Genomic DNA, 115,343 nt, shown 5'->3' on the forward strand with positions numbered 1-115,343 from the left:
GTCAAGGCCGTCGTCGAGCCCGCCCCCGGCTTCACCCCGGGGCCGGTGCTCGCCGAGGAGATCCTCGCCCACTGCGCGCGTCGACTCGCCGGGTACAAGCGGCCGAAGAGCGTCGACTTCACCGAGGCGATGCCCCGCGACCCGAACGGCAAGCTCTACAAACGGCGGCTGCGGGAGCCGTACTGGGAAGGACGGGCGAGGACCGTCTGACCGCGTCCGGACCGTCTGACCGCATCCGGACCGGCCGGACGCGGGACCGGCCGCACGCAGGGCCAGCCGTACGTGGACCGGCTGTGGACGGACCGGCCGTACGCGGACCGGCGGTACACGCACCAACCGTACGCGGACCGACGTCGCGCGCGGGCCTCACCGCTTGCGCGCGACCCCGCCCACCGCGATGACCTCGCCGGAGCCGCCGCCGGACGCCGCCGGGTCGGGGCGCCAGTCGCTCAACGGCACCACGCCCGGCGCCAACAGCTCCAACCCGTCGAAGAAACCGGCGAGTTCGGCCGGGCTGCGCAGATAGTAGGGAACGGCGCCGCTCTCGTTGTAGCCACGAGTGGCCTCGGCGTTGGCTTCGTTGGTGTCCACGCTGTCGTTGAACGCGAGGTAACTCCCCGACGGCAGGGCCGCCATCAGGGTGTCGACGATGGCGCGTGCCCGGTCGTAGTCGGCGATATGGCCGCTGACCTGCATCAGCGTCAGCCCGACCGGTCGGGAGAGGTCCAGCGTCTTGGCCGCCTCCCGCAGCACGGTCTCGGGGTCGTGCAGATCGGAGTCGATGTAGTCGGTCGCCCCCTCGGGCGTACTGGTGAGCAGCGCCCGCGCGTGGGTCAGGACCAGTGGGTCGTTGTCCACGTAGACGACGCGCGCGTCCGGGGCCACCCGCTGGGCGATCTCGTGCGTGTTGTCCGCCGTGGGCAGACCGGTGCCGATGTCGAGGAACTGGCGGATGCCCGCCTCGGCGGCGAGGAAGGTGACCGCCCGGCCGAGGAAGGCCCGGGAGTCGCGGGCCAGGTCGGTGATACCGGGGAACACCGCGCGGAACGCGTCGCCCGCCGCGTGGTCGACCGGATAGTTGTCCTTGCCGCCCAGCCAGTAGTTCCAGATGCGGGCCGAATGAGGCACCGTCGTGTCGATCATGGTGGTCGAATCCGTCTCCGGACGTAACGAGTCCTGCGCCACCGGGCGGCCTCCTCATGAGGAACGGTTATATGCCAACGGCATGATGTCGCATGCCGACAAAGGGAATGGTGCCGCCCGGAGCGGGGCGGCACCATATCCCCTCGCTCATTGGCTCACACGGACCACCCTCAGCTTCGGCGAGGACAGGATGTCCTTCTCGCAGAAACGGGACGTCACCCACTTCTCCGCCGAGAACAGCCGTGTCTGGTCCAGGTGGTGGGGCGAGTTCGGGTTCGAGGACTGCGAGTACGTCAGCAGCGTGCGGGCCACCGGGCAGCGGCCGCCGTCCCAGCCGACCGCCTGGATATGGCTGGAACCCGACGAGACCTCCGGGTAGACGCCCTCGGCCGGGCGCCACGGCGACTCGATCTTGTTCCACACGCCCAGCGACTCCGTACCGCCGGACACCGGGATGCGCAGGCCGTTCCGTACGACGAACTGGTGGTCGCCGAGCTTCGCGTCCAGCGCCACGCCCGCCGCCCGCAGATCCCTCACCGTGTCGGCGAGGGCCGTGGCGAAGCCGGGCGCGTCCGTGTTGAGCGTGTGCGGAGTGGTGACCGGATCGGCCGCGGAGAAGGGCACCTTCCAGAACTGGGCGCGCGGCACCACCGCGTTCAGCCGCCGCCAGAAGCGGTCGAAGAGCAGCGCGCCCGCACTGTCGGTGTTCGCGGTCCGGTCCCAGGTCTTGAACACACCGCACGCCTCGGACACGTCGACGACCTTGCCGTCACTGTCCGTCGCCGTACCGCCCGGCAGCACGGCACACGCCCGCGCCACGTCGTCGACGGTGAGATCCGCCGCGGGCACCCGGTTGGCGAACTGCTGCCGCTGGAGGTCCCGTACGGTGAGGCCGCCCCGGTCGGCCATCGCCGCCACGTCCTCGACCGCGCCCCGCGTCCGCATCGACCGCTGGGTGCCGATGTTGCCGAACACCCGCTCGTACCCGGTCAGCGGCCGGTCCGCGTTGGCCAGCCACGCGCTGTCGTTGGAGTTCTCCGCGTACGGCGCGTCCTTCAGCGTCGGCATCTTCGCGGGCCCGAAGATCCCCGGCTGGACGGCGTCGGCGTCGCTGCCGAGAGCGCAGTCGGCGCGGGAGCCGTCGAGGATCGCGACACCCGCCGACGGATACGTGGCCCTGCCCAGCGGTGTCGAGCAGCGGGCGGCGAGTTCGTCGGTGATGCGGGGGAGTGTCTGCGACTGGGTGAACAGGGTGTGGCCGGCGGAGTCGGCGGCCACGGTGTTCACCCAGGGCAGGCCCTGGTGCCGGGCCAGCGACTTGAGGACGTCCGCCGTGCCGCGGGCCTTGGCGAAGCCGAGCGAGGTGTCGGTGAAGCGGATGTTCGCCGTGTTGGGGTCGTTGAGGGCGTACGCGGTCCCGGCCGTCCAGGGCAGCGGAAGGTCGGCGCCGAGCGAGGTGACGACCGGGCCGTAGCGCGTCCACCACTGGGTGCGGGTGACCGGGGAGCCGTCCTTGACGCCGACGGTCACGGTCCGCTTCGTCATCCGCTCCGGCACGCCGTCCACGAGATACGTGGTCGGGTCGGCCGGGTCCAGCGTCAGCTGATGGATGTTCATGGGGACGCCGGTGGCCACGGTGTGGCTCCACGCGACCTTCGCGTTGAACCCGATCTGGGTGATGGGCGAGCCGAGCAGCGACCCGCCGGAGACGTTCAGCTCACCGGGGATCGTCTGCTGCGCCTGCCAGAAGCGGCGTCCGCCGGCCCACGGGTAGTGCGGGTTGCCCAGCAGCAGACCGCGGCCGTTCGCCGTGGTGTCACCGCTGAAGGCGACGGCGTTGGAGCCCATGTCCGCGTTCGCGGCGCCGTACAGCTCGGCCGCGGCGCGGGCGGCGGTCCTGGCGTCCGGGGTGGCGGCCGTGCTCGTGGCGCCGGCGGCGGGCGGTCGCGCGGTGGTGATCGTGTCCACGAGCCGCCCCTCACCGCCGAGCACGGCGAGGGCGTACGCCCGGGAGAACACGTCGAGCGTGGAGACCGGCCGCACCCAGGCGGCGCCCGCACAGGCGGGGTCGGTGATCCGGTTCTTCTTCAGCCACGCGTTGTAGCCGGCCGCCCAGCCCCGCGTCAGCTCCTCGACCGCGCGGCTCGGCCCGAGCGGTTCGGGCCGGTCCAGCAGCCGCCGTACGGTGCCCGCGTCCCGGACGCCCCGGAAGTACAGGTCGCTGGTGAGGTTCGTGGTGGCGGAGGAGAGCGAGAAGTCGGGCGCCGCGTCGGGCCCGAAGTGGCGGGAGCGCTCCCCCTGCACGGTCACGAACCCGTCGGCGAGCACACACACCTGGTCGGCGGCCTGCGCCCAACCGGTGCCGAAGCCGAGGTTCGCGTAGTCCTTCGCGACGATGTGCGGTACGCCGTACTCGGTGTAGCGGATCACGGCGGACAGACCACCGTGGGACGTGCGGTGCCCACCGGCCCGCGCGTCGCCGTCGGCGGCGGTGGCGCCGGCGGACGGCAGGACGGCCGAGGCGGTGAGCAGGGCGACGGCCGAGACCACGAGCTGTCTCAGGCGGGTACGCATACGGGCTCCCAACATCGTTGAGGAAGAGGAAGGCTGAGCGTGGGGACACGCGTTCGCGTAGTCCATACGGGTGAGGGATCGTCCCTCAAGGTGACCCGCCGTTCGATGCTGGAAGTTGAGCGACTTCCCGCCATACGCACTGGATTCCGGTCGTACGGGCGGTCCGCTTGACCTCGCTCGCGCGACGGACCGAGGATCGCGTCGGAAACATGGACGAAGGAGCGGGGAACATGACGGCTGGCCGCAGTGTGACGGTCGACGGGACATTGCGGCGCACCGCCGGGCGCATCCCCGCCCGTGTCGCGATCCACTACGGCGAACGGTCCTGGACCTACGCGGAGCTGGACGACGCCGTCTCCCGCGCCGCCCGCGCCCTGCGTGACACCGGGCTCCGGCCCGGCGACCGGGTCGCCGCCTACGGCCACAACTCGGACGCCTACCTCATCGCCTTCCTGGCCGCCGCCCGCGCCGGCCTGGTCCACGTACCGGTCAACCAGAACCTCACCGGCGACGACCTCTCGTACATCCTCGACCAGTCCGGCAGCACCCTCGTCCTCACCGACCCGGACCTCGCCGGGAACCTCCCCGAGGGCACCCGCACCCTGCCGCTGCGCGACGCGGACGACTCGCTCCTCGCCCGCCTCGCCGGCACCGAGCCGTACGACGGCGAGGAGCCCCGCGCCGAGGACCTCGTCCAGCTGCTGTACACCTCGGGCACCACCGCGCTGCCCAAGGGCGCGATGATGACGCACCGCGCGCTGGTCCACGAGTACCTCAGCGCGATCTCCGCCCTGGACCTCCAGGCGGGCGACCTGCCCGTGCACTCCCTGCCGCTGTACCACTCCGCGCAGATGCATGTCTTCCTGGTGCCGTATCTGGCGGTCGGCGCCACGAACACGATCCTCGACGCACCCGACGGCGACCGGATCCTCGACCTCGTGGAGGAGGGCCGCGCCGACAGCCTCTTCGCCCCGCCCACGGTGTGGATCGCGCTGTCCAACCGCCCCGACTTCGCCACCCGCGACCTCAGCGGGCTGCGCAAGGCCTACTACGGGGCGTCGATCATGCCGGTGCCCGTCCTCGAACGGCTCAGGGAGCGTCTGCCGAAGCTCGCCTTCCACAACTGCTTCGGACAGAGCGAGATCGGCCCGCTGTCGATGGTCCTCGGCCCGCACGAGCACAAGGGCCGGATGGACTCCTGCGGACGCCCCGTCATGTTCGTCGAGGCGAAGGTCGTCGACGAGGACGGCGAGGAGGTGCCCGACGGCACCCCCGGCGAGATCGTCTACCAGTCGAAGCAGCTCTGCGAGGGCTACTGGAACAAGCCGGAGGAGACCGCCGCGGCCTTCCGCGACGGCTGGTTCCACTCCGGGGACCTCGCCGTCCGCGACGCCCACGGGTTCTTCACCGTCGTCGACCGCGTCAAGGACGTCATCAACTCCGGCGGCGTCCTGATCGCCTCCCGCCAGGTCGAGGACGCGCTCTACACCCACGACCGGGTCGCCGAGGTCGCGGTGATCGGCCTGCCCGACGACCACTGGATCGAGGCCGTCACGGCGGTCGTCGTACGCCGGGGAGAGACCACCGAGGACGAACTCATCGCCCACGCCCGCGAGAAGCTCCCCCACTTCAAGGCCCCGAAGAGGATCGTCTTCGTGGACGAACTGCCGCGCAACGCGAGCGGGAAGATCCTCAAGCGGGAGCTGCGGGACCGCTTCGCGAAGGCCTGACCTCCGCCGCGCCGGTGAACTCCGTTGCGGCGGAGGACACCAGCCCCTCAAGATCGACGCCATGCCGACCTTCACCGCACCCGACGGAACCGAACTCGCCTACCACCAGCGCGGCGAGGGCGCCCCGCTGATCGTCCTCCCCGGCGGAGCCATGCGCGCCTCCGCGTACCTGGGCGACCTGGGCGGACTCACCGCCCACCGCCGTCTGGTCCTGCTCGACCTGCGCGGCACCGGCGACTCCGCGGTCCCCGCCGACCCGGCGACGTACCGCTGCGACCGGCAGGTCGACGACGTGGAGGCCCTCCGCGCCCACCTGGGCCTGGACCGCGTGGACCTTCTCGCCCACTCGGCCGGCGGCAACCTGGCCACGCTCTACGCGGCCCGCCGGCCCGAGCGGGTCTCCAGCCTGGCGCTGATCGCCGCCACCCCCTGGGCGGTGGGCCTGCCGGTGACCGTCGAGGACCGCCTCACCGCGGCCCGCCTCCGCGAGGACGAACCGTGGTTCGCCGACGCGTACCCGGCCTTCGAGGCCGCCTGGACCGGGCGGGGCCCCTTCGACGACGCCATGATGCCCTTCTTCTACGGCCGTTGGGACGACACGGCCCACGCCCACATGGCCACCGAGGAAGAGCAGGTGAACGAAGAGGCGTCCACCGTCTACGGCTCGGCGGGCGCCTACGACCCGCCCGCCACCCGGGCCGCACTCGCCGAGCTGTCCGCCCCGGTCCTCGTCTACGCGGGCGAACTCGACACCGGCCCGACGCCCGAGCTCGCCCGCCGCGCCGCCGGCCTCTTCCCGGACGCCCGGTTCACGGTCCAGCCCGGCGGCGGGCACTTCCCGTGGCTCGACGACCCGGAGTGGTTCGTACGCCGTGTCCTCGACTTCCTCACCGGTAGCCGCTGAGACGGCTCACCGGTCCGCGTCCACCGCCACCGACCGCGCCCAGCGGTAGTCCGCCTTGCCGCTGGGGGAGCGCTGGATGGCGTCGGTCAGGACAAGCTGGCGGGGGATCTTGTAGCCGGCGAGGCGGGTACGGCAGTGGGTCTGGATGTCCTCCAGGGACGGCCGGTCCGCGCCCGCGCGCAACTGCACCACGGCGGCGACATGGTTGCCCCAGCGGGCGTCCGGCACCCCGGCGACCAGCACGTCGTACACATCGGGATGGGCCTTGAGCGCCTGCTCGACCTCCTCCGGATACACCTTCTCGCCCCCGGTGTTGATGCACTGCGAGCCCCGGCCGAGGACCGTGACGACCCCCTCCTCGTCGACGGTCGCCATGTCACCGAGGAGCACCCAGCGCTCACCGTCCCGCTCGAAGAAGGTCTCGGCGGTCTTCCTCGGGTCGTTGTAGTAGCCGAGCGGAACATGGCCGCGCTGGGCGACCCGCCCCACCACACCGGCCGGCACGGGCTCGTACGTCGCCGGATCGACGACCCGGGTGCCGGAGTGGACGCGGATGCGGAACCCGTCGCCCGCGCCCGAGTCCTCGGTCGCCGTGCCGTTGAAGCCGGACTCCGACGAACCGAAGTTGTTCAGCAGCGTCGCGTTCGGCACCAGCGCCTGGAACTGCTGCCGGACCGTCTCCGACATGATCGCGCCGGAGGACGACACACTGAACAGCGACGAGCAGTCCGTGCCCCGCATCGGGCCGCTGAGCGCGTCGATCAGCGGGCGCAGCATCGCGTCGCCGACCAGCGACACACTGGTGACCTTCTCCTTCTCGATCGTCCGCAGGGCCTCCTCGGGCACGAACTTGCGGTGGATCACCACCCGTTGGCCGAAGTTGAACCCGATGAACGCGGTGAGCGTGGACGTGCCGTGCATCAGCGGGGCGGTGGGGAAGAACGTGATCCCGTCACCCCCGGCCGCGACCCGCTCGGCCAGCTCCTCCGGCGCCTTCACCGGCTCCCCGGTCGGGGCGCCTCCGCCCAACCCCGAGAAGAACAGGTCCTCCTGACGCCACATCACACCCTTGGGCATGCCCGTCGTACCGCCGGTGTAGATGATGAACTGGTCGTCGCCCGAGCGGGCCGGGAAACCCCGCCCGGCGGACGCGGACGCCTCCGCCTCGGCGAAGTCCACGGCGTCGAGCGCGGGCGCGTCCGGCGCGGGGGTCCCCACCCGCACCAGATGCCTCAGCTTCTCCGTCCGGGGCAGCGCGGCCGACACCCGCGCCGTGAACTCCGTGTCGAAGACCAGGCCCGCCAGATCGGCGTCCCGGTAGAGGTAGACCAACTCCTCTTCCACATAACGGTAGTTCACGTTGACGGGCACGATCCGGGCCTTGAGGCAGCCGAGCACGGTCTGCAGATACTCGACGCCGTTGTAGAGGTGCAGACCGACGTGCTCACCGGGCTCGATCCCGCTGTCCAGCAGATGGTGACCGATCCGGTTCGCCGCCGCGTCCAGCTCCGCGTAGCTGAGCCGGCGTTCCGCGCCGGTACCGGGAATGTCGAGACAGACGAGCGCCGCCCGGCCGGGCACCACATCGACGACCGACTCGAACAGGTCGGCAAGGTTGTACTCCACCGCGCTCCTCCTGACCTCGCTGCCCCTCGGTTGCCGGTCATCAGAGCAAAGGGCGGCACAACTGTGAAGGGTCCACGCACAGAAATCTGACTGTCTGTCAGAAAACCCTTGAAGTGCCGACTCGCCTCCTGCAACCTGTTCTCGTTTCCTGTGGACGGAGGATTCCGGATGGGCGGCACCGAACACCTCGCCGTGCGGCGTGAAGGCGCCACACTGGTGCTCACGCTCAACAGGCCCGAGGCCAAGAACGCGCTCTCGCTGCCGATGCTCGTCGGTCTGTACGACGGCTGGGTCGAGGCCGACGCGGACGACACGGTCCGCTCGATCGTCCTCACCGGGGCCGGCGGTGCCTTCTGCGCCGGGATGGACCTCAAGGCCCTCGCGGGCAAGGGGATGGAGGGGCAGCAGTACCGGGACCGGCTCAAGGCCGACCCCGATCTGCACTGGAAGGCGATGCTGCGCCACCACCGGCCGCGCAAACCGGTGATCGCGGCGGTCGAGGGCCACTGCGTCGCGGGCGGCACGGAGATCCTCCAGGGCACGGACATCCGCGTCGCGGGGGAGTCGGCGACTTTCGGTCTGTTCGAGGTCAGACGCGGGCTCTTCCCGATCGGCGGCTCCACGGTCCGCCTCCAGCGGCAGATCCCGCGCACCCACGCGCTGGAGATGCTGCTCACCGGGCGGCCGTACGGTGCGCGCGAGGCCGCCGGGATCGGCCTGATCGGGCATGTCGTGCCCGACGGGACCGCCCTGGCCAAGGCGTTGGAGATCGCCGAACAGATCAACGCGTGTGGGCCGTTGGCCGTGGAGGCGGTGAAGGCGTCGGTGTACGAGACGGCCGAGATGACCGAAGCGGAGGGGCTGGCCGCCGAGCTCAAGCGGGGGTGGCCGGTCTTCGACACGGCCGATGCGAAGGAAGGGGCCAGGGCGTTTGCCGAGAAACGGACCCCTGTTTACAAGCGGGCGTAGGCGTACTGCTCGGGGAGGTCGTGTTTCGGCTGCGGGTTCGTTGTGGCTGGTCGCGCAGTTCCCCGCGCCCCTTTGGGGCGCGCCTGTCGCCCCCCTTTCTGAAGGAGGCAAGCTTCGATGTCCGTCATCCTCAAGGCACCCCTCACCGTCGAGTTTCCGTTCACCCGGTCCCTCGGGCCCGTTCAGAGTGCCTTTCTCACCGGGCTTCGGGAGCGGGTCGTCCTCGGGGTGCGTACCGGTGACGGGCGGGTGCTCGTGCCGCCCGTCGAGTACGACCCCGTGACCGCCGAGGAGATTCGTGATCTCGTCGAGGTCGCGCCCACCGGGACCGTCACCACCTGGGCCTGGAACCACGAGCCGCGTCGCGGGCAGCCCCTCGCCACCCCCTTCGCCTGGGTGCTGGTGAAGCTCGACGGGGCCGACACCGCCCTGCTCCACGCCCTCGACGCGCCCGGCCCCGACGCCGTACGCACCGGAATGCGGGTCCGGGTCCGCTGGGCCGAGGAGCGCTCCGGTGCCATCACGGACGTCGCCTGCTTCGAGCCGTACGACGGTGATCCGGTGGAACCGACGGGCCACGGCGGCGAGTTCGACGAGCGCGTCACCGGGATCGTCGCCCCCGCCCGCCTCGACTACACCTACGCGCCGGGCCGGGCCCAGACCGGCTACATCAACGCCCTCGCCGAGCGCCGCAACGTCGGCGAGCGCTGCCCGTCGTGCCGCAAGGTGTACGTCCCGCCGAGGGGGGCCTGTCCGACCTGCGGGGTGGCCACGGCCGAGCAGGTGGAGGTGGGGCCGGGCGGCACGGTGACCACGTTCTGCATCGTCAACATCAAGGCGAAGAACCTGGACATCGAAGTCCCGTACGTCTACGGGCACATCGCCCTCGACGGCGCCGACCTCGCCCTGCACGGCCGGATCGCGGGTATCCCCTACGACCAGGTGCGGATCGGTCTGCGCGTCGAACCCGTGTGGACGGAAGGCGCCCGCTATCCCGATCACTACCGGCCCACGGGCGAGCCGGACGCCGAGTACGACACGTTCAAGGAGCTGCTGTGAACCGGGAGATCGCCGTCGTCGCCTTCGCCCAGACCGACCACCGGCGCACCAGCGAGGACGTCTCCGAGGTGGAGATGCTCATGCCGGTGCTCCACCAGGTCCTGGAACAGACGGGGCTGAAGACCGCCGACATCGGCTTCACCTGCTCCGGGTCCAGCGACTACCTCGCCGGCCGCGCCTTCTCCTTCACCCTCGCCCTCGACGGCGTGGGCGCCTGGCCGCCGATCTCCGAGTCGCACGTCGAGATGGACGGGGCCTGGGCGCTGTACGAGGCGTGGGTGAAGCTGCGGACGGGGGACGCGGACACCGCGCTCGTCTACTCGTACGGCAAGTCCTCGCCCGGGTCGGTACGGGACGTCCTCACCCGGCAGCTGGACCCGTACTACGTCGCCCCGCTGTGGCCCGACTCCGTCGCCCTCGCCGCCCTCCAGGCCCAGGCGCTCATCGACGCCGGCGCCACCGACGAGCCCGCGCTGGCGGCGGTCGGGGCGCGCAGCCGGGCGGACGCCGACGCCAACTCCCATGCCCAGCTGAGGGGTTCGGTGTCGCAAGGGGAGTACCTCGTACGGCCGCTGCGCACCGGGGACTGTCCGCCCATCGGCGACGGGGCCGCCGCGGTGGTCCTCGCGGCGGGGGAGCGGGCCCGTGAGCTGTGTGAACGGCCCGCCTGGATCCGGGGCATCGACCACCGCATCGAGGCGCATGGCATCGGCGTCCGGGATCTGACCGACTCGCCGTCCACCCGCCTCGCCGCCCAGCGGGCCGGCGCGTACGAACGGCCCGTGGACACCGCCGAGTTGCACGCGCCGTTCAGCTCCCAGGAGGTGATCCTGCGCGAGGTGCTGGGGCTCGACGACAGCGTGCGGGTCAATCCGTCGGGCGGGGCCCTGGCCGCCAACCCGATCATGGCCGCCGGGCTCATCCGGATCGGCGAGGCCGCCGCCCGCATCCATCGGGGCGAGTCCGACCGGGCGTTGGCGCACGCCACCTCCGGCCCCTGTCTGCAACAGAACCTGGTCGCCGTACTGGAAGGGGATCCGCGATGAGCAAGGAGCCCGTGGCCGTCGTAGGCGTCGGCCAGACCAAGCATGTGGCGGCGCGCCGGGACGTGTCGATCGCCGGGCTCGTCCGCGAGGCCGCCCGACGGGCCCTGGACGACGCCGAGTTGACGTGGGCCGACGTGGAGGCCGTCGTCATCGGGAAGGCGCCCGACTTCTTCGAGGGCGTCATGATGCCCGAGCTGTATCTCGCGGACGCGCTCGGCGCGGTGGGCAAACCCATGATGCGGGTGCACACGGCGGGCTCGGTCGGCGGCTCGACCGCGCTGGTCGCCGCGAGCCTCGTCGCCGCCCGCGTCCACGGCACGGTGCTCACCCTCGCCTTCGAGAAACAGTCCGAATCCAACGCCATGTGGGGCCTTTCCCTGCCGATCCCGTTCCAGCAGCCCCTGCTCGCCGGCGCCGGCGGCTTCTTCGCCCCGCACGTCCGGGCGTACATGCGGCGCAGCGGCGCCCCCGACACCGTCGGCTCCCTGGTGGCGTACAAGAACCGCCGCAACGCGCTGAAGAACCCGTACGCCCATCTCCACGAGCACGACATCACGCTGGAGAAGGTCCAGGCCTCGCCCATGCTGTGGGACCCGATCCGCTACTCGGAGACCTGTCCCTCGTCGGACGGCGCGGTGGCCATGGTCCTCACCGACCGGGCCGGCGCGGCCCGTGCGCCCCGGCCCGCCGCGTGGATGCACGGCGGTGCCATGCGCAGCGAGCCGACGCTGTTCGCGGGCAAGGACAGCGTGTCGCCGCGCGCGGGGCGGGACTGCGCGGCCGATGTCTACCGGCAGGCGGGGATCGCCGATCCGCGCCGGGAGATCGACGCGGTGGAGATGTACGTGCCGTTCTCCTGGTACGAGCCGATGTGGCTGGAGAACCTGGGCTTCGCCGCCGAGGGGGAGGGCTGGAAGCTCACCGAGTCCGGTGTCACCGAGCTGGACGGCGATCTTCCGGTCGACATGTCCGGCGGGGTGCTCTCCACCAATCCCATCGGCGCCTCCGGCATGATCCGCTTCGCCGAGGCCGCGCTCCAGGTACGGGGCCTCGCGGGAGAACACCAGGTGGAGGGCGCCCGGCGGGTGCTCGGGCACGCCTACGGCGGCGGATCGCAGTTCTTCTCGATGTGGCTGGTGGGCGCGGAACCGCCCACCACCTGAACCTCCCCCTCACATGGCCTGTCGGCGGTGGGGGTCGATCGCTAGTCTGGCGGGCGGACGACGAACCGGGAGGAGCACGGACGTGGCCGAGACCACCATGGAGCAGCGATCCCTCGACGGCTGGCACAAGCCGGCGGAACTGGACCTGAGCAACGCGGACTGGCGGTCGAGCAGCCAGGGGCGGGGAGATGTCCAGATCGCCTTTGTCGAGGGCTTCATCGCCATGCGCAACAGCGGCAGCCCCGAGAGCCCCTCGCTGATCTTCACCCCCGCCGAATGGGGCGCCTTCGTGTCGGGCGCCCGCGAGGGCGAGTTCGACCTGACCTGAGCGGCCGTACGCGCGGTGTCGGTGGGCGACGCGCCTGACGGCGCCCACCGACAGAGAGGACGATGCCGCTGGTGCGGAGCGAGCGGGGTGTCAGCGGAGGGTGACCTCGCGCGGACCGTTGTACGGCGCCAGCGACAGGACGGTCCGCGGTGTCCGCAGCCCCTCATGACCCGCGAACAGCTCACGCGCCGCGGTGAAGCACACCTCGTCGCCCACCACCGGCGCGACCTCGTCGTACAGGGCGCGCACCGGGTCCACCAGCTCCTGGCCGGCCTCGGTCTCCGTGCCCCAGACGTCCCACAGCAGCGTCTCGACCTTGTTGAGGTCCGCGAGGTCGAGACGGACGTTCCCGGCCACGAACCAGTCCCCGTTCAGCGGCCCTTCCTCCGGTGGATGCAGACCGAACGTACGGGGGTCCGCCCCGCCCTCCCGGATGGCCCGCCATGCCTTGCCCGCGACGAGGAAACTGTCGCGGGGCACGTCCATCGGGTCGAAGTCGATCTTCCAGGTGTCGACCATCAGCGGGTCCATGAGCTGCGCGTCGGCGAACAGCCAGCCCCGGGCCGGGTCCCAGTACTCGGTGACCACATGGTCGCAGTGGAATCCGTCAGCACCGAAATAGGTGGCGAACCCCGACCGCAGCCGGGCGGGCACGCCCATGTGGCGCAGCAGCGAACAGAGCAGCAGCGCGAAATCGCGGCACACCCCGACGAACCGGTCCCCGGGCTCGCGGCGCCGTGACAGCGGCGCGTCGTTCCGCTCGACGACGATCCGCAGGATGTCGTCGAGGTAGCGCGTCTCGGCGTCGTCGTGCAGCCGCTCGGCCGGGACGGCGTAGCCGAACGTCTCCCCTTCGCCCCGATGGATCATCAGATCCCTTGTCACCCGCGCGAGTTGAGCGGGATCGGGAGGAAGACCGGCGTAGAGCGGGGCGAGTGCGCCGGGGTCGGTGAACGCGCTCTGCGTGGCGTAGAAGGCGGCGGCGTCCGGTGCGAGGTGTACGGGTGGCATGACTGAACCCCCAGTATGAATCGGCCACACGTTCGATTTGTGGGCCGCTTCGCCTCACCGTGCCAAAATTGGCCGTCGATTGTCCACAGTCAGCGACCCCCGTCCCCGACGCTCCCTCGGCCCCACCGCCGGACGGCACGCCGTACCATTGCGGCATGTCCTTCCTCCGTCGCCGCAGCGCCACCCCTGCCGGGCCCGATTTCGACGTACTGGCCATGGATCCGGGCGACTGGCCGGGCAATCTCGGTGCCGGCCTGCTGCCCGCCCCCGACGGCAGCTGCCAGGGCGTCTTCCTGCGCTACGACCTCTACGGCGGGCGCGGCCCCGCGATGATCATCGGCAACCTCCCGGAGGGCTCCCCGGCGCGCGAGGTCTCCGACGGCGAGGTCCCCTTCGAGGTGGCCCAGCTGCTCATCGCGCTGGAGAACGAGGAGGACATCACCGTCGTCGGTGTCGAGGACATGCCGGTGATGCAGGGTGACAACCTCCTGATCGTCCGCCGCCTGAAGCTCTCCGAGTCCCGGATCGCCTGCGTGCAGTTCGACCGCAGCGACAACGTCCTGGTGACCATCGCCGCCTGGGACCGCCCCATCACCGACGATCTCTACGCGCTCCTCAAGCCGCTCCCGGCGGAGCTGTTCCAGCAGGGCTGAGAGCGAGGACGACGAAGGGGCCGGGTGCGGACCCGGCCCCTTCCCCTGTCCTGCCGCGGCCCTCACGCGGCCGGCAGCACCCGCACATCCGCCGCCCGCACGAACGCCACCCGATGGCCGAACTGGATCTCGTAGTAGAGATCCTCACCGACCACGAGCCGATGTCCGCTCGTGTCGAAGGAGACGGCGTAGTAGTACTCGCCGGGCACCCGGCCGCCGGTGACGTACTTCTGGTCCTTGAGCAGCTTGTACGGCCACGGGGACACAGCCTGGGCGGGCACACCCGCCGGGTACGCCGAGGCCTCCGGGTAGGCGCGGCCGTACACCGGGATCTCCGCCAGGCCCTCCCGGGGCGTCACGACCATGCCGGCCGCGCCGACCGCCGTCGGCTTCTCCTTCGGGTTCTGGAACCAGGCCTTCTGCCCCAGGAACCAGATCGCCGTCCAGTCGCCCTGCCGCTCCGCGACCGCGTACTGCTGCCCGGTGGAGACCCGGGAACCGAGGTCGTTCACCCCGATCGTCGAGACACTGCCGTCCGGCCGCAGCCCGATGTCCTTGATCAGGGGCGAGGTCGTGTCGGGCCGGCTGTACAGGCGTACGGCGCTGGAGCCGTGCACCGCGCAGGGCCGGCCACTGGACACACACCCGGTGAACGCGGGCCGGTTGTCGGCGTAGTCCGGGAGGATGGTGACCAGGGAGCTGTTCTCGCCGGACGTCGCGCCGAGCGGCTTGCCCAGCAGCTCGAAGTAGTGCCGCCAGTCCCAGTACGGGCCCGGGTCGGTGTGCATCCCCGGGATCGTCGCTGTGGTCGGGCCGGGCACGGTGTCATGGCCCAGGATGTGCTGCCGGTCCAGCGGGACGCCGTACCTGTCGGAGAGGTACTTCACCAGCCGCGCCGACGTCCGGTACATCGCCTCCGTGTACCAGGCGTCCGGCGAGGCGAGGAACCCCTCGTGCTCCAGACCGATCGACTCCGAGTTGATGTACCAGTTGCCGGCGTGCCAGGCCACGTCCTTGTTCTTGATGTGCTGGGCGATGTGCCCGTCCGTGGAGCGCAGCGAATAGTGCCACGACACATAGGTCGGGTCCTGGACCAGCTCCAGAGTGGTGTCCCAGTAGCCCTCGGTGTCGTGGACGACGATGTACCGGACGCGCGGCGAGTTCGGCCGGTCGGCCAGGTCGTGGTTGCCGTAGTCGTTGTCGCCGAACTCCTTGTACGGCGCCGGGATCCACTCGCAGGACACCGTCGTCGGGCACTCCGCGCCGTCCGCGGCCGTCGCGCGCAGCCCCGCCCGGGACAGCTGCCCGGTAGCGGGCCTCAGGCCCGGTTCGGCGGCGAGCGTCACCCGCTGGCCGGCGTCCGTGACGCGGGCGGCGCCGTCGCGGATCACCTCGAACACCTCGTTCGCGTACGCCGCGGCCGTGGCCCGGTCGTCGGCGCCCGAGAAACGGGCCACCGCCCCGTACCAGTCCGCCGGATCGGCGCTCGGCTTCGCGCCGAGCTCCCGCTGCGCGGCGGCGAGCAGCGCGGCGCCGCCCGCGACATTGGCCTCCGCGTCCGTACGGAGGGCCTCCTCGGGCAGCCCCGTCAGCTCGGCCGCCTTCGTCAACGTCCGCAGCCGGGGAGGCAGTTCGCCCGGATCGGGCAGGTCGGCCTCGGCCACCAGGGGTGGTCGGGAGTCGTCGCCGCGCGCGTCCTCCGTGCCCTCGCTGTGGTGCGGGGCCTCGGCCAGAGCCGTACGCGCGTCGGTGAGGTGCAGCGGGCCGTACCCGCCGGTCACGCTCGGCGCGCCGCCGTGCGCGTCCCAGCGGGACTGGAGATAGGAGACGCCGAGCAGAACACTGCGCGGTACGCCGTACTCGGCGGCCGCGGCGGCGAAGGCGCCCTGCAGCCGGGCCGAGGCCGACGACGAGACCGACGGGGCGGCGGGTGGGGCCGCGCCCAGCAGGGGCAGCAGCAACACCGCCGGTGCCGCGGCGACGGCCGTTCCGCGGATACGTCTGGGGAGCGGGGTGGGCCTGCGGTCGGTGGGGGATCCTCGCAAGGCGGCCTCCTGGAACGGTGGGGCATCGGTGGGGGTACGGAGCCGACCGCGGACCGGTGCCGGCGGTCGGCCGACGATCCGTCAATCATGCCCGCAGGAGGCCGCTTCCGCGGTGATTGATGACCTGTCCCGGACACGACGAAGTCCGCGGGGCGCCCCTTGCGCAGGGCGCACCGCGGACCTCTTCTTCCCCTCAGCGAGTGCCGACCGCCGCCCGTACGGCCTTGCGGGCCAACTGGCAGTCGTCGTGCAGCCGCCTGAGCAGCAGCCGCTGTTCCTCGCCGGACGGCACGGCAGCCGGGTGGGCCGGGCCCGGTGCCGCCGGGGTCGTGTCGTGCATCGAACGCTGCACGGCGGTCTCGTAGGTACGGATCTCCCGGGTCAGCACGAGCATCAGGTTCACCAGGAACGCGTCCCGTGAGGCCGGGCCCGCCGACTGCGCCAGCTGACTGATCTGCCGCCGTGCCACCGGTGCGTCCCCGAGCACCGCCCACAGCGTCGCCAGGTCGTACCCCGGCAGGTACCAGCCCGCGTGCTCCCAGTCCACCAGCACTGGACCGGCCGGTGACAGGAGGATGTTCGACAGGAGGGCGTCGCCGTGACAGAACTGGCCCATGCCCTGACGGCCCGAGGCGTGCGCGATGCCGTGCAGGAGCTTCTGCAGATCGCCCATGTCCCGGTCGGTGAGCAGACCCAGCTCATGGAACCGGGAGATCCGCTCCGCGTAGTCCAGCGGGGCGTCGAACGTCCCCGCCGGTGGCCGCCACGCGTTCAGCCGGCAGATCGCGCCGAGCGCCGCCCGGATGTCGGCGCGCGGCGGCGCCTCCACCGGATGCCGCTGCAGGGCGGCCACCCGGCCCGGCATCCGCTCGATGACCAGGGTGCAGTTGTCCGGGTCCGCCGCGATCAGCCTCGGCGCCCGCACGGGTGGGCGGTGCCGGACGAACGAGCGGTATGCGGCTATTTCGTGCCGGAGCCGCTCCTCCCAGATGGACGAATGGTCCAGTAAACACTTGGCGACGGCCGTGCTGCGCCCTGTCGTACCGACGAGCAGCACCGAGCGGCCGCTGCGGCGCAGCACCTGCACCGGAGTGAACTCCGGACAGATGCGATGCACCGCGGCGATCGCCGTGCGCAGCTGCGCGCCCTGGGGGCCGGACAAGTCGAGTCTCCCGCTGAGCGGTTGGGTGCCGAGCCCCGGCGCGCGCCGCGTCCGGCCGCCGGCGAGCATCGGGGCCGCCGTACGGGTGGGGTCGAGGTAGGGGCCGCCGCTGCCCGGCTGGCGGGGGTGCAGGGACCGGGGAGGAGCGGACACGGAGGACGATGCTGCGTACATGGGGGAAGACAGATCCCTTCGTGTGCCGGCGAGGTCACGCGCTGCCCGCCCCGGCCGTCCGGGGACACCCTGGGGAGTGCCCGTCGGGGCGACCGGGTCGGGGTGGCGCTTTCCTACCTGACACCGGATGGGGCGTGGCACACCATGTAGCGCACCCTGGCGAAGCCTGGCGAATAGTCCCCGTGCAACTGACAGCGGGCTACATTCAACTCAGCCGAGAACCTGGGGGCTTGACGTGAGCGGACAACCCAACACCCGACTCGCAGACCTGTTCGGCCTGGCCGGCTGGTCGAAGGGCGAGCTCGCGAGGCTGGTCAACCGGCAGGCGGCGGCCATGGGCCACCCGCAGCTGGCGACCGACACCTCACGGGTGCGGCGGTGGATCGACATGGGAGAGATCCCGCGCGATCCCGTGCCGCGGGTACTGGCGGCTCTGTTCACCGAGCGTCTCGGCCGTGTCGTGACCATCGAGGACCTCGGTCTGGTCCGGCACGGGCGTACGGGGAAGCGGCCGCGCGGCGGGAGTGTGGAACATCCCGACGGCATGCCGTGGGCGCCCGAACGGACTGCTGCGGTCCTCACCGAATTCACGGGAATGGACCTCATGCTCAACCGACGCGGCTTGGTGGGTGCGGGCGTCGCGCTCACCGCGGGATCCGCACTCAGCAGCGCCATGCACGACTGGCTCCACACCGATCCGGCCCTCGCGGCCGACGCCCCCGACCTCGACCATCCCCTGCACGCCGACCCCGCCGGGTTCGACCGGTACGAGGCCGCCCCCATCGGGTCGCAGGAGATCGAGGAACTGGAGCGCTCGGTCGAGGTGTTCCGGGCCTGGGACGCGGCCCGCGGCGGCGGGCTGCAACGCAAGGCTGTCGTGGGACAGCTGAACGAGGTGGGAGGCATGCTCTCCTACCGCCACCCCGAGCATCTCCAGCGGCGCCTGTGGGGCGTCGCCGCCAACCTCGCCGTCCTCGCGGGCTGGATGTCGCACGACATCGGCCTCGAACCCACCGCCCAGAAGTACTTCATCATCGCCGCCCACGCCGCCAGGGAGGGCGGCGACCGGCCCCGCGCCGGCGAGGCCCTCTCCCGGGCGGCCCGACAACTGGTGCACCTCGGCAAGCCCGACGAGGCGCTCGACCTGATGAAGCTCGCCCAGTCCGGCTCCGGCGAGCAGGTGCTGCCGCGCACGAAGGCCATGCTCCACACCGTCGAGGCCTGGGCACAGGCCTCCATGGGCAAGGGCCAGGCGATGCGCCGCACCCTGGGCCAGGCCGAGGACCTGTTCGTCTCCGACCGGGCGGACGTGCCGCCGCCCAGCTGGATGCAGATGTTCAAGGAGGAGGACCTCTACGGCATGCAGGCCCTGGCCTACCGCACCCTCGCGGAGCACGACCCGGCCGCGGCCAAACAGGCCCAGCACTACGCGGACAAGGCCCTGGAACTACGGGTCGACGGCCGCCAGAGGTCGAAGATCTTCGACTTCCTGTCCATGGCCTCGGCCTGCTTCATCGCCGACGACCCCGAACAGGCGGACCGGTACGCCCGCCTCGCCCTGATGTCGATGGGCTCCAACTCCTCCCACCGCACCTGGGACCGGCTGCGTGAGATGTACCGGCTCACCGGTCAGTACTCCAGCTATCCGAAGATCCAGGAACTGCGGGAGGAGCTCAAACTCGCCCTGCCCAAACCCCAGTCGAAGAACCGGGGCGACATCGCGTCGGCGTGACCGTGGGGCCCGGCCCCCGGGCCGCCGGGAACCGAACCCGGCGGACCCTCAGGAGCTGACCCGGGCGACGAGCACACAGGCGTCGTCCGCCCGCTCGGTCCCGCCGAACTCTTCCACCACTGTCCGTACACATTCCTGGGCCGTACGCGCCTCGCCGAACCGTGGGGCCAGGTCCAACAGCCGCTGGGCGGCTGTCTCTCCGCCCTGCCGGGGGACCAGTCCGTCGGTGTGCAGGAGCAGCAGATCGCCCTGTTCGAGCGTCACTTCGGCCTGCCCGTAGACGGCACCCGAGGTCGCGCCGAGCAGGACGCCGTCCGGTGGTGTCAGTACGCGCCCCGTCCCGTCGCGGAACAGCAGCGGGGCGGGGTGCCCGGCCTGCGCCCATACGAGGGTGCGGGTCGCCGGCCGGTAGCGGCAGCAGACGGCGCTGCCGAGGGCCGGTTGCACGGTGGCGTCCAGTAACTGGTTGAGGCAGGCCATCAGCCGGCCCGGCTCGGTGCCCGCCGTCGCCATACCGCGCAGCGCGCCGATCAGCATCGCCATGCCCGAGGTGACGGTGACGCCGTGCCCGGTCAGGTCGCCGACACTCAACAGGCTCTCGCCGCCCGGTAGTTCAAGGGCGTCGTACCAGTCGCCGCCGATCAGCGAGCTCGTCGAGCAGGGTAGGTAGTGGGCCGCCAGATCGAGCCGCTCGGGGCCCTGGCGCGGGAGCCGCAGGGAGCCGCGCCACGGCGGCAGCACGGCTTCCTGCAGCTCGACCGCGAGCCGGTGCTCGGTCTGCGCCGCATGCCGCTGGCGGTGCAGCGAGTCACGGGTCTCGCTCTCCGCCCGCTGGCTGCGCCGCAGTTCGCTGACGTCCCGGAGGACGGCCCACATCGAGGCCGTACCGCCGTCGTCGTCGAGCACGGGCTCGCCCATCATGTGCACGGTGCGCACCCCGCCGTCGGGGAGCACGATCCGGAACTCGCCGTCGATGCGCTGGGCGTCGATCAGACAGTCCGTGACCATCGCCGTCAGCTTCGGCCGGTCCTCGTCGAGCACCAGCGACGGCAGTTCGTCGAGGGTGAGCGGCGGGGCGGCGGGGTCGCGGCCGAGGATCTGGTACAGCTCCCCGGACCAGCTGGCCTCGTCCGTCAGCAGGTTCCACTCGGCGCTGCCCACCCGGCTGAGCAGGGAGGCGCGCCGGGGTGCCGGAGGCGGGGCGACCGGGAGGCCGGCCGCGGCGGCGGGGGCCGGCGGCTGGGCCGGGCCGTCCCGCAGCTGGGCCAAGTGCTCGTCGAGATCGCTCAGTTGATGCAGGGCCAGGTCGTAGAGCGCGCGCTGCCAGCGGACCTCGGGGTCCGCCTCGTCGGCGGGCGCGTCCCGTCGGACGGCGTCGACGTCGCCCCGCAGCCGTCGCGTCTGCGAGATGAGCGCGTCGACCGTGCCGCGTCGGGGCGGCTGGGCGGCGGGACGATCCGCAGAGAGATGGGACGGCATCACGTACTCCGATGGGGGACGGTACGACCAACGCTGACGTAAGGGCCGATTACGACTGTTGCACAGCCCGCGACGCGCTGTAAGGGATTTGGCAAGACACGATACGGTGGTGCATCCGGCATATGCCACCGTCCTTGCAGTCGGGGTTCTCCACTGCAAGTCGATACGCGCCCCGAGGGTCCAAGTCGTAGGGATCGTACGTGACTTGACGGACCACCGACCGCATTCACACGTCTTTCATTCCCTTGTTCGAGGGGCATATGTGCGAGCCCTCTCGATTACATAGAGCGGCATATGTAAATCCCACTGGGTGACATGGGTCACAGGGGTGAATCCAAGGCGCCGCGTCGTGCGAAAGCCCTCGGAAGAGCTTCACCGAAACGGAGACCGTTCATGACCGTCACGCTGGAACAGCCCGCCCGCGCGCTCCTCGTCACCGCCGAGGACCGGGAGGTCCCCGTGCCCGCGAGCCTGCGCTATTCCTCCGACGATCCGCTGGCCGTGCACCTCGACTTCCCGGCCGACATCTCGCTCAACGGTGACATGGTCACCTGGACCTTCTCCCGCGGACTGCTGGAGGACGGCGTGCGGGCCCCGGCCGGCGCCGGCGACGTGCACATCTGGCCCTGCGGGCGCTTCCGCACGGTGGTGGAGCTGCACTCCCCGTACGGCATGGCCCTGCTCCGGTTCGAGAAGCCGGCCCTCCAGCGCTTCCTGCTGCGCAGCTACGCCGTCGTCGCCGCCGGAAGAGAGGAGGTGGGCCCCGCCCTCGACCGGGGCCTGACGTCCCTCCTCGGGAATGTCTGATCAGTACCGCAGGACGCCCGCGATGCCCCGGGCCTCGCCGAGCATGCCGTCGGGGACGAAGCGGACCTCGGCGCCGGTGTCCAGGCACCGCTCGACGATCTCGTCCACGATGTCCTCGCGGACGTCCAGGTCACCGCTCTCGGCCGGGACGAGATGTCCGGTGCCGGCGCCCTCGCCGTCGGAGCGCACGGTCGTCCGGTAGTTCTCCTCGACGGCCAGCAACTGGATGCGGCCCTGCCGCGCGTTCTGCCAGACCTCGTCGACGCTGGCCGCGAACGCCTTCTGGCCGCGGGCCGTTTCGAGCCGTCGGGCCACGGTGTCGACGTTCCTGCGGTCCTCGGCGGCGACCAGGGGCCGGACCGCCTGCCACACCGCGTCCGGGGTGCCGTGCGCGAGACCGCCGTGCGGGATGTGCGTGGCGTCCTTGGTGACCGTGCCGATCTCGTCGAGCAGCGACAGCGCCGCCGTCTCCCCGGTGACGTACAGGGGCCGGTGCTGTGCGCGCAGCACCCGGGCCAGCGCGGTGTCGGCGTCGCGCAGGAAGTGCCGGGTGTCCTCGTCGCGGAAGGCGGACGGCAGGTCGCCGATCCGCTCCTGCCGCTCGGCGTCGAAGTTGTCGCGGTCCCGGGTCAGCGGGAAACCGCCGGTGTGCGCCTCCGTGACGCGGTCGCCGCCGCCGTTCCACAGGGTGACCCGGTCGGAGGAGACGGAGAGCACCCAGAACGGCCGCTCGGCGGCCTGCGCGGCCACCAGGTTCCGGGTGAGGAAGGTGTCCGAGAGCACCACACGCTCCGGCACCGGACGGGCGAGCGACCAGACCTGGTGCTCACCGGGCGCCGCGAAGATCACCAGACCGTCCTCGGCGTGCGTCAGGTCCACCTCGGCCAGCGCCTGGTCCAGCTGGGCGACGACGTCGTGGCGCCGCTCCCGGGTGACGGCGGGATCGTGCTCCAGCCGCTTCTTCGCCTCGGCCACCACATTGCGCAGCCGGACCGGATCCTGGGCGTTCTCGGGTTCCCGGCGGTGGGTCGGCGTCAGGACCGACACGGCCGGATAGGGCCGCGGACGGCGCAGTTCGGTGAGGGTCGCGGGACTGAGGGCATGCTCCATGACTTCACGATAGGGCTGATTGGCGTGTCGGGCATTTGGGGTAATCCGGCCCCCGGTACGGGCGGCTCCGGCGACCGGAGGAGGGCAGCGGACGAGCCCGCCCGCGCGCACCGGTGAGGGTGCCCGCCGACGGGCTCGCGCTGTGCCGTGCGGCTGCCGCGCGGGTCAGCCTACTTCCTTCTTCAGCGCCTTGTCGGCGGCGGCCTTGGACGGCTTCCACCAGGTCGTGACCGGCTCCCAGACCTTGACCTTCTTGGTCGCGCCCAGCTGCTTCACGGTGAACGTACGGCCGTTGAGGTTGGGGTTGGCCGACACGGTGATCGTGCCGACGCGACGCGCCTCGGGGTCCTTGAGATCGGCGATCGTGCGGACCGCCGCGTACACGGTCTTCCCCGCGCCGACCTTGTACGGTCCGCTCTCGCCGGAGGGCACCGGCAGGGCGGCCCCGTCGAGGTCGCCGAAGGTGACGACGGGAAGGCGGTCGATCGTGCAGGCGCGGGCGCCGGTGTTCTTGACGCTGATGTGCACGATCCGCGTGTCCTTCGCCTGCTTGGCCCCCAGCTTGAGGACCTTCGCCTTGCAGACCGGGGTCTTCGCGGCGGGCTGGGCGGCCAGACCCTGCGGGGCGGCGGTCAGGAGCAGCGCGGCGCCGGCGGCCGCCGCGGTCGAGACGGTGAGGAAGGTACGGCTACGCATCGGTGGAATCCCCCAGTTTCGGTCACGTACGGGTACGGCACGCACAAAGGTGACGTCTGCCCAGTGAGACGAGCGGGATGCGCACGTGGTTGTACCGGACCGGAGCGTGTTACACGCCCGGTGCTCAATCGTCGTCCCCGCAGGAACTTCCGTCGTCGGGCAGCGTCCCGAACAGCAGGAAGTCGTCCACCTTCTCGTGCACGCACTTCGACGACCCGTACCCGGTGTGTCCCGTGCCCTTGTTGTCGAGGACGACCGCCGAGGAGCCGAGCCGCTTCGCCGTCTCCACGGTCCAGCGGTACGGGGTGGCCGGGTCGCCCCGGGTGCCCACCAGCAGCATCTCCGGGGTGTCGACGTCCCGGACCTTCTCGCGGATGAAGTCGGTGCCCGCGGGGCGGCCGTAGCACATCAGCACCTGGGTGAGCCGGTACGGGCCGAAGACCGGGGAGGCGTCCTCGTAGGCGGCGCGCAGGTCCGCCAGGTTGTCGGTGATCTTCTTGGCGGTGGGCCGGTCGGGGTCGTCGGCGCAGTTGATCGCCATGAGCGCGGCCGGAAGGTTGTCCAGCGGGATCTCCTCGACGTCGACGAGCCCGGTGTGCGGGGTCGGCGTACCGGACGCGCTGGGCTCGGCGGGCTCGTGCGGACGGGCCGGCGCCGAGGGGGCGTACGGGAAGGACAGGGGGGAGCGGGACGGGACGGAGAACGGGGAGCGGTACGGGACGGAGAACGGGGAGCGGTACGGGACGGCGAGAGGGGAAACGTACGGGACGGCGAGAGGGGAGCGGTACGGGACGGTCGGCGGGGCGAAGCCGCCGCCCGTGAGCGCCATGACGCCGCGGGTGTCGCCGTCGTGGACGAGCATGTTGAGCGCCTGGGTGAGCAGCGGCCACATCTGTTCGCTGTACAGGGCGTGACCGATGGCGCCCACCAGGTCCTGGCCCGTGAAGTCCGGCCCGAAGTCCGACGGCACGGGATGCTCGTCCAGCGAGTCGACCAGGGCGACGACCTGCTCCCGAGCCGAGCGGGAGTCCTGACCGAACGGGCATGTCAGCTGCTCGGTGCACGCGTCGAGGTAGTCCTCCAGCGCGGCCTGCTGGCCCGCGGCACCCACCAGATTCTGTTCGGTCAACGGTTCGGTGAGGGTGTCCACCCCGTCGAGGACCATCCGGCCCACCTTGTCGGGGAACTGCGCCGCGTACACCGCGCCCAGCCGGGTCCCGTAGGAGAAGCCGAGGTAGTTGAGCTTCTTGTCGCCGAGGGCGGCGCGCATCACGTCCAGGTCCCGGGAGGCGTTGAGGGTGCCGATGTGCGGCAGCACCGGGCCGGAGTTCTTCCCGCACGCTGCGGCGGCCCGCCGCAGCCGCTCCAGCGCGGCCTGCGGACTGTGGGCGTCGTCCCCGTCGTCGGTCGCCTCCAGGGCCTCGTCGGTGCCGTCGCCGCAGCTGACGGGGGAGGAGCGGCCCACGCCGCGCGGGTCGAAGGAGACCAGGTCGTAGCCGTCGGTGAGATCCATGAAGTCCTCGCCGCCGTAGGCGAGTTCGGGGACACCCGGGCCGCCGGGACCGCCGAAGTTCAGCAGCAGCGAGCCACGCGGGTCGCCGGTGCCCCGGTAGCGGGCCACCGCCAGGTCGAGGGTGCCGGCCCGGGGCCGGGCGTAGTCGAGCGGCACGGTGACCTTGCCGCACCGCAGATCCTCGGGCATCTCCATGCCCTCGCACTTCGACCACTTGATCTTCTGGTCGTAGAAGCGGGTCAGGTCGGGCTGCTTGTCGTCCTGCTTGTCGTCGGCGCCCGCCGGCGTGGCCGGGAGCCCGGCCCCCAGCAGGGCCAGCACCGCGACCGCGGCTCCGGCGAACGGGCGCCGTATGTGCGTGGACCGCATGCGTGCCTCCAGGGACGCCCGGCCAGGGCGGCCGGGGACAACCCCCGGATCACCATAGGCGGCCCCTCGCGGCCACGCCCGCCGGCGGGCGGACCGGCCGGACGTGCCGTAATCTGCGCCGCGCCGACGCCGTACGGCGCCGCTGCCGACACCGCACGAGGGGCCGTGCCGACGCCGTTCGACGGGCCGTGCCGACGCCGTACGACGGGCCGCGTCGACGCCGTACGACAGCCCGGCCGGGTCGCTCGTACGTGTGAACCGGGGCGTCGGACAGGCCCGTCGCCCGGCGAGGTCGGCCGTTTCCGGTGTCACGGGTGCGAGGGCCCTTCGGCGAGGATGCTGCGGGGTGCGGCCCGACCGTCGCACCCGTACCACCGCACTCGCGGTCGTGTGACGGCCGCGCATCCGCGACCTCAGCGAAGGAGCGCAGAGATGACCTCTCCGGGGCCTCAGGACCTCGTCGTCACCCGGGCCACGCCCGACGACTGGGCGGTGGTCGCCCGATGGGCCGGCGACGAGGGCTGGAACCCGGGGCTCTCGGACCCGGCGTGCTTCTTCGCCCAGGACCCCGAGGGCTTCTTCATCGGCCGGCTCGACGGGGAACCGGTCTCGTCCGTCTCCGTCGTCACCTACGGCGACGCCTACGCCTTCCTCGGTTTCTACCTCGTCCGCCCGGAGCTGCGCGGTCAGGGCCACGGCCTCACCACCTGGAAGACGGCGCTCGCCCACGCCGGGAACCGTACGGTCGGCCTCGACGGTGTGGTCGCGCAGCAGGACAACTACCGGCAGTCCGGCTTCCGGCCGGCCCACCGCACCTTCCGGTACTCGGGCGTCATGCCCGTGGCCGCCGTCCCCGACGGTGTCCGGCCCGTCGAGGACGCCGCCTCCCTCGCCGCGTACGACAACGCCTGCCACCCGGCCGACCGGCCCCGCTTCCTGGAGCACTGGCTGACCGCCGACGGGCACCGGGCCCTCGCGCGGATCGTCGACGGGCGGCTCACCGGCTACGGCGTCATCCGCCCCGGCCGGGACGCCCTGCGGATCGGTCCGCTGTTCGCCGACACCGCCGCCGACGCCCGCGCGCTCCTCGCCGGGCTGGCCGCCGAGGCGGCGGGCCGGACGCTGGCCGTCGACGTGCCCGAGCCGAACGCCGCCGCCGTGGCGCTGGTCGAGGAGTACGGGCTGACGCCCTCCTTCGAGACGGCCCGGATGTACACCGGCCCGATCCGGCCGTACGCGGCGGAGCGCGTCTTCGGCGTCACGACCCTGGAGCTCGGCTAGACGGCGGGGCGGCGTCCCCCGTCCCGGCCGGGGGAGGGGAGCCTTTCGACCCGGCCGCCGGGGCGGCGTCGCTCTTTCTGAACGCCCACTCCATGCGCGGCTCGACGACACAGCGGAGCGCGGTCCGGACCGGCGCGGTGCACAGCAGGGTGATGCCGCCGACCGCGAGGGCCGTGACCGCGAGCTGCCCGAGCGGGGTGTGCAGCCACTCCACGGCGTACCAGTCCCGGAACCGCGCCCACTTGATCACGAAGCCGTGCAGCAGATAGCCGTACATCGTGCCCGCGCCCAGCGCCGTGAACCACAGCTGCCGGCGCGGCACCCAGGCCAGGAAGCAGGCCGTCAGGAGCACCGCGAGACAGAACAGCGCGGGCGTGGTCAGCAGGCCCCACCAGCGGGACACACCCTGGCCGGTGACGCTGCCCCGGTGGTAGAACCAGCCCGCGTCGAACCACGGCGCCACCCAGTACGCCACCGCGAGCGCCCCCAGCCCGACCGGGAGCAGACACAGCCGTACCCGGCGGGTGCGCAGCCGCTCGAAGTGGTCGGGGCGCAGGGTCAGCCCCAGCACGAAGAACGGCAGGAAGCCCAGCACCCGCTGGATGGAGACATCGCCGCCGAGACCGGGGGAGACCGCCGCCAGCATCGCCAGACCCAGCGCGACCGGCAGGGGGTGACGCAGCATCAGCCACAGCGGCGTGGTCAGCCGCCAGATGAACAGCGCGACCAGGAACCACATTACGTACCAGGGATCCAGCAGGCTCAGCGGATAGCCCGGATCGTCCTGCGCCCACCGGTAGAACAGGGTGTACGCCGTCTCGAACACGACATACGGCAGGACCACCCCCGTCATCAGCCGCTTCAGCCGGCCGGGCGCCATGTCGAAGCTCCGCGAGAAGTACCCGGAGATCAGGGCGAAGGCCGGCATGTGGAACGCGTACACGGTCAGATACGCGGCCGTCGCCGCCCGGCTGCCGTACGTCAGCGGCTCCCAGGCGTGCCCGCAGGCCACCAGGACGATGGTGAGGTACTTCGCGTTGTCGAAGTACGGGTCACGCGAGGTCCGCCCCGGTCGTGGCTTCTCCCGCTCGGGCGGGGCCGCGGGGGCGGGGCGGGTGTGCTGCACCACGTCTTCGGGCATCGGTGAGGTTCTCCGGACAACGACGACGGAACCCGGACCGCCTGCCCCGTCGCGTCGTTCTCAGTCGTCGTCGGCGACATCACCGACCGTTTTGGCGTGGAACCGCCGGTGCAGGGCCCGTACCTCCCCGGCCAGCTCCGGCACCGGCCCCTCGACCGTCACCCCCGGTGCGATCTCCCGCACGGGCAGCGTCCGCACCGGCGGCGCGGGCACCCCCAACTCGTCCAGCCAGGCGGCGAGTTGCTCGGACGAGGCGACGTACACGATACGGCCCAGACCCACCCAGGCGTGGGCGGCCGCGCACATCGGACAGTGCTCGCCCGAGGTGTAGACGGTCGCCGCCGCGCGCTCCTCGGGGGTGAGCCGGGCCGCCGACCAGCGGGCCAGCTCGAACTCCGGATGACGGGTGCGGTCGCCGCCGGCCACCCGGTTGTGGTCCTCGGCCAGCACTGTGCCGTCACCGCCGACCAGGACCGAACCGAACGGTTCGTCTCCCGTCTCCAGCGCCTCGGTCGCCAGCTCCACACAGCGTCGTAGGTGCACCAGTTCGGAGTCGTTCACCATCGTCGTCCGCACCCTCCTCCAGCACTGCCCGGCCGCGTTCCGCGACGAGCACCCTACGTCGTGTGTCCGGTGTCGCACGCCTTTCCACGAGCGACACCCGTACGGCCCCGCCGGGCGGCTCCGTGGACGGGCGTGTACGTGGGGCCGTATCGCTCCGGCGCGTGATTGGCGGGCGAATTCCGTTGCCAGGGCGAACGACTGATGATGGAGTGAGCTGTATGGATCACGCTGCTGTGCTGGCACTGTTCGACCGGGACATGCGGGAGGGCGCCCGCCCCGACGGGCCCGGAGCCCGGATCGAGCGCGTGGGCGGGGTGGTGCGCCAGATCGGTTTCGAGAACGGCTGGAGCGGTGTCGTCTGGTCCGACCTGGACGAGGCGGGCGCCGACGCGGCGATCACCGAGCAGATCCGGTACTTCTCCGGCCTCGGGCGTGACTTCGAGTGGAAGCTGTACGGCCACGACCTCCCGGTCGACCTGGGACAACGCCTGCGCGACGCCGGGTTCACGGCCGCCCCGGAGGAGACGCTGATGATCGCCGAGGTCGCCGACCTGACCCTCGACGTCGAGCCGCCCGAGGGCGTACGGCTCCTTCCGGTCACCGACCGTGAGGGCGTGGACCTGGTGGCCGACGTCCATGAGAAGGCCTTCGGCACGGACAGCACCCGTATGCGCCACCAACTGCTGGCCCAGCTCACCGGGGACACCGAGTCGGTCGTCGCCGTCGTGGCCCTCGCCGGTGACGAACCGGTGAGCGCCGCCCGGATGGAACTGCTTCCCGGCACGCGCTTCGCCGGCCTGTGGGGCGGCGGCACCGTCGAGGGCTGGCGCGGCCGAGGTGTCTACCGGGCCCTCGTCGCCCACCGCGCCCGCGTCGCCGCCGACCGCGGCTACCGCTACGTCCAGGTCGACGCCCTGGCCGCCAGCCGCCCGATCCTGGCCCGCCTGGGCTTCGAGCCGCTCACGACGACCACGCCGTACGAGTACGTGGTCTCCCCGTAGACGTAGACCTGTCGGGTGCGTCGGGTGCGTCGGGTGCGTCGGGTGCGTCGGGTGCGTCGGGTGCGTCGGGTGCGTCGGGTGCGTCGGGTGCGTCGGGTGCGTCACAGGTCGAACTGGTACTCGATCGCCGTGTGTGTGGGCCGGTAGCCGAGCGCGTCGTTGACCTGGCGCATGGGGGTGTTGTCCTCCGCCGTGTCGGTGAGCAGGGCCAGGTCCGGGGCCTGGCGATGGGCGTGGAGGATCGCCTTCGCCTTCATCCAGAGTCCCAGCGCGTGCCCCCGGTGCTCGGGCAGCACGGCCGTACCGTAGTGCTGCGCGTCGCCCTTTTCGTCCTTGCTTCCGCCCGGCAGGACCAGCTCCGAGAAGCCGACGATCGTGCCGCTCGCGGTGTGTACCGCGGCCACGGTGTACAGCGAGTCGCCGCGTTTCGCGATCGCCTCGGCGGCGGCAACGACCCGTTCGACGTCCCAGACCACTCGCCCGTAGTCGGTGTCGCCCATCGGCATGTCGTCCATCGCGCGGCGCGAGGCGGCGTAGTTCCGCGCGAGTCCGGTCGGCACGACGCCCGTCCAGTCGGTCAAGTGGTAGCCCGGACGCGGCTGTTCGAGGATACGGGTGAAGTGACCGGGGTCGGCGGCGGCGAGTTCGAGCCGGGCGTACGTCAGGGTCAGCACCCGGCGGAACCCGCGTGCCGGGAGGAACGCGTCGCCGGGGGAGCCCTGTTCGGCCTGGGCGACGACCGCGCGGCGCCGCTCCTCACGTGCCGCGCCGACCGCCGCGTCGAGCAGCGCCGTACCCACACCCTGCCGCCGTTCGGCCGGGTGCACGGCGACTTCCAGTTCCGCCAGATGCGTCTGCCCCTCCTTGGTGAACAGCCGCAGAAAGGCGGAACCGAGAGGGACCCCGTCGGCCCCGGACGCCAGCCAGACCAGACGGCGGCTCGACGGGGTGACGGCGAGGTCGGTGAGCTGGGTGACGCACGGCGGCAAGGGGGCTCCGGGGCTGGTCGGCGGGCACGGGACAAGGCCCGGCGACGTTAGCCGCCGGGCGCGCCGACCCGCAACGGGATTCCGGGGCGCGCCCGACGGCCGTCGTCATGCCGAGCGCGCACGACCGCCGACCGGTGAACTCTCAGCGCCGTACCTTCGTGCGGTCCAGGGCCGCGATGCCCAGTGCCGCCAGTGCGATCTGGATGAGCCACTGGACCCAGTCGACGCCGTCGGTGTCGGCCACGCCGATCCCCGCGGCGATCGCGGTGCCGATCAGCGCGGCGACGATGCCGACGAGGATCGTCAGCAGGATGCCGATGCGCTGCCGGCCCGGTACGACGAGCCGACCGAGTACGCCTATGACAATGCCGATGACGATGGCACTGATGATGCCGCCGATCTCCATCTGAACTCCGCCCCTTGTCCTCGGGATTCCCGCAACCACGCGAGTGCCCTTCGAACGCGAGTACAGTCCGCCCCCGTCGCAGCTTCTTCACGGGCCCGTCATCCATCCCGTTCTTCACGGCCCGTCACCCATCCCGTGGCGGCGAGCACCTCCGCCGCGATGTCCATGACCGTGCGTCCGTCGGTCGTGATCCGGACGGTGTCCGCCGGCGCCCGCTCGTCCAGCAGGCGTGCCTTGCGCGCGCTGCCGGCCAGTTCCCGTTGCAGCTCGGAGCCGATCTCCCGCCCTCTGAGCCGCTGTTCGGCCGTCGCGTCGGTGGCGGTGAGGAGCACCCGTACGATCCGTACGTCGGCGCCCATGGCCCGCCGGAAGGTGCCCTCCGTCTCGGCCAGCACGCTCACGGTGTTCGTGTAGACGAGCCGCCGGTGGCCGAGGGCCGCGTAGTTGGCCCATACGGCGGTGAGGTTGCGCTCGGCGATGGCCGCGCGGTGCGGATCGTCCGGGGGCGCCGGGTGCACCTGGCCCATGAAGTCGCCCTCGACGATCGCGTGGGCGACCTCGGCGACCCGCAGCCGGTCGGAGACCTCCCAGCCCACCGTCGACTTGCCGACCCCGGCCCGCCCGCCGATGAGCAGCACCTCGGCACGGTCCATCTAGCCGGCCACCTCCACGGAGTCGGGACTCGGCTGTGCGGCGCACCGCAGTGCCTGCCGGATCGCGGTCGCCGGGTCCCCTTCGTGATACGGCCGTTCGGACGCCTCGATGCCGTCCAGGAACTCCTGATAGCGCACGGCGTACGCGAGGTGGGCCAGCGGTTCGGCGAGGGCGAGCGCGCGGGCGGGGTCGCTCGCCGGGGCGTGGGCCTTCCAGGCGTCGGCCCAGACCCGGGCGGCCGTGGGGCGTACGGCCTCGGGGAGGAAGTCGCACAGGCGCAGACAGTCCAGCACGGGGTTGCCCCAGTGGGCGTCGGCGAAGTCCACGACGACGGGCGGCCGGCCGTCGCTGCGCCAGTTGCCCGGATGGAAGTCGGCGTGGACGAGCGTGTCGGGGAGCCCGCACGCCGGGAGTTGATCCCAGCGGCTCGTCAACTTCCCTGCGACCCGCCGCTCTTGATCAGTGATGTTCAACTCGACCGTCCCGTCGAGCAGTTCGCGGACCTTGTCGCCGAGAACCCGGTCCCGCCGGTCCCGGAGGCCCGGCGGCCGTCGGCCGGCCAGCGCGGCCTGCGCGGCGACGAACCGGCGTACCCCGGCCTCGACCGTGACGGCGTCGGCCGTCCAGCAGTCTTCGCCGGGGATGTGCTCCAGCAGCATCCGCCGCTCGCCGGCGGCGAGAACCGTCGGGACGAGATGCGCGTCCACCCGGGCGAACGCGGCGATGACGGCGGCCTCGTCCGTGGCGAAGCGAGGTGTGGCCTTGAGCCAGACCGGTCCCCGGGCGGTGGGCAGCCGGAAGAGGCCCGCCAGGTTCCAGGTCCGCCGCTGCTCGACCGGCCCCGTCACCGGCCGCCCCAGCGCGGCCAGCGTCCGCGAGGCCCAGTCCAGCAGTTCCCGCAGCCCGTCGGCCCGCGCCCAGGGTGCTCTACGGGCGTCGTCGGCGGCCAACAGCCGCCGATCCACGTCGCGTTGCTCCAGCTTCCCGGGTGCCGGCGGCTCCAGTGCCTCGACGTGGTAGGTCACGTGTCCGTCCCGGCCGCCCTCACCTCCGCGCACCGTCAGGAGCCGCAGGACGAGGACGGGTACGTCGAGGGTGCGCTCCAGCAGGGCCACGACCGGCTCGGCCTCTGCCCACCAGGGGATGTCGACGGGGAAGGGGCCGGTGACACCGAGGAAGTCCTCGCCCGAGGTCACCCATGCGCTCACGGTTCGACTCACGGCGACAGTGTGAGGCGCCTCGTCCGCGATTGACATGCAGGTAATTGCCTGCATAACGTGGAGTGTGCGATCAGAGAGCGACCCGGGGATGGACAAGGTCTTCAAGGCACTGGCCGACGAGACACGCAGAAGGCTGCTGGACCGGCTGCACGAGCACAACGGGCAGACGCTGGGCGAGCTGTGCGAGCGGATCGACATGGCGCGCCAGTCGGTGACGCAGCACCTGGCCGTTCTGGAGGCCGCCAACCTGGTCAGCACGGTGCGCCGGGGGCGGGAGAAGCTGCACTACCTCAATCCGGTCCCGCTCCACGAGATGCAGGAGCGGTGGATCGACAAGTTCGAGCGCCCCCGGCTGAGGGCGCTCGGTGCCGTGAAACGACGAGCCGAGGACGCCATGACCGACAAACCCACCTTCGTGTACGTCACCTACATCGCCAGCACGCCCGAGAAGGTCTGGGAGGCGCTCACCAGTGCCGATCTGACCGCCGAGTACTGGGGGCACCGCAACGAGTCGGACTGGCGGCAGGGCTCGCGCTGGGCCCATGTCCGCACGGACGGCTCCGGCGTCGAGGACGTCGTCGGCACGGTCGTGGAGAGCGAGCCCCCGACCCGCCTGGTCACCACCTGGGCCGAGCCCGGGAACGAGGGCGAGGAGGACACGTACTCACGGGTCACCTTCACCATCGAGCCGCACGGCGACATCGTGCGGCTCACCGTGACCCACGAGGACCTGGCGGACGAGGGCGCGCTCGCCGAGGTGTCCTTCGGCTGGCCCGCGGTGCTGTCCAACCTCAAGTCGCTGCTGGAGACCGGCCGGGTGCTGCCGCAGGAGCCGTGGGAGGTGCCGCGCGGCCGGTGAGGCCGCCGTGCCCCCGGTGCGGCCCGGCCCTGTGTCGGTCGGGGCGAACGGCGACGGCCGACCCGCCTGAGCGGATCGGCCGCCGTTACCCCTCGCGGGCGTTCCTGTGTACACCTACGGCGTGCGGCCCGCACGCGTGGTGCCCTTCGCCGAGGCGCCGGCGCACATCAGCCCCAGCACCAGGGCCAGGCAGCCGATGATGATGTTGTTGACCACGACACCGGCGTCCGGGCTGTCGCCGACGATCCACGCCGAGATGATCATCCAGACTCCCAGCGCGCACATCGCCCAGCTCAGGCCGTACATCCTCTCCGGTGCGGCGGTGAAGCCGAGGGCCAGCAGGCCGATGGCGATGCCCACGATGAGGTTGTGGGGCACCAGCGCGGGCTGGCTCGTCGTGTAGTGGAGTATCCACGGGGACACGGCGCAGTACAGACCGAGCAGGAACACCGGTCCGTCCACGAGCGCCACATCGCGACCTTCGAGCATGCGGGCGTACCGGGCCTGCATTTCGGGTGCATCGGGGTGGCTGGTGATGTCACCCCGGTGTGAGACGTTGGCCATGACTCGACTCCTTTGAACTCCGCAGGCCTGACCGCGTCTGGTGGGGTATGCGGTAAGCGCCGCGTACGTTCATTCTGCGCTTATTTTCCCTTTATGTGTAGAGGGTGGGAACGCGGGAGGAGCGGGGCGGAACTCCTGGTCCAGGCGGCCGCGCAGCCGTCGCAGCGCCCGCCGGGTGTGGCTCTTGACCGTGCCGAGGGGGAGGCCGGTGCGTTCCGCGATCTGGGTCTGGGTGAGGTCCTCGTAGAAGGCCAGGTGGAGGACCTGCCGCTGGGGTGCGGGCAGCCTGGCGAGCTCGGCGCGGATCAGTACACCGTCGAGGACGGCCTCGGGGCGCGTGCGGCCGGGGCGGTCGGCGAGGGCGAGGGCGGTGCCCACCGAGGTCACCAGGTCCGCCCGGCGGGTCCGCGCGGACAGGGCGTCGGCGATCCGGCGCCGGGCGATCCCGACGATCCAGGCGCCCATCGCGCCGCGCTCGGACCGGTACCGGTGCCGGCCGCGCCACACGCCCAGGAACACCTGCTGGGTGACGTCCTCGGCCTCGCCGGTGTCGCCGAGACCGCGCCGCGCGAGCGTGTGCACCAGCGCCGACCAGCGGTGATAGGCGGCGGCCAGACAGTCGTCGTCGCCCGCCACCAGCCCCCGCGCCAGCTCCTCGTCGGCGGGTACGGCGCCCGGAGGCACGCTCGGACACACAGGGCTCATGGGGGCGGCTCCTCACCAGGGGCGGTGCGCATGCCGCCATCGTCCGAGCCCGCGAGACCGGCGTTCAACTCGCATCGCTTGTGCATCGTATAGTCGCCCTCATGGGTGCATACGGGGAGGAAAACCCCGCCGATCCCGGGCTCACCAGCGGGGCCCTGGCCCGCCGGCTGGGCGTGTCACCGACGACCCTGCGTTCCTGGGACCGCCGCTACGGCATCGGGCCCGCGCTCCGCACCGACGGCCGGCACCGGCGCTGGACCCCGGGGGACGTGGCGATGGTCGAGACGATGTGCCGGCTGACATCCGCCGGGCTGCCACCGGCCGAGGCGGCCCGCGCCGCGAAACAGGGGGCCGGGGCCCCGAGCGGGCGGAAAGGGACCGGGGCAGCGGAAGTCCCGGACGGGGAGGACCGGGGCCGGCCCTCACACCCGCCCGGCCCGCCGTCCCCGGGGGAGACCCGCCGGGAATGCCGGGCGTCCCCGGGGGAGACCCGCCAGGAGTGCCGGGGCCTCGCCCGCGCCGCCGTACGGCTGGACGCCCCGGCGGTGGAGGACCGGTTGGCCGGGGCCGTGGCGCGGCACGGGCTCACGGTCGCATGGCAGGAGGTGATGGTGCCGACGCTGCACGCGGTGGGCCGCAAGTGGGCGTCGTCCGGCGACCGTTACGTCGAGGTCGAGCATCTGCTGTCCTGGCATGTCTCCACCACCCTGCGCCGCCACACCCGGCCGCCCGCACCGCGCCACGACACCACCGCCCCCGGCCCGGTCGTCCTGGCCTGTGTGCCCGGCGAACAGCACACTCTCCCGTTGGAGGCCCTGAACGCCGCCCTCGGCGAACTCGGTCTGCCCACCCGGATGTTCGGCGCCGCCGTCCCCGCCGAGGCCCTCACCGCGGCGGTCGACCGGCTCGGCCCGGCGGCCGTGGTCCTGTGGGCCCAGGCCCGCGCCACTGCGAGCCTGCCGCTGGCCCGCCGTGTCGCCGCCCTGCGCTGGGGCGTGAAGGGCGCCCGCGGACAGGCGCTCGTCGTGCTCGGCGGCCCCGGCTGGCACGGGCGCCCCGCGTCGGGGACGGTCCGGCCGGCCACGCTGGACGAGGCGGTGGAGGTGCTGTCCGGCCTCGACGGACAGCACCGCCCACGTCCCGAAGGACAGGTGGCCCGGCCGGTCTAGGACTTGCGCCCCCGCAGGAACCGCTCCCGCCCCTCCGCCAGCTCGACGATCGGCTCCGGATAGCCGAGCGCGGCACGATCCGGCCCCCGCAGCTTCCACGGCTCGTGCACCGCGCCGCCCGCGATGCCCGCCAACTCCGGTACCCAGCGCCGTACGTACTCCCCGTCCGGGTCGTACCGCTTCGCCTGCGTGACCGGATTGAGGACCCGGTTGGGGCGGGTGTCGGTGCCGGTTCCGGCCACCCACTGCCAGTTGAGCTGGTTGTTGGCCACGTCGCCGTCGACGAGGAGGTCCAGGAAGTGCCGGGCGCCGACCCGCCAGTCGACGTACAGCGTCTTGGTGAGGAAGCTCGCGGTCAGGAGCCTGCCCCGGTTGTGCATCCAGCCCTCGTGACGGAGCTGGCGCATGGCCGCGTCGACCACCGGGTAGCCGGTGCGGCCCTCCCGCCAAGCCTCGGCCTCCTCCGGAGCGGACCGCCAACGGTCGTGCCGGGCGCGGTAGTCCACGGACGCGGTCTCCGGCCGGGCGGCCAGCACCTGGCGGTTGAAGTCCCGCCACGCTAGCTGCCGTACGAACGCCTCGGCGCCCGGACCGCCCGCCCGGCGCGCCCGGTGGACCAGCTCGACGGGGGAGAGGGTGCCGAAGTGCAGATGGGGCGAGAGCCGGGAGGTCGCGTCGCCCGCCAGGTCGTCGTGCCGGTCCTCGTACGCGTCGACACCGGCCCGCAGCCAGGCCGTGAGCCGCCGCCGGCCCTCCGTCTCACCGCCGGCCGCGAGCCCCGGCGACAGGTCCGCGATGCCGGTACGGGACGGCAGCCGCTCGGAGCCGAGACCGTCCGGGACCAGGACCGCCCGGGGCGCGTCCAGCGTGTCGCGCAGCGGCTGCCGGGACCAGTGCCGGAAGTAGGGCGTGAAGACACTGAAATGGTCGGACCCGGCCGGGGTCAGGGCACCCGGCGGAACGGCCGTGGTCACCGTGTCGTGCACATGCAGCCGTACCCCCTGCCCCTCCAGCGCCCGGCGCAGCCGCTCTTCCCGCCGGTGCGCGTGCGCGCTGACGTCCGCCGTCAGATGCACCTCGTCGGCGTCCGCCTCGGCCGCCACCTTCGCCACCTGCTCCACGACGTCGCCCGAGCGCACCACCAGCCGTCCACCGCGCTCGCGCAGTCCCGCGTCCAGATCCCGCAGACAGTCGGCGAGGAACGCCAGCCGGTTGGGCACGGCGAAACCGGCCCGGTCCACCGCCGGATCCCGCACGAACAGCGGCACGACCCGCCGGGAGCCGTCCAGGGCCGCCCGCAGCGGCGGATGGTCGCGCAGCCGCAGGTCGGCGGTGAACAGCACCACCGAGACGTTCATGGGCACACCTCCGTATCAGGTCCCCCAAGGTCCCCCACCCGTCACTTCCACGCGGAGGGCCGGTTCGGATGCGGTGGGCGCGCTTTTCATCCGCAGGGGGAGCCGGGCGGGACGGCGGTGTCAGGGCTGCGGCGTCTGTCCGCCGGTCAGGTCTCGGCCGGTCAGGCCGTGTGCGGTCCGTACGAACGCCTCGTGCAGGTCCCGCGCCGCCTGCGGTACGGAGTCCGCCTTGCGGCGCTGGAGCATCAGCAGGACCCGGGTGGAGTCCCCGGCGATCGGCCGGTGGACGAGGGCGCCCCGCCGCTCCAGCGGGTCGCCGGTCACGCTGAAGTCCGGCAGGACCGTCGCCCCGAGCCCCTCCGCGACCAGCAGCTTGCCCATCTCGGCGCCGTCGGTGGAGTACGCGAAGGCGGGATCGCGGCCGTCGAGGAGCCGGTGGACATAGCGGTGCATGACATACCCCGAGCGCATACCGATCAGCGGTACGGCGAGCAGGTCGTCCACGGACACCGCCGCCCGGGACGCCAGCGGACTGTCCGGGCGGACCACCACCACCGGGCGGCCCCGCAGCAGCTCGGTGGCCTCGAACTCGGCGGGCACGTCGTCGCCGTCGAGGTGGTTGACGAGCCCGAGGTCGAAGGAGCCCTCCAGCAGACCCCGGTGGATGTCGGTCTGCTGGGTGCCGACCACCTCGACCTGGGTGAGGGGATGCGTGGCACGGAAGTCGCGGATCACCGGGATGAGCAGCGGCACGGTCGCCGCGTTGACCGTGCCCAGGCGGACCATCCGGCTGATGCGGTGCTGTTCGCCCGCCGCCGCCCGCAGCCGGTCCACCGCGTCCAGCACACCGATGATGTGCGGCAGCAGCTCCCGGCCCGAGGCGCTCATCGTCGCGCCGGACCGCTTGCGCTCCAGCAGATCGACCCCGAGTTCGCGTTCCAGATTCCGTACGGTCTCGCTCAACGCGGGCTGGGAGAGCCGCAGTTCGTCGGCGGCCCGGCGCAGGGAACCGAGCCTGGTCACCGCCGTGATGTATTCCAGCTGTTCTGTCCGCACGGCAGCAGAATGCGCGCCGATTTCCCGCCGGTTCAAGGGTTTCCCTGTCACACCTTCGTGAAATTCAATGGTCCGGGATTCGAGACCGGTCGGGTTCTCCTTGACGGTCGTCGCCGACGGCTGTCACGATCGACGACATGAAGATGCGACTGGACCTCACGCGGCGACGCCATGTCGACCTCGCGCGCGTCTCCAGCGCCTCCTGTCGCGCCGCGGCCTGATCAACCCCTGCGATCCGCCGCGCTTTTCCGCATTCCCCGCCTGAATTCCCTGTGCCCGCGCACCCTTTGAAGCGCCTGCGCGCCTCCTGCCGTGCCCGTGTGCCTGTTCCCCGAATTCGGCGTGCCCGAAAACATTCCGCACCAGGAGTTCCGCATGCCCGCCGCGCCCGCGAAATTCGCCTATTGGGTCCCCAACGTCAGCGGGGGACTCGTCACCAGCAAGATCGAGCAGCGCACCGACTGGGGGTACGAGTACAACCGCGAACTCGCCGTCCTCGCCGAGAACAACGGCTTCGAGTACGCGCTCAGCCAGGTCCGCTACATGGCCAGCTACGGCGCCGAGTACCAGCACGAGTCGACGAGCTTCAGCCTCGCCCTGCTGCTCGCCACCCAGCGCCTGAAGGTCATCGCCGCCATTCACCCGGGGCTGTGGCACCCGGGCGTCCTCGCCAAGTTCGGCGCGACCGCCGACCACCTCTCGAACGGACGCTTCGCCGTCAACGTCGTATCCGGCTGGTTCAAGGGCGAGTTCACCGCCCTCGGCGAGCCCTGGCTGGAGCACGACGAGCGCTACCGCCGCTCCGAGGAGTTCATCCGCGCCCTGCGCCAGATCTGGACCGAGGACCACACCGAACTCGCCGGTGACTTCTACCGGTTGCGCGACTTCTCCCTCAAGCCCAAGCCCCTCAACACCCCCGAACGCCCCCACCCGGAGATCTTCCAGGGCGGCAACTCGACCGCCGCGCGCGCCATGGCCGGCCGGGTCTCCGACTGGTACTTCTCCAACGGCAAGGACTTCGACGGAGTCGTCGAGCAGCTCACGGACGTACGCGCCGCCGCCGCCCAGGTCGGCCGTACGGCACCGAAGTTCGGCCTCAACGGCTTCCTCATCGCCCGTGACACCGAGGCCGAGGCCCGCGACACCCTGCGGGAGATCGTCGCGAACGCCGACCGGGAGGCCGTCGAGGGATTCGGCGCCGCCGTCAAGCAGGCCGGGCAGTCGGCCGCGGACGGCAAGGGCATGTGGCAGGACTCCTCGTTCGAGGACCTCGTCCAGTACAACGACGGCTTCCGTACGGGCCTGATCGGCACCCCCGAGCAGATCGCCGAACGGATCGTCGCCTACAAGCGGCTCGGCGTCGACCTCTTCCTCCTGGGCTTCCTCCACTACCACGAGGAGGTCGAGTACTTCGGCAAGCGCGTGCTGCCGCTGGTGCGTGAACTGGAGGCCCAGCTCCCCGAATCCGCCCTCGCCCAGGTCTGAGGAGGCCATCGAGATGAGCACCGTCACCCCCACCGACTGGACGACCGGCCCCGCCCCGAAGACCGCCCAGGAGTGGATCGCCCGCGCCGGCGAGGTCGCCGCCGTCCTCGCCACCGACGCCGCCGAGCGCGACCGCGCCGGAGCCACCCCCTACGCCGAGGTCCGGCTGCTGAAGGACTCCGGCCTCGTCACCCTGCTCGGCCCCACCGAGCACGGCGGCGGAGGCCAGGAATGGCCCACCGCCTACCGGGTCGTCCGGGAGGTCGCCAAGGCCGACGGATCCATCGGCCAGCTCCTCGGCTACCACTACCTCTGGAACTGGGCCGCCCGACTGGTCGGCACCCGCGAACAGTGGGAGCACGTCGAGGCCGAGGCCGCACGCGACCGCTGGTTCTTCGGCGGGGCCGTCAACCCGCGCGACAAGGACGTCGTGGTCACCGAGGACGGCGACGACCTCGTCTTCACCGGCCGCAAGTCCTTCTCCACCGGCAGCAAGGTCTCCGACGTCACCGTCCTCGAAGGCGTCCTGGAGGGCACCGACAGCCATGTCTTCGCGATCGTCCCCTCCGACAGCGAGGGCCTGACCTTCCACGACGACTGGGACAACATCGGCCAGCGGCTCACCGAGAGCGGCGGCGTCACCCTCGACGGCGTCCGCACCCCCTGGTCCTCCGCCGCCGGCTATGTCGACAAGGAGTTCCGGCCCCGCACCTACAACACCCTCAACGTCCCCACGATCCAGCTCGTCTTCGTCAACTTCTACCTCGGCATCGCGGCCGGCGCGCTGGAGACGGCGGCGACGTACACCCGCACCAAGTCCCGGTCGTGGCTGCACGGCGGGTACGAGCGCGCGGTCGACGAGCCGTACGTCATCGACGTCTACGGCGATCTGACCGCCAAGCTCTGGGCGGTCGAGGCCCTCGCCGACACGGTCGCCGCCGAGGGGCAGCGGCTGCACGACGATCCCGACGCCGTCACCGAGAAGACGCGCGGCGACTTCGAGGTCCGGGTGGCCGCCGTCAAGGCGCGCGCCACGGATGTGGCCCTGGAGGTCGCGAACCGGATCTTCGAGGTGACCGGAGCCCGGTCGACGGCCGCCGCCGAAGGCCTCGACCGCTTCTGGCGCAACATCCGCACCCACACCCTCCACGACCCCGTCGCCTACAAGCGCCGCGAGGTCGGGCGCTGGGTCCTCGAAGGCGAACTGCCCGAACCCACCTGGTACTCCTGACCGCTCCCTTCCGGGGTGCCCGTCCGCACGGGCACCCCGGGTACCCCAGAAAGAGGACCCATGGCCACCGTCCTGTCAGTCTCCGGCAGCCCCTCCGTCTCCTCCCGCACCGCGAAGCTCGTCCGGCACCTCGACGCCCGCCTCATCGCCCAGGGCCACGACGTCGTCCCGCTCGACATCCGCACCATCCCCGCCGAAGCCCTGCTCGGCGCGGACTTCAAGCATCCGGCCATCGTCGAGGCCACCGAACTCTTCGCACGGGCCGACGGCATCGTCATCGCCACCCCCGTCTACAAGGCCGCCTACTCCGGAGTCCTCAAGGCCCTGCTCGACCTGCTCCCGCAGTACGCCCTCACCGGCAAGACCGTGCTGCCCCTGGCCACCGGCGGTTCCACCGCTCATGTCCTCGCCATCGACTACGCCCTGCGGCCGGTGCTCAGCTCCATGGGCGCCCGGCACATCGTCCCCGGCTGGTTCACCCTCGACAAGGACATCACCGTGGGGGAGGACGGCAAGGTCACGGTCGCCCCGGCCACCGCCGAGGCCCTCGGCCAGGTCGTCGATCAGTTTCTGACCGCGCTCGGCCCGGCGCCGGTGCTGGCCGCCGCGAGCTGACGCCATGACCGACACCCCCACTCCCGGGTACGGCACTCCCGGGTACGGCGCGCCCATCGCGTCCCCCGCCGCCAACGTCGACGAGGCCACCGCGTCCCCGGCCGCCAAGGTCATCGCCGACGACGTCGAGGCCCTGACCGTCGTCGCCGCGCTCGCCGAGGAGTTCCGCGCCGGAGCCTCCGAGCGTGACGCCGAACGGCGGCTGCCGCGCGCCGAGTTGGACCGGCTCTCCGCCTCCGGGCTGCTGGCCGTCACCGTGCCCGCCGAGCACGGGGGAGCGGACGTCAGCCAGGAGACCCTGGCCGAGATCTTCCGGCTGCTCGCCTCCGCCGACGCAAGCCTCGCCCAGATCCCGCAGAGCCACTTCGCCTATGTCAATGTGATCATCCGTCAAGGCACCGCCGAACAGCGGGAGTTCTTCTTCGGTGAACTTCTCGCCGGGCGCCGCTTCGGCAACGCCCAGTCGGAGGCGGGCACCAGGCACCTCCAGGACATCCGCACCCGGCTCACCCGTCAGGCCGACGGCTCGTACGTCCTGAACGGCGTCAAGCACTACGCCACGGGCGCCCTGTTCGCCCACTGGATCCCGGTGCTCGCGCGGACCGAGGACGACAACCTGCACGTCGCCTATGTACCCCGGGACGCCCCGGGCCTGACGGTCGTCGACGACTGGGACGGCCTCGGCCAGCGGACGACCGCCAGCGGTACGGTCCGCCTGGAGGAGGTGCCCGTCCCGGCGGACCGGGTCCTCCCGCACCACCTCACCTTCCAGGGCCCCCAACTCCATGGCGCGAGCGCCCAGTTGCTGCACGCGGCCATCGACGTCGGGATCGCCGACGGGGCGCTCGCGGAGGCGGTCGAGTTCGTGCGGACCAAGAGCCGGCCCTGGTTCGAGAGCGGCTTCGAGACGGCGGCCGAGGACCCTCTCCTCATCCAGCGCTTCGGTGAACTCTCCGTCCAGGCAAGGGCGTCGAGGGCGCTGCTCCGGGAGGCGGCCCGTGCGGTCGACGCGGCCCGCGCCGACCTCACCGACGACTCGGCGGCCGAGGCCTCCATCGCCGTGGCCGCGGCGAAGGCCCACGCGGCCACCACCGCCGTCGAGATCGCGGGCGCCCTCTTCGAGGTCTCCGGCACCCGCTCGGCCCTCAACTCCCTCAATCTGCACCGTCATTGGCGGGACGCCCGCACCCACACCCTGCACGACCCGGCCCGCTGGAAGATTCAGCACATCGGCCGTCACGTCCTCAACGGCACCCGACCCCCACGCCACGGCCTGCTCTGAAGGGCGACCCCGATGACCTGTCGCCGCGGACCTTCCTGATCGGAGACCCCACGTGTCCCTCACCTTCCACTGGTTCCTGCCCACCAACGGCGACAGCCGCCATGTCGTCGGCGGCGGCCACGGCACGCCCGCCACCGAGTCCGGCCGGGACCGGCCGCCGACGGTCGCCTATCTGAGCCAGATCGCCCGCGCCGCCGAGGACCTCGGCTTCGTCGGTGCGCTCACCCCCACCGGTGCCTGGTGCGAGGACGCCTGGCTGACCACCGCGATGGTCAGCCAGAACACCGAACGCCTGAAGTTCCTGGTCGCCTTCCGCCCCGGCTTCGTCTCGCCCACACTCGCCGCCCAGATGGCCTCCACCTTCCAGCGGCAGACCGGCGGACGGCTCCTCCTCAACGTCGTCACCGGCGGCGAGAGCCACGAGCAGCGGGCCTACGGCGACTTCCTCGACAAGGACGACCGGTATCGCCGTACCGGTGAATTCCTGGAGGTCGTACGGGGGTTGTGGGAGGGCAAGACCGTCGACCTGAGGGGCGAGCACCTCCAGGTCGAGGACGCGCGGCTGGCCCGGCTCCCCGATCCGGTGCCAGAGGTGTACTTCGGCGGCTCCTCACCCATCGCCGGGGAGATCGCCGCCCGGCACGTCGACGTCTATCTCACCTGGGGCGAGCCGCCGGCGAAGGTCGCCGAGAAGATCGCCTGGATCAGGTCCCTCGCGGCGAAGGAGGGCCGCACCCTCCGCTTCGGCGTCCGGCTGCACGTCATCACCCGCGACACCTCGGAACAGGCCTGGGCGGAGGCGAACCGGCTGCTCGACGGCTTCGACCCGGAGACCGTACGGTCCGTGCAGGCCGGCCTCGCCCGCAGCGAGTCGGAGGGCCAGCAGCGGATGCTCGCCCTGCACGGCGGCAACCGCGACAGCCTGGAGATCCACCCCAACCTCTGGGCCGGTATCGGCCTGGTGCGCGGTGGCGCGGGCACGGCGCTGGTCGGCAGCCACGACGAGGTCGCCGAACGCATCAAGGAGTACCACGCCCTGGGCATCGACGAGTTCGTGCTCTCCGGCTACCCGCACCTGGAGGAGGCGTACTGGTTCGGCGAGGGCGTCCTCCCGCGCCTCGCCGCGCAGGGCCTGTGGCGCCACCCCTTCGCCAGGCCCACCACCCTCACGGCACAGGTGCCGTTCGCGAGCTAGCACCAAGGACCGAGACGTCTAGTACGCGGCCGACAGCGAGCCGAGGTGGGCCCGGCGCACCTCGGCGGTCTGGCCCTGTACCAGCAGGAACAGCGCCTCGCGGGCCAGGCGTTGGGCGCGGCTGTCCAGGGCGAGGGCGCGTCCGCCGCCGGCGACGACCGCCGCGGTCGTCGCCGTGCGCATCAGGTCGAACGCCTTCGTCTTGAGGGCGAGCCGCTCCTTCATGTGCTCGTGCGGCGCCGGATGGTCGGCGAGGGCGTAGGCCTGCCGCCGTACCTTGTCCACACGCAGACGCAGCGCCTTGGTCGTGGGGTCGTCCTGGTCCAGCAGGCCGAGGGCCGACTCGGCGACCCCGAACACCGCCGGTGAGGCGTTCGCGGGCTTGGGACGGTCGCTCGCGGCCCAGGACTCGTACGGCGCGTGCAGGGCCACCGCCTCGTCGGGGATCCACAGCCCGTCGAGGTCGAGCGAGACCGTACGGGCGGCCGTGAGCGCCGCGAGCCGCATGGGCGCGGAGGCCTTCAGCCCGGACTGCTGCCTGGCCTCGGTGAAGGCGAACACCACCTCGTCCGCGTCCGTCACCCCGGCCAGCAGCAGCACATCGTTGAGCCCCCACCCCGTGTACCAGGGAACCGTGCCGTGGAACCGCCAGCCACCGCGCTTCGGCACGGCCCGCACCGGCACCTGCGGATATCTGCGCAGATGCGCGTACGCGACGCCGGACAGCAGCTCGCCGGTGGCCAGCTTCCGCAACAGGCCCTCACGGGCGGGCAGTTCGCTCTTCACCAGGGTCAGCACGGGGGTGTAGTGCTGGGTCTGCACGAACCAGGTGGAGCAGCAGGCACCGGCCAGGATCTCTGCGGTCTCCCGCGCCACGGAGTTGGGGGCGCCCGACCCGCCGTACGCCACCGGCGCGCTCACCCCGAGCAGCCCCGACCGCTTGATCGCCTCGATACTGCTCGCGGGCACGCCCTCCTGGTCGACACGCTCGGCCTGGGGCGCGAGCACCTCGGCGGCGAGTCTGCGCGCCTGGACGACGAGGGGATGCGGTGAGGTGGTCATGGGGTGATTCTCCCCGGCTCCGGCCCCAAAGATCACATCTTCGGGGAGCGGGCGTGGCCGGATTTCGGTGTGTGACGCGCGCCACGTCGGCCCGATGTCAGGTCGCTGGCCGCAACCGGTCAGGCCGCTGCGCTTGCATGGTGATCGTCGGGGCCGCGCCCCCGGCGGCTCTACGAGCCACGGTTCGCTCCACCCCCCCCACCGGGCCGCTCGGCCCCGTAAGGAGAAAGACCATGAAAGACCGGGCCAAGGTCGAGGAACTCCTCGTCACGTCGGACCTGCAGCTGCAGACCTCGGCGGTTGCGTGGAAGCACGTCGAGGCCGAGTACGTCGACATCGTCGAGGACATCCTGGCGACGCTGGCGCCGAGCGGGCCCTACGCGTACACCGTCGTTCCCGGCCTCGAAGAGGGCAAGGAGATCCCGACGCAGCGGATCGTCGACACGTACGAGGGCATCGAGAGCAGCTACCGCAACATGCACCGGTTCGCCGCCGTGGTGCAGACCCGCCCGGTCGCGGAGATCAACACCGCCTGGTACAAGTTCGTGAGCGGCACGGGGCGGGGGCGCGACAAGAGGACCGGTGCCGAGACCGAGCGTCCCATCATCGTGCTGTTCCCGACGATGGGTTCCGAGGGAATCACCGGTGAACTCTTCTGGGGCCGCACCCAGCAGGAGACCCTGCCGGGCGACCCGGCCGACGGTGCGCTCGCCTCCAGGTTCGCCGTGGCGAAGGTGCACGACACGCTGCTCGACGCCTACCGCAAGGGCGACATCGACACGATCGTCGACCGGGCCCACCCCGAGATCCAGACGGCCGTGCGGGACTACGCGGCGGGCACCGGCACCCTGGCGGAACTGCACACCAAGGACGAGCTGAGGGCCCATCTCCAGGAGTTCCACGCCCACTACGAGGTCCGTGACATCGAGATCGTCCACCAGCACTTCGACGACTGGTTCTTCTTCCACGAGCTGCGCTGGACCGTCGAGGCCCGCAAGGGGCCCGACGCGGGCGGTGTGTTCCGCTACCACACCGCCGAGTACTCGGAGGTGTCCGGCGCCGGGCTGGTCGTCGCCCACATAGGCCACGGCACGGACCACTTGAAGCTGGGCTGACGCGAGGCTCGGCCTTCCCGCTTCGGTGCCCCGGACGACAAGTGTCGTCCGGGGCACCGGCGTGTGCCGGGACCGATCCATCTGACATTGCTTGACTCAGGCAAACTTCTGCTACGGTTGCCGCATGTCCACACCGCGCCCCATCGAAGCGGCCTCCCTGGCGGACGTGACCGAGATCGAACGGCTCCTCACCCGTGTCGCGTATCTCGCCGGCCGGGCCCGTCAGCACGAGCGTCTGATGTCCGACAGCGGCCTGTCCCTGGACCGCTCCTCCGTGTCGATCCTGCGGCACATCGCCGAGAGCGAGCCGCTGCGCCCGGGGGTGCTCGCGGTCCGGCTGTCCGTGGAGGCCTCCCATGTCACCCGGCAGCTACGGCAGTTGGAGAGCGCCGGCTATGTGGTCCGTATCCCGGACCCGGACGACCGCCGGGCGCAGCGCGTCCAGATCACCGACGCCGGGCTCGCGGCCTTCGAACGCGTCAGAGAGGCCGGCCGCCGGGGCATCGAGGTGGTGCTGAGCGACTGGTCGACCGAGGATCGACGGCAACTGGCCCATCTCTTCGGCCGGTTGGCCGACGACTTCGTCGAGCACGCCGAGGTGGCCGTCAACCCCCGGCCCGCCGACTGACGGCACATAGCGCGATCCCCCCACGCAAGCCCTACGCGAACGGTCTTGTCATGCGCACTCTGCTCACCGGGAAACCGTCGTCGCCGCGTGACGACGCACAGCACGTCCTGGTCGTCGTGGACGACCCCGGCGTCACCGAACTCCTCACCACCACCCTGGAGTTGGCCGGATACCGGGTCGCCGCGGCGGTCTCCGGCACCGAGGGGGCGACCCGGATCGCCCGCCACCGGTACGACCTGATCGTCTGGGACGCCGCGCTCCCGGACCTGGAGCGCTCGGCACGGAACCGGTACGGCATCCCGGCGGACCGGCCCCCGCTGCTCTTCCTGGCCACCTGCGACACCCTCCACGACCTGGTCCCCGGCCTGCGGCCCGGTGACGAGGACTATGTCGTCAAGCCCGTACGCATCGCCGAAGTCCTCGACCGGGCCCGGGCGTTGCTGCGCGGTCGGGGCGGTCCCGAACGCCTTGAGGGGATGCCCTGCTACGGCGACCTGGTCCTGGACGACGCCGCGTGCGAGGCGCGGCGCGGAACCAGGCCGCTCTGCCTCACGCCCGCCGAGTACCGGCTGCTGCGCCATCTGCTGGCGAACGCGGAACGGGTGCTGTCCAAGGAGCAGATCAGCCGGCACGTCTGGGGGGAGTACCGGGCCCACGGCGCGATCGAGAAGCTCGTGGCCCGGCTGAGGCGCAAGATCGACCAGGAGGAGCCCGCGCTGATCCACACCCGGCGCGGCTTCGGCTACTGGCTCGGCTGCCCCGACGACTGACCCGACGGCTGCCCCGACGGCTGATCCGACGGCTGTCCTCTGACCTCGCGCCTGATCTCGCACCTGATCCCGGGTCGGGCCCCGGCCTGACCTGGCGTCATACGAGTTGACTGGTCTACACCCTTGACTGGTACAGACCAACGCGGTTGAGTGTGCCCCCCACCCCCCACCACGGCCGCCCCCACGCCGTGGCCGGCCCCGCCGGCGCGTGCGCGCGAGGTTCAGTCCCACCCATGCCCTTCGGGCCCTTGCCCGGGTGCGGCCGTGCTCCACCGAGGAGTTGGTCCCGTGTCGAGGCGCCGCATATCCGCCGTACTGACCGCCCTGATCATCGGCGGTTCCACCCCCCTTCTGCTGCCCGCCCAGAGCGCGTCCGCCGCACCGTGTTCGAGCTATCCGAACTGGGTGGCCGGCAGGTCCTACGTCACCGGCAACATCGTGCGCTACACCGACGGCAAGGCGTACATCGCCGAGCACGACAACCCGGGCTACGACCCCACCATCAGCACCTGGTACTGGGAGCCGTACGCCTGCGAGAACGGTCCCACCAACCCCTCCGGGTTCGTGGTGAGCGAGGCGCAGTTCAACCAGATGTTCCCGAACCGGAACTCGTTCTACACGTACAGCGGGCTGCGGGCGGCCATGAGCGCCTACCCGGCCTTCGCCACCACCGGCAGCGACACCGTCAAGAAGCAGGAGGCCGCCGCCTTCCTCGCCAACGTCAACCACGAGACCGGCGGGCTCGTCCACATCGTCGAGCAGAACACCGCCAACTACCCCACCTACTGCGACTGGAGCCAGTCGTACGGCTGCCCGGCCGGACAGGCGGCCTACTACGGGCGCGGCCCCATCCAGCTCAGCTGGAACTTCAACTACAAGGCGGCCGGCGACGCGCTCGGCCTGAACCTCCTGGGCAACCCCTGGCTGGTGCAGAACGACGCGGCCGTCGCCTGGAAGACCGCCCTGTGGTACTGGAACACCCAGAAGGGACCCGGCACCATGACCGGCCACAACGCCATGGTCAACAGCGCCGGCTTCGGGCACACGATCCGCAGCATCAACGGCTCGCTGGAATGCGACGGCAAGAACCCCGCGCAGGTGCAGAGCCGAGTGAGCGCGTACCAGCGCTTCGTCCAGATACTGGGCACCTCGGCGGGCGGCAACCTGTACTGCTGAGTCGAACGAGCGCACCCGTCCGTCAGGTTCGTCCATCCGGCCGACCCGGCGGGCGGCGTGCCCGGCACGTGCGAGACTGCGGCGACGACCTCGGAGACGATCACGGCGCGGGGCAAAGCAGCATCAACGGGTTCATATAGGCTGCCTGTTCTGTCCCTGCCGTTCGTCACCACCCGGGAGAGTCATCCGTGAGCGTAGCCACCGCCCACTCCGCATCGGCCGTACCGCCCGCCGACGAGACGACCACCACACCGGAGGCCACCGGGGGAATCCCGGCGCAGGACGAGGGCTTCTGGGTCGAGCCGGTCGCGGCCGAGGGACAGACCCAGGTCGAGGGGCAGACCCAGGCCGAGGAGGCCCCCGAGACCCTTGAGACTCCTGAGGACGCGGCCGGCGACGACACCCCCGTCGACGCCGTGGACGAGCAAGTCGCCCGCGACGCCCGCGAGTTCGGGGAGTACGCGCGCACCGGCGGCTGGGCGTTCGCGCTGAAGGTGGCGCGGAGCGTGCGGCCCGGTGGGGAGACGGCGGGCGAGACGCCGAAGGTGTCGGCGAAGCAGTTCGCCGAGCTGGCCGGGTGCTCGCCCGAGCGGGTCATGCGCTACTACAAGGCGTGGGACAAGGCGGCCGACGACGGCATGGTCCCGCACTTCGAGGCGCTGGCCCCCGGCGCGGAGATCGACCTCCCGGACTCCGACGTGTGGCTGTCGTACTACAGCTCCCGGTCGAGCGCGACCTCCGACCGCGGCACCGCGATCACGGCGGCGGCCGAGGCCGAGGGCATCCGCCCGACCAAGGCGCTGGAGGTCGCCGAGAACCCCACCGCGCTGCGCGCCGCGATCCTCGCCGACCCGTCCACCGCGCAGGCCGCCCGCACCGCGCTCCTGGACCGCCTCAAGGAGGACCCCTCCCTCCAGACGGAACTGGCCCGTGACATCGCCCGCACCGACGAGCTGAAGAAGGCCGTCGCGAACGAGACCCAGGCGGCCAGCCGGATCGGCTACGTCCGGCAGATCGTCGAGAACGGCCAGGTCAAGACCCCGGCCGGCCAGGTGATCGACGCCACCGCCGAGCTGCGCGCCGAGGCCGAGCGGCATCTGTCCCTCATCGACGAGCTGGACGACGACGAGGACACCGGCGAGTGGGCGTCGGAGGCCTACGACACCGTCAAGGAACTCGTCGTCCAGACCGTCGAGTCGGACCCCGAACTGCGGGTCCAGGAGCGCCGGACGAAGTTCTACAGCAGCCTCCAGAAGGCCACGAAGGTGTTCGAGGAGCTGACCCTCGACGACGCCGTCGACCTCGACGCCATCTACGAGGACGACATGCTCCAGCGCCTCGAAGACCTCCAGCAGGCGCTGAACACCTGCATCGCCGCCCTGCGCAAGGTGTCGCCGGGCGAGTGATCCCGGGCTCCGGCCCACCCGGCTCCCTCCCGACTCCCGAGGCCCCCTGCCGCGCAGGGGGCCTCCGTCGTGCCAGGGGGCACCCCTCGCGCCGTACGGGCGGAACCCCTCGCGCCGTACCCGGAGAATGCCATTTGCCGTCCGACGCGTGTTACGTATAACCTCCCGGGAACCCCGAGCTACCCGAGAGGCCCCGATGAGACGCATAGCCCTGGTCACCCTCGTGGTCGGCGACTACGACGAGGCGATCCGCTTCTACACCGAGGCGCTCGGCTTCACGCTCGTCGAGGACGAACCGAGGCCCGGCGGCGGCCGGTGGGTCGTCGTCGAACCGGGGAGCGAGGGACAGGGCGGCGGACTGCTGCTCGCCAAGGCCAAGGACGACGCCCAGCGCGGCCGGGTCGGCGACCAGACCGGCGGACGCGTGGGGTTCTTCCTGCACACCGACGACTTCGCCCGCGACCACGCCCGGATGCTGGCCGCCGGCGTCAGGTTCCTGGAGGAGCCGCGCCACGAGCCGTACGGCTCGGTCGCCGTCTTCGAGGACCTGTACGGGAACCGCTGGGACCTCCTCCAGCCGGCCACCGCCTGAGCCACCCCCCGACCGCCGTACCCACCCCACCGCACCGCACCACCTGCCGAGGAACGAACGCCATGACCGCGCCCCGCATCGACGCCGACACCATCCGCAGCCTCCCCAAGGCCGTCCTGCACGACCACCTCGACGGCGGTCTGCGCCCCGCCACGCTCGTGGAGCTCGCGGCGGAGGTCGGTCACACCCTCCCGGAGACCGACCCGGAGGCCCTCGCCGCCTGGTTCTACGAGGCGGCCAACTCCGGTGACCTGGTGCGCTACATAGCCACCTTCGAGCACACCCTCGCCGTGCTGCAGACCCGCGAGGGACTGCTGCGGGCCGCCGAGGAGTATGTGCTCGACCTGGCCGCCGACGGTGTCGTCTACGGCGAGGTGCGCTACGCCCCCGAGCTGAACACGCGGGGCGGGCTCACGATGGGCGAGGTCGTGGAGACCGTGCAGGAGGGGCTGGCCGCCGGTATGGCCAAGGCGGCGGCCCAGGGCACGCCGGTCCGCGTCGGCACGCTGCTGTGCGGCATGCGTATGTTCGACCGGGTCGGCGAGGCCGCCGATCTGGCGGTGGCGTTCCGGGACGCGGGCGTCGTCGGCTTCGACATCGCGGGTGCCGAGGACGGCTTCCCGCCCGCCGACCACCTGGCCGCCTTCGAGCACCTGCGCCGCCAGAGCGTGCCCTTCACCATCCACGCCGGCGAGGCCCACGGCCTGCCCAGCATCCACCAGGCCCTCCAGGTCTGCGGCGCCCAGCGCATCGGCCACGGCGTCCGTATCACCGAGGACATCGTCGACGGCAAGCTCGGCCGCCTCGCGTCCTGGGTCCGCGACCGCCGGATCGCCCTGGAGATGTGCCCCACCTCCAACCTCCAGACCGGCGCGGCCACTTCCATCGCCGGGCACCCGATCACGGCGCTGAAGGACCTCGGCTTCCGCGTCACCCTCAACACCGACAACCGTCTGGTCTCGGGCACCACCATGACCCGCGAGATGACCCTGCTCGTCGAGGACGCCGGCTGGACCCTCGACGACCTGCGCACGGTCACCGTCAACGCCCTCAAGAGCGCCTTCCTCCCGTTCGACGAGCGCAACGCCCTCATCGAGGACGTCGTCCTGCCGCGCTACGCCTCGGCGTCCTCGCGCTGACCGCGCGGCATCCGCCGTATCAGCCCTCGTACGTAAGCCGCCTGGCCGACGTGCTGGAGATCGTCGGCCAGGACACTGACCAGCCGTACACCGAGGGTGACGGCCGGCGTCCACCGCTCGTCCACGATCCGGTCCAGGTCGTCGGCCCCGAGGCCGCGCACGAACGCGAGCGTCTGTTCGTGCACGGCGTCGTGGTATCCGGTCAGCAGGTCGGCCGACTCGACCCGTACCTCGGCCACCTGCGCGGGGCTGTGCCCGTAGCCCGTGTCCCGGGCCGGCAGACCGAGCCCGAAGCGCTTCTCCCAGCCCTGGGACAGCCAGACCTGGTCGAGCCCTGAGGCGTCGGCCAGGTGGTCGTCCTGGATCCGGGTGAGATGCCAGACCAGCCAGGCCACGGAGTTGGCGTCGGGGGCCGGGCGGGCGTGGAGGTCCGCCGGGGACAGTCCGTCCACGGCGGAGTGCACCTCCTCCTTGATCCGGCCGAACGCGTCGAGGAGAACGTCACTGACATCCATACGTCCACCATCGACCATCACGGCCGTGCCCGCACCGCTCCCCGACGCCCACCGTCGGGAACCCGTCAGCTTCCTGCGGCCCCCTTGGCGCCGATGTGGAAGATCTTGAGGCTGCGGTTCATGTCGACGACCAGCTTGGTGGTCCTGCCGTTGCCCCAGGTGAAGGTGATACCGGCCTCGGTGTGGTTCGCGGTGCCGTTGTCGGTGACCTTCCACCGGACGGGGACGTTCTGGGCGCGCAGGACGCCGTCCGCGTTGTTCTTGGCCTCCCAGGCCTTGAGCTCCTTCCGCAGAGCGGGCGTCAGGTAGTACTTCCGCAGCTCCTCGGCGAGCTTGCCGCCGCCCTCCGGGTCGCTCTGGGCGTCGATGTAGGCGCCGTAGAAGTCGGCGATGCGGGTGATCGGGTCCTCCGGCCCGCCGGTGACGGTGCGCGGGCCGCCGGCGGACGCGGTGGCCGTGACGCCGAGGCCGAGGGCCAGGGCGAGGCCCGCCGCCAGAGCGGTACGGCGGGTGGTGCGGGTGGTGCGCGTGCTGGTCATGTTCGTGTTCCCCGTTTTCCGGTGCCGTGTTTCCGGCGCCGAGTCTCTGGTTCCGGTCAGTAGAGCTTGTTGACGGCGGTGGTCGTCGTCTTCTTGAAGGCCTTGACCGGTGCCTTCTTGAAACCGCCGAACTGCCCGTAGTCCACGACGGTGACGGTCCGGCCGTCCCGGCCCACGGACAGGAGCCGCAGGTCCATCGCCCCCCAGGACGCGACACTGGCCACCCCGTGGACGCGGGCGCCCTCCTCGACCGGCAGCGTCCCGAGGTCCCGGTACTCGACCTCGACGTCCGGGTCGGAGGACTCACTCACGCACTTCTGGAAGTCCTTGTTCAGCCGCGTGGCGAGCGCCTTGGCCTTGCTGTCGCTGCCGGTGACGACGACCGTCTGCGTGGCACCCGCCTCCAGGTCCGTCCGGAAGGAGCGGTGGTTGACGTCGTAGGCCAGGAACGCGTCGCCCAGGCAGTACTGGAGCCCCTCGGGGACACCGTCCTCGATCTTGCCCGCCGTCCATGTGGAGGAGAGGTACGGCGGCAGTTCGTTCGCCGACAGGTACTTCGGCGCGCCGCTCGCCTTCGCGGCGGCGGCCGGTACGGCGCCGGCGGCGAGTGCGGAGAGCGCGGTGAGGCCCGCCACGGCGAGTGCGGTGAGCGTGCGGGCTCGGGTGTGCTTGAGCATGGATGTCCCCCGGGACGAGTACGTGAATGCGTACATGAATGAGCACGTGGATGAGCACGTGGATGACTGCGTGGTGTGTCTTCGCCGCCGACGCCGGATGGTCCGTCCGGCCCTGGTCGGTGTGACACCAAGAGCATCGGCCGTCACCCGGTGTGAGCGCAACGGCCCGCGCCCGATCCGGGCCCATGGAACCATCCCAGCCCTTCTGACGTGCACCTACAGGGAGTGCCTGGGATGCCGTCCCGGGACGTGGAGGGACGTGGGAGAACAGTGTCGGCAGTACCGGACGACGTTCAGGAATTCGCGGCGTCGCTCACGCGCATCAAGGAACGCACGGACCGCAGCTACGGCCAGCTGGCCCGCCGCCTCAACATGAACACCTCCACGCTGCACCGCTACTGCGCGGGGGACACCGTCCCGCTCGACTTCGCGCCCGTCGAGCGCTTCGCCGCGCTCTGCGGGGCGACGGGGGAGGAGCGGCTGGAACTGCACCGGCTGTGGCTGCTGGCGGTGGCGGCACGGCAGCGGGCGCGTACGGGCGGGGCAGCCTCCTCGACGCCGGAGCCGGCCCAGCCGACCGAAACGGCGCCGCCCGAGGAGCAGGCCGAGTCGGTGCCGCCCGAGGAACCCGCCGGGTCGGTGCCGCCCGAGGAACCCGCCGGGTCGGTGCCGTCCGAGGAGCACGCCGGGTCGGTGCCGTCCGAGGAGCCCGGCAAGTCCGCCCCGTCCGAGGCTCACGCCGAGTCGGCCGCGCCCACGGAACCACCCTCGTCCCGCCGCCCCTGGCACCGCCGTCGGCGCACCCTCGTCAGCGCGGCCGTCGCCGCCGTGCTCCTCGCCACCCTGGGCGGCCTCGCCGCCCTGCCGTCCGGCCGTTCCCCGGCGGACAGCACCGGGCAGGGCGGCACCCCGACCCCCTCCCGTACGACATCGGCGGCCCAGCGCCCGTCGGCCGCGCCCACGAGCCCGTCGCCCTCGCCGGACATCGAGGCCCCGAAGAGCCCTTCGGGCACGCCCACACCCACGCCCAGTGACAAGCCCGAAGGCACCCCCCCGAAGGACGAGGACACCGGGGAGCGCAAGCCCCCGGCCACCGGAATCCCCCTTACCTGGACGGCGAACTCCCAGATCTGGAACCTGGGTTGCGGTCACGACTACGTCATCGCCAAACCGCCGAAGGAGGTGCCCCCGCCGCCGGCCCCGCAGGACGCGGGCGCCTGGGTCGCGACGCAGCGGGGGGTGCACGGGCGGAACACGATCGTGGAGATCACGGTGCAGGGGAAGAAGTCCACGGCCGTCGTGCTGACGGCGCTGCGCGTGCGGGTCGTCGGACGCGGCGCTCCCACCGAGGGCAACGCCTACGCGATGGACCAGGGCTGCGGCGGACGGGTCAGCCCCCGGTACTTCGACGTGGACCTGGACAAGGACCGGCCGATCGCCCGCCCGGTCGACGGCGCCGACCTGGACGTACGGATCCCGGCCGTGCGCCTTCCGTACCGCGTGTCGGCCGACGACCCGGAGGTGCTGATGGTCTCCGCCAAGACCGAGACCTGTGACTGCAGCTGGTACCTGGAGCTGGAGTGGTCCTCCGAGGGCCGTACCGGCACCATCCGGATCGACGACGACGGCCGTCCGTTCCGTACGACCGGGATCAAGGGCCTGCCGCGCTACGAGTACGACACCCTGAACCGCCGGTGGGTCTCCGTCACCGAGTGACCTCGGGGCCCCCGACCGGCGGATCCAGCAGTTCCATCAGGGCGCGGGCCGCCGGGCTGGTGGCCTGCGGGGACGGCAGCAGGGCCACCGTCTCGTACACGGTCTCGCCGGTGCCCTTGACGGCGAGGGCGGTGAGGGAGTCGCGCTTGTGCCGGAAGTGACGGGGGACGACGGCGACGCCGAGGTTCTCGTCGACGAGTTCGAGGAGGCTGTGCACATCGTTGACCTCCAGGGCGACCGCGCGGCGGACGCCCGCGGCGGCGAAGACCGCGTCGGTGGTGCGGCGTGGGCCCCAGTCCGGGTGGAAGTCGACGAAGACCTCGCCGCCCAGCTCCTCCGGGGTCACCGCGGCCCCGGCCTGCGCGAGGCGGTGACTGGGGTGGCACAGGACGGTCATCGGCTCGCTGGACAGCGGGACGACCCGCAGCTGGTCGGTGTCCTCCTGCGCCGTCCGCACGGCGAACGCCAGATCGAGCCGCCCGCTCGCGACCTCCTCCGCGAGCGCGCCGGAGCCCGCCTGCCGCAGACAGATCTCCACATCCGGGTGCAGACGCCGGAACGAGGCGAGCAGCCCCGCCACATGCAGCCCGGCCACACACTGCTCGGACCCGAGCGCGAGCATGCCGCGCAGCACGCCCTGCACGGCGGCCACCGCCTCCCGGGCCGACCGCACCTGCGCGAGGATCCGCTCCGCCTCGGTCAGCAGCGCCCGCCCGGCCGGGGTGAGCATCACCTTGCGGGTCGTCCGTACGAACAGCGGCGTCTGCAGCTCGCGCTCCAGGGCCCGTACGGAGGCGGACAGACCCGACTGGGAGACCAGCAGGCGTTCGGCGGCCCGGGTGAAGTGCTCCTCCTCGGCGACCGCGACGAAGTGCTGGAGGTGGCGGAGTTCCATGACTGAGAAGCGTAGGCGCTGAATCCCATCGGATTCTTCTGTTGGACCAATGCCCCCAGGTCGCGAAAGAGTGGACACCGGTTCTCGGGGACTTCGGTCCCACCGTGCCAACCTCTCTGGAGTCGCGTTGTACACCGCACACCCCGACCGCTACGCGGACATGCCCTACCGGCGCACCGGACGCAGCGGCCTGAAACTTCCCGCGCTGTCGCTCGGCCTGTGGCACAACTTCGGCCCCGACCGCTCCGTCGAGACACAGCGCGCGATCCTGCGCCGCGCCTTCGATCTGGGCGTCACCCATTTCGACCTCGCCAACAACTACGGCCCGCCCCCCGGCTCCGCCGAGTCCGCCCTCGGCGAGGCCCTCAAGGACGACTTCGCGCCGTACCGCGACGAGCTGGTCATCTCCACCAAGGCCGGCTATCTGATGTGGCCCGGCCCGTACGGCGAGTGGGGTTCCCGGAAGTACGTGCTCTCCTCGCTCGACCAGAGCCTGAAGCGGATGGGCCTCGACTACGTCGACATCTTCTACTCGCACCGCCCGGACCCGGAGACTCCGCTGGAGGAGACGATGGGCGCGCTGCACTCGGCGGTCCAGCAGGGCAAGGCGCTGTACGTCGGTGTCTCCAACTACTCGGCCGAGCAGACCCGTGAGGCCGCCCGCATCCTGGGCGAGCTGGGCACGCCGCTGCTCATCCACCAGCCGCGCTACTCGATGCTCGACCGGCGCCCCGAGAGCGAGGGTCTGCTCGACGCCCTCGACGAGCTCCAGGTCGGCTCCATCGTCTTCTCCCCGCTGGAGCAGGGCCTGCTGACCTCCCGCTACCTCGACGGCATCCCGGAGGGGTCGCGTGCCGCGAGCGACAGCCCCTTCCTGAACTCCGACGCCGTCACCGAGGACCTGGTGGGCAGGCTGCGCGCGCTGAACGAGGTCGCCGAGTCCCGCGGCCAGACCCTGGCCCAGCTCGCCCTGGCCTGGACGCTGCGCGGCGGGCGGGTCACCTCCGCGCTCGTCGGGGCGAGCAGTGCGCGGCAGATCGAGGACAGTGTGGGCGCCATCGACAACCTCGACTTCGAGGCGGACGAGCTGAGCCGCATCGACGCGATCATCGAGGGCAAGGGCTAGTTTCCTGTCCGGCCTCGGGTCACCCGCGGCCCGGTGGGGCTTCTCGCGCAGTTCCCCGCGCCCCTGAAAAGCGGGGGCTCCGCCCCGTCGCTTCTCAGGCCGGCGGGGCCTGCCGTGGTCTTTTCAGGCCCGCAGGGGCCTGAATCTTTAGGGGCGCGGGGAACTGCGCGAGAAGCCCCACCGGGCCGCACTCGACAACGCACCCCGACCCGACCATGTCCGTTGAACACTCCGCCGAAGCCATCCGTATGGAACGGCGACGATCGCGCCCGGAACCACCCCCGCCCTCCCCCCCGGCCCCCAGGAACCCCCGGTCAGCGCCCCCTCCGCATCGTTTCGGCCAATCACACGCTCGCATATGCCAGGAGACTGGCTGAATTGGCATGGTGACAGAGCGTCAGGAGTGTCGATACTCGACTGACAGGGCGATTGAGTCATGAACGAACGCGCCCCCGTGCGCGTTCACCGCGTCACTGTGCGTGACGACTGGGTCGCCGGATGCGCACGACCAGCAAATCTGTGAGGCGGAAGCAAGGCTGCGCGGCGAGTGGGGCCGGGCGGGTCGGCGGTGCGATCGGGGGAGCGAAGCGTGCACGACGAATTCCTGTGCCATGTCACCGCGTACGGCTGGTGCGACGGCCGGCGCGTCGGTGTGCCCCTCGGTACCTATCGCGCCCCCACGCTGGCGCTGGCCCTGTGGTGGATGCGCGACCGCGCGTTATGGATCGCCGAACGCCTCGACCCGCGACCCGAGAACCCGAACTTCCCCCCGAACGCGGTCGTCCCGGTCGCCGAGACCGTTCCGGACGTACCGAGCCAGCTGCGCGCCTGGTCCACCGACGACGGACAACAGCAGCTGGTCGCCGAGGAGTTGGCCGCCGGGAACATGGTCCGGATCGCCACCAACGACGACACCACGGAGTACGAGCTGCTCGCGGAGTCCGTCGACGCCGTCCGTATGCAGCGCATCGCCCAGAGAATCGCCGCCCCCGCCGCCTGATCCGGGGGCGGCAGGGTTCGTCGGCCCGCCGGCCCGCGGCCGGCCCGCCGCCGGTCCTCGCCGAGGCGGCCGGGCGCGCATATCCGTACGAATCGGTAGAATTTTCGGCATGGCAGAGCGGTCGATCGCACCGACTGCGCCCGAACTCGTGCTGGAGACCGAGACGGGCTCCACCGTGATGACCCCGAGCCACGCCTACCACGTGGGACGCGACCCGCTCAGTGACGTCTTCCTCGACGACGACCGGGTCTCCTGGCACCACGCGGTGCTGCGGGCCGAGGCCGGCCACTGGACGATCGAGGACGAGAACAGCACCAACGGCACCTACGCCGACGGCCACCGCGTCCACGAGTGGGACGTCGGACCCGGCACCGTCATCCACTTCGGGAGCCTCCCCGACGGCCCCCGCGCCGTGCTCACCGGCCCCGCCCCCGAGCGCCCCTCCGGTGTCTTCCACCCCGCCTCCACCGGCACCTTCCGGCAGCCCACCAGCGTCCGCCCGCTGCCCCAGCGAACCGTCCGTATCGGCCGCGCCGCCGACAACGACCTGGTCATCGACGACCTCGTCGTCTCCCGCCGGCACGCGGAGCTCCGGGCGCGGCCGGAGGGCACGTACGAGATCGTCGACCTCGGCAGCCACAACGGCACCTTCCTCAACGGCACGCCCGTCGATCAGGCCCCGGTCACTCCCGGTGACATCGTCGGTATCGGGCACTCCGCGTTCTGCCTGGTCGGCGACGAGCTCCAGGAGTACGTCGACACCGGTGAGGTCTCCCTCGATGTCCAGGAACTCACCGTCGCCGTCGACCGCGGCCGGAAGACCCTGCTGGACAGGGTCACGTTTCCGGTCGGCGAGAAATGCCTCCTCGCCGTCGTCGGCCCGAGCGGCGCCGGCAAGTCCACCCTCCTGAACGCCCTCACCGGACAGCGCCCCGCCGACAGCGGCACGGTCCTCTACGACGGCCGCGACCTCTACCGCGACTACGCGGAACTGCGCCAGCGCATCGGTCTGGTCCCGCAGGACGACATCCTGCACGCCCAGCTGACCGTCCGCAGGGCCCTCTCCTACGCCGCCGAACTCCGCTTCCCGCAGGACACCGCGAAGGCCGAGCGACGGGACCGGGTCGACGAGGTGATCCGCGAACTGGGCCTCGAACAGCGCGCCGGCCAGCCCATCCACAGCCTCTCCGGCGGCCAGCGCAAGCGGGTCAGTGTCGCCCTGGAACTGCTGACGAAACCCTCCCTGCTGTTCCTCGACGAACCGACCTCAGGCCTCGACCCGGGCATGGACCGCTCGGTGATGCACATGCTGCGCGGCCTCGCCGACGACGGCCGCACCGTCATCGTCGTCACCCACAGCGTCCTCAGCCTCGACGTCTGCGACCGCCTCCTCGTCCTCGCGCCCGGCGGCAAGGTCGCCTACTACGGGCCGCCGGACGACACCCTCGCCTTCTTCGGGTTCGAGCAGTGGCCGGAAGCCTTCGAGGCCTTCGAACGGGACCAGGAGCGGGACTGGGCGGGGGAGTACCGCGACTCGCCCTTCCAGCGCCAGTACGTCACCGCCGCCATGGAACAGCCGTATCTGCCCGACCTGGAACCGGTCGCCGCGGCACCGCCGCCGCCCAAACCGCAGAGCTGGGGCGCCCAACTGGGCACCCTGGTCCGCCGGTACGCGGCCGCGCTGAGCGCCGACCGCACCTTCCTCGCCATCATGATCGCGCTGCCGTTCGTGATGGGCGCGATGGCCAGGGCGCTCGCGGGGAGCACCCTGGACCGGGAGACCGCCATGAACGCGCTGCTCATCCTGTGTGTGGGCGGGGTGCTGACGGGTGCGGCGAACGCCGTGCGCGAACTGGTCAAGGAACGGGTGATCTACCGGCGGGAACGAGCCGTCGGCCTGTCCAGATCCGCGTACCTGATGTCCAAGGTCGTCGTCCTCGGCACCGTCACCGTGCTCCAGGCGGTCGTCCTCACCCTGGTCGCCCTGCTCGGCGTCGACCTCAACGCCCCCGGCGGCGAAGGGGTGTTGATGCCGCCCCTGGTCGAGATCACGGTCGCCGTGGCACTGCTCGCGTTCACCGCGATGATGCTCGGCCTGGTCGTCTCCGCGCTGGTCCGCAAGGAGGAGGTCACCATGCCGCTGCTGGTGCTCCTCGCGATCGTCCAGGTCGTGTTCTGCGGTGCGCTGCTGGATGTGAAGGGCACGATCGTCCTCGAACAGCTGGCGTGGCTGGTGCCGTCGCGGTGGGCGTTCGCCGCGATGGCCGGCACGATCGACCTCGAACGGATCGTCCCCGACACGACGGACCCGCTGTTCGAGCATTCGGCGGGCGTGTGGCTGCTCGACATGGGGATGCTCGTCGTCCTCTCCCTGCTCTGCGGCTGGCTCGTCGTCCGGCTGCTGCGCCGCCGCGAACCCGCGGTGATGCGGAAGTAGCCGCGATGACGACCCCGGGATTCCTCCCCACCCATGTCGTCCCGCCGGGCGGTCTGCCCGCCTGGGAGGCCCCCGACCCGTCGTATCCCACCGTGGCCCTCGACGCCCTGCTGCCCGTGCAGTTGCTGGAGCGGCGCGGCGACTGGGGCCGGGTCCTGTGCGCCAACGGCTGGTCCGCCTGGATCGACGGCCGCCTCCTCGTCTCCGTACCCCAGGACCCGCCCGCCGCCGGCGCGGACGCCACCCGCACGGCCGACCCGCGTCCGCTGCTGGCCCGGGTCGAGGAGGCCCTGACGCGGTACCGCACCGAGGCGGAGGCCCTGGCCGCCGGGCACCGCGACCGCGAGTCCTTCCGGGACCGTACGAAGGGGCTGCGGATCGGTGTCGTCGTCGACGGCGAGTCCCTGTGGCTGTTCGACGCCGCGCACGAACGGTGGGTGTACTGCGACGGGGCCCGGCTGAGCACGTTCGCCGTGGGCGACGAACCGCACGAGACCCCGGCCGCGCCGCGACCGCCGGCCGCGCCCCGGGTGGCGCCGGTCGCGGCCTCCACCCCGGAGCCCACCAGGGTCGTAGGGGAACCCGAGACCGAACACGGACCGGCGGAGGGCCATCCGGTGGAGGACCGCCCGGCCGGTCGGCCTCCCGCGGATCACGGGCCGAGAGACAACGGGCCGAAGGATCACGGGCCGAAGGATCACGGGCCGAGGGATCACGAACCCACCCGTCTGGTCCCGCCGGTGACCCGTGATGAGTGACACCCAGCCGTACGCGGGGCGCCCCTCCGAGCTGGTCGGACGGCAGATCGCGAGCTACCGCATCGAACGCGAGATCGGCCGGGGCGGCATGGCCGTCGTCTACCAGGCGATGGACCTGCGGCTGGAACGGACGGTCGCGCTGAAGCTGCTCGCCCCGGAACTGGCCCGCAACGACACGTTCCGGCGCCGCTTCACCCACGAGTCACGGGTGGCCGCCGCCATCGACCATCCGCACATCGTGCCCGTCTTCGAGGCGGGGGAGACGGACGGTGTCCTCTACATCGCCATGCGGTACGTCGCCGGCAGCGATCTGCGGCATCTCCTGGACCGGGAGGGCCCGTTGCCGGTCACGACCGCCGTCCGGATCGCCGCCCAGGTCGCCTCCGCGCTCGACGCGGCGCACGATCACGGTCTGGTGCACCGGGACGTGAAGCCCGGCAACATCCTGGTCGCGCAGGGCACCGACAGCGACCACCCCGAGCACGTCTATCTCACGGACTTCGGCCTGACGAAGAAGTCGCTGTCCCTGACGGGGTTCACCAGCGTCGGCCAGTTCGTGGGGACCCTCGACTACGTGGCACCGGAGCAGATCTCGGGCAAGCCCGTCGACGGCCGCTGCGACGTCTACAGCCTCGCCTGCGTCGTCCACGAGACCCTCGCGGGCCGGCCGCCCTTCCAACGGGACGACGACATGGCCCTGTTGTGGGCCCATCAGTACGACGAGCCGCCTCCCCTGACCGACGGACGCCCCGATCTGCCGCCGGCCGTGGACGGGGTGCTGGCGACGGCGCTGGCCAAGTCCCCGGACGACCGCTACGACTCCTGTCTGTCCTTCGTGGCGGCGCTCAGGGCCGCCGACACCACGCGCGGCTTCCCGCCGGGGCACGCACCGACCCGGGCCGCCGCGCCGAAGGCATCGGGACCGCCCGAGGCCCCGCCCGAACCGCCGCCGTGGGCCCGGCCCGTCTTCATCCGGTCCGGCCGGTACCCCTACTGACGTCGAGCCGCCCGACACGGGCCACGTTCGCCCGGTCGTCGGCGTCCTGGCTGGCCTCGGCGGCGAACCAGGCGTCGAGGATCTCCTTGAGCAGCGGCTCGGAGGTCAGCCGCAGCCCGATCGCCAGGACATTGGCGTCGTTCCAGCGGCGGGCACCGTCGGCCGTGTACGCGTCCGTGCACAGCGCGGCCCGCACCCCGGGCACCTTGTTCGCGGCGATCGACGCGCCGGTGCCCGTCCAGCAGCACACCACGGCCTGGTCCGACACACCGGAGGCGACCTCGCGCGCCGCCGCCTCCGAGCAGACGGCCCACTGGGAGTCGTCCCCGGCGCGCAGCGCGCCATGGGTCAGTACCTCGTGGCCCCGGCCGCGCAACTCCGTAAGGAGGAAGCGGGCGACGGGCTCGTCCATGTCCGAGGAGACGGAGATCCGCATGCCCCCGAGGCTACCCGGCGGGGCGCCGGCGGCTACGGGCGCGGCCAAGTCTTGCCGTGCAGCCGCTCGATGCTGGTGTTGAAGCGCTCCAGATAGTCGGCGAACCCGGCGATGTCCTCGTCCGACCAGTCGGCCAGCACCACGGCGAGGCTGCGGACGTTGCCCTCCCGCTCCTCGTCCAGCCTGCGCTCGCCCTCCTCGGTGATACGGAACTTCCGCGCCACACCGCCCTCCGGGTCGAGGACGTGCTCGACCAGCCCGGCCCGCAGGGTGGCGGCGGTCTGGCGGCGCAGGGTGGAGGCGTCGAGGCCGAAGGCGTCGCTCAGCTCACTGATGGACATCGGCCCCTCGACACGGATGCGGCTGAGGAGGATGTACGCGCTGCGCTCCAGCGTGGAGTCCTTGCGGCGCCCCTTGCTCTGGCTCAGATGCTGGTAACGCCCGAGCAGCATGTTCTCGTACTCGACCCGGCGCGTCGGCTCTTCCACGGTCGCCTACCTCCTCGTTGCGGACACGGCCAGGGCGATCTTTGCATCCCGGCAGGAGGGCTCCGCCGGATCAGGCAGCGTACCCGCGATGTGCATCATGCACGAGACGTGTGCCATGCATGGTGCAGGTAGGATGCACGTCAGGTGCATGACGTATGCCCTCGCATTCATCGCACGGAGGATTCCTTGACGGCCAACCCCCCGCCCGCCAGCCGCCCGGGCGGTGTCATCGCGACGCTGGCGCTCGCCGGCATCGTCGCCGCGATCATGCAGACGCTGGTGACACCGCTGCTCACCGAGCTGCCCACGATCCTCGACACCAGCGCGGCGAACGCCTCCTGGGTGATCACCGCGACGCTGCTGACGGGAGCGGTCTTCGGCCCGATCGGCGGACGTCTCGGCGACCTCTACGGCAAGCGGCGCATGCTCCTCGTCTGCTGTGCCCCGCTGATCATCGGCTCGGTGGTCTGCGCGCTGTCCTCGACCGTCGTGCCGATGATCGTCGGCCGGGGCCTCCAGGGAATCGGCATGGGCGTGGTCCCGCTCGGCATCAGCCTGCTGCGTGACGTCATCGCGCCGGAGAAGCTCAGCGGCTCCATCGCCCTGGTCAGCGCCTCCCTCGGTATCGGTGCCGGCCTCGGTCTGCCGATCGCCGCCTCCGTCGCCCAGTACGCCAGCTGGCGGGTGCTGTTCTGGGGCGCCGCCGGTCTGGCCGTCGCGGTCACCACCATGATCTGGTTCCTCGTCCCCGAGACCCCCGCCGGCGCCAAGGGGCAGCGCTTCGACTTCGTCGGCGCCTTCGGCCTCGGCGGCGGTGTGGTGTGCCTGCTCCTCGCGGTGTCCAAGGGCGCCGACTGGGGCTGGGGCTCCGCGGTCACGCTCGGCCTGTTCATCGCCGCCGCCGTGCTCCTGCTGTCCTGGGGCTTCTGGGAGCTGCGCACCCGCGAGCCACTGGTCGACCTGCGCACCACCGCCCACCCGCGCGTGCTGCTCACCAATGTCGCCTCGGTCCTCGTCGGCTTCGGCATGTACGCGCAGTCGCTGATCACCCCTCAGCTTCTGAGGTTGCCTGAGGCCACCGGCTACGGTCTGGGCCAGTCGATGCTGGCCATGGCGCTGTGGATGGCCCCGGCCGGCCTGATGATGATGGCGTTCTCCCCGCTCGGCGGAAAGCTCACCAACGCCCGGGGCCCCAAGTTCACGCTGGTCACCGGCTCCCTGGTGATCAGCACCGGCTACGGTCTGTCGCTCGTCCTGATGGGCTCCACCTGGGGTCTGCTGATCGTCTCCCTCGTCGTCAGCTCCGGTGTCGGCCTCGCGTACGGCGCCATGCCCGCGCTGATCATGAGCGCGGTGCCGCTGTCCGAGACGGCCTCCGCCAACAGCTTCAACACGCTGATGCGCGCCCTGGGCACCTCCACCGCCGCCGCCGTGGTCGGTGTGGTCCTCGCCCAGATGACCACCACGCTCGGTGGCTTCAGCCTGCCCTCGGAGGCCGGCTTCCGTACCGGCCTGATGATCGGCTGCGGTGCCGCGCTGGTGGCCGCCGCCGTCGCCGTGTTCATCCCCGCCGCACGGGCCACCGGGTCCGACGCCGATGCCGAGGAGCAGGAGCCGAGCACGGCGGAGGCCCCCGCTTCCGCCGCGTGAGGAGGGGGCAGGGGCGGGGGAGTACGCCGGCCCCTGCGCCCAACCGGTCCGGCGCAGCGCCTAGCCGGTCCGGCGCAGCAGGGCGGCCAGGGTGAGGCGGGACGAGACACCGAGTTTGCGGTAGACGCGGAACAGATGGGTCTCCACCGTGCGCGGGCTGAGGAAGAGGCGCTCGGCGATGTCGCGGGTGCGCAGCCCCTCGGCGGCGAGTTCGGCTATCTCGCGTTCGCGGTCGCTGAGGGTGCCGAGCGACCGCGTGGCCGGGTCGCTCTCGGACAGTTCGACGCGCAGGTCGGCCACCCGCTCCCGCACCAGCTGCGCCCCACTGGAGCGGGCGACCGCCTCGGCCACGTCCAGTCGGCGCAGCGCCTCGGCCCGGTCCTCGGTCGCGGCGAGGGAGGGGGCGCAGGCAGCCAGCGTCCAGGCGTACTGCACCGGCATACCGGCGGAACGGAACCCCCGCGCGGCCAGGGCGAAGAGCTTGCCCGCCATGTCGTGTTCCCCGTCGGCCGCGTGGAGCCGGGCGCGCGCCTCCTGCACATACGCCTCCTGCACCGGCAGCCCGAGCCGGCCGGCCGCCATCTCGGCGGCCTGGACCAGACGGTGGGCCTCGTCGTGGTCACCGCACTCCAGCGTGGCCATGGCCAGCAGGGCGAGCAGGAAGGGCCGGGAGAACGGGCGCACCAGCGACAGCCCCTCACCGCCCCCGCCCTCCAGCAGCGTCCGCCGGCATCCGGCGGCGTCACCGGCGAGCAGCCGCGCCTGCGCCAGCAGACCCGTCGCCGAGGTCGCCCACCAGGTCCGGCCGGGCGGGGCGACGGTCGTCGCCTCCTCGACCAGGGCGACCGCCTCGGCCGCGTACCCCTGTCCCCTGGACCAGACGAGCGCGGTCGCGCGCATCGCCCGCGCCAGGGTGACCGCGCCCTCGGCGCCCACGGAGCGGGCCAGGGTCTCGACCTCGCGGGCCCGCCGCTCCGAGGTGTCCAGCCGGCCGGTCCACTGCTCGACCATGGCGAGTGCCAGGAGCCGGTGCATCAGGATGGGCCGCCGCGCGTCCGGGGCGGTGGTCTCCAGACCCCGGCCCAGATGACGGGCCGCGTCCGCGAACCGCTCCAGGTACAGCTCGGCACAGCCGAGGAGGGCGAGCGTCTCCGGCGTACGGCCGGCCATCGGGTCGGGCAGGGCGTCCAGCAGCCGGGCGCAGTGCGTGACCTCGGGGCCCGCCTCGTCGACGTCTCCCGCGTGGACGGCGCAGAGCGCGGACAGGACGCGGAGCACGGTGCGGTCCGCGCGGTCCGCCGCGCCCGCCGCCCGCGAGGCCTCCCGGAGCAGGGTGCGCGCCTGGTCGTGCGTCCCCCGGAGCGTGTGGACGAGCCCGTACTCGATGGCGAGCCGGACGGCCTCGGCCGGCAGCGGGTCGGGCAGCGGCCGGGGCAGCAGGGCGAGGGCGGCGCCGACGACGGCCGTCGCCTCCTGGTACCGGCCGAGCTGCCGCTCCGCGTCGGCCCAGACGGTGTGCGCCTGGAGCGACTGACTTTCCGTGAGATCCGCGCCCGGATCTGCCAGCAGCTCATGGGCGCGGGAGCGTGCCTCCTCCGGCTGTCCCGAGGCGATCAGGGCACGGCAGCAGGCGAGTTCCAGCGCGGTCCGGGCGGCCGGGTCCCCGCCCTGGCCGGGCAGGGACTCCAGGGCCAGCCGGAACCAGCGGGCCGCGGTCGCCGGCGCCCGGGCGGCGACCTCCGCGGCTCCCTCCGCCAGGGTGCGCGCGGTGCCCGCCGGGTCGGTGCCCCACAGGTGCTCGGCGTGGCGGGCCCGTTCGCCGGCCCGGCCGCCACGGGCGGTGACCAGCTCCAGGGCGCGCTGGTGGGCGCGCAGCCGGAAGGACAACCCGGCCCTCTCGTACGCGACATGGCCGACCACGGGGTGGCGGAAGCGCAGGCCCCCGCTCCAGTCGGCCTGCCGTACCAGGTCCGCCCGTTCCAGTTCGGCGAGCGTGTCCAGGGTGGCGTCCAGGCCCAGACCGGAGACCCGGGCCACGTCCTGCGGCCGGAAGGGGGAGCCGAGCACGGCCGCCGCCGACATCGTCGTCGCGGCGCTCGGCGTCAGGGCGTCGAGTTCGGCGACGAGCGGCTTCGCCTCGCGCAGCAGCCCGTCGGTGTCGGTTCCCGGACGGTCGGGCCAGTGGCCGGGGTGCCAGTCGGCCGCGAGGAGCACGCGCAGATGGCGCGGATTGCCCTCCGCCGCGGCGCACACCTGACCCGCGAACTCCCGGAGCGCGGCGGGGCCGTGCGCATACGGCGCGGGGCTCGTGTCCGCGTGCCGGCCGGTGAGCAGGGCGGCCACCGCCTCGGTGTCGAGGGGGCCCGGTTCGAGCCGGGTCACCGTGCCGGCCCGGAGCCCGTCCTCCAGCGCCTCCCGCAGCTCGGGCGAGGTCTGCCGGGGACGGTGGGCCAGGGCGAGCACGAACGGGCGGGACACCACGGAACGGACCAACCGTATGAGCGTCGCCGTCGACTCGGGGTCGCACCAGTGGACGTCGTCCAGGACCAGGACACCGCCCGCCGCCCACTGGGCGGGCCGGTCGCGGACCTCGGCGAACGAGGTCGCGCGGGCGCCGGGCGTACGGGGGAAGCCCTGCCGGGCCTCCCAGGCGTCGCGCAGCACCTGGAACGGGGTGGAGCCGCCGCGTACGGCATGGGCCCGGGTGACGGGGAGTCCTCGGCGGGCGGCCAGGTCCACGAGGGCCAGGGCGAGACGGGTCTTGCCGATGCCCGGCTCCCCGGCGATCTCCACGACCGATCCCCGGCCGTCGTCCAGCGCCTCCACGACTCCCGAGAGCAGGGCGAGTTCGGCCTCCCGTGCGACGAGGAGATCTCCGGCCGGTCCGGGCACTGCGGTCATGCGTGCCGTTCCCCCTTGCGCGTACGTCCGACATCCCCGGGCTCACTCCGGCTCACAGGGCGTCCTCAGGGCAACCCTACAGAGGCGCGAGAGGGGTGTCCGTCCGCTTCCCGGGGCCGGTGACCGGGCGGACATCGCCTGCGGGTGTCGCTTACGGCGAGGCGGGGGAGTCCAGGGGCCGGACGGTGAGGGACCACGGGCCGTCGGAGCGGGCGTAGATGAGGCAGGGGCCGCTGAGAGGGGCCTCGCCGTGCCAGGGGCCGACGTGGTTGGCCAGCTCGTCCAGGAAGCCGGTGCCGTCCGGTTCGAAGGTGTCGACGAGGAAGTAGCCGCCGTCGTCGGACCGGGGATCGCCCTCGTACCGCAGGGTCGCGATCCCGGGGCCGCCGGTGTGGCGGAGCACGTCCGAGGCGGGGCGCCGTATGCCGCCCTCGCAGCCGAGCGCGCTCGACACCGGACTCACGTCGACCGTCCACGGTCCGTCCGCCTGGACGCGCAGCGCCCGCACCGGCCGGTCGTCGGCGTTCACCAGGGCCCGGCAGGAGAAGGGCCCGTCGGTGTAGACGAGTTGGCTCTGGGAGTGCAGCCTCCCGTCCAGGGCGTCCACGACGAAGTGCCCGGTCCCCGGGTGCGTGATGTCGAGGATGACCGGCCCCGTCCCGGTGGTCAGCTCGGCGACCTCGTCACTGTCCCCGTCGATCCGCTGGAGCGCCGGGCCGCCCGCGGTGAGCAGCGGGGGTGCCTGCCGGGGCGGCTCATGGCTCTTGACGACCCCGGACAGCGGCACCACATCGGCCCGTTGCTTCGCACGGTCGCGCCGAAACCACTTCATCGTGCCCCCCTGGTGACGTCTGCGCACAGTATTGGGCGTCCGGGTCTCCGCGTATACAACGAGGACCCGCACTTCGATAACTGCCCTTGTGACCTGGGATGTTGTGTCGTTCATCATTGTTTGCGGGCCTGAGCGAATCGACGTGTATCGTCCCCGGCCCCACCGGGCATGGTGAGGGGGGCGGAATGTGCCCGGGCACGCGGCGCGCGACGACGGAGTCGCGTGTGGCGGCGGAGCCGGGGCCGCCCGTGCCGTCCTGAGCGAAGGTGGTCCACGCGTGCTGCGCACGTGTGGTGCTGAAGAGGGGAGCCATGGCGCGGCCGGTCGTGTCCGAGGACGTTCTGCCGCAGCCGATCGCCCTGGGCTGTGTCGCCGGGATCGGCGCGGAGGCCTGGGACCGGCTCTTCGGCTCGCCCCGGCCCGCCGCCCTGCACCCCTTCCCGGAGCTGGAGGGGCCCCGGCACCGGGCCGTGTCCACACCGGGCGACCTGCTCTTCCACATCAGGGCGACGCGCGTCGACCCGTGCTTCGCGCCGGCCGCCGAGATCATGCGGCAACTGCGCGGCGTGGACTCCTGGGACGAACTCCCCGTCGAGGCGCAGGAGAAGGTCATCGGCGGGACCAAGCTGACCAACCTGGAGCTGGACGTGGAGGGTTCGCACGTCGACGTCGACACGGTCCTCGGCCCGGACGGCACCGAGCAGCGCATACTGCGCGCCGCCATGCCGTTCGGCAGGCCCGGCCAGGGCGAGTTCGGCACGTACTTCATCGCCTACGCCCGTGACCCCGAGACCATGCTGCGGAAGATGTTCCTCGGCGAACCGCCGGTCGGCCACGACCGGATCCTGGACTTCTCCCGGGCCGTGACCGGCACCATGTTCTTCGTGCCCTCGGCGGACTTCCTGCGCACGATCCCGGCCCGCCGTCCACCGGTCTGACACGCCCGTGCCCGCTGCGGCCCGTCAGTACTCGTCCTCGCCCTCGACGAACGTCCGCACCACCTCGATCTCCGCGATCCGGGACACGTCCACCCGGCGCGGATCGTCGCCCAGCACCACGAGGTCGGCCCGCTTGCCGGGGGTGAGGCTCCCGGCGTCGGTTTCCCAGTGGCAGGCGCGGGCCGCCTCGACGGTGTAAGCGCGCAGCGCCTCCTCGACGGTGATCGCCTCCTCGGGGCCGATGAGACGCCCGGACTCCGAGGCCCGCTCCACCATGAACTGGATCGCCCGCAGCGGGGCGCCGTTCGCCACCGGGCGGTCCGAGCTGCCGGCGACCCGGACGCCGTGGTCGAGGAAGCCCCGGCCCCGGTAGAGCCAGCCGGCCCGGTCCTCGCCCATGATCGTGGCGTAGTCGTCGCCGTAGTAGCGCAGGAAGCTCGGCTGGATGACGACGGTGACGCCGAGCGCGGCGAGCCGGGGGAGTTGGTCGGGGCGGACCAGGCCCGCGTGCTCGACGCGATGCCGTGCCGTCGGGCGGGGGCTCAGCTTCTGGGCCTTCTCCAGCGCGTCCAGGGCGACATCGAGGGCCCGGTCGCCGATCGCGTGCACGGCGAGCTGCCAGCCCGCGAGATGCCCCTCGACGATCGTGCTCTCCAGCACCTCCGGCTCGTGCATCAGCTGACCGGAGCCACCGGGCCCGCCGGGGCCTTCGGGGCTCAGATAGGGGCTGGTGAGGGCCGCCGTACGGGCCATCATGCCGCCGTCGGTGAATATCTTGAGCGCGCCGAGGGAGAGCGCGCCGTCCCCGAAGCCACTGCGCAGCCCGAGGTCGATCGCCCGGCTCGTGGTGTCCCCGGCGTCCGCGCCGACCGGACGCAGCGCGTCGGCGGCGACCATCAGCCGTACCCGCACCGGCAGTCGGCCCGACTCGTGGGCGAGCTGGTACGCGGCGCCCTCGATGGGACTGTGCCCGAAGAGCCGGGCCCCGACCCCCGCCTCGGCGCACCCTGTGATCCCCTCGGACCGGCAGACGCGCGCCGCGTGCTCGATCGCCGACGCCAGCTCGGTGAGCGCGTGCGGTGGCCGGGACTGCAGCGCGGCCCCCATCGCGCCCTCGGCGAGGAAACCGTCCGGGCGGGCCACCTCCGCCGGGAGCCCGTTCAGCACGGCCGAGTTGACCAGACAGGCGTGCCCGGAGAGGTGGCCCAGATACACCTTGCGTCCGGCGCTGACGGCGTCGAGGTCCGCCGCCGTCAGCGGACGGTCCAGGGTGCGCTGGTCGTAGCCGCCGAAGTCCACCCAGCCGCCGGCGGGGGCCCGCGTCACCGCCTCCGCCACCACACGGAGCACGTCGTCCGCGCTGCGGCTCGGCGCGACACTGGGTGCCCCCGCCTTCAAGCCCGCCCACGCCAGGTGCACATGGGCGTCGATGAAGCCCGGCAGCACGGTGGCGCCGCCCAGGTCCAGTGTCCGGCGTGCCGGGAGCCCCGCCACCTCCTCGTCCAGGCCGACGATCCGCCCCCGCCAGATGCCGAGTTCACGGGCGGCCGGGCGGTCCGGGTCCATGGTGACGACATGGGCGTTGGTGATCCTGGTGCTGAGCACGAACAGGTCCTTCCGGTCGGTGAGGTCTCGAAGAGGTTTCGGGGCTGGTCCAGGAAGACAAATGTAGTTAGCCTTACCTAAGTTTTCTTGTACGTATCCTGTGTTGGCGAAACCGGTCCGGAGTGTTGCGTGAGAAAAGCGGACCCACCGGGGCGGAACGTCCTGTGGCGCGCGGTCGGCGGACAGCGTCGGGACGTCGTGCTGGGCGCGGTTCTGGGGATGGGACACCAGACGGGCGAGGCCCTGGTGCCGGTGCTCATCGGACTGGCCATCGAGCGCGGAGTCGTGGACGGCGACGCCCCCGGACTGCTGCTGTGGCTCGGCATCCTGGCCGTCCTGTACGTCGGACTGTCCTTCAGCTTCCGCTTCAGCGCGCGGGCCGGTGAGCGCGCCGCCGTCACCGCCGCGCACCACCTCAGGGCCGAACTCGTCGGCCGTGTCCTCGCTCCAGAGGGCGGCGCCGAGGAGGGACGCCTGCCGGGCGAGCTGACCAACATCGCCACCGAGGACGCCAAGCGGGTCGGTGCCGTCGCTATGGCGCTCATCGTCGCCTTCGCGGCCGCCGCCGGGCTCGTGGTCAGCGCGGTCGCGCTGCTGCGGGTCTCCCTCGTCCTGGGCCTGCTCGTCCTCCTCGGGACCCCGCTGCTGCTGTGGCTGGGACACCTGCTGAGCAAGCCCCTGGAGCGGCGCAGCGAGACCGAGCAGGAACGCGCCGCGCAGGCCTCCGGCGTGGCCGCCGACCTGGTCGCCGGACTGCGCGTCCTCAAGGGCATCGGCGCCGAGACGGCGGCCGTCGCCCGCTACCGGCGCGTCAGCCAGGACTCCCTCGCCGCGACCCTGCGCGCCGCCCGCGCCGAGGCCTGGCAGCACGGCGTCGTCACCATCCTCACCGGCACCTTCATCGCCCTGGTCGCCCTCGTCGGCGGACGCCTCGCCGCACGCGGTGACATCGGCCTCGGCGAACTCGTCTCCTCCGTCGGCCTCGCCCTGTTCCTCGTCGGCCCGCTCGGCGAATTCGCCTGGGTCAACGCCGAACTGGCGCAGGGCCGCGCCTCCGCCGCCCGGATCGCCGAAGTGCTGGACGCCCCCGGTGACGTGTCCGACGCACCCGCCGCCGACACGATCCCGGCGGCCGGTGTCGAGGGACGGCTGACGCTGCGCGCCCTCACCCACGGCACCCTGCGCGGCGTCGACCTCGACATCGCCCCCGGCGAGACCGTCGGCGTCGCCACCACCGACCCCGCCGACGCCTCCGCCCTGCTGCGCTGCCTCGGCCGCCGCGTCGACCCCGACGCGGGCGCCGTGGAACTGGACGGCACGGAACTCACCGCGCTCGGCCTGGCCGACGTACGCGCGGCGATCCTCGTCGCCGAGCACGACGCGGACCTGTTCGAGGGCACGGTCTGGGAGAACGTCACGGCGGCGGTACCCGCCCGAGCGGGAGCGACCGCCGTATCGGTGGAAGCGAAGGTCGCCCCGGTGGAAGCGACGGCCGTGTCGGCGGGCGCCGCGCCCGCACCGGCCGGAGTCACCGCCGCGATGGCCGCCTCCGGCACGGACGAGGTCGCCCGAGCGCTGCCCCACGGGGTCGACACGGCCGTCACCGCGCGCGGCCGTTCGCTCTCCGGCGGACAGCGGCAACGGGTCGCCCTCGCCCGCGCCCTGGCCGCCGACGCGCCGGTCCTCGTCGTGCACGAGCCCGCCACCGCCGTCGACGCCGTCACCGAGACCCGTATCGCCGCCGGGATCAGGGACGTCCGGGGCGGACGGACCACGCTCCTGGTCACCAACAGCCCGGCCCTGCTCGCCGTCACCGACCGAGCCGTCCTCCTCCACGACGGCCGGGTCACCGCGACCGGCGACCACGAGCGCCTCGTCCACGAGTGCGCCGACTACCGTACGGCGGTTCTGACATGACCGAGCGACCCGACGGCCGTTCGAGGACGACCGAGCGATCCGACGGCCGATCCCGGACGACTGAGCGATCCGACGGCCGTTCCCGGACGACCGAGCGACCCGGCGCCGACGGGACCGCCGAGACCGTTCCTGTTCCCCCCGGCGGCGACCGCCCCGGGCCCGAACTGCTGCCCGTCGCCACCCCCGCCCGCACCCGGGCGGCGGTCGCCGAACTGCTGCGCCCGCAGCGGCGGTTGGCGGTGTCCGCCTTCGGTGTGATGGTCGGTTCCACCGCCGTCGGTCTGCTCGTGCAGCCCCTGCTGGGCCGGATCGTCGACCTGGCCGCCGACCGGGGGTCCGTCGACGCCATCACGGTCACCGCCGCTCTGCTGGTGGCCGTCGCCGTGGCGCAGGGTGTCACCGCCGGGTTCGGGCTGTCGCAGATAGCCCGGCTGGGCGAGACGACCCTGGCCCGGCTGCGCGAACGCTTCGTCGAACGGGCCCTGGCACTCCCGCTGGAGCGCGTCGAGAAGGCCGGCGCCGGCGACCTGACCGCCCGGGTCACCGCCGACGTCTCCCTCATCGCCGACGCCGTACGCAACGCGCTGCCCGCACTCGGGCAGTCGGTGCTCACCATCGTCCTCACCTTCGGCGCCCTCGCCCTGCTCGACTGGCGGTTCCTGCTGGCCGCCCTGCTCGCGGTCCCCGTACAGGTGGCCACCGCACGCTGGTACGTCGCCCGTGCCATCCCCCTCTACGCCGAGCAGCGGGTCGCGGCGGGCGCCCAGCAGCAGCAGATGCTCGACACCATCGGCGGCAGCTCCACCGTGCGCTCGTTCCGCCTGAGCCGGGAGCACACCGAGCGGGTCACCGAACGGTCCTGGTCCGTGGTGGCGTTGACCATGCGGGGCGTACGGCTCGTCCTCGGCTTCTACAGCCGGCTGCACATCGCCGAGTACATCGGCCTCGCCGCCGTCCTCGCCACCGGGTACTGGCTGGTCCGCGACGGCTCCGCCAGCATCGGTACGGCGACCGCCGCCGCCCTGTACTTCCACAGCCTCTTCGGCCCCGTCAACGCGGCCCTCGCCCTCCTCGACGACGCCCAGTCGGCCACCGCGGGCCTCGCCCGGCTCGTCGGCGTCACCGACGAACCGGTGCCCCCGGTACCGGCGCACACCGTCGAGGCCGGCGGCGTCGACGTCACCGTACGGGGCCTCGGCCACGCCTACCGGCCAGGCCATCCCGTCCTGCACGACATCGACCTGACGATCCGGCACGGCGAACGCGTCGCCCTCGTCGGCGCGAGCGGGGCGGGCAAGACCACCCTGGCCAAGCTCGTCGCCGGCATTCAGCCGCCCACCACCGGCAGCGTCCTGGTGGGCGGGATCCCGCCGACCGAACTCGGTACCGCCGCCTCCCGCACGATCGCCCTGATCACCCAGGAGACCCATGTCTTCGCGGGCCCCCTCGCCGACGACCTGCGGCTCGCCCGGCCCGACGCCACCGACGACGAACTGCGCGCCGCGCTCGACCGCGTCGACGCCCTCGGCTGGGCCGAGGCCCTGCCCGACGGGCTCGCCACCGTCGTCGGCGACGGCGGCCACCGGCTCAGCGGCGAACGCACCCAGGCCCTCGCGCTGGCCCGGCTGATCCTCGCCGACCCGCCCCTGGTGATCCTCGACGAGGCCACCGCCGAGGCGGGCAGCGCCGGGGCGCGCACGCTGGAGAAGGCGGTCGCTCGCGCCGTGGACGGCCGGACCGCGCTGATCGTCGCCCACCGCCTCAGCCAGGCCGCCACCGCCGACCGCGTCGTCGTCATGGAGGCCGGCCGGGTGGTCGAGAGCGGCACCCACGACGAACTCCACGCCGCGCGCGGCCCCTACGCCGCCCTCTGGTCGGCCTGGGCGGACGCCCGCGACACCGGCCCCCGGCCGGCCCCCGAGACCCCCACACATATCGCTCCACAGGAACCCGAACCGAAGGACCTCTGATGTTCCGCTCCCGCAGAGCGCCGCGGCTCGCCGTCGTGCTCGCCTCCGCCACCCTGCTCCTCGCCACCGCGTGCGGCGGCGGCGACTCGGACTCCGACGCGTCGGCCGGCGCGGAGGCGAGCACCTCCTCCGGCGAGTCCGCCTTCCCGGTCTCCGTCGACCACAAGTACGGCAGCACCACGATCAAGGCCGAGCCCAAGCGGATCGTCACCGTCGGCCTCACCGACCAGGACGCGGTCCTCGCCCTCGGTCAGGTCCCCGTCGGCACCACCGAATGGCTCGGCGGCTACAAGGGGGCCATCGGCCCCTGGGCCGAGGACAAGCTCGGCTCGGCCGCGGCGCCGACCGTCCTCAAGGACACGGGCACCGGCCCGCAGGTGGAGAAGATCGCCGCCCTCAAGCCGGACCTGATCCTCGCGGTGTACGGCGGGCTCACCAAGGAGCAGTACGAGTCGCTGTCCAAGTTCGCGCCCGTGGTCGCCCAGCCGAAGGCGTACAACGACTACGGCGTCCCGTGGCAGGAGCAGACCGAGACCATCGGCAAGGCGCTCGGCAAGCCCGAGGAGGCCGCCGAGGCGGTCGCCGACACCGAGGCGAAGATCAAGACCGCCGCCGACAAGTACCCGGCGTTCAAGGGCTCCACGGCGGTCATGGCCACCCCGTACGAGGGCATGTTCGTCTTCGGCAGCCAGGACGCCCGCTCGCGTCTGCTGACCGGTCTCGGCTTCGCGCTGCCGACGGACCTGGACAAGGCGATCGGCGACCAGTTCGGCGCGAACATCAGCAAGGAGCGCACCGACCTGCTGGACCAGGACGCCATCGTGTGGATCGTCGGCGACCCGGTCAAGGACGCCGCGAAGCTGCACAAGGACGCCTCGTACAAGGACCTGGGCGTCGTGAAGGAGGGCCGCGAGGTCTTCGTGAACGAGTCCAGCGACTACGGCAACGCCACGTCCTTCGTCTCCGTCCTCAGCCTGCCGTACGTGGTCGAGCGGCTGACCCCGCAGCTGGCGGCGGCCGTCGACGGCAAGACGGACACCAAGGTGGAGCAGCCCGCTTCCTGACGCGGGCGGGGGAACGACGACGAGGGGGGCCGGTCACCGACCGGCCCCCCTTCCCGTTTCTCCCGTGTCAGCCGTCCATCGACTCGGCCAGGCTCCGGGGCCGCATGTCGGTCCAGTTCGTCTCGACGTGGTCCAGGCAGGACTGCCGCGAGTCGGGCCCGTGGGCCACCCGCCAGCCGGCCGGCACGTCCACGAAGTCCGGCCACAGGCTGTGCTGGTTCTCGTCGTTGACCAGCACCAGGTAGGTGCCCTCGGGGTCCTCGAACGGGTTGCTCATTCCATTCCTCTTTCTCACTACGGTCTTGCCGACTTCGGTGTGTCCGACTTCGGTGTGTCCGGCTTCGGTGTGTCCGGCTTCGGTGTCGCCTACCTCGGGTTCCGCTCCGCCCACGCGACGAGGCCCTGGAGGGCCCGGAACCAGGTCTCGGCGAGATCCTGGACCACCTCGCGCGGCAGCAGTCCTTCCAGATACGACCAGTGCGCGGCCAGCACCGGCCCGTCCGCCCGGTCCTCGGTCACCACGTTGATCTCCAGCGCGTGACCCTCCCGCATCGAGCCCTCCGACCCGATGTCCGCCGCGTCCTCCTCCGGCGCGTACGACCAGTCCGTCTCCTCCGGGATGCCGAACCGGCCCAGGTAGTTGAACTCCACGCGCGGCGGCTCGTGGGCCGCCAGCACCTCGCGGGTCCGGGGGTTGAGGTGCCGCAGCAGGCCGTACCCGACACCGTTCGCGGGCAGCGCCGCCAGATGCTCGCGCACCCGCCGTACGGCGTCCTCGGCGGCCGGGCCTCCGGCGAACGCCTCGGCGGGGTCGGCCGGTCCCGCGTCGAGCCGGACCGGGTAGACGCTGGTGAACCAGCCGACCGTACGGGACAGATCGACCCCGTCGCCGCCCAGCTCCTCCTCGCGGCCGTGGCCTTCGAGGTCGACGAGGACCGAGGTGCCCGAACCGCCGTCGCGCCGCCGTGAGTCGGCGAAGGCGAGGGCGAGCCCGGCCAGCAGGACGTCGTTGACGGTGGCGCCGAACGCGGCGGGCACCGCCGACAGCAGGGGTCCGGTGTGCTCGGCGGGCAGCCGCAGCACGACCTCGCGCCGGGTGGCGGTGGTGTCCCGGTCGGGGTCGAGGGCCCGGGTGAGCGGCAGGGATTCCGCGCCGCCGTCGAGAATCGCCTCCCACACCGGCAGTTCGGCCTCCCGCTCCGGCGCCTGGGCCAGCTCGGTGAGCAGCCGGGACCAGCGGGCGAACGACGTCTCGACGGGCACCAGCCCGACGGGACGGCCGGCGGAGACATCCCGCCAGGCCGCTTCGAGGTCCGGCAGCAGCACCCGCCAGGACACACCGTCCACGACGAGGTGGTGGCCCATCAGCAGCAGCCGGCCAGGGGCGTCGCCCGCGTCGAACCACACCGCACGGACCATGATCCCGGCGTCCGGGTCGAGCAACGCCCGTGCCGCGGTGGTGTGTTCCCGCACGGTCTCGCCCAGCGCGGTCGCGTCCAGACCGGACACGTCGACCCGCTGGATCCAGCCGGCCGTGTCGACCGTGCCGACGGGCGGCACGTGCAGCGACCAGGTACCGGTGTCCTCGCGGGAGGACCGCACGAGTGTGGCGCGGAGCATGTCGTGCCGGTCGACGAGGGCCCGGAGCATCGTGGTCAGCGCGGGCAGGTCCAGGGCCGCCGGGGTGCGGACCAGGGCCGCCTGGTGGTAGGTGCCGAAGGGGCCGCCCAGTTCACGCAGCCAGTGCATGACCGGGGTGAGCGGCACGCTGCCGCTGCCGTCGTCCACCGGGCGCGGCGCCGAGACGTCGGCCGCCTCGGCGACCGTGCCCAGCGCGGCCACCGTACGGTGCCGGAACACCAGCCTCGGGCTGATCCGCAGGCCCGCCGCACGGGCCCGACCCACGAGCTGCATGGCGACGATGCTGTCACCGCCGAGGGCGAAGAAGTCGTCGTCCACCCCGACCCGTTCGAGCCCCAGCACCTCCGCGAAGACCGTGCACAGCAGTTCCTCCACGGGCGTCGCGGGTGCCCGCCCCGAGGACAGGGCGGAGAAGTCGGGTGCGGGCAGCGCGGACCGGTCCAGCTTGCCGTTGGCCAGCTGCGGGAACCGCTCCAGGGCGACGACGGCCGCCGGGACCATGTGGTCCGGGAGCCGGCCGGCGACGTGGGCGCGCAGCAGTGCGGGATCGGGCGCGGAGTCCGGGACCGGCACGACGTAGGCCACGAGCAGCTTGCGGGGGCCGTCCTGGTGGACGGTCACCAGGGCCTGCCCGACCTCCGGGTGGGTGGTGAGCGCCGCCTCGATCTCGGCGGGCTCGATCCGGAAGCCGCGGATCTTCACCTGGTCGTCGGCGCGGCCCAGGTAGTCGATCCGTCCGTCGGCGGTCCAGCGGGCCAGGTCGCCCGTGCGGTACAGCCGCGATCCGGCCGGACCGAACGGGTCGGCCACGAACCGCTCGGCCGTCAGGGCGGGGCTGCCCAGATACCCCCGGGCGAGACCACCACCGGCGAGGTACAGCTCACCGGGGACACCGGGCGGCACCGGCTGCAGCCGGTCGTCGAGGACGTACGCCCGGGTGCCGGCCACCGGCCGTCCCACGAGCGGCCGTTCGCTGTCGCGGACCCGGCCCACCAGGGCGTCCACGGTCGACTCGGTCGGCCCGTACAGGTTGAACGCCTCGGTGCCGGGCAGCTTGGCCAGCCGCTTCCACAGGGCGACCGGGACCGCCTCGCCACCCACGCCCACGACCGCGAGCGGGCAGTCGCCGTCCCGCAGCAGACCGCTGTCGGCCATCTGCGTGAAGAACGACGGGGTGACCTCCAGGAAGTCGAAACGGTGCCGGAGCACGGCCTCGGTGACCAGCTCGGGGTCGCGCCGGACCTCTTCGGACAGGATGTGCACGCAGTGTCCGTCCAGCAGCCACAACTGGGGCTGCCAGGACGCGTCGAAGAAGAACGACCAGGCGTGCCCGACCCGCAGATGCCGCCGCCCGGCCGCCTCGATCGCGGGGCCGTAGAGCGTCTCGCGGTGGCTGTGGAAGAGGTTGCCGAGGGTCTCGTGGGTGATCACGACACCCTTGGGGCGGCCGGTGGAGCCCGAGGTGTAGATGACGTACGCCGGGTGGCGGGGCGTCAGCGGGGCGACGCGGTCGGCGTCGGTGAGGTCGGCGGGGTCCCGGGCCGCGAGCCGCGCCACCGTGTCCCGATCGTCCAGCACCAGAGCTTCGGTGCCGGGCGGCAGGGTGGCGGCGAGCGCGCCGGTCGTCAAGGTCAGGACCGGCCGGGCGTCGGCGAGGACGTCGGCCGTGCGCTCCACCGGAGCGTCCGGGTCGAGCGGCAGATAGCCCGCGCCCGCCTTGTGGACCGCGAGGACGGCCGTGAGGAAGTGCGCGGTCCGGGGCAGCGCGAGTGCCACGAACCGCTCGGGCCCGGCACCGGCCTCGACGAGCAGCCGGGCCAACCGGTTGGCTTCCGCGTTGAGTTCGGCGAACGTCAGCTCGACACCGTCGGACGCGGCGGCGGGCAGGTCGCCGTGGAGACGTGCCTGCTCCTCGAAGAGGGCGGGAGTGGTGGTCGGCGCGCCCGCGGCGGGCCCGCTGTGCCAGCCGTCGAGGAGCCGGGCCCGCTCGTCCGTACCGAGGATGTCGATGCGGTCGACTGTCGTGTCCGGGTCGGCGGTCACGGCACGCAGGACGCGCAGCAGCCGGTCCGCGAACGACTGGGCGGTGGCGTGGTCGAACAGGTCGGCGCTGTACTCCAGGACGCCGTCCACCCCGGTGCCGTCGCCGCGCTCGACGAAGTCGAAGGACAGGTCGAACTTGGCGGTCGTCTGGGCCACTTCGTCCAGGCGGGCGTCCAGTCCGGGCAGTCCGGTGTCGTCCCCGCCCGACGCCAGATACACGACCATCACCTGGAACAGCGGGTGACGGGCCAGCGACCGGGCCGGGTTGAGCACCTCCACCAGCCGCTCGAACGGCACGTCCTGGTGGTCGAACGCGGCGAGATCGGCCTCCCGGACACGGCCGAGCAACTCCCGGAACGTCGGGTCCCCGGAGGTGTCGGTGCGCAGCACCAGCGTGTTGAGGAAGAACCCGACCAGCTCGTCCAGCCCGGCGTCGGTGCGCCCGGAGATCGGGCTGCCGATCGGGATGTCGTTCCCCGCGCCGAGCCGGGACAGGAGAGTCGCCACGGCCGCCTGGAGCACCATGAACACACTGACCCCGTTGTCGCGGGCCAATCCATGCAGACCGGCGGCGAGTTCGGCGTCCAGCGACAGATCGGCGGAGCCGCCCCGGTAGGTGGACTCCAGCGGGCGGGCCCGGTCCACGGGCAGCGCCAGCTCCTCGGGCAGACCCGCCAACGCCTGCTTCCAGTAGGCGAGTTGGCGTGCCGCGAGGCTGTCCTCGTCCTTCTCGTCGCCGAGGACGTCCCGCTGCCACAGCGTGTAGTCGGCGTACTGCACGGGCAGCGGCTCCCACTCGGGGGCGAGCCCGGCCGTACGGGCGGAGTAGGCGAGCGCGAGGTCCCGGTTGAACGGGCCCTCCGACCACTCGTCGCCCGCGATGTGGTGCATGAGCACCAGGACCGTCCACTCCTCCTCACCCGTGCGGAACACATGCACGCGCAACGGGAGTTCACGGTCCAGCTCGAAGCCGTACGCGCCGGCCTCCGCCAGCAGCTCCGGCAGCAGGTCGTCGTCGGTGTCGAGGACCTCGAAGGGGACACGGACCTCGTCGGGTGCCAGCACCAGCTGGTGGGCCCGGCCCTCGTCGTCGGGGAAGACCGTCCGCAGCGTCTCGTGCCGGACGACCACGTCGTGCACGGCGGCCCGCAGCGCCTCGACGTCCAGCGCGCCCGTCAGCCGCCAGGCCGAGGGGATGTTGTACGTCGCGCTGGGGCCCTCCACCTGGTACAGCACCCACAGGCGCTGCTGGGCGGAGGAAAGCGGCAGCCGCTCGGGGCGTGGCCGGACCCCGAGTGCCGGCCTGGCACGGCCGTCGGTCGTGGCACCTTCCGCCAGGCGCTGCGCGAGACGGGCCACCGTCGGGGCGTCGAAGACCGTGCGCAGCGACACCTCGGCGCCGAAGGCGGCGCGGACTCCGGCGACCAGCCGCATCGCGAGCAGGGAATGGCCGCCGAGGACGAAGAAGTCGTCGTCGATGCCGACCCGGTCCACGCCCAGGACGTCGGCGAACAGTCCGCAGAGGATCTCCTCACGCGGATCCCGCGCCCGGCCGCCCGTGCCGAGGCCCGCCGAGAAGTCGGGCACGGGCAGCGCCCGGCGGTCCAGTTTGCCGTTCGGCGTCAGCGGCAGCGCGTCGAGGACGACGACGGCCGCGGGGACCATGTGCTCGGGCAGGGCGGCGGCGGTGTGATCCCGCAGGGCCGTCGGCTCGGTGACCGCTCCGGCGGCGGGGACGACATAGGCGACGAGCCGCTGCTCGTGCGGTACGACGACCGCGTGGGCCACCGACCCGTGCCGCGCGAGCACGGCCTCGATCTCACCGGGCTCGATGCGCACCCCACGGATCTTGACCTGGTGGTCGGTGCGGCCCAGGAAGTCGAGGGTGCCGTCCGGCAGCCAACGGGCCAGGTCGCCCGTGCGGTACATCCGAGCACCCGGGCCGCCGTACGGGTCCGCGAGGAACCGCTCGGCCGTGAGGCCGGGACGGTCGAGGTAGCCACGCGCGAGCTGGACGCCCGCCAGATACAGCTCACCCGGCACTCCCGGTGGCACTGGCCTCAGCGACGCGTCCAGGACATAGGTCCGGGTGTTCCACACCGGACGCCCGATCACCACCCGGTCGGCGCCCGGCACCACCTGGCCGGCCGTCACGTCGACCGCGGCCTCCGTCGGCCCGTACAGGTTGTGCAGCTCGGCCGACAGCACCTCGTGGAAGCGCTCTGCCACCGGCGACGGCAGCGCCTCACCGCTGCACATCACCCGGCGCAGACCCGTGCACCGCGCGGCGGCCGGCTCCTCCAGGAACACCTGCAGCATCGACGGCACGAAGTGCGTGGTCGTGACGCCCTGTTCGCGGATCAGCTCCGCCAGATACGCCGGGTCCTTGTGACCCTCCGGCCGGGCGACCACCAGGGCGGCCCCGGTGATCAGCGGCCAGAAGAACTCCCACACCGACACGTCGAAGCCGGACGGCGTCTTCTGGAGCACCCGGTCGTCAGGGCCCAGCCCGTACGCGTCCTGCATCCACAGCAGCCGGTTGACGATGCCCTCGTGCGGCACGACGACACCCTTGGGGCGGCCCGTCGAGCCGGAGGTGTAGATCACGTAGGCCGGGCTGGACGGGGCGTACACCGTGGGCAGTTCACCCTCCGCCCCCTCGGGCAGCGCGTCCTCGACGACGCACACCGGCCGTGCCTCCTCCAGCATGAGCGCGATCCGCTCCCGTGGCTGGTCGGCGTCCAGCGGCAGATAGGCGCCGCCCGCCCGGTGCACCGCGAGCAGGGCCACGACCAGGTCCACCGAGCGCGGCAACGCCACCGCCACGGTGCGCTCCGGGCCCACACCCAGCCCGGCCAGGACCCGCGCCGTCCGCTCGACCCGAGCGTCCAACTCCGCGTAGGTCAACCGCTGTTCGTCGTCGACGAGAGCGAGCGCGTCCGGCGTCCGCGCCACCTGCGCGCGGAACAGCTCCGGCAGGGTCGTCGCGGGTACGTCGTGCCCGGTGTCGTTCCACCGGACGAGCACCGCCTCCCGCTCGGCTTCCTCCAGGACCTCCAGATCCCTTACGGGGAGGTCGGGTTCGGCGGCCACCCGGTCGAGGAGCCGTGCCAGCAGCCCGGCGAGCCGCCGGGCCGTCGTCTCGTCGTACAGGTCGTGGGCGAACTCCAGGAGAAGGGTGAGACGGTCCCGGCCCACCTCGTCGACGAACGTGAAGTGGAGGTCGAACTTGGCCATGCCCGTGTCCATGTCGAACCACTCGGTGGGCAGGCCGAGCACATCGGGGTCGCCGTCGGGCCGGTAGTGGTAGCCGAGCATCACCTGGAAGAGCGGGTTGCGGCCGGCGACCCGGGGCGGGTTCACGGCCTCGACGACCTGGTCGAAGGGGAGATCCTGGTTCTCGAACGCCTCCAGCGCCGACTCCCGGACCCGGCCGAGGAGTTGCGTGAACGTCAGGCCGGAATCGCCGCCCGACACGTCGGTGCGCAGCACCAGCGTGTTCACGAAGAACCCGATCAGGTCGTCCATCGCGTCGTCGGTGCGCCCGGCGATGGGCGCCCCCAGCGGAATGTCGTCCCCGGCGCCGAGACGGTGCAGCAGCGCCGCCGTGGCGGCCTGGAACAGCATGAACATACTGGTGTGGGTGGCACCGGACAGCTCACGCAGCGCGCGGGCCGTGGCGGGGGAGAGGTCCAGGCGGACCTTGCCGCCACGCCCGGTGGGCTCCTGTGGCCGGGGCCGGTCCAGCGGCAGGGCCAGCTCCTCCGGCAGCTCCCGCAGGGCCTCGGTCCAGTGGGCGAGCTGGGCCTCGCCGACCTGGTCGAGCAGCGTGTCCTGCCACAGGGTGTAGTCGGCGTACTGGACCGGCAGCGGCGCCCACTCGGGTGCGTGGCCTTCGACGCGGGCCCGGTACGCGGTGGTGAGATCACCGAGGAAGGGCCGGTCCGACCACTCGTCGGTGGTGATGTGGTGCAGCACGACGGCCACCACGTGGTCCTCGGCCGCAAGGCGCAACACCTCGGCGCGGACCGGGAGTTCGGTGCCCAGGTCGAACGGGCGGCGCTGGGCCTCCTCGACCCACTCCGCGAGCCCGCTCTCGGCCCCCTCGACGAGCCGGAACTCCGGCTCGGCCTCACCGGGCGCCGCGATCCACTGGTACGGCTCCCCGTCCGCCTCCAGGAACCGTGTGCGAAGCGCTTCATGACGGTCCGTCACATCGCGGAGGGCGGTGCGCAGGGCGTCGACGTCCAGGGCGCCCCGGAGCCGGAACACGAGCGGGAAGTTGTACGCGACCCCGTCCCCGGCGATCCGCTCCACGAGCCACAGCCGGCGCTGGGCGGCCGACAGCGGTATACGGGCGGGCCGTTCGGCGGCGGGCTCAAGCCCCGGGCGGGCCGGCTGCCCGGTGGCCGCCCGGAGTGCCAGCGTCTCGGGGGTGGGCGCCTCGAACAGGTCACGGATGGCCAGCTCGGCGCCCAGTTCGGTGCGGGCGCGGCTGATCAGCCGGGTCGCGAGGAGCGAGTGGCCTCCCAGGTCGAAGAAGTTGTCCTCCGCGCCCGTGCGGGGCAGCCCCAGCACCTCGGCGAAGAGACGGCACAGCACCTCCTCGACGGGGGTGCGCGGGCCGCGCCCGGTGGACAGGGCGACGGCGGGCTCGGCATCCGGCAGGGCGCGGACGTCGAGCTTGCCGTTGTCGTTCATCGGCAGGCCGGGCAGGACCACGAAGGCGGCGGGCACCATATAGCCGGGCAGCCGCTCTCCGAGGTCGTCGCGGAGCCGTCTGATCAGCGCGGTGTGACCGCGACCGGCCGCCGGGGTGTTGGCGAACGGGGCGTCGTCGTCACGGTCGGCGCGCGGCCGGTACAGGCCCGCCGTACGGGAGGTGTCGGTGCCGGTCGTGCGCGAGGTGTCGGTGTCGGGCACGAACACGGCCTCGTAGGAGCCCGGTTCGGCGGACCAGGTGGTCAGCAGCCGGTAGCCGCGTGCCCCGGCGGTCTCCCGCAGGTCCTCCGGTTCCACACCCGTCGCGGCGACGCCCGACGGGCGGCCGGTGTCCAGCGCGCGCAGCCCGGCGAGGTCACCGGCCGTACGCGCGTCCGGGATGCCCCGCACCCGGAGCGGTCCGGTGCCGTCGAGCCGGGTGAGGAGCGCGTCCCGCCCGGTCCAGTCGACGGCCGGGACACCGTCCAGGGAGAGCCCGGGATCGCTCTCGTACAGCACCACGTCGTACCGGTAGCGGGTCAGCTCGTTGTGGTGGCGGCCCGCCTTGGTGCGCAGGTCGACGCCGACGCCGAGGGTGGTGAACCAGTCCGGGTCGACCAGGAGTTCCTTCTCCAGGGCGAGACCGCGCTCCACGGCCCGGCGCAGGCCGGCGGGGTCGGTGTCCGCGTCGGCGCGGGCGGCCTGGATACCGGCCTGGAACACCCGGGCCTGGCGCAGGTCGCGGACGTCACCGAGGAACAGGGCGCCGCCGGGCGCGAGCAGGTCCAGCGCGCCCCGGATCACCTGGTGGAGGTGGTCCAGGCTCGGGAAGTACTGGATGACGGAGTTGATGACGACCGTGTCGAAGAAGCCGGTGGGCAGGCCCTCGGTCACCTCGGCGGGCTGGCAGCGCAGTTCCACCTTGCCCGCCAGCACGGGGTCGGTCTTGACGCCCTCGGTGAGCTTGCGGATCACGGGCGCGGCGAAGTCGGTCGCCCAGTACGCCTCGGCGTCCGGCGCGAGCTTCGACAGCAGCAGGCCGGAGCCGACGCCGATCTCCAGGACGCGGCGGGGCTTGAGCTCGCGGATGCGCTCCACGGTGGCCTCACGCCACTCCCGCATGTGCTCCACGGGGATCGGCGTGCCGTCGTAGGAGCTGTCCCAGCCCGCGAAGTCCTCGGTGAAGAGGGCGGTGCCGATCTCGGTGTACTCGGCGGAGTAGATCTCCTGCCACTCACCGATCTGCTCCCGCTCGGCCGACTCCCGTGCCTCGGCGTCCGGTTCGGCCGGGACGACATAGCCGACCAGGCGCTTGGTGCCGGGCGCGGACGTGTCGTCGCGGGCGATGACGGCGGCCCGGGACACCTCGGGGTGCTGGACGAGCGCGGTCTCGATCTCGCCCAGCTCCACCCGGTAGCCCCGGATCTTGACCTGGTCGTCGGTACGGCCCAGGAAGTCCAGATTGCCGTCCGGGCGACGTCGTACGAGGTCACCGGTGCGGTACATGCGCTCGCCCGGCTGTCCGTACGGGTCGGCCACGAACCGCTCGGCCGTCAGACCCGGCCGGTCGAGGTAACCGCGCGCCAGACCCACACCCGCGATGTACAGCTCACCCGCCACACCGTCCGGCACCGGCCGCAGCCAGGTGTCGAGGATGCGGGCCCGGGTGGCGCGGATGGGCTTGCCGACGGTCGGGGTGGCGCTGTCCTCCGTACCACCCCCGAGCGTGTTGATCGTGTACTCGGTCGGGCCGTACAGGTTGTAGCCGTACGTCCCCTCCGTGTCCCGCAGTGTGTTCCACACCGTCTCGGTGACGGCCTCACCGCCCAGCAGCACCAGCGGCGGCCGGTGCCCCTCCAACAGGCCTTCTTCGAGGAGGAGATGGGCGTAGGTCGGCGTCACGTTCACCACGTCGACGCGGTGTTCCTCGCAGTACGCCACCAGCGCGGTCGCGTCCCGACGCAACTCCTCGTCGCAGACGTGCACTTCATGCCCCTCGACGAGCCACAGCAGCTCCTCCCAGGACATGTCGAACGCGAACGACACGGTGTGCGCGATCCGCAGCCGCCGCCCGCCCGCCGACGCGATCGCCGGGGCGAAGATCTCCTTCTGGTGGTTGAGCTGCATGTTCGTCAGACCGATGTACGGCGTGACGACACCCTTGGGGCGGCCTGTCGACCCCGAGGTGTAGATGACGTACGCCGGGTGGTCCAGGCTGAACGTCACCGAAACCGGGTCTGCCGGGAGGGCCGCCAGTTCGGCCGCCACCGCCGGGTCGTCGAGCAGCACACGTGGCGTGTCGCCCGTCAGTGTCTCCGACACGCTCTCCGTGGACAGCAGGAGCAGCGGGCGGGCGTCCGCCAGCATCAGCGACAGCCGGTCGGCCGGGTGGTCCAGCTCCAGCGGGAGATACGCCGACCCCGTGCGCAGCACCGCGAACAGCGCCACCACCATGTCGATCGAGCGCGGCAGCCCGAGCGCGATCACCTGCTCGGGTCCGGCACCCCGGGCGAGCAGCAGCCGGGCCATGCGGTCGCAGCGCGCGTCGAGTTCGGCGTACGTCAGGGTCTGTGCGCCGAACACGAGCGCGGTCTCGTCCGGCGTACGGGCGGCCTGCGCGGCGAGCATGTCCGCGACCGTCTCGTGCGGTACGGGCTGCCGCTGCTCGGCCTCCTCACGGGCGAGCGCGGCGGCCTCGGCGGGCAGCAGGGCGTCCAGGGAGCCGACGGGGGCGTGCGGGTCGGCCACCAGCCGCTCGACAAGGAGCACGAAACGGTCCAACAGGCGCTGCGCGTACACGCCGTCCAACACGTCGGGCCGGTAGGCGAGCGTCGCCCTGACCTTCTCGCCCGGCGTGACCACCAGGTTCGCCGGGTAGTGCGTGGCGTCCACATTGGCCACGGCCGTCGCGCCGTGCCGCTCGCGCAGCTCGGCCAGCCGCTGGTCGGTGTCGGCGTTGCGCAGCACGAACAGCGTGTCGAACAGCCGTCGGTGACCCGACTCGGCCTGGAGCACACCCAGGCCCAGATGCTCGAACGGCATGACCTCAAGACGCTCGCCCTGGATCCGGCGCAGCAGACCGACGACCGGCTCACGCGGGTCGAAGGCGATGCGCGCGGGCACGGTGTTGAGGAACATGCCGATGACGTTCTCGACGTCCGGCACCTCACTGGGCCGCCCCGCGACCGTCGTACCGAACGCGATGTCGCTGCGGCCGGTCGCACCGGCCAGGACCAGACCCCAGGCCGCGTTGAGGACGGTGTTGAGGGTCAGACCGTGGGTGCGGGCGGTGTCGCGCAGCCGCTCGGCGACCGCCGCGTCCAGCACGGCGTCCAACTGCTCCGGGATCACCGGCTCCCGCCCCCGGTCGGAGGCGGCCGGCACCAGCAGGGTGGGCTCCTCGAAACCGGACAGGGCGGCACGCCACGCGTGGGTCGCCTCGGTGTCGTCCTGGGCCTCCAGCCAGGTCAGATAGTCGCGGTACGAGCCGGGACGGGCCAGGCCCGCCGGGTCGCCGCCGCTCTCGTACAGCGCGAACAGCTGGTCCAGGAACAGCCAGGCCGACCAGCCGTCCCACAGGATCAGATGACGGCCGACGATCAGCCGGTCGCCGCGCCCCTCACCGAGCCGGACGAGCAGCATCCGGAACAGGAGGGGCCGGGTGAGGTCGAAGCGCCGGGCACGCGAGTCCTCAAGCAACTCGCCCATCCGCCGGTCCTGTTCGGCCGCCTGGAGCCCCGCGAGATCCACCTCGGTCAGCGGGATCTCGGCGTCCCGCACGATGAACTGCACCGGCTGGCGCAGCCCTTCACTGGTGAACCCGGCCCGCAGGCTGGGGTTGCGGGCCAGCAGGGTGCGCATGGCCGCCGACAGCCGCTCGGCGTCGACGCGTTCGGCGAAGTCGAAGGACTCGTGGACGGTGTAGACGTCCAGGGAGCTGTCGTCGAAGTTCGAGTGGAAGAACAGGCCCTCCTGGAGCGGGGCGAGGGGCCACACGTCCTCGATCCGGCCCGGCGCGAGCCGCTCGACCCGCTCCCGCTCCTCCTCGGTCAGCGTGAACGCGGACGCGACAGGGGTGTCCCCTTCGGCCGTCTCCTCGATGGCGGCCGTCGCCGCGAGCGCCGCCGGGGTGCGGTGCTCGAACACCTCGCGCGGGCCGATCGCCAGACCCGCCCGACGGGCACGGCTGGACACGGCGATCGAGCTGATGCTGTCACCGCCGAGCAGGAAGAAGTCGTCGTCGACCCCGACCTCGTCGAGCTTCAGCACGGCCGCGAAGATCTCGACGAGCACCTGCTCCCGGTGGCTGCCCGGGGCCCGGGTGACGGTGCCGCGTACGGCCTGCGGGGCGGGCAGCGCGGCCCGGTCCAGCTTGCCGCTCGGGGTGAGCGGCAGCGCTTCGAGGACCACCCAGGCGCTGGGCACCATGGGGGAGGGGAGGGAACCGGCGATGGCCTCGCGGAGGTCGCCCACCTCGGCGGCACCCGCACCGGGCACGACATAGGCGACGAGCACGTCGTCCCGTACCGTCACGGCGGCCTGCGCGACCTCCGGCAGCCGGACGAGCGCGGCCTCGATCTCGCCGAGTTCGATCCGGTTGCCGCGCAGCTTGACCTGCCGGTCCGTGCGGCCCAGATACTCGATCACCCCGTCCGACCTCCGTCTCACCAGGTCACCGGTGCGGTACATCCGGCTGCCGGGCGGCCCGTACGGGTCGGCGGTGAACCGCTCGGCGGTCAGTCCCGGACGGGCGTGGTAGCCACGGGCCAGCTGGACACCGGTCAGGTACAGCTCGCCGGGGACACCGTCGGGGACGGGCCGCAGACAGGCGTCCAGGACCCGGAGCCCGGTGTTCCACACGGGACGCCCGATGGGCACGGACGTGCCGCCCTGCTCCTCGTCGGAGGCATACGGGTGGTAGGTGACGTCGACGGCCGCCTCGGTCGGGCCGTACAGGTTGTGCAGCGGTACGCCCGTCAGCGCGTGCCAGCGGCTCGCGGCGGTGACCGGGAGCGCCTCGCCGCTGCTCAGCACGCGGCGCAGCGACGCCGACCAGGTGGGGTCGCCGATGACCTCGTCGTGCTGGAGGAAGGCCTCCAGCATCGACGGCACGAAGTGCATGGTCGTGACGGCCTGTTCACGGACGAGTCCGGCCAGGTAGGCGGGGTCGCGGTGGCCGTCCGGGCGGGCCAGCACCACGGTCGCGCCTTCGAGGAGCGGCCAGAAGAACTCCCACACCGACACGTCGAAGCTCGACGGCGTCTTCTGCAACACGCGGTCGTCCGCGCCGAGCCCGTACTCGCCCTGCGTCCACGCGAGCCGGTTCACGATGGCCCGGTGGGTGACGACGACGCCCTTGGGGAGGCCGGTGGAGCCGGAGGTGTAGATGAGGTAGGCGGGGTCGTCGGGGCGGGCGGGGGCGTTGGCCTCTCCGACCGGCAGTGGCTCGTCGTCCGGGGAATCCGGGGCGTCCAGCAGCAGGACCGAAGGCACCGAAGGCGATGCAGGAACGTTCCGCTCGGAGGGTTGGGACTGGGACTGGGATTGGGGCTGCGGCTGCGGCAGCCGATCGGCCGTCTCCGCCAGCGTGACCACCGTCGTGGCGCCGGAGTCGGCGAGCATGTGGACCACTCGGTCGGCCGGGTAGTCCAGGTCCACCGGCAGATAGGCGGCGCCGGACTTCAGCACACCCAGCAGCGCCACCATCAGCTCCGCCGAGCGGGGCACGGCGACCGCCACGAACGCTCCCGGCCGGGCACCCCGGCCACGCAGACGCCCGGCCAACTCCTCGGCACGGGCGTCCAGTTCGGCGTAGCTCAGCCGCTCGCCCTCGAAGACGACGGCTGTCGCGTCCGGGGTCCGGGCGACCTGCGCGGCGAAGACCTCCGCCAAGGTGGTCTCCGGTACGAGGCGCTGCTCGCCGGTGGGGTGGGCGTCGAGGGCCTCGTCGGGGGAGAGCAGGTCGACGGAGGCGGCGGTGCGGTCCGGTGCCTCGGCGATGGCCTCCAGGACGCGGGCCAGCCGGTCGCCGAGGGCGCGGACGGTGTCGCCGTCGAGGCGTTCCGCGTGGTGCTTGAGCCGCAGGTCGAGCCGTCGGCCGGGCTTGACGACGAGGGCGAGGGGATAGTGCACGGCGTCGTGGAAGGCGTCGCCGGTGATGCGTACGGTGCCGGAGGCGTCCCGGAGGTCGGTCTCGGCGGGGTAGTTCTCGAACACCACGAGGGTGTCGAAGAGTTCGCCGGAGCCCGCGTGTCCGGTGAGCCGCTGGATCTCGGCGAGGCCCAGATGCTGGTGGTCCAGCAGCCGGGCCTGCTCCTCCTGGAGCCGGACGAGCAGGGTGCCGAGGTATTCGCGGGGGGCCCAACGGAAGCGTGTCGGCAGGGTGTTGATGAAGAGGCCGACCATGGAGGCGATGCCCTCGACCTCGCCGTCGCGTCCGGAGACCGTGGTGCCGAACACGACGTCGTCCCGGCCGGTGAGCCTGCCGAGCAGCAGGCCCCAGGCGCCCTGCACCACCGTGCCGAGGGTGACCCCGTGCTCACGGGCCCGTTCGGTGAGCCGCGCGGTGGTCCGCTCGGACAACTCCACCCGGACGTGCTCCGGGCGTACGGGTGCCGTGTCGGCCGGGTCGCCGACCAGCCGCGTCGGCTCGTCCAGCCCGGCGAGCGCGTCGAGCCAGGCGTCGCGGGCCGCGTCACGGTCCTGCCCGGCGAGGCGGCGCAGGAAGCCCCGGTAGGGGGCGACTTCGGGAAGCGCGGGCGCGTCGGTGCCGTAGAACGCCATCAGTTCGCGGTGCAGAACCGGCAACGACCAGCCGTCCGCCACGATGTGATGGAACGTCAGGATCAGTCGGCTGCGTTCCTCGCCGAGCCTGACCAGGGCGCAGCGCAGCAGCGGCGGGGCGGCCAGGTCGAAGCCGTGGGCGCGCTCGTCGGCGGCCACCGCGTCGCCGAGCGACTCCCGGACCCCGCCGTCCTGCGACGACAGGTCGACCTCCCGCCACGGCAGCTCGGCGTCCCGCGTGATGATCTGCACCGGAGTGCCGTCCGGGCGCTGGCGGAAGGCGGCCCGCAGCGGCGCGTGCCGGTCGAGGAGGCCCTGCGCGGCCCGGCGCAGCACCGACCCGTCGACGGGCCCGGCGAGGTCCAGGACCTGCTGGACGACATACGTGTCCCCGTTGCCGTCCCCGTCGCCGCCGGTGAGGGAGTGGAAGAAGAAGCCCTGCTGGAGCGGGGTGAGCGGCAGCAGTTCCTCGACCGGCAGCGGGCGCGTGCCCTGGATCTCGGCGAGTTCGGCCTCGTCGACCTCCACCAGCGGCTCGTCGGCGGCGAGTTCGGCGACCCGGTCGACGGCGGCCTTCGCCAGCGCCTCGACCGTGCGGTGCCGGAACACCTCACGGGTGGTGAGCTTCAGGCCCGACTCCCGGGCGCGGATGAGGAGTTGGATGGCGCTGATGCTGTCGCCGCCGAGCGCGAGGAAGTCGTCCTCGGCGGTCACGGCGTCCAGCCCCAGCACCTCGGCGTACAGCGCGCACAGCAGCTTCTCGCGGGGCGTGCGCGGGGCGCGGCCGGAGCTCATGGTCGCGTAGTCCGGGGCCGGCAGCGCCCGCGCGTCGATCTTGCCGCTGGGGGTGACCGGCAGCGCGTGCAGCGGGACGAACGCCGAGGGGACCATGTAGTCCGGCAGCCACTCGGCGGCGTGTCCGCGCAGGGACCGCATCAGCGCGCCGACGTCACGGAAGGGCGCGGGCCGGTTGGCGTGCGGATAGGCGCCGGCCGTCCGGTACAGCGGGCCGAACGGCCCGTCGAGGACGAGCACGGCGTCGAACGCGCCGTCGTCGGCGTTCCCGTTCCAGGTGAGCGCCGCCCGGTAGCCGTGCTCGGCCGCCAGTGCGTGCAGGTCCTCGGGATCGGTGCCGGAAGCCGCCTCCCGGCTGCTGCCCTCCAGCCGACGCAGGTCCGCCAGGTCGTCCGCGAGGCGCGCGTTGGGCACACCGACGACGCGGAGCCCGTCCGGCCGCCCGGCCAGCAGCTCCGCCAGACCGACGAGGCCGCCGACGGACGCCCAGTCAACCTCCGCCAGTTCCCGGCCGGCCGCCGGGACTCCCGGGCGCAGCACGACGTCGTACCGGTAGCGGCTCAGCTCGTTGTGGTGCGTGGCCCGCTTGATCCGGATCTCCGCGTCGAAGCCGTCGAGGGCGGCGAAGAAGTCCGGGTCGAGAAGGAGTTCGCCCTCCCAGCGCACCGACCGCTCGACGGCCGTCCGCAGCGCGCTCTTGTCCTCGTCCTCGTCACCGCCGGTCGCCCGCCGGGTCTCCACGGCCGCGCGCAGCGTACGCAGCAGCCGCAGATTGCGGACGTCACCGACGAAGATCCGGCCACCGGGGGCCAGCAGGCCCGACACCTGGCGCAGGACGTCGTCCAGGTACTCCCCGCTGGGGAAGTACTGGGCGACCGAGTTGATGACGACCGTGTCGAAGTACCCGGCGGGCAGTCCGTCGGTGTCGTGGGCGGGCTGGGCCCGCAGCTCGACCTTGGCGGCCAGCTCCGGATCGGTGTCGACCTGGGCGCGGAGCGCCGCGACGGCCGCCGCCGAGAGGTCGGTGCCCCAGTACGCCTCGCAGTCGGGCGCGATCCGGGACAGGATCAGACCGCTGCCGACACCGATCTCCAACACCTTTTGCCCGGTGCCGAGTTCACGGATGCGCTCGACGGTGGAGGCCCGCCACTCCCGCATCTCCTCGACGGGGATCGGCGTGCCGTCGTACATGCTGTTCCAGCCCGCGTAGTTCTCGCGCAGACCGGAGCCGTCACCGGCGCCCGTGCTGTCACCGGCGTCGGCGTCGTCCTCTGAACCGGCCGCCCCGTAGAGGAGTTCGTGGAGTTCCTTCCACTCCTCGACCCGGGTGTCCGGGTCCGCGTCGCGCGGCGCGTCCAGGGCGGGGACGACATAGGCGGCGAGACGGCGGTCGCCGGGACGGTCCTCGCGGACGACCACGGTGACCTGGTCGACGGCCGGGTGGCCGCGCAGCACCGACTCGATCTCGCCCGGCTCGATACGGAAGCCGCGGATCTTGACCTGGGCGTCGGCGCGCCCCAGGAACTCCAGCCGCCCGTCGGCCCGCCAGCGGACCAGGTCACCCGTGCGGTAGAGGCGCTCGCCGGGCTCCCCGAACGGGTCGGCGACGAACCGCTCGGCGGTCAGGTCCGGCCGCCCGAGATAGCCCCGGGCCAGACCGGCGCCGCCGAGGTACAGCTCACCCGTGACCCCGGCGGGCACCGGCCGCAGGAACGCGTCCAGGACGTACGCCCGGGTCCCCGGGTCGGGCACACCGATGGGGACGATCGCCCCGGCCGGGATGTCCGGATCGCACAGCCCGAGCGTGGAGTTGGTGGTGGCCTCGGTCGGGCCGTACGCGTTGAACATCATCCGGCCGCGCGCGTACCGCCCCACCAGCTCGGGGGAGACCCGCTCGGTGCCCGCCAACAGCGTGGCCGTGGGCGGCAGTTGCACGTCCTCGGGCATGGCGGCGAGCAGCGCCGGCGGCAGGATCATGAAGGTGATGCCGTGCGCGTTCGCGTAGTCGGCGAGCGGCGCGCCGGGCACCCGCAGCTCCGCCGGGACGACCACGAGCCGGCCGCCGGACAGCAGGCCGAGGCACAGGTCCCAGAACGCGACGTCGAAGCTCGGCGACGCGAACTGCAGCACCCGGCTGTGCGGGCCGATGCCGAACCGCTCGCTCTGCGTGGCCACCAGCTTCGCCACACCGCCGTGCGAGAGGGCGACACCCTTGGGGCGGCCCGTCGAACCCGAGGTGTAGATCACGTACGCGGCGTTCAGGACGGTGAGGGGCGCCCCGCGCTCGGCCTCGGTGGGGTCGTGCACCGGCCGCCGCGCCAACTCGGCGGCGGTCGCGGGCGAGTCCAGCTCCACCAGCGCCATGTCGGCGGCGGCCGGGTCGGGGAGGTCCCGCGTGGTCTCGGCGGTGGTCACCATGCAGACGGGCCGCGCGTCGCCCAGCATGTACGCGATCCGGTCCGCCGGGTAGTCGTGGTCGATCGGCAGATAGGCGGCGCCCGCCTTCATGACGGCCACCTCCGCCACGATCAGCTCGGTGGAACGCGGCAGCGCCAGCGCGACGATCCGCTCGGGACCGGCACCCCGCGCGATCAGCGCGTGCGCCAGGCGGTTGGCGCGCTCGTCCAGCTCGGCGTAGGTGAGTTCCTCGTCCTCGAAGACCAGCGCCACGGAGTCCGGCCGCTGCCGCACCTGCTCGGCGAACATCGCCGGCCAGGTGTCCGCCGGCACCGCGTGCGCGGTGTCGTTCCAGTCGACGACGACCTGGCGGTACTCCTGCGGGCTCATCAGCTCCAGCCGGGCGACCGGCGCCTCGGGCCGGGCCAGCGCGTCGGCGAGCAGCGTGCGGTAGTGGCCGAGGAGCCGCTCGATCGTCGTGCCGTCGAAGATGCCGGGGTGGTACGACGCCCGCGCCGCGCCCGCGTCCACTTCCAGCAGTACGTCGACCGGGGCGGGCAGGTCACCGGCGGGCCGGGCGGCCGTGGCGAACGCCGTGTTGAAGAACAGGCCGCCGCCGCGCGTCGGCCGGGGCCGCAGCTCCTCGACCAGCAGCCCGACCGGCACCCGGTTGGTCTCCGCCTCCTCGTACGCCTGCGTCACCCGGCGCACCAACTCGGCGAAGGACGGCTCGTGCTCGACGGACACCCGCAGCGGCAGCCCGTCATGACCCACGGTCAGGTCCGTCGCCCCGGTGTAGCGGTGCAGCAGGGCGACGAACGCCGCGAGACGTACGGCGTCGGAGGCGTCCGGGACATCCGCGAGCGCGCGCGTGTCCCGCTCGGTGAGGGGCTGCGGCGGATGGGGCCGATCGGCGGGCAGTGAGATCTCGAGCGGCAGCGATGTCAGCAGCCGCCGCCAATAGGCCAGGACTTCCTCGGTACCGCACACAGCAGTGAGCCTTCCCACCAGGTCGGGATCCGGTTCTGAGCCGGGTCGCGGACATACTAAGGTAAGGGTTACCTAATTCACAGGGTGCTCATAGTGAGAGTTGCCCCGTGGGCGGGACGGCAATCGAAGCAAGACCTACAGTTCAACGCGGGCTCGCCCTACAGTTAAGGCAAGCCTCATCAAAGAAAGTTGAAGACGTGGGGACCTCGACGGTCCGGGCGGCGAAAGGCCCCCGCGCGGTACTGCTGCTGACGCTCTCGGGCGTGGCCCTGATCACACTGTGCGCCCTGTCGATGGCGTTCGGCGCGCTCGGCGTCCCCCTCGACCAGGTGTGGCACACGCTGCTCGGCGACGCCCCCAACTCCCGTATCGACAGCGTCATCTGGTCCGTCCGCGTGCCCCGCACCGCCCTCGGTCTCGCCACCGGCGCGGCCCTCGGCCTCTCGGGCGCGCTGATGCAGGCCCTGACCCGCAATCCGCTCGCCGACCCCGGCATCCTCGGCGTCAGCGCGGGCGCCGCCTTCGCGGTCGTCCTGTCCGTCGGGGTGCTCGGCATCTCCTCGGTGTACGGGTACATCTGGTTCGCGTTCGGCGGCGCGTTCGTCGCCAGCGTCCTGGTGTACCTCCTCGGCGGGCTCGGCCGGTCCGGCTCCACGCCGGTCAAACTCGCCCTGGCCGGCGTCGCCGTGACCTCCCTGCTGTTCTCGCTGACCAGCGCCATCGCCCTCACCGACCCGGACGCGCTGAACCGCTACCGCTTCTGGAGCGCGGGCTCGCTCGCCAACCAGGACGACGGGGTCCTGCTGCGCGTCCTGCCGTTCCTGGCCGTCGGCGCGATCCTCGCCCTGGCCTGTGCCCCGGCCCTCAACAGCCTCGCGCTCGGCGACGACGTGGCGAAGTCCCTCGGGCTCAAGCTCGGTCTGGTCCGCGTCCAGGGCGTCATCGCCGTCACCCTGCTCACCGGGGGAGCGGTCGCCGTCATCGGGCCCGTCGTCTTCGTCGGCCTGGTCGTCCCGCACATCGCCCGCGTCCTCGCCCAACTCGCCGGCCTCGGCCCGGACCACCGCTGGCTGCTGCCCCTGTCGGCCGTCCTCGCCCCCTGCCTCCTCCTGACCGCCGACATCGCAGGCCGCCTGATCGCCCGCCCCACCGAGATCCAGGCCGGCATCCTCGTCGCCTTCATCGGCGGCCCCTTCTTCATCGCCCTGGTCCGCCGCCGACGCCTCGCGGAGCTGTGACATGACTTCTCGACCGGGGAGGCGCGGAGCCATGGCCGGAGAGCGGTGCGGGACGCGGCCGGTGACCGCCGGGCCTTCGGGTTCGCGGGTGTTGTGCGGTGAGTTGCGGAACGGCAGCCGCATGGCCGCCGAGCCGTGTGCATCGCGGGCGATGTTCTGCGAACCGTGGAGCGGCGGCCCCGTGCCCACCGCGCCGCGGGAACGCGGCCCCGTGCCCACCGTGTCGCGCGAACGCGGTCCCATGTCCACCGTGTCGCGCGAACGCGGCCCCGTGTCCACCGCGCCGTGGCATCACCGGCCCGTGGCCACCGAGCTGCGGCATCGCCACCCCCTGGCCTTCGAAACCGTGGTGGCGGCGGCCCATGACGACCGAACCCGTGGAGCTGTGAGCCGATGACGACCGAACTCGCGCCCGTGCCGCCCCCGCAGGGGGCCACGGATCCGACTCCGACTCCCGCTCCCCGGCGCCGTACGGCCGACCGCCTCGCGTTCCGGTGGCCAGTGCCGCCCGTCTCCGGTGTCGTACGGCCCCGGCTGCTGGGCGTGTGTCTGCTGCTCGCGGCCGCCGCGTTCCTGGCGTTCGCCGTGGAGACCTCCGTCGGGGACATCGAACTGCCGCTCACCGATGTGATGAAGGCCCTGGTGGGCACGGGCGACCCCGGCACCGAGCTGATCGTCCACGAACTGCGGCTGCCGCGCGCCCTGGCCGGACTGCTCGTCGGCATCGCGTTCGGCATCTCCGGGGCCCTGCTCCAGACCGTGACGCTCAACCCGCTGGCCAGCCCCGACATGATGGGCATCACCCAGGGCGCCGGAGCAGTGGTCGTCGCCGGGATCGTCCTCGGCTGGGACGGCGGCCTCGGCACCCAGGCCCTGGGCCTGCTGGGCGCGTTGACCGCCGGGGCGCTGGTGTACGTCCTGGCCTGGAAACGCGGCACCACCGGCTACCGCATCGTCCTCGTCGGCATCGGCATCGCCTGGATCTGCACCAGCATCACCGACTACCTCCTGGCGCGCGGCCAGCGCTTCCAGGCCCAGGCCGCCCTCGGCTGGCTCGTCGGCAACCTCAACGGCCGCACCTGGGAACAGATCGGCCCCCTCGCGATCACCATGGCCGTACTGGTGCCCCCGGCGATCCTGCTCGGCCGCCAGATCCGCGTTCTGCAACTCGGGGACGACGTCGCCAAGGGCCTCGGCACCCGGGTCCACATCGTCCGGGTGGCCGTCCTGCTCATCTCGGTCGGGCTCGTCGCCTTCGGCACGGCGGCCGCCGGTCCCATCGCCTTCGTGGCGCTCGCCGCACCCCAGGTCGCCCAGCGCCTGGCCGGCACCCCGTTCCCGCCGCCCCTCGCGGCGGGACTCACCGGTGCCGTGATGGTGCTCGTGTCCGACCTCGCCGCACGGAAGATCATCCCGGACACGGAACTCCCGGTCGGGATCGTCACCGGGGTGCTCGGCGCCCCCGTACTGCTGTGGCTGCTCATCCGCGCCAACCGCGCCGGTTCAGGAGGCTGAAGACGTGTCATCGAAGTTCGAACCGGTCACGAAGGGCGAAGTCCGTGCGGACGCCTCTGCCGACCCCCACACCGAAACCCCGGCCGGTTCCGGTGCCGAAGCGCAGGGAGGCTCCCGTGCCGGTGTCCCGGCCGACAGCGGTGCCGAAGTCCGGGCCGGCTCCCGTGCCCAGGCCCCGTCCGGTTCCGGTACCGAAGCCCCGGCCGGTCCCCGTCCGGATGCCCCGGCCGGTCCCGCTGCCGAAGCGCGGGGAGGCTCTCGTGGCGGTGTCCCGGCCGACGCGGGCGCCGAAGCCCCGGCCGATTCCGGGGCGGGCACCTCGGCCGATTCCCGTGCGGGCACCTCGGCCGGTTCCGGTGCCGACGGGGAGGGCGGTTCCCGTCCGAATGGCCAGGCCGGTTCCGGTGCTGAAGCGCGGGGAGGCTTCCGTGCCGAGGTCCCGGGTGACACCGGTGCCGAAGTCCGGGTGGGCTCCCGTGCCGACGCCCCCACCGACGCCCGCCCCGATAAGTGCTCGGATCTTCGCCCCGGCCACCGCGGCGGCCCCCGCGTCGACGGCCCCGAACTGCGCGCCGCGGGTCTCCGTCTCGCCTACGACGACCGGATCGTCGTAGAGGATCTGGATCTGGTGATCCCGACGGGCCGGGTCACGGCCATCGTCGGGGCCAACGCCTGTGGCAAGTCCACCCTGTTGCGCGCCCTGGCCCGGCTGCTGACGCCGAAGGCCGGTGCCGTCCACCTCGACGGCCGCTCGGTGCACTCCATACCGACCCGCACGCTCGCCCAGCAGCTCGGGACCCTGCCGCAGACCCCCGTGGCCCCCGAGGGCCTGACGGTCATCGACCTGGTGGGGCGCGGGCGTTCACCGCACCAGACCTGGTGGCGGCAGTGGTCGCAGGGCGACGAGGAGGCCGTGCACGAGGCGCTGAGGGCCACCGCCATGACCGACCTCGCCCACCGGCCCGTCGACGAACTCTCCGGCGGACAGCGGCAACGCGCCTGGATCGCCATGGCCGTCGCCCAGGGCACCCCCGTGATGCTGCTGGACGAGCCGACGACCTATCTGGACCTCGCCCACCAGATCGACGTCCTCGACCTGGTCACCGACCTCAACCGGCACCAGGGCCGCACCGTCGTCATGGTCCTGCACGACCTCAACCAGGCCTGCCGATACGCCGACCACATCATCGCCATGAAGAACGGCCGTATCGCGGGCGAGGGCGTCCCCGCCGACGTCATCACCGCCACGATGGTCGAGGACGTCTTCGGACTGCGCTGTGTCGTGGGCGAGGACCCGGTGAGCCGCACCCCCATGGTCATCCCGATGGGCCGCCACCACGAGAGCACGGACACGGATACGGATACGGATGCGGAGGCCGGGGCGGTGCCCGTGTCGGGCACCGCTGGCTGACCCGCGGCCGACGATGCCCTTCACCTCGCGGGCCCGCAACGGCAACGGGCCCGCGAGAGGTCACGGTCACAGGTGACCGGTCAGGGGCGGGCCGTCAGGTAACCGCCCATGGTGCGGAAGTAGTCCGTCGCCGCGTACTCCTTGCCGTCCTCCGTCCGCACCCGCTTCACCAGCAGCCCCGGCAGCCGCCCGGAGCGCGCCTCGGAACCGGCGACGATGACGACGCCGTCGCCCTCCCGGATGAAGATCCGCCCCGGCGTGCCGCCGTAACGCCCCTCGGAGACGGCGGCCGACACGATCCGGACGCGCTCGCCGCGGTGGTGGGTGAAGGCGTTGGGATACGGGTCGGACTGGGCCCGTACGAACCGCTCCAGGTCCTCGGCGGGCCAGGTCCAGTCGATCCGGCTGTCCTCCAGGGACCGCTTGTGGAAGAAGCTCGACCGGGAACGGTCCTGCGGTGTCCACACGGCCTTGCCGGAGGCGATGAGTTCGAGCGACTCGGTGACGAGCGGGCCGATCAGATCGACCGTGCGGTGGAACAGGTCCGTCGCCGTGTCGTGCGGCCCGACCGGCACCGAACGCTGCAACAGCACATCACCCATGTCGAGTTCGGCGTCCATGCGGTGGGCGGTGACACCGACCTCCGGCTCACCGTTGATGAGCGCCCAGATCAGCGGCGAGAAGCCCGCGTACGTGGGGAGCAGGGAGTCGTGGATATTGAGGGTGCCGTGCGGCGGTAGATCGAAGATCTCCGGTGGCAGCCACGTACGCCAGTTGTTGGCCACGATGAGGTCGGGATCGGCCTCCTTGAGCGCGCGCAGAAGTTCGTCGTCGTCCGGGCGATTGCGCAGCAGCACGGGCACACCGTGCTGTTCGGCGAGATCGGCGACCGAGTCGTTCCAGATCTTCTCGTACGCGTGGTCGCTCTTCGGATGGGTGACCGCGAGGACCACCTCGTGTCCGGAATCGAGCAGTGCCTGCAGCGTCCGGTGTCCCCAGGTCTGGTACCCGAACATAACGACCCGCATATGAGCCCTCCTCAGCCGTTGCTAGGTAAGGCTTACCTTATCTAACATGAGTCTGCTTGGGGGAGGCTGTGTTCCAGCTTTGAGACTCTGTGACCTGTACTACGAAAGGCGATGACGCGGTGACGACGCTGCACACCGGGCCGGATTCCATCTACGACGTACTGGGTATCGGATTCGGCCCATCGAATCTCGCGCTCGCCATCGCGCTCCACGAACAGTCCGTGAACGCCGGTACGGAGGGCGGGCTGCGGGTCGGGTTCCTGGAAAGACAACCCCGGTTCGGATGGCACCGGGGGATGCTCATCGACGACGCCACCATGCAAGTGTCCTTCCTCAAGGACCTGGTGACGATGCGTGATCCCACCAGCGACTTCAGCTTCCTGTGCTACCTCCGCGACCAGGGCAGGCTCGTCGACTTCCTCAACCTGAAGACCCTCTTCCCCCTGCGCATCGAGTTCCACGACTACTTCGAGTGGGCCGCCGCCCGGGTCTCGCACCTCGTCGAGTACGACGCCGAGGTCGTCTCCGTACGCCCCGTCACCCACGACGGCGAGGTCCGCTACTTCGACGTCACCAGCCGCACCCCCGGCGACCCGGAACGGCTCACCGTCCGCCGCACCCGCAGCATCTGCGTGGCCGCCGGCCTGGAACCGCACCTTCCGCCCGGCGCGGCCCTGTCCGACCGCGTCTGGCACAACAGCGAGTTGCTGCCCCGCGTCGACCAGGCCCGGCGCTCGGGAGAGCCGATACGCCGTGCCGTCGTCCTGGGCGCCGGCCAGAGCGCGGCGGAGGCCGTGGACTACCTCCACCGCAACTTCCCCGAGGCCGAGATCTGCTCCGTCTTCGCCAAGTACGGCTACACCCCCGCCGACGACAGCCCCTTCGCCAACAAGATCTTCGACCCCGAGGCCGTCGACCTGTACTACGGCGCGCCCCGCGAGGTGAAGCAGTCGCTCTTCGACTATCACCGCAGCACCAACTACTCCGTCGTGGACATGGATTTGATCGAGTCCCTGTCCCGCACCATGTACCAGGAGAAGGTCCAGGGCCGGGAGCGGCTGCGGATGATGAACGTGTCCCGGCTGCGCGAGGTGGAGGTGGGCACGGGCGACGTCAAGGTGACCGTGGAGTTCCTGCCGACGGGGGAGCGCGAGGTCCTCTCCTCCGACCTCCTCGTCTACGCCACCGGCTACCGGCCGCGCGGTGTCGGCGACAACCTCGGGGAGATCGGCAAACTCTGCCTGCGCGACGACGAGGACGCCCTCCAGGTCGGCCGCGACCACCGGGTGGCCACCGCCCCCGACGTCACCGCCGACATCTACCTCCAGGGCGGCACCGAACACACCCACGGCCTCACCTCGACGCTGCTGTCCACCACCGCCGTACGCGCCGGCGAGATCTGCGCCTCCCTCCTCGCACGCCGCGCGACGGACCTGACGGCGGCGTCGGAGCGGTGAGCAGCGGCCCCCGTACGTCGTCGATGTCGGAGTGTCGATGCCGGAGTACGGCCGCTCGCCGAAGCAAACCGGTCATTCGCTTGGCGAGTTGACGCTCCGGGCCGGGAGAGGCGGACGAACGGCCTCCGGGGCGCGCTAGCATCACGGCGTGATGACGGTTAGGCCACTTCGACGCATGGCACGGGCCCGCGCTCTCGCGGGCCCGCTGCTGCGTGTGCTGGGCCTCGCCGTGGTCCTGTTCGCCGTGGCACTGACCCACGGAGCGGTGCCGGAAAGTGCCGGTGGACATGGGGTGACCAGCGCGGTGACATCCGTGACAGGTGTGCCCGAACACCCGCTCCCCGGTGGGCCGGTGCCGTCGGTCGCCCCGGCCGTCACCGCTGTCACGGCCGCCGGGCCCTTCGTCGGGCCCCTTGCCGGACCCTTCGCCGGGCCGCACCACGGGCACGGCGAGCACGGGACCGGCGCTCCCGCCGAACACTGCGCCTCCGCACAGCCGCAGCAGGGTCCGGTCTTCGCGCAACCCCGCTTTGCGGTGTCGGTCAGCGAAGTCGTGGCCCCGGGCTGTGCGCCGGCCGCGCGGAACGTCGGCGAGCCGCGCCTCTCCGACCGCTCGTCAGCCGCCCTGAGAGCACGGGTCGTCCAGCAGGTCTAGGCCGAGGGCTCCTCCCGCCCGTCCGGCTGTTCCCGCCCCACCCGCGCCTGCCGCCCGGCCCCGGCCCTGTGCCGCCGAGCCGGCCGGTCACGCGCGCCCGGAGGACCCCAGTGCCGCCCCACTTCCGCCTGCCCGCGCACCACCGCCGGGCACGCGCCGTCGCCTCACGCCCACGTCCACACCCGCGTCCACGCCCACGCCCACGCCCACAGTCATGCCGGCCGGCGCGGTCACATCCGTTCGGCGCTTCGCCCTGGACGAGGCCGTTCGCCGTCCTCGCGCACGGCGTCCTGTTGATCGCGGTCGTTCTGTGCGCCCTCGTGCACGGGTCGACGGACGAGTCGCACCCCAGGAACGAGTCACACCGTCCGCCCGCGCCGACCGCCACGGCGGGGACGGCGGTCATGACACTCGCCGCGACCCCGGCAGACCAGGCGCCCGCGGAGACACCCCACGGACCGCATGGACCCCACGGACCCCACGGCCACCACTCGGCCGAGGAGTGCCCGCCCGGTGGCGTCCCGCGCACCCCGACCACCCAGAGCACGCACCAGGCACCACCCGCCACCGACCCCGCACCCCCGCTCGCCGGAATCGCCACGGCGGTACTGGGCCCCCTACGGCCCAGGCGCCGCCACCCCCATCGACGCCGATGCCGCCGTACGGGGCGCTCGGCCCTCGTCCGCACCTCGCGGTGGCGGATCTAGACCTCTCGCCCGCGCCGGCCCGAAACGGCCGCCGCACACGTGCACGCATCCGCACCGACACACCCAGCGAGAGCGAAGACATGCGATCGATCGACGCCACCCCCCACACCCCACTCGACCTCACGCCCTTCACCGACCCCGCCCCCACCCCCGGCCGTTCCGCCCTCCCGGCGCTCGTCGGCAACACGCCCCTTCTGCGTGTCTCCCAGCCGCTGACCCCGGCGGGGCACGGCTTCTGGGCGAAGCTGGAAGGCTTCAATCCCGGCGGCATCAAGGACCGGCCCGGCCTGTACATGGTCGAACGGGCCCGCGCACGCGGTGAGTTGCGGCCCGGCGGCCGGATCATCGAGTCCACCAGCGGCACCCTCGGCCTCGGCCTCGCGCTGGCCGGCATGGTGCACGGCCACCCCGTCACCCTGGTCACCGACCCCGGCCTCGAACGGTCCATGACCCGTCTGCTCGGCGTCTACGGAGCCGACGTCGACATCGTCACCGACCCGCACCCCACGGGCGGCTGGCAGCAGGCCAGGCGCGACCGGGTCACCGAACTCCTCGGCCGCCACGACGGCTCCTGGTGCCCGGACCAGTACAACAACCCCGACAACACGACCGCGTACACCCCGCTCGCCCTCGAACTCGCCTCCGCGATGGGCCACATCGACGTGCTCGTGTGCAGCGTGGGCACCGGTGGACACTCCGCGGGTGTGGGCCGGGTCCTGCGGCAGCTGTACCCGGACATCCGGATCGTCGGCGTCGACACGGTCGGCTCGACCATCTTCGGCCAGCCCGCCCGTACCCGGCTGATGCGCGGCCTCGGCTCCAGCATCTACCCGCGCAACGTCGCCTACGACACCTTCGACGAGGTCCACTGGGTCGCCCCGCACGAGGCCGTCTGGACCTGCCGCCGGCTGGCCGCGTCCCACTACGCCACCGGCGGCTGGAGCGTCGGCGCGGTCGCCCTCGTCGCGAGCTGGCTGGCCCGCACCGGGTCCGCCGACACCCGGATCGCGGCGGTCTTCCCCGACGGACCGCAGCGCTATCTGGACACCGTGTACGACGACGAGTACTGCGCCCGGCACGGACTCCTCGCCGGACCACCGGCCCCCGAACCCGAGGTGATCGGCCGCGCGGACGAGAAGGAGGTCGCCCGGTGGACCCGCTGCACCGACGTGGTCGACCCCCTCACCCCGCGCGCCACGAGCGGCGAGGAGGCCGGGGAGTGAAGGGAACCCTCGCCCAGGCACGCTCGTACGACCGTGCCGTCCAGCTGCTGATGGTCAACCAGTTCACCATCAACCTCGGCTTCTACATGCTGATGCCCTATCTGGCCGCCCACCTCTCCGGCACACTCGGCCTCGCCGGCTGGATCGTCGGACTCGTGCTGGGCGTGCGGAACTTCAGCCAGCAGGGCCTGTTCGTGGTCGGCGGCACCCTCGCCGACCGCTACGGCTACAAGCCGCTGATCGTCGCGGGCTGTGTCCTGCGCACGGTCGGTTTCGCGGCACTCGGCTTCGTCGACTCCCTGCCCGCACTGCTCGCCGCCTCGGCGGCCACGGGCCTCGCGGGCGCGCTGTTCAACCCGGCCGTACGCGCCTATCTCGCCGCGGAGGCGGGGGAGCGCAGGGTCGAGGCGTTCGCCCTGTTCAACGTCTTCTACCAGGCGGGCATACTGCTCGGCCCGCTGGTCGGCATGGTCCTCACCGGTGTCGACTTCCGCGTCACCTGCCTCACCGCCGCGGGCATCTTCGCGGTGCTGTCGGTGGTGCAGATCCGCGCCCTGCCCGCCCGGGGCCGCGAGGACGGCGGGGAACGGCCGGGCGAGGGCCGGGAGAGCGTGCTCGCCCAATGGCGCGGCATCCTCGGCAACCGGCCCTTCCTGCTCTTCGCCGCCGCCATGACCGGCTCGTACGTCCTCACCTTCCAGGTCTATCTGGCCCTGCCCCTGGAGGTACGACGCGTCGGCGGGGACGGGGAGTTCGGCACGGCCGCCGTCGCGGTGCTCTTCGCGGTGTCCGGGCTGAGCACGATCCTCGGCCAGACCAGGGTGACCGCCTGGTGCAAGGCCCGCTACGAACCCGGGCCGGCACTGGTCCGCGGGCTGGCGGTGATGGGCTGCGCGTTCGTTCCGCTGCTCCTGGCCACGATCCTGCCCGTACCCGCGTCCGGACCGGGACTGTGGCTGGCGGCGGCTCTTCCGCCGACGCTGGCCGCGCTGCTCCTGGCCGTCGGCACGATGATCGCCTACCCCTTCGAGATGGACACCATCGTCCGTCTCTCCGGGGACCGGCTCGTCGCCACGCACTACGGGCTGTACAACACCGTCTGCGGGGTCGGCATCACCGTCGGCAACCTGCTGACCGGCGTCGCGCTGGACGCCGCCCGCGAGGCCGGGCTGCCGGCGCTGCCCTGGCTGTCGCTGTGCGCGCTCGGCCTCGGCTGCGCCGCGTCGGTGTACGGACTGCACCGCACGGGCCGGCTCGCGGCGCCCACGCCGAAGCCGGTGACGGTCTGAGCCGAAGCCGGTGACGGTCTGACGGGTCCGGTCACCGGGGTGGGGCGGGCGTCGTACGGCGTCCGTCCCACCCTCCGGGCGGTCGGGGCCGTCGCCCTACCGGTGGCCGAGGTCGTCGTCCGTGTCGACCGCGCCCCGCCGCCGTACGCCCTTCGCCAGCATCCCGCCCAGGAACCCGGTCACGAGCCCCCAGAGGACGGCGAGTCCGAGGGCGGACCACAGGTGGGGCCGCAGGAACAGTTCCCCGCCCAGGTCGCCGCCGAGGTCACCGATGCCGATGACCGACAGCCCGTAGTGCGCGGAGACCCGGGCCACCAGACAGATCGTCAGGACGGTGAGCACGAGGGCGGCCGCCATGTGCACGGCGTGCTGCCACAGCCTGACCCGGGCCGGGGAGCGGGCGGCCATCACGAACGCGGCGACGAGCAGCAGCAGGGCGTTCACGGCCACCAGCCACCACACCCGGCCGTCGTACTCGGCCAGCGAGCCCAGATTCAGCGTCGACACATCGGGCCCGCGCACGACGTCGTCCAGGATCTTCGGCATCGGCAGCCCGAACGGCCCCTCGACCTGGCTGTCCCAGGTGGCGCCCAGGCCGATCGTGAAGGTCAGCCACAGTACGTTCGGCAGGCCCAGCAGGATCACCGCCGCCGTCTCGGCGGCGTGCCCCCGGGTCAGCGCCACCACGATCCCGATCAGCAGCCCGAGACCGACGTACGCCAGCAGCAGCCCGACCATCGCGTACGCGGCCGGGCGCACCGACTCCTGGAACCGCAGCAGCCGCGCAGGGAGCGGCGCCCCGCGTGACACCAGCAGCGCCAGGACGAGGACCCCGGCGAGCCACAGCAGCCCGAAGAACAGGGTCGGGACCACGGCCGTCTCGAACCCCACGTCGGCGGAGGTGCCGAAGAAGTCGCCCACGTCGCCGAGCGGGATCTCGAAGGTCTGCCGGGCCGCGACCGCGAGACCGATCAGCGCCGCCAGCCACAGGACGGCGACCCGGACGGCCCAGCCCGCGAGTTCGGCCGCCCCCGCCACCGCCCGGTGCCGCAAGGGCCGCAGGAATCCGGCGGCGATCACCAGCGCGCCGACGAGGGTCACCGACAGCGGCACCACGGTCAGGCCCGCCTGGGTCTCGGCGAAGGCGCCGGCGCCGCCGGAGAGCTCGATGGTGCCGCCCACCGCCGTCACGACGGTGGCCGCGACGACCCGGGGGAACGCGCCGTCCGGGAGGTCCGCCGCACCCGCCGCCCACAGCCCGAGGGACGCCGTCACGATCATCGCGATCAGTCCGGCCAGCACGGTCGCGAGGGCCTGGAGCCAGCCGTGACGGGCGACCGCCCGCTCCGGTGCGGGCGCCTGCCGAGGAGGGAGCGTGTGGGGACTCACTCTTGCCACGCTAAGCACGGCCGAGGCACTCCGCGCGCCGGGAGGACGGCCCTCCTCGGCTTGCGGGAGGCACGGGACCAGGGCACACAATGGGCCTGTTGTGGAAGAAAGCGGCATATAACGCATGAATCGCCGCGGAGTCCCTACGGCGGGAGAAGCCCCGTGAGCGCCGATCAACCGTCTTCCGGCCGCCCGACAGGACCGCCCTCCGGTCCCCTGTCCGGGCCGTCGCAACCCAGCCCCACCCCGCCCGACCCGACGCGGCCGAGCGGCCCGATCCCCCCGGAGCCGCCGAGCGGCGCCTCGGGCCCGGGCGGCCCCGGCGGGCCGGGCGGAGGTGGGTCGGGCGGCGGCTCGGGGGGATCGGGCCAGGGGCCAGGTGGCCCCGGCCATCCGTGGTGGCGGTCCGCGCCCCGTATCGCCCTCATCGTCACCGCGGCCGTCGTCGCCGCGGTCCTGATCGTCGTCCTCACCCGCTCCGACGACTCGGGCGGCTCCGCCGACGGCGAGGTCTTCCTCCAGGCCGCCGGCAAGGCCGGCCCCGACCCGTTCACCGAGTCGACGGCGACGGACAGTTCCGCCCCGCCCACGGCCCCCGCAGCGACCCCGAGCAGATCGGAACCCGCCAATGTGACGCGGGCCGTGGACGGCGCGTCCCCCGGCCTCTACGGCGGTACGCGGAACGTCGCCAGCTGCGACGTCGAGAAGCAGATCAAGGCGCTCGGGGCGAACCCCGCCAAGAACGACGCCTTCGCCTCCGTCGCGGGCGTCAGGTCCTCCGACGTACCCGCCTATCTGCGCTCGCTCACCCCGGTGCAACTGCGCATGGACACCCGCGTCACCAACCACGGCTACCGCGACGGCGCCGCCACCAGCTACCAGGCCGTCCTCCAGGCCGGTACCGCCGTCCTCGTCGACGACCGGGGCCTGCCCAAGGTGCGCTGCGCCTGCGGCAACCCGCTGAAGCAGCCGGTCGCGCTGAAGACCACACCCGAGCCGAAGGGCGACTCCTGGCCGTCGTACCGGCCGCAGAACGTGGTGGTCGTGGAGCGCTCGACGGTGGTCATCAACGTGTTCGTCCTCTACGACCCCGAGCACGACGACTGGTTCACCCGCCCCTCCGGTGACACGGGCGGGAAGGACAAGAAGACCGCCCCGCCGAGCGACCGGCCTTCCCCGTCGGTGTCGACGTCCTTCTCCGAGGAACCGCCGACCGAGAAGCCCGAGCCGTGCCCCTCGTCCCCGAACGGCACCAGGGCCGAGAGCGAGAGCCCGTGTCCCTCCTCGTCCTCGGTGGCCCCGCCCACCTCACCCCCGTCGGAGCCGGAGACCGTCGAGCCCCCGGCGGAGCCGGAGAGCCCCGAGACGGTCGACTCGGCGCCGGAGGACACCACGACCTCCGAATCGGCGTCCCTCAGCGCCCCGGAGTCGATCGGCACCCCGGGATCCTGACCGGAACCGGTCACCGACACCGAAGCGGTACGGCCCCTGCTCACGGGCGCGGGTGAGTGTGCGACCAGCCCCCACTCACCCGCGCCGTGCGCCTCACTCGTCGATCGCCGACCCGAACAGCGCGCCCACGTGGGGCGCCCCGAGCGAGGCGGCGTTGTACGACGTGCTGCCGGGCACCCCCGCGTACGCGGACGGGGCGGCGGCGATCGCCGCGCCGGTGACGAGAAGAAAGGTGGCCGCCGCGAGGGTAGCCGAACGGTTCTTGCGCATGTACGGCTCCAGAAAGTAAGAACGGCCGGGCAGCGCGGGGGTGTTGGGAAAGGGCCCGTTCCTTGTCCGGCGTCCTGTTTGACGGCGGATGGTGCGCAAGGGTTGCACGGGAATGCACGCCGACTTCAGGAGGCTCTACCTCCGGTTTTCCTCCAGCGCCTGGGCTACGCCGGTCTGCCCGCCCTGAAGCGCGAGCTGGCCGCCGGGTTCACCGCGGCCGTGGCCCCCGAGGTGCGGCTGAAGCAGCGCATCGCCCATGTCGGCCCGGACCTCGACGGCATCTGGGCCGATGTGATCGACGAGGCCCGGGAACGCATCGACCAGACCCGGCGGCTGACCGAGCCGGACGCCCTGCGCTCCGCCGTGACCGCGCTCGCCGACGCCGTCGAGATCCACTGCTTCGGCATCGCCGCCTCCGAACCGGCCGCCCGCCACCTGTCGTTGGCGCTCGGACGGATCGACCGCCGCTCCCGCTTCTCCGGCGCCACCGGCTTCGCCCTCGCCGACCACCTCCTCGCCCTGCGCCAGGGCGACGCCGTGGTGATCTTCCAGCCGGGGCGCGCCCTGCACGAGCTGACCGTGCTCGTCGAACGCGCCCGCGCGGTCGGCGCCCGCGTCGTCCTCGTCACCGACGAACTCGGCGAGGAGTTCGGCGATCGCGTCGACGCCGTCCTGACCGCACCGCACACCCCCACCGGCATCACCTCGGAGGCCCTCACCGCCCTCGTCGTCGCCGACGTCCTGCTCCTCGCCCTGACCACCCTGGACGAGACCCGTGCCGTCGACACCTCCCACCAACTGACCGTGCTGCGCGAGCAGTTGATGCCCACCAGGACCGGCCGGAAGGGCTGACGGGCGGAAAGTGGTGGCGGACCGGGGCGGCGACGGCCCATGATCCTCCGCATGAGTGACAGTTTTGAGGCACGGCCGCCCGACGAACAGCACCTGCCGGAGCGCAAGCCCGGATGGGGCGACCGGTTCGTCGGCCCCGAAGGAGACCCGCGCGGCGAAGGAGGCTTCGAGGGGGAGCGGGCCACGCTGGTCGGGTATCTCCGCAACCAGCGGCTGACCCTGGAGCTGAAGTGCGCGGGGCTCGACGCCGAGGCCCTGGCCCGCCGTTCGGTGCCGCCGTCGAACATGTCGCTGCTCGGACTCGTACGCCATCTGGCCGGCGTGGAACAGTACTGGTTCCGCGAGGCGTTGGCGGGCGAGCCGCCCGCGCCGCGCCACTACCGCGCCGGCGACGACCCCGACGGGGACTTCAACGACGCCGTGGCCGACCCCGAGGCCGTCGCCGACGCCTGGACGACCTGGCGCTCCGAGGTCGACTTCGCCGAGCGGTTCGTGGCCGGGGCCCCGGACCTCGGCATCACCGGCCGCCACGACGACGAGCCCATCGCCCTCCGCGAGGTCCTCGTCCACCTCATCGAGGAGTACGCCCGCCACAACGGCCACGCCGACCTCCTGCGCGAACGCGTCGACGGACGCATCGGCCAGTGAACCCCGGCGCACGGAACCGGGATTTCCCTGAGGGCGGAACGCCGCCCCCTTCCCCTCCCGCCCGGAATTCCTAGGCTGAAGAAGTGAGCCAACAAGCGTCGAACGAAGCCCGAGTCATCCCTCTGCGCCCGGCGACGGCCCGCCCGGCGACGGCGCGTCCGGTGGCGCCCCGCCCGGCCGGCCCGCCTGCCAAGGAGCCTCTGTGGCGCGACCTCGTCGGGGACGTCCTGCGCCGCGAACGCCTCGCCCAGGAACGCACCCTGAAGGACGTCGCCGACGCGGCCCGCATCTCGATGCCGTACCTCTCCGAGGTGGAACGGGGGCGCAAGGAAGCCTCCTCGGAGGTCCTGGCGGCCGCCGCCCAGGCCCTCGGCCTGGGCCTGGGGGACCTGTTGTCCCTGGCCCAGACCGAACTGACCCGCAGCACGCCCAAGGCCTCTTACAACGGCCTGTGCCTCGTGGCCTGACAGGGCTCGACGGTTTCGCCCCAGGGGGAGGGGGTCCCGCTCGCCGGCGACCGCGGGGCGGATGTGGTTGCTCGCGCGGTTCCCCGCGCCCCTGGCGGGGCGCGGGCGACCCTCAGACCCCCACCGGCCGCCGGCTCAACACCTCGTCCGCGAGCCCGTACGCCACCGACTCCTCCGCCGTGAACACCTTGTCCCGGTCCATGTCGGCCCGCAGCTCCACCACCTCACGCCCCGTGTGCCGCGCGAGCACCCCCTCCACCTGCGCCCGGATCCGCACCATCTCCTTGGCCTGGAGGGAGAGATCGGACACTGTCCCCTGCCGGCCCCCACTCGCCGGCTGCCCCAGCAGCACCCGAGCGTGCTCCAGCACGAACCGCCGCCCGGGATCCCCGCCCGCCAGCAGCACCGCCGCCGTCGAGGCCGCCTGCCCCACACAGAGCGTCGAGATCGGTGCCCGGACGTACGACATCGTGTCGTAGATCGCCATCAGCGAAGTGAACGATCCCCCGGGCGAGTTGATATAGACGTTGATCTCGCGGTCCGGCATCGCCGCCTCCAGATGGAGCAGTTGCGCGATGACGACGTTCGCCACCCCGTCGTCGATCTCCGTGCCGAGGAAGACGATCCGCTCGGACAGCAGCCGGCTGAACACGTCGTACGACCGCTCGCCCTGCGCGGTCCGCTCGACCACGTTCGGAATCGTGTACGTCCCCATCACTGCAGTCCCATCCGTCGCCGTGAGGCGGCCGGCCGTACGTCGTCCAGCGACTCGACGACCCGGTCGACCATCCCGTACTCCCTGGCCTGCTCGGCCGTGAACCAGCGGTCGCGGTCGCCGTCCCGGGAGACCGTCTCCTCGCTCTGGCCGGTGTGCTCCGCGGTGATCCGTTCGATGGCCCGCTTGGTGAACTCCAGGTTCTCCGCCTGGATCTCGATGTCGGCGGTGGTCCCGCCGATGCCCGCCGACGGCTGGTGCATCATGATCCGCGCGTTGGGCAGCGCGAACCGCTTGCCGTGCGTGCCCACACTCAGCAGGAACTGGCCCATGCTCGCCGCGAAGCCCATCGCCAGCGTGGACACGTCGTTCGGGATCAGCCGCATCGTGTCGTAGATGGCGAGACCCGCCGTCACCGAACCACCCGGGCTGTTGATGTACAGACTGATGTCGGTGCGCGGGTCCTCCGCCGACAGCACCAGCAACTGGGCGCAGACCCGGTTCGCGGAGACCTCGTCGACCTGGGTGCCGAGGAGGACGATCCGCTGCGCGAGGAGCTGCGCGGCGAGATGGTCGTCGAAACGGGACGGCGGGGTGTCGCCCTCCTCGGCGCGCGGGGCGGGCGCGGGGGCCCGGCCGGTGATCAGTGGAGTCACGGTTCCTCCCTGGGGGTGAACGCGACCGCGACGGCCGCTGTCTCCACCCTCCCCGGGAACCACCCCTCACCAGGCATTTCTCTGCCCGTGGCAGATTCGCCGACAGCAGAGCGACGACCGCCACCCCCGCCCGGCGCATCTCGTCCCCGCACCACCGATGAGTTTGCGGACCGGGGCCGGTCGATACAGATGACGACACACCCAGGGGCGACACACCCCGCCGGAGGAGGCACCCATGTCCAGCGACGGATTCACCACCTGCCTGTGGTTCGACGGCCAGGCGGAGGAGGCGGCAGCCCACTACGTCTCGGTCTTCAAGAACTCCCGGCTCGGCCGCGTCACCCACTACGGCGAGGGCGCGCCCCAGCCGGCCGGCTCCGTGCTCACCGTGGAGTTCGAGGCGAACGGGCAGCGGTTCGTCGCGCTGAACGGCGGCCCGATGTTCAAGTTCACCGAGGCCATTTCCTTCCAGATCCTCTGCGCCGACCAGGACGAGATCGACTACTACTGGAACAGCCTCACCGAGGGCGGCGAGCCGGGACCCTGCGGCTGGCTCAAGGACCGGTTCGGAGTGTCCTGGCAGGTCGTGCCCGCCGAACTCGTCGACATGATCAGCGACTCCGACCCGCAGAAGGTGGCCCGCGCGACCGAGGCGTTCATGTCGATGGGCAAGTTCGACCTCGCCGCCCTGCGGAAGGCGTACGCGGGCGAGTAGCCGCCCCGCAACCCTTCTCACCCTGGTGGCAGGGTCCCCGCGACAGGGCCGCCACCAGGGTGCGTACGGGAATTTCGGCCATTCTTTACCCGGTCCGGGTAGCGGATGCAAAGGACGCCGGTGAGGCTTTCCTGTGCACCACCTGTTACCCGGAGGAACCTTGAACGTCACCCTGACCACCTGGCTGCTCACCGTCGTCGCCCTGTGCGTGCTGGTGGGGGTCGACTTCTTCATCGGCCGTAAACCCCACGACGTGTCGATCAAGGAGGCCGGGATCTGGTCGGCCGTCTGGATCGCCCTGGCCATCGCCTTCGGCCTGGTCGTGCTGGCCGTCGGCGGGGGCAAACCGGCGGGAGAGTTCTTCGCGGGCTTCATCACCGAGAAGTCCCTCAGCGTCGACAACCTCTTCGTCTTCGTGCTGATCATGGCGAAGTTCTCGGTGCCCTCGCAGTACCAGCAACGCGTGCTGATGGTCGGTGTGCTGATGGCCCTGGTGCTCCGGGCGATCTTCATCGCCGCCGGCGCGGCGATCCTCGCCAGCTTCGCCTGGGTCTTCTACATCTTCGGCGCGTTCCTGATCTACACCGCCTGGAAGCTGGTCGAGGACGCCCGCAAGGGCAGCCACGAGGAGGAGTACGAGGAGAACAAGCTCCTCAAGGCCGTGGAGAAACGATTCGGGGTGGCCGACCGGTACCACGGCACCAAGCTGTGGATCGAGGAGAACGGCAAGCGCGTCATGACGCCGATGCTGGTCGTGATGCTCGCGATCGGCTCCACCGACGTCCTGTTCGCCCTCGACTCCATCCCCGCGATCTACGGCCTCACCCAGGACCCGTACATCGTCTTCACCGCCAACGCCTTCGCCCTGATGGGCCTGCGCCAGCTGTACTTCCTCATCGGCGGCCTCCTCAAGAAGCTCGTCCACCTCTCCTACGGCCTGTCCATCATCCTCGGCTTCATCGGCGTCAAACTCGTCCTCCACGCCCTGCACGAGTCCGGCGTCCACGTCCCGGAGATCTCCATCCCCTTCTCCCTCGGCTTCATCGTCCTGGTCCTCGCTGTCACGACCGTGACGAGCCTGTGGGCGTCGAAGAAGCAGCAGGAGGCGGAAGCGGCCGGTGCGGCGGGCACGGGAGACGCGGCGGACGCGGGGGACGATGAGCCCACCACCTCGCAGCGGGTCTAGGAAGCCTCCTGGACGCGCCTTCTCGGCCTCTCTCTAGGAGGCCCTGTCGGCGATCGCCCGGGTGATCGCCCTGGCCATCCGTGTGATGCCGGGGGACAGCACCGGGCACGGCCTCGGCTTCGACGTCGTCGGGGCCAGACAGAAGTGCAGATAGTCCTTGTCGTGGTGGAGCGCGGTGCGGGCCCGTCCGGGCTGGGTGCAGTAGCCGTCGTGCTCGCGTTCGTACGCGGTGCACGGCAGATACTGGGTCCAGGCGTAGCGGTCGGCGGCCGGGCTCACGGCCCGGCCGGCGTCGGCGACCATGTCACCGGAGGCCCTGGCCTGCTTCTCGTACAGGGCGTTCACCCGGCGGACCCGGTCCGGGGTCATCGGATCGGGGCCCTGCAGCACCCAGACGATCGTCGGCCGGTGCGTACCGCCCGCGTTCGCGATCTGGTCGGTGAGTTGCTCGGCGGCGGCCGTGTACCGCCGGAAGTACTCGGCGCGGGCCTTGCCGTAGGTGACGCCGTCCATGCAGGGCGTGTAGTCCCATGCGTTGCCCCAGAACTGCAGTACCACGTAGTCCGGGCTCAGCCGTCGCACCAGCGCCGCCGCCTTGTCCTGGGCCGGGACGAGCGACCGGTCGGCGGTGCCCTCCAGGTAGTCGCACAGGGTGGTGCCCCCGTACGGGGCACTCGTGTAGCGGGCGTCGAGGTCGTCCTTC

The 115,343-nt window shown here is 72.2% G+C and carries 90 protein-coding genes (2 of these 90 cut by a window edge); 52 read left to right on the forward strand and 38 right to left on the reverse strand.

The window, feature by feature from the left end:
• Positions 1-210, forward strand: the 3' end of a protein-coding gene (locus tag ABT147_RS12530; RefSeq protein WP_502983080.1) for an acyl-CoA synthetase. 1,284 nt of this gene lie to the left of the window's left edge; the window shows 210 of its 1,494 coding nt (coding positions 1,285-1,494); the start codon falls outside the window, past its left edge; it ends in the stop codon at positions 208-210.
• Between the two features lie 156 nt (positions 211-366).
• Here ABT147_RS12530 and ABT147_RS12535 read toward each other — a convergent pair whose 3' ends face one another.
• Positions 367-1,143, reverse strand: a complete 777-nt coding sequence (locus ABT147_RS12535; protein WP_351404836.1) for an SAM-dependent methyltransferase — start codon at positions 1,141-1,143, stop codon at positions 367-369.
• A 147-nt stretch (positions 1,144-1,290) separates the two neighbouring features.
• Positions 1,291-3,717 carry a penicillin acylase family protein gene (locus tag ABT147_RS12540; protein ID WP_351404838.1) on the reverse strand — a complete coding sequence of 809 codons (2,427 nt, stop codon included), beginning with the start codon at positions 3,715-3,717 and terminating at the stop codon, positions 1,291-1,293.
• Between the two features lie 230 nt (positions 3,718-3,947).
• Between ABT147_RS12540 and ABT147_RS12545 the strand changes: the two genes are divergently transcribed.
• Both ABT147_RS12545 and ABT147_RS12550 read left to right on the forward strand, forming a co-directional pair.
• A complete protein-coding gene (locus ABT147_RS12545; RefSeq protein ID WP_351404840.1) occupies positions 3,948-5,447 on the forward strand; it encodes an acyl-CoA synthetase in 1,500 nt (499 codons plus the stop codon).
• Positions 5,448-5,508: 61 nt separating this feature from the next.
• Positions 5,509-6,351 (forward strand): alpha/beta fold hydrolase, encoded by an 843-nt coding sequence (locus ABT147_RS12550; protein WP_351404843.1) that lies wholly within the window; start codon positions 5,509-5,511, stop codon positions 6,349-6,351.
• A gap of 6 nt (positions 6,352-6,357) precedes the next feature.
• Here ABT147_RS12550 and ABT147_RS12555 read toward each other — a convergent pair whose 3' ends face one another.
• Positions 6,358-7,977, reverse strand: a complete 1,620-nt coding sequence (locus ABT147_RS12555; RefSeq protein WP_351404845.1) for an acyl-CoA synthetase — start codon at positions 7,975-7,977, stop codon at positions 6,358-6,360.
• A 168-nt stretch (positions 7,978-8,145) separates the two neighbouring features.
• Here ABT147_RS12555 and ABT147_RS12560 point away from each other — a divergent pair, with 168 nt between their 5' ends.
• The 5 genes from ABT147_RS12560 to ABT147_RS12580 all read left to right on the forward strand — a co-directional run bounded on the left by ABT147_RS12560 (position 8,146) and on the right by ABT147_RS12580 (position 12,542).
• Positions 8,146-8,946, forward strand: coding sequence for a crotonase/enoyl-CoA hydratase family protein (locus ABT147_RS12560; protein ID WP_351404847.1), 801 nt, complete (start codon positions 8,146-8,148; stop codon positions 8,944-8,946).
• A gap of 117 nt (positions 8,947-9,063) precedes the next feature.
• Positions 9,064-10,005 (forward strand): Zn-ribbon domain-containing OB-fold protein, encoded by a 942-nt coding sequence (locus ABT147_RS12565; protein WP_351404850.1) that lies wholly within the window; start codon positions 9,064-9,066, stop codon positions 10,003-10,005.
• A complete protein-coding gene (locus tag ABT147_RS12570) occupies positions 10,002-11,051 on the forward strand; it encodes a thiolase family protein (protein ID WP_351404852.1) in 1,050 nt (349 codons plus the stop codon). The genes ABT147_RS12565 and ABT147_RS12570 overlap by 4 nt, the downstream gene beginning before the upstream one ends.
• Positions 11,048-12,214: a thiolase family protein gene (locus ABT147_RS12575; protein ID WP_351404854.1), complete on the forward strand. Its 1,167-nt coding sequence runs from the start codon at positions 11,048-11,050 to the stop codon at positions 12,212-12,214. The genes ABT147_RS12570 and ABT147_RS12575 overlap by 4 nt, the downstream gene beginning before the upstream one ends.
• An 82-nt stretch (positions 12,215-12,296) precedes the next feature.
• A complete protein-coding gene (locus ABT147_RS12580) occupies positions 12,297-12,542 on the forward strand; it encodes a DUF397 domain-containing protein (protein ID WP_351404856.1) in 246 nt (81 codons plus the stop codon).
• Positions 12,543-12,632: 90 nt separating this feature from the next.
• On the opposite strand, the gene ABT147_RS12585 is transcribed toward ABT147_RS12580, so the two are convergent.
• Positions 12,633-13,553 (reverse strand): transglutaminase-like domain-containing protein, encoded by a 921-nt coding sequence (locus tag ABT147_RS12585; RefSeq protein ID WP_351404859.1) that lies wholly within the window; start codon positions 13,551-13,553, stop codon positions 12,633-12,635.
• A 155-nt stretch (positions 13,554-13,708) separates the two neighbouring features.
• On the opposite strand from ABT147_RS12585, the gene ABT147_RS12590 reads away from it, so the two are divergent.
• Positions 13,709-14,206: a hypothetical protein gene (locus ABT147_RS12590; RefSeq protein ID WP_152166745.1), complete on the forward strand. Its 498-nt coding sequence runs from the start codon at positions 13,709-13,711 to the stop codon at positions 14,204-14,206.
• Between the two features lie 62 nt (positions 14,207-14,268).
• On the opposite strand, the gene ABT147_RS12595 is transcribed toward ABT147_RS12590, so the two are convergent.
• A complete protein-coding gene (locus tag ABT147_RS12595; RefSeq protein WP_351404862.1) occupies positions 14,269-16,251 on the reverse strand; it encodes an N-acetylmuramoyl-L-alanine amidase in 1,983 nt (660 codons plus the stop codon).
• A gap of 193 nt (positions 16,252-16,444) precedes the next feature.
• A complete protein-coding gene (locus ABT147_RS12600) occupies positions 16,445-17,587 on the reverse strand; it encodes an aminoglycoside phosphotransferase family protein (RefSeq protein WP_351404864.1) in 1,143 nt (380 codons plus the stop codon).
• Positions 17,588-17,822: 235 nt separating this feature from the next.
• Here ABT147_RS12600 and ABT147_RS12605 point away from each other — a divergent pair, with 235 nt between their 5' ends.
• Positions 17,823-19,319, forward strand: coding sequence for a DNA-binding protein NsdB (locus ABT147_RS12605; RefSeq protein WP_351404866.1), 1,497 nt, complete (start codon positions 17,823-17,825; stop codon positions 19,317-19,319).
• Positions 19,320-19,367: 48 nt separating this feature from the next.
• Here the strand turns inward: ABT147_RS12605 and ABT147_RS12610 are convergent, their stop codons facing one another.
• Entirely contained in the window at positions 19,368-20,798 is a 1,431-nt protein-coding gene (locus ABT147_RS12610; protein ID WP_351404868.1) for a PP2C family protein-serine/threonine phosphatase, read from the reverse strand.
• Positions 20,799-21,191: 393 nt separating this feature from the next.
• Between ABT147_RS12610 and ABT147_RS12615 the strand changes: the two genes are divergently transcribed.
• A complete protein-coding gene (locus tag ABT147_RS12615; RefSeq protein ID WP_351404871.1) occupies positions 21,192-21,605 on the forward strand; it encodes an SsgA family sporulation/cell division regulator in 414 nt (137 codons plus the stop codon).
• Here the strand turns inward: ABT147_RS12615 and ABT147_RS12620 are convergent, their stop codons facing one another.
• From ABT147_RS12620 to ABT147_RS12630, 3 genes are all read right to left on the reverse strand, one after another.
• On the reverse strand, positions 21,606-22,715 hold the full coding sequence (locus ABT147_RS12620) for a baeRF3 domain-containing protein (RefSeq protein WP_351404873.1): 1,110 nt from the start codon (positions 22,713-22,715) through the stop codon (positions 21,606-21,608).
• Positions 22,716-22,880: 165 nt separating this feature from the next.
• On the reverse strand, positions 22,881-23,411 hold the full coding sequence (locus tag ABT147_RS12625) for a DUF4232 domain-containing protein (protein ID WP_351404875.1): 531 nt from the start codon (positions 23,409-23,411) through the stop codon (positions 22,881-22,883).
• Between the two features lie 124 nt (positions 23,412-23,535).
• Complete coding sequence (locus ABT147_RS12630) at positions 23,536-25,293, reverse strand: alpha/beta hydrolase (protein WP_351404877.1); 1,758 nt, start codon at positions 25,291-25,293, stop codon at positions 23,536-23,538.
• Between the two features lie 432 nt (positions 25,294-25,725).
• Here ABT147_RS12630 and ABT147_RS12635 point away from each other — a divergent pair, with 432 nt between their 5' ends.
• Complete coding sequence (locus tag ABT147_RS12635; protein WP_351404879.1) at positions 25,726-26,574, forward strand: GNAT family N-acetyltransferase; 849 nt, start codon at positions 25,726-25,728, stop codon at positions 26,572-26,574.
• Here the strand turns inward: ABT147_RS12635 and ABT147_RS12640 are convergent.
• Both ABT147_RS12640 and ABT147_RS12645 read right to left on the reverse strand, forming a co-directional pair.
• Positions 26,552-27,715, reverse strand: coding sequence for an acyltransferase family protein (locus tag ABT147_RS12640; protein WP_351404882.1), 1,164 nt, complete (start codon positions 27,713-27,715; stop codon positions 26,552-26,554). The genes ABT147_RS12635 and ABT147_RS12640 overlap by 23 nt on opposite strands.
• Before the next feature lie 60 nt (positions 27,716-27,775).
• Positions 27,776-28,279: a nucleoside deaminase gene (locus ABT147_RS12645; RefSeq protein WP_351404884.1), complete on the reverse strand. Its 504-nt coding sequence runs from the start codon at positions 28,277-28,279 to the stop codon at positions 27,776-27,778.
• A gap of 218 nt (positions 28,280-28,497) precedes the next feature.
• On the opposite strand from ABT147_RS12645, the gene ABT147_RS12650 reads away from it, so the two are divergent.
• Positions 28,498-29,280, forward strand: a complete 783-nt coding sequence (locus tag ABT147_RS12650; RefSeq protein WP_351404886.1) for a GNAT family N-acetyltransferase — start codon at positions 28,498-28,500, stop codon at positions 29,278-29,280.
• Between the two features lie 101 nt (positions 29,281-29,381).
• Here the strand turns inward: ABT147_RS12650 and ABT147_RS12655 are convergent, their stop codons facing one another.
• The 4 genes from ABT147_RS12655 to ABT147_RS12670 form a co-directional block, all read right to left on the reverse strand.
• Positions 29,382-30,269: a GNAT family N-acetyltransferase gene (locus ABT147_RS12655; RefSeq protein ID WP_351404888.1), complete on the reverse strand. Its 888-nt coding sequence runs from the start codon at positions 30,267-30,269 to the stop codon at positions 29,382-29,384.
• Between the two features lie 142 nt (positions 30,270-30,411).
• Entirely contained in the window at positions 30,412-30,675 is a 264-nt protein-coding gene (locus ABT147_RS12660; protein ID WP_351404890.1) for a GlsB/YeaQ/YmgE family stress response membrane protein, read from the reverse strand.
• A 98-nt stretch (positions 30,676-30,773) separates the two neighbouring features.
• Positions 30,774-31,328, reverse strand: coding sequence for a hypothetical protein (locus tag ABT147_RS12665; protein WP_351404892.1), 555 nt, complete (start codon positions 31,326-31,328; stop codon positions 30,774-30,776).
• Positions 31,329-32,549 carry an aminoglycoside phosphotransferase family protein gene (locus ABT147_RS12670; RefSeq protein WP_351404895.1) on the reverse strand — a complete coding sequence of 407 codons (1,221 nt, stop codon included), beginning with the start codon at positions 32,547-32,549 and terminating at the stop codon, positions 31,329-31,331.
• An 88-nt stretch (positions 32,550-32,637) separates the two neighbouring features.
• Between ABT147_RS12670 and ABT147_RS12675 the strand changes: the two genes are divergently transcribed.
• Positions 32,638-33,408 (forward strand): ArsR/SmtB family transcription factor, encoded by a 771-nt coding sequence (locus tag ABT147_RS12675; RefSeq protein WP_351405191.1) that lies wholly within the window; start codon positions 32,638-32,640, stop codon positions 33,406-33,408.
• A 114-nt stretch (positions 33,409-33,522) separates the two neighbouring features.
• Here the strand turns inward: ABT147_RS12675 and ABT147_RS12680 are convergent, their stop codons facing one another.
• Positions 33,523-33,972 (reverse strand): SPW repeat protein, encoded by a 450-nt coding sequence (locus ABT147_RS12680; RefSeq protein ID WP_351404897.1) that lies wholly within the window; start codon positions 33,970-33,972, stop codon positions 33,523-33,525.
• A gap of 69 nt (positions 33,973-34,041) precedes the next feature.
• Positions 34,042-34,677: a sigma-70 family RNA polymerase sigma factor gene (locus ABT147_RS12685; RefSeq protein ID WP_351404899.1), complete on the reverse strand. Its 636-nt coding sequence runs from the start codon at positions 34,675-34,677 to the stop codon at positions 34,042-34,044.
• 101 nt (positions 34,678-34,778) lie between these two features.
• Between ABT147_RS12685 and ABT147_RS12690 the strand changes: the two genes are divergently transcribed.
• Complete coding sequence (locus ABT147_RS12690; protein WP_351404901.1) at positions 34,779-35,846, forward strand: MerR family transcriptional regulator; 1,068 nt, start codon at positions 34,779-34,781, stop codon at positions 35,844-35,846.
• Here ABT147_RS12690 and ABT147_RS12695 read toward each other — a convergent pair.
• Together ABT147_RS12695 and ABT147_RS12700 are read right to left on the reverse strand one after the other, a co-directional pair.
• Entirely contained in the window at positions 35,843-37,204 is a 1,362-nt protein-coding gene (locus tag ABT147_RS12695) for a cryptochrome/photolyase family protein (RefSeq protein WP_351404904.1), read from the reverse strand. The genes ABT147_RS12690 and ABT147_RS12695 overlap by 4 nt on opposite strands.
• 120 nt (positions 37,205-37,324) lie before the next feature.
• Positions 37,325-38,260 (reverse strand): LysR family transcriptional regulator, encoded by a 936-nt coding sequence (locus tag ABT147_RS12700; RefSeq protein ID WP_351404906.1) that lies wholly within the window; start codon positions 38,258-38,260, stop codon positions 37,325-37,327.
• A gap of 143 nt (positions 38,261-38,403) precedes the next feature.
• On the opposite strand from ABT147_RS12700, the gene ABT147_RS12705 reads away from it, so the two are divergent.
• The 6 genes from ABT147_RS12705 (at position 38,404) to ABT147_RS12730 (ending at position 44,068) form a co-directional block, all read left to right on the forward strand.
• On the forward strand, positions 38,404-38,481 hold the full coding sequence (locus tag ABT147_RS12705) for a putative leader peptide (RefSeq protein ID WP_351405193.1): 78 nt from the start codon (positions 38,404-38,406) through the stop codon (positions 38,479-38,481).
• Positions 38,482-38,635: 154 nt separating this feature from the next.
• A complete protein-coding gene (gene sfnG / locus ABT147_RS12710) occupies positions 38,636-39,745 on the forward strand; it encodes a dimethylsulfone monooxygenase SfnG (RefSeq protein ID WP_351404908.1) in 1,110 nt (369 codons plus the stop codon).
• Between the two features lie 13 nt (positions 39,746-39,758).
• Positions 39,759-40,976 (forward strand): acyl-CoA dehydrogenase family protein, encoded by a 1,218-nt coding sequence (locus tag ABT147_RS12715; protein WP_351404911.1) that lies wholly within the window; start codon positions 39,759-39,761, stop codon positions 40,974-40,976.
• A gap of 60 nt (positions 40,977-41,036) precedes the next feature.
• A complete protein-coding gene (ssuE, locus tag ABT147_RS12720; RefSeq protein WP_351404913.1) occupies positions 41,037-41,591 on the forward strand; it encodes an NADPH-dependent FMN reductase in 555 nt (184 codons plus the stop codon).
• A 4-nt stretch (positions 41,592-41,595) separates the two neighbouring features.
• Positions 41,596-42,873, forward strand: coding sequence for an SfnB family sulfur acquisition oxidoreductase (locus tag ABT147_RS12725; RefSeq protein ID WP_351404915.1), 1,278 nt, complete (start codon positions 41,596-41,598; stop codon positions 42,871-42,873).
• Positions 42,874-42,925: 52 nt separating this feature from the next.
• On the forward strand, positions 42,926-44,068 hold the full coding sequence (locus tag ABT147_RS12730) for an LLM class flavin-dependent oxidoreductase (protein ID WP_351404917.1): 1,143 nt from the start codon (positions 42,926-42,928) through the stop codon (positions 44,066-44,068).
• An 18-nt stretch (positions 44,069-44,086) separates the two neighbouring features.
• Here ABT147_RS12730 and ABT147_RS12735 read toward each other — a convergent pair whose 3' ends face one another.
• Complete coding sequence (locus tag ABT147_RS12735; protein ID WP_351404920.1) at positions 44,087-45,130, reverse strand: acyl-CoA dehydrogenase family protein; 1,044 nt, start codon at positions 45,128-45,130, stop codon at positions 44,087-44,089.
• A 233-nt stretch (positions 45,131-45,363) separates the two neighbouring features.
• Between ABT147_RS12735 and ABT147_RS12740 the strand changes: the two genes are divergently transcribed.
• From ABT147_RS12740 to ABT147_RS12770, 7 genes are all read left to right on the forward strand, one after another.
• Complete coding sequence (locus ABT147_RS12740; RefSeq protein WP_351404922.1) at positions 45,364-46,245, forward strand: nuclear transport factor 2 family protein; 882 nt, start codon at positions 45,364-45,366, stop codon at positions 46,243-46,245.
• A 124-nt stretch (positions 46,246-46,369) separates the two neighbouring features.
• Complete coding sequence (locus ABT147_RS12745) at positions 46,370-46,873, forward strand: MarR family winged helix-turn-helix transcriptional regulator (RefSeq protein WP_351404924.1); 504 nt, start codon at positions 46,370-46,372, stop codon at positions 46,871-46,873.
• Between the two features lie 50 nt (positions 46,874-46,923).
• On the forward strand, positions 46,924-47,643 hold the full coding sequence (locus ABT147_RS12750; RefSeq protein WP_351404926.1) for a response regulator transcription factor: 720 nt from the start codon (positions 46,924-46,926) through the stop codon (positions 47,641-47,643).
• 288 nt (positions 47,644-47,931) lie between these two features.
• Complete coding sequence (locus ABT147_RS12755) at positions 47,932-48,819, forward strand: glycoside hydrolase family 19 protein (RefSeq protein WP_351404928.1); 888 nt, start codon at positions 47,932-47,934, stop codon at positions 48,817-48,819.
• Between the two features lie 188 nt (positions 48,820-49,007).
• Complete coding sequence (locus ABT147_RS12760) at positions 49,008-50,225, forward strand: hypothetical protein (RefSeq protein ID WP_351404929.1); 1,218 nt, start codon at positions 49,008-49,010, stop codon at positions 50,223-50,225.
• A 196-nt stretch (positions 50,226-50,421) separates the two neighbouring features.
• Positions 50,422-50,817: a VOC family protein gene (locus ABT147_RS12765; RefSeq protein ID WP_351404932.1), complete on the forward strand. Its 396-nt coding sequence runs from the start codon at positions 50,422-50,424 to the stop codon at positions 50,815-50,817.
• A gap of 62 nt (positions 50,818-50,879) precedes the next feature.
• Positions 50,880-51,956, forward strand: a complete 1,077-nt coding sequence (locus ABT147_RS12770; protein WP_351404934.1) for an adenosine deaminase — start codon at positions 50,880-50,882, stop codon at positions 51,954-51,956.
• On the opposite strand, the gene ABT147_RS12775 is transcribed toward ABT147_RS12770, so the two are convergent.
• From ABT147_RS12775 to ABT147_RS12785, 3 genes are all read right to left on the reverse strand, one after another.
• Positions 51,932-52,471, reverse strand: a complete 540-nt coding sequence (locus ABT147_RS12775) for a mycothiol transferase (protein ID WP_351404936.1) — start codon at positions 52,469-52,471, stop codon at positions 51,932-51,934. The genes ABT147_RS12770 and ABT147_RS12775 overlap by 25 nt on opposite strands.
• A 65-nt stretch (positions 52,472-52,536) precedes the next feature.
• The gene (locus tag ABT147_RS12780; protein ID WP_351404938.1) at positions 52,537-53,010 is read right to left on the reverse strand and encodes a hypothetical protein; all 474 of its coding nucleotides are present in this window, start codon (positions 53,008-53,010) and stop codon (positions 52,537-52,539) included.
• Between the two features lie 56 nt (positions 53,011-53,066).
• Positions 53,067-53,687, reverse strand: coding sequence for a hypothetical protein (locus tag ABT147_RS12785; RefSeq protein WP_351404939.1), 621 nt, complete (start codon positions 53,685-53,687; stop codon positions 53,067-53,069).
• Positions 53,688-53,957: 270 nt separating this feature from the next.
• Between ABT147_RS12785 and ABT147_RS12790 the strand changes: the two genes are divergently transcribed.
• Positions 53,958-55,403: a helix-turn-helix domain-containing protein gene (locus ABT147_RS12790; RefSeq protein ID WP_502983081.1), complete on the forward strand. Its 1,446-nt coding sequence runs from the start codon at positions 53,958-53,960 to the stop codon at positions 55,401-55,403.
• Here ABT147_RS12790 and ABT147_RS12795 read toward each other — a convergent pair.
• Positions 55,393-56,298 (reverse strand): LysR family transcriptional regulator, encoded by a 906-nt coding sequence (locus tag ABT147_RS12795; protein ID WP_351404944.1) that lies wholly within the window; start codon positions 56,296-56,298, stop codon positions 55,393-55,395. The genes ABT147_RS12790 and ABT147_RS12795 overlap by 11 nt on opposite strands.
• 127 nt (positions 56,299-56,425) lie before the next feature.
• Between ABT147_RS12795 and mgrA the strand changes: the two genes are divergently transcribed.
• The 5 genes from mgrA to ABT147_RS12820 all read left to right on the forward strand — a co-directional run bounded on the left by mgrA (position 56,426) and on the right by ABT147_RS12820 (position 62,616).
• Positions 56,426-57,424 (forward strand): L-glyceraldehyde 3-phosphate reductase, encoded by a 999-nt coding sequence (mgrA, locus tag ABT147_RS12800; RefSeq protein ID WP_351404946.1) that lies wholly within the window; start codon positions 56,426-56,428, stop codon positions 57,422-57,424.
• A 589-nt stretch (positions 57,425-58,013) separates the two neighbouring features.
• Positions 58,014-58,424 (forward strand): hypothetical protein, encoded by a 411-nt coding sequence (locus tag ABT147_RS12805; RefSeq protein ID WP_351404949.1) that lies wholly within the window; start codon positions 58,014-58,016, stop codon positions 58,422-58,424.
• A gap of 109 nt (positions 58,425-58,533) precedes the next feature.
• Entirely contained in the window at positions 58,534-60,861 is a 2,328-nt protein-coding gene (locus ABT147_RS12810) for an FHA domain-containing protein (protein ID WP_351404951.1), read from the forward strand.
• 5 nt (positions 60,862-60,866) lie between these two features.
• Positions 60,867-61,619, forward strand: coding sequence for an SH3 domain-containing protein (locus ABT147_RS12815; protein WP_351404953.1), 753 nt, complete (start codon positions 60,867-60,869; stop codon positions 61,617-61,619).
• The gene (locus ABT147_RS12820; protein ID WP_351404955.1) at positions 61,612-62,616 is read left to right on the forward strand and encodes a serine/threonine-protein kinase; all 1,005 of its coding nucleotides are present in this window, start codon (positions 61,612-61,614) and stop codon (positions 62,614-62,616) included. The genes ABT147_RS12815 and ABT147_RS12820 overlap by 8 nt, the downstream gene beginning before the upstream one ends.
• Here ABT147_RS12820 and ABT147_RS12825 read toward each other — a convergent pair.
• Together ABT147_RS12825 and ABT147_RS12830 are read right to left on the reverse strand one after the other, a co-directional pair.
• Positions 62,588-63,052, reverse strand: coding sequence for an RpiB/LacA/LacB family sugar-phosphate isomerase (locus ABT147_RS12825; RefSeq protein ID WP_351404957.1), 465 nt, complete (start codon positions 63,050-63,052; stop codon positions 62,588-62,590). The two genes, ABT147_RS12820 and ABT147_RS12825, sit on opposite strands and share 29 nt — an antisense overlap.
• 32 nt (positions 63,053-63,084) lie before the next feature.
• Complete coding sequence (locus tag ABT147_RS12830) at positions 63,085-63,540, reverse strand: MarR family winged helix-turn-helix transcriptional regulator (protein WP_351404959.1); 456 nt, start codon at positions 63,538-63,540, stop codon at positions 63,085-63,087.
• Positions 63,541-63,726: 186 nt separating this feature from the next.
• Here ABT147_RS12830 and ABT147_RS12835 point away from each other — a divergent pair, with 186 nt between their 5' ends.
• Positions 63,727-65,190: an MFS transporter gene (locus ABT147_RS12835; protein WP_351404962.1), complete on the forward strand. Its 1,464-nt coding sequence runs from the start codon at positions 63,727-63,729 to the stop codon at positions 65,188-65,190.
• 60 nt (positions 65,191-65,250) lie between these two features.
• On the opposite strand, the gene ABT147_RS12840 is transcribed toward ABT147_RS12835, so the two are convergent.
• Positions 65,251-68,091 carry a LuxR C-terminal-related transcriptional regulator gene (locus tag ABT147_RS12840; RefSeq protein ID WP_351404964.1) on the reverse strand — a complete coding sequence of 947 codons (2,841 nt, stop codon included), beginning with the start codon at positions 68,089-68,091 and terminating at the stop codon, positions 65,251-65,253.
• Positions 68,092-68,242: 151 nt separating this feature from the next.
• On the reverse strand, positions 68,243-68,923 hold the full coding sequence (locus ABT147_RS12845) for a hypothetical protein (RefSeq protein ID WP_351404966.1): 681 nt from the start codon (positions 68,921-68,923) through the stop codon (positions 68,243-68,245).
• A 311-nt stretch (positions 68,924-69,234) separates the two neighbouring features.
• Here ABT147_RS12845 and ABT147_RS12850 point away from each other — a divergent pair, with 311 nt between their 5' ends.
• Positions 69,235-69,861, forward strand: a complete 627-nt coding sequence (locus ABT147_RS12850) for a Dyp-type peroxidase (RefSeq protein ID WP_351404969.1) — start codon at positions 69,235-69,237, stop codon at positions 69,859-69,861.
• Between the two features lie 24 nt (positions 69,862-69,885).
• Here the strand turns inward: ABT147_RS12850 and ABT147_RS12855 are convergent, their stop codons facing one another.
• Positions 69,886-71,466 (reverse strand): amidohydrolase, encoded by a 1,581-nt coding sequence (locus ABT147_RS12855; RefSeq protein WP_351404971.1) that lies wholly within the window; start codon positions 71,464-71,466, stop codon positions 69,886-69,888.
• A gap of 129 nt (positions 71,467-71,595) precedes the next feature.
• Between ABT147_RS12855 and ABT147_RS12860 the strand changes: the two genes are divergently transcribed.
• From ABT147_RS12860 to ABT147_RS12870, 3 genes are read left to right on the forward strand one after another with little or no spacing between them, the layout of a single operon-like run.
• Complete coding sequence (locus ABT147_RS12860) at positions 71,596-73,383, forward strand: ABC transporter ATP-binding protein (RefSeq protein ID WP_351404973.1); 1,788 nt, start codon at positions 71,596-71,598, stop codon at positions 73,381-73,383.
• Positions 73,380-75,353 (forward strand): ABC transporter ATP-binding protein, encoded by a 1,974-nt coding sequence (locus tag ABT147_RS12865; protein ID WP_351404975.1) that lies wholly within the window; start codon positions 73,380-73,382, stop codon positions 75,351-75,353. The genes ABT147_RS12860 and ABT147_RS12865 overlap by 4 nt, the downstream gene beginning before the upstream one ends.
• Positions 75,353-76,417, forward strand: a complete 1,065-nt coding sequence (locus ABT147_RS12870) for an iron-siderophore ABC transporter substrate-binding protein (RefSeq protein ID WP_351404978.1) — start codon at positions 75,353-75,355, stop codon at positions 76,415-76,417. Before ABT147_RS12865 ends, ABT147_RS12870 begins: the two co-directional genes overlap by 1 nt.
• 67 nt (positions 76,418-76,484) lie before the next feature.
• On the opposite strand, the gene ABT147_RS12875 is transcribed toward ABT147_RS12870, so the two are convergent.
• Together ABT147_RS12875 and ABT147_RS12880 are read right to left on the reverse strand one after the other, a co-directional pair.
• Positions 76,485-76,694, reverse strand: coding sequence for an MbtH family protein (locus tag ABT147_RS12875; protein WP_351404980.1), 210 nt, complete (start codon positions 76,692-76,694; stop codon positions 76,485-76,487).
• Positions 76,695-76,783: 89 nt separating this feature from the next.
• Positions 76,784-95,767, reverse strand: a complete 18,984-nt coding sequence (locus ABT147_RS12880) for a non-ribosomal peptide synthetase (RefSeq protein ID WP_351404981.1) — start codon at positions 95,765-95,767, stop codon at positions 76,784-76,786.
• Between the two features lie 197 nt (positions 95,768-95,964).
• Between ABT147_RS12880 and ABT147_RS12885 the strand changes: the two genes are divergently transcribed.
• The 3 genes from ABT147_RS12885 (at position 95,965) to ABT147_RS12895 (ending at position 99,931) form a co-directional block, all read left to right on the forward strand.
• Positions 95,965-97,005 carry a FecCD family ABC transporter permease gene (locus ABT147_RS12885; RefSeq protein ID WP_351404984.1) on the forward strand — a complete coding sequence of 347 codons (1,041 nt, stop codon included), beginning with the start codon at positions 95,965-95,967 and terminating at the stop codon, positions 97,003-97,005.
• 393 nt (positions 97,006-97,398) lie between these two features.
• On the forward strand, positions 97,399-98,520 hold the full coding sequence (locus ABT147_RS12890; protein WP_351404986.1) for a FecCD family ABC transporter permease: 1,122 nt from the start codon (positions 97,399-97,401) through the stop codon (positions 98,518-98,520).
• Positions 98,521-99,085: 565 nt separating this feature from the next.
• Positions 99,086-99,931, forward strand: coding sequence for an ABC transporter ATP-binding protein (locus tag ABT147_RS12895; RefSeq protein WP_351405195.1), 846 nt, complete (start codon positions 99,086-99,088; stop codon positions 99,929-99,931).
• Between the two features lie 80 nt (positions 99,932-100,011).
• Here the strand turns inward: ABT147_RS12895 and ABT147_RS12900 are convergent, their stop codons facing one another.
• Positions 100,012-100,959 carry a methionyl-tRNA formyltransferase gene (locus ABT147_RS12900; protein WP_351404989.1) on the reverse strand — a complete coding sequence of 316 codons (948 nt, stop codon included), beginning with the start codon at positions 100,957-100,959 and terminating at the stop codon, positions 100,012-100,014.
• Between the two features lie 119 nt (positions 100,960-101,078).
• On the opposite strand from ABT147_RS12900, the gene ABT147_RS12905 reads away from it, so the two are divergent.
• The 4 genes from ABT147_RS12905 (at position 101,079) to ABT147_RS12920 (ending at position 106,290) form a co-directional block, all read left to right on the forward strand.
• Positions 101,079-102,416 carry a lysine N(6)-hydroxylase/L-ornithine N(5)-oxygenase family protein gene (locus ABT147_RS12905; protein WP_351404991.1) on the forward strand — a complete coding sequence of 446 codons (1,338 nt, stop codon included), beginning with the start codon at positions 101,079-101,081 and terminating at the stop codon, positions 102,414-102,416.
• Positions 102,417-102,591: 175 nt separating this feature from the next.
• Positions 102,592-103,071 carry a hypothetical protein gene (locus ABT147_RS12910; RefSeq protein ID WP_351404993.1) on the forward strand — a complete coding sequence of 160 codons (480 nt, stop codon included), beginning with the start codon at positions 102,592-102,594 and terminating at the stop codon, positions 103,069-103,071.
• Positions 103,072-103,858: 787 nt separating this feature from the next.
• Positions 103,859-105,001 (forward strand): PLP-dependent cysteine synthase family protein, encoded by a 1,143-nt coding sequence (locus ABT147_RS12915; protein WP_351404995.1) that lies wholly within the window; start codon positions 103,859-103,861, stop codon positions 104,999-105,001.
• Positions 104,998-106,290: an MFS transporter gene (locus ABT147_RS12920; protein WP_351404997.1), complete on the forward strand. Its 1,293-nt coding sequence runs from the start codon at positions 104,998-105,000 to the stop codon at positions 106,288-106,290. The genes ABT147_RS12915 and ABT147_RS12920 overlap by 4 nt, the downstream gene beginning before the upstream one ends.
• Positions 106,291-106,386: 96 nt before the next feature.
• On the opposite strand, the gene ABT147_RS12925 is transcribed toward ABT147_RS12920, so the two are convergent.
• Positions 106,387-107,679, reverse strand: a complete 1,293-nt coding sequence (locus tag ABT147_RS12925; protein ID WP_351404999.1) for a streptophobe family protein — start codon at positions 107,677-107,679, stop codon at positions 106,387-106,389.
• 162 nt (positions 107,680-107,841) lie between these two features.
• Between ABT147_RS12925 and ABT147_RS12930 the strand changes: the two genes are divergently transcribed.
• Positions 107,842-109,131, forward strand: a complete 1,290-nt coding sequence (locus tag ABT147_RS12930; protein ID WP_351405001.1) for a DUF6777 domain-containing protein — start codon at positions 107,842-107,844, stop codon at positions 109,129-109,131.
• Positions 109,132-109,224: 93 nt separating this feature from the next.
• On the opposite strand, the gene ABT147_RS12935 is transcribed toward ABT147_RS12930, so the two are convergent.
• On the reverse strand, positions 109,225-109,401 hold the full coding sequence (locus tag ABT147_RS12935; protein WP_351405003.1) for a hypothetical protein: 177 nt from the start codon (positions 109,399-109,401) through the stop codon (positions 109,225-109,227).
• Positions 109,402-109,503: 102 nt separating this feature from the next.
• On the opposite strand from ABT147_RS12935, the gene ABT147_RS12940 reads away from it, so the two are divergent.
• The 3 genes from ABT147_RS12940 to ABT147_RS12950 all read left to right on the forward strand — a co-directional run bounded on the left by ABT147_RS12940 (position 109,504) and on the right by ABT147_RS12950 (position 111,368).
• Complete coding sequence (locus tag ABT147_RS12940) at positions 109,504-110,253, forward strand: MurR/RpiR family transcriptional regulator (RefSeq protein ID WP_351405005.1); 750 nt, start codon at positions 109,504-109,506, stop codon at positions 110,251-110,253.
• Positions 110,254-110,292: 39 nt separating this feature from the next.
• On the forward strand, positions 110,293-110,901 hold the full coding sequence (locus ABT147_RS12945; protein ID WP_351405007.1) for a DinB family protein: 609 nt from the start codon (positions 110,293-110,295) through the stop codon (positions 110,899-110,901).
• Between the two features lie 83 nt (positions 110,902-110,984).
• Positions 110,985-111,368, forward strand: coding sequence for a helix-turn-helix domain-containing protein (locus ABT147_RS12950; protein WP_351405009.1), 384 nt, complete (start codon positions 110,985-110,987; stop codon positions 111,366-111,368).
• Between the two features lie 112 nt (positions 111,369-111,480).
• On the opposite strand, the gene ABT147_RS12955 is transcribed toward ABT147_RS12950, so the two are convergent.
• Positions 111,481-112,083 (reverse strand): ClpP family protease, encoded by a 603-nt coding sequence (locus ABT147_RS12955; RefSeq protein ID WP_351405011.1) that lies wholly within the window; start codon positions 112,081-112,083, stop codon positions 111,481-111,483.
• Positions 112,083-112,739, reverse strand: coding sequence for an ATP-dependent Clp protease proteolytic subunit (locus tag ABT147_RS12960; protein ID WP_351405013.1), 657 nt, complete (start codon positions 112,737-112,739; stop codon positions 112,083-112,085). Before ABT147_RS12960 ends, ABT147_RS12955 begins: the two co-directional genes overlap by 1 nt.
• Positions 112,740-112,974: 235 nt before the next feature.
• On the opposite strand from ABT147_RS12960, the gene ABT147_RS12965 reads away from it, so the two are divergent.
• Together ABT147_RS12965 and ABT147_RS12970 are read left to right on the forward strand one after the other, a co-directional pair.
• On the forward strand, positions 112,975-113,454 hold the full coding sequence (locus ABT147_RS12965; RefSeq protein WP_351405015.1) for a VOC family protein: 480 nt from the start codon (positions 112,975-112,977) through the stop codon (positions 113,452-113,454).
• Between the two features lie 160 nt (positions 113,455-113,614).
• The gene (locus ABT147_RS12970; protein WP_351405018.1) at positions 113,615-114,640 is read left to right on the forward strand and encodes a TerC family protein; all 1,026 of its coding nucleotides are present in this window, start codon (positions 113,615-113,617) and stop codon (positions 114,638-114,640) included.
• Positions 114,641-114,673: 33 nt separating this feature from the next.
• On the opposite strand, the gene ABT147_RS12975 is transcribed toward ABT147_RS12970, so the two are convergent.
• Positions 114,674-115,343, reverse strand: the 3' portion of a protein-coding gene (locus ABT147_RS12975; RefSeq protein ID WP_351405020.1) for an SGNH/GDSL hydrolase family protein. It continues 305 nt past the right edge of the window; the window shows 670 of its 975 coding nt (coding positions 306-975); its start codon lies beyond the right edge, outside the window — the gene reads right to left on this strand; its stop codon occupies positions 114,674-114,676.

The organism is Streptomyces sp. NPDC001868 (assembly GCF_040297125.1).
GTDB lineage: Bacteria > Actinomycetota > Actinomycetes > Streptomycetales > Streptomycetaceae > Streptomyces.

Excerpts from the sequence above, each read along its gene's own strand:
- ABT147_RS12535 (WP_351404836.1), bottom strand. The coding sequence starts at position 1,143 with ATGATCGACACGACGGTGCCTCATTCGGCCCGCATCTGGAACTACTGG.
- ABT147_RS12540 (WP_351404838.1), bottom strand. The coding sequence starts at position 3,717 with ATGCGTACCCGCCTGAGACAGCTCGTGGTCTCGGCCGTCGCCCTGCTC.
- ABT147_RS12545 (WP_351404840.1), top strand. The coding sequence starts at position 3,948 with ATGACGGCTGGCCGCAGTGTGACGGTCGACGGGACATTGCGGCGCACC.
- ABT147_RS12550 (WP_351404843.1), top strand. The coding sequence starts at position 5,509 with ATGCCGACCTTCACCGCACCCGACGGAACCGAACTCGCCTACCACCAG.
- ABT147_RS12560 (WP_351404847.1), top strand. The coding sequence starts at position 8,146 with ATGGGCGGCACCGAACACCTCGCCGTGCGGCGTGAAGGCGCCACACTG.
- ABT147_RS12565 (WP_351404850.1), top strand. The coding sequence starts at position 9,064 with ATGTCCGTCATCCTCAAGGCACCCCTCACCGTCGAGTTTCCGTTCACC.
- ABT147_RS12575 (WP_351404854.1), top strand. The coding sequence starts at position 11,048 with ATGAGCAAGGAGCCCGTGGCCGTCGTAGGCGTCGGCCAGACCAAGCAT.
- ABT147_RS12585 (WP_351404859.1), bottom strand. The coding sequence starts at position 13,553 with ATGCCACCCGTACACCTCGCACCGGACGCCGCCGCCTTCTACGCCACG.
- ABT147_RS12590 (WP_152166745.1), top strand. The coding sequence starts at position 13,709 with ATGTCCTTCCTCCGTCGCCGCAGCGCCACCCCTGCCGGGCCCGATTTC.
- ABT147_RS12600 (WP_351404864.1), bottom strand. The coding sequence starts at position 17,587 with ATGTACGCAGCATCGTCCTCCGTGTCCGCTCCTCCCCGGTCCCTGCAC.
- ABT147_RS12610 (WP_351404868.1), bottom strand. The coding sequence starts at position 20,798 with ATGCCGTCCCATCTCTCTGCGGATCGTCCCGCCGCCCAGCCGCCCCGA.
- ABT147_RS12615 (WP_351404871.1), top strand. The coding sequence starts at position 21,192 with ATGACCGTCACGCTGGAACAGCCCGCCCGCGCGCTCCTCGTCACCGCC.
- ABT147_RS12620 (WP_351404873.1), bottom strand. The coding sequence starts at position 22,715 with ATGGAGCATGCCCTCAGTCCCGCGACCCTCACCGAACTGCGCCGTCCG.
- ABT147_RS12625 (WP_351404875.1), bottom strand. The coding sequence starts at position 23,411 with ATGCGTAGCCGTACCTTCCTCACCGTCTCGACCGCGGCGGCCGCCGGC.
- ABT147_RS12630 (WP_351404877.1), bottom strand. The coding sequence starts at position 25,293 with ATGCGGTCCACGCACATACGGCGCCCGTTCGCCGGAGCCGCGGTCGCG.
- ABT147_RS12635 (WP_351404879.1), top strand. The coding sequence starts at position 25,726 with ATGACCTCTCCGGGGCCTCAGGACCTCGTCGTCACCCGGGCCACGCCC.
- ABT147_RS12640 (WP_351404882.1), bottom strand. The coding sequence starts at position 27,715 with ATGCCCGAAGACGTGGTGCAGCACACCCGCCCCGCCCCCGCGGCCCCG.
- ABT147_RS12645 (WP_351404884.1), bottom strand. The coding sequence starts at position 28,279 with ATGGTGAACGACTCCGAACTGGTGCACCTACGACGCTGTGTGGAGCTG.
- ABT147_RS12650 (WP_351404886.1), top strand. The coding sequence starts at position 28,498 with ATGGATCACGCTGCTGTGCTGGCACTGTTCGACCGGGACATGCGGGAG.
- ABT147_RS12660 (WP_351404890.1), bottom strand. The coding sequence starts at position 30,675 with ATGGAGATCGGCGGCATCATCAGTGCCATCGTCATCGGCATTGTCATA.
- ABT147_RS12665 (WP_351404892.1), bottom strand. The coding sequence starts at position 31,328 with ATGGACCGTGCCGAGGTGCTGCTCATCGGCGGGCGGGCCGGGGTCGGC.
- ABT147_RS12675 (WP_351405191.1), top strand. The coding sequence starts at position 32,638 with ATGGACAAGGTCTTCAAGGCACTGGCCGACGAGACACGCAGAAGGCTG.
- ABT147_RS12680 (WP_351404897.1), bottom strand. The coding sequence starts at position 33,972 with ATGGCCAACGTCTCACACCGGGGTGACATCACCAGCCACCCCGATGCA.
- ABT147_RS12685 (WP_351404899.1), bottom strand. The coding sequence starts at position 34,677 with ATGAGCCCTGTGTGTCCGAGCGTGCCTCCGGGCGCCGTACCCGCCGAC.
- ABT147_RS12690 (WP_351404901.1), top strand. The coding sequence starts at position 34,779 with ATGGGTGCATACGGGGAGGAAAACCCCGCCGATCCCGGGCTCACCAGC.
- ABT147_RS12695 (WP_351404904.1), bottom strand. The coding sequence starts at position 37,204 with ATGAACGTCTCGGTGGTGCTGTTCACCGCCGACCTGCGGCTGCGCGAC.
- ABT147_RS12705 (WP_351405193.1), top strand. The coding sequence starts at position 38,404 with ATGCGACTGGACCTCACGCGGCGACGCCATGTCGACCTCGCGCGCGTC.
- sfnG (WP_351404908.1), top strand. The coding sequence starts at position 38,636 with ATGCCCGCCGCGCCCGCGAAATTCGCCTATTGGGTCCCCAACGTCAGC.
- ABT147_RS12715 (WP_351404911.1), top strand. The coding sequence starts at position 39,759 with ATGAGCACCGTCACCCCCACCGACTGGACGACCGGCCCCGCCCCGAAG.
- ssuE (WP_351404913.1), top strand. The coding sequence starts at position 41,037 with ATGGCCACCGTCCTGTCAGTCTCCGGCAGCCCCTCCGTCTCCTCCCGC.
- ABT147_RS12725 (WP_351404915.1), top strand. The coding sequence starts at position 41,596 with ATGACCGACACCCCCACTCCCGGGTACGGCACTCCCGGGTACGGCGCG.
- ABT147_RS12735 (WP_351404920.1), bottom strand. The coding sequence starts at position 45,130 with ATGACCACCTCACCGCATCCCCTCGTCGTCCAGGCGCGCAGACTCGCC.
- ABT147_RS12740 (WP_351404922.1), top strand. The coding sequence starts at position 45,364 with ATGAAAGACCGGGCCAAGGTCGAGGAACTCCTCGTCACGTCGGACCTG.
- ABT147_RS12745 (WP_351404924.1), top strand. The coding sequence starts at position 46,370 with ATGTCCACACCGCGCCCCATCGAAGCGGCCTCCCTGGCGGACGTGACC.
- ABT147_RS12750 (WP_351404926.1), top strand. The coding sequence starts at position 46,924 with ATGCGCACTCTGCTCACCGGGAAACCGTCGTCGCCGCGTGACGACGCA.
- ABT147_RS12765 (WP_351404932.1), top strand. The coding sequence starts at position 50,422 with ATGAGACGCATAGCCCTGGTCACCCTCGTGGTCGGCGACTACGACGAG.
- ABT147_RS12770 (WP_351404934.1), top strand. The coding sequence starts at position 50,880 with ATGACCGCGCCCCGCATCGACGCCGACACCATCCGCAGCCTCCCCAAG.
- ABT147_RS12775 (WP_351404936.1), bottom strand. The coding sequence starts at position 52,471 with ATGGATGTCAGTGACGTTCTCCTCGACGCGTTCGGCCGGATCAAGGAG.
- ABT147_RS12780 (WP_351404938.1), bottom strand. The coding sequence starts at position 53,010 with ATGACCAGCACGCGCACCACCCGCACCACCCGCCGTACCGCTCTGGCG.
- ABT147_RS12785 (WP_351404939.1), bottom strand. The coding sequence starts at position 53,687 with ATGCTCAAGCACACCCGAGCCCGCACGCTCACCGCACTCGCCGTGGCG.
- ABT147_RS12795 (WP_351404944.1), bottom strand. The coding sequence starts at position 56,298 with ATGGAACTCCGCCACCTCCAGCACTTCGTCGCGGTCGCCGAGGAGGAG.
- ABT147_RS12810 (WP_351404951.1), top strand. The coding sequence starts at position 58,534 with ATGGCAGAGCGGTCGATCGCACCGACTGCGCCCGAACTCGTGCTGGAG.
- ABT147_RS12815 (WP_351404953.1), top strand. The coding sequence starts at position 60,867 with ATGACGACCCCGGGATTCCTCCCCACCCATGTCGTCCCGCCGGGCGGT.
- ABT147_RS12820 (WP_351404955.1), top strand. The coding sequence starts at position 61,612 with ATGAGTGACACCCAGCCGTACGCGGGGCGCCCCTCCGAGCTGGTCGGA.
- ABT147_RS12825 (WP_351404957.1), bottom strand. The coding sequence starts at position 63,052 with ATGCGGATCTCCGTCTCCTCGGACATGGACGAGCCCGTCGCCCGCTTC.
- ABT147_RS12840 (WP_351404964.1), bottom strand. The coding sequence starts at position 68,091 with ATGACCGCAGTGCCCGGACCGGCCGGAGATCTCCTCGTCGCACGGGAG.
- ABT147_RS12845 (WP_351404966.1), bottom strand. The coding sequence starts at position 68,923 with ATGAAGTGGTTTCGGCGCGACCGTGCGAAGCAACGGGCCGATGTGGTG.
- ABT147_RS12850 (WP_351404969.1), top strand. The coding sequence starts at position 69,235 with ATGGCGCGGCCGGTCGTGTCCGAGGACGTTCTGCCGCAGCCGATCGCC.
- ABT147_RS12865 (WP_351404975.1), top strand. The coding sequence starts at position 73,380 with ATGACCGAGCGACCCGACGGCCGTTCGAGGACGACCGAGCGATCCGAC.
- ABT147_RS12870 (WP_351404978.1), top strand. The coding sequence starts at position 75,353 with ATGTTCCGCTCCCGCAGAGCGCCGCGGCTCGCCGTCGTGCTCGCCTCC.
- ABT147_RS12875 (WP_351404980.1), bottom strand. The coding sequence starts at position 76,694 with ATGAGCAACCCGTTCGAGGACCCCGAGGGCACCTACCTGGTGCTGGTC.
- ABT147_RS12890 (WP_351404986.1), top strand. The coding sequence starts at position 97,399 with ATGACGACCGAACTCGCGCCCGTGCCGCCCCCGCAGGGGGCCACGGAT.
- ABT147_RS12900 (WP_351404989.1), bottom strand. The coding sequence starts at position 100,959 with ATGCGGGTCGTTATGTTCGGGTACCAGACCTGGGGACACCGGACGCTG.
- ABT147_RS12910 (WP_351404993.1), top strand. The coding sequence starts at position 102,592 with ATGGCACGGGCCCGCGCTCTCGCGGGCCCGCTGCTGCGTGTGCTGGGC.
- ABT147_RS12915 (WP_351404995.1), top strand. The coding sequence starts at position 103,859 with ATGCGATCGATCGACGCCACCCCCCACACCCCACTCGACCTCACGCCC.
- ABT147_RS12935 (WP_351405003.1), bottom strand. The coding sequence starts at position 109,401 with ATGCGCAAGAACCGTTCGGCTACCCTCGCGGCGGCCACCTTTCTTCTC.
- ABT147_RS12945 (WP_351405007.1), top strand. The coding sequence starts at position 110,293 with ATGATCCTCCGCATGAGTGACAGTTTTGAGGCACGGCCGCCCGACGAA.
- ABT147_RS12955 (WP_351405011.1), bottom strand. The coding sequence starts at position 112,083 with ATGGGGACGTACACGATTCCGAACGTGGTCGAGCGGACCGCGCAGGGC.
- ABT147_RS12965 (WP_351405015.1), top strand. The coding sequence starts at position 112,975 with ATGTCCAGCGACGGATTCACCACCTGCCTGTGGTTCGACGGCCAGGCG.